This is a genomic window from Stenotrophomonas sp. Ste86, assembly GCF_024519465.1.
Taxonomy (GTDB): Bacteria; Pseudomonadota; Gammaproteobacteria; order Xanthomonadales; family Xanthomonadaceae; genus Stenotrophomonas.
Window position 1 is genome coordinate 67319 of the sequence record NZ_JALJRW010000005.1, and the last position, 110621, is coordinate 177939.

Annotated in this window: 94 protein-coding genes and 5 tRNA genes; 54 read left to right on the forward strand and 45 right to left on the reverse strand. The window is 67.1% G+C overall.

Going from position 1 to position 110621, the window contains the following annotated elements; translation table 11 throughout:
- Window positions 1-349: 349 nt before the first annotated feature.
- Together NR101_RS06895 and NR101_RS06900 are read right to left on the reverse strand one after the other, a co-directional pair.
- Window positions 350-2836, reverse strand: a complete 2487-nt coding sequence (locus tag NR101_RS06895) for an FtsX-like permease family protein (RefSeq protein WP_256774939.1) — start codon at window positions 2834-2836, stop codon at window positions 350-352.
- Window positions 2833-3435, reverse strand: coding sequence for an ABC transporter ATP-binding protein (locus NR101_RS06900; RefSeq protein ID WP_256774940.1), 603 nt, complete (start codon window positions 3433-3435; stop codon window positions 2833-2835). Before NR101_RS06900 ends, NR101_RS06895 begins: the two co-directional genes overlap by 4 nt.
- Before the next feature lie 120 nt (window positions 3436-3555).
- On the opposite strand from NR101_RS06900, the gene NR101_RS06905 reads away from it, so the two are divergent.
- From NR101_RS06905 to NR101_RS06915, 3 genes are all read left to right on the forward strand, one after another.
- Window positions 3556-4206 carry an arylesterase gene (locus NR101_RS06905; protein ID WP_256774941.1) on the forward strand — a complete coding sequence of 217 codons (651 nt, stop codon included), beginning with the start codon at window positions 3556-3558 and terminating at the stop codon, window positions 4204-4206.
- Between the two features lie 89 nt (window positions 4207-4295).
- Window positions 4296-5009: a response regulator transcription factor gene (locus tag NR101_RS06910; protein WP_019182442.1), complete on the forward strand. Its 714-nt coding sequence runs from the start codon at window positions 4296-4298 to the stop codon at window positions 5007-5009.
- Window positions 5010-5162: 153 nt separating this feature from the next.
- Entirely contained in the window at window positions 5163-6434 is a 1272-nt protein-coding gene (locus NR101_RS06915) for a HAMP domain-containing sensor histidine kinase (RefSeq protein WP_256774942.1), read from the forward strand.
- A 462-nt stretch (window positions 6435-6896) separates the two neighbouring features.
- Here the strand turns inward: NR101_RS06915 and NR101_RS06920 are convergent, their stop codons facing one another.
- On the reverse strand, window positions 6897-7601 hold the full coding sequence (locus tag NR101_RS06920; protein ID WP_256774943.1) for an SGNH/GDSL hydrolase family protein: 705 nt from the start codon (window positions 7599-7601) through the stop codon (window positions 6897-6899).
- A 287-nt stretch (window positions 7602-7888) separates the two neighbouring features.
- Here NR101_RS06920 and NR101_RS06925 point away from each other — a divergent pair, with 287 nt between their 5' ends.
- The 8 genes from NR101_RS06925 (at window position 7889) to NR101_RS06960 (ending at window position 13430) form a co-directional block, all read left to right on the forward strand.
- Window positions 7889-8269 (forward strand): diacylglycerol kinase, encoded by a 381-nt coding sequence (locus tag NR101_RS06925; RefSeq protein ID WP_256774944.1) that lies wholly within the window; start codon window positions 7889-7891, stop codon window positions 8267-8269.
- A gap of 40 nt (window positions 8270-8309) precedes the next feature.
- Window positions 8310-9059 carry a TerC family protein gene (locus tag NR101_RS06930; RefSeq protein WP_256774945.1) on the forward strand — a complete coding sequence of 250 codons (750 nt, stop codon included), beginning with the start codon at window positions 8310-8312 and terminating at the stop codon, window positions 9057-9059.
- A 104-nt stretch (window positions 9060-9163) separates the two neighbouring features.
- Window positions 9164-9811 (forward strand): LemA family protein, encoded by a 648-nt coding sequence (locus NR101_RS06935; RefSeq protein WP_256774946.1) that lies wholly within the window; start codon window positions 9164-9166, stop codon window positions 9809-9811.
- A gap of 10 nt (window positions 9812-9821) precedes the next feature.
- Window positions 9822-10709, forward strand: a complete 888-nt coding sequence (locus tag NR101_RS06940) for a TPM domain-containing protein (protein ID WP_256775025.1) — start codon at window positions 9822-9824, stop codon at window positions 10707-10709.
- Window positions 10709-11197, forward strand: a complete 489-nt coding sequence (locus NR101_RS06945; protein WP_256774947.1) for a TPM domain-containing protein — start codon at window positions 10709-10711, stop codon at window positions 11195-11197. Before NR101_RS06940 ends, NR101_RS06945 begins: the two co-directional genes overlap by 1 nt.
- Before the next feature lie 51 nt (window positions 11198-11248).
- The gene (gene lgt / locus NR101_RS06950) at window positions 11249-12136 is read left to right on the forward strand and encodes a prolipoprotein diacylglyceryl transferase (RefSeq protein WP_256774948.1); all 888 of its coding nucleotides are present in this window, start codon (window positions 11249-11251) and stop codon (window positions 12134-12136) included.
- Entirely contained in the window at window positions 12133-12927 is a 795-nt protein-coding gene (locus tag NR101_RS06955) for a thymidylate synthase (RefSeq protein WP_256774949.1), read from the forward strand. Before lgt ends, NR101_RS06955 begins: the two co-directional genes overlap by 4 nt.
- 11 nt (window positions 12928-12938) lie before the next feature.
- Window positions 12939-13430 carry a dihydrofolate reductase gene (locus tag NR101_RS06960; protein ID WP_256774950.1) on the forward strand — a complete coding sequence of 164 codons (492 nt, stop codon included), beginning with the start codon at window positions 12939-12941 and terminating at the stop codon, window positions 13428-13430.
- 24 nt (window positions 13431-13454) lie between these two features.
- Here the strand turns inward: NR101_RS06960 and NR101_RS06965 are convergent, their stop codons facing one another.
- From NR101_RS06965 to NR101_RS07010, 10 genes are all read right to left on the reverse strand, one after another.
- On the reverse strand, window positions 13455-14102 hold the full coding sequence (locus NR101_RS06965; RefSeq protein WP_256774951.1) for a DUF1287 domain-containing protein: 648 nt from the start codon (window positions 14100-14102) through the stop codon (window positions 13455-13457).
- A complete protein-coding gene (locus tag NR101_RS06970; protein ID WP_256774952.1) occupies window positions 14099-15097 on the reverse strand; it encodes a symmetrical bis(5'-nucleosyl)-tetraphosphatase in 999 nt (332 codons plus the stop codon). Before NR101_RS06970 ends, NR101_RS06965 begins: the two co-directional genes overlap by 4 nt.
- Before the next feature lie 13 nt (window positions 15098-15110).
- Window positions 15111-15494 (reverse strand): Co2+/Mg2+ efflux protein ApaG, encoded by a 384-nt coding sequence (apaG, locus tag NR101_RS06975; protein ID WP_256774953.1) that lies wholly within the window; start codon window positions 15492-15494, stop codon window positions 15111-15113.
- A gap of 127 nt (window positions 15495-15621) precedes the next feature.
- On the reverse strand, window positions 15622-16452 hold the full coding sequence (gene rsmA, locus NR101_RS06980; protein ID WP_256774954.1) for a 16S rRNA (adenine(1518)-N(6)/adenine(1519)-N(6))-dimethyltransferase RsmA: 831 nt from the start codon (window positions 16450-16452) through the stop codon (window positions 15622-15624).
- Window positions 16449-17429 carry a 4-hydroxythreonine-4-phosphate dehydrogenase PdxA gene (gene pdxA / locus NR101_RS06985; protein WP_256774955.1) on the reverse strand — a complete coding sequence of 327 codons (981 nt, stop codon included), beginning with the start codon at window positions 17427-17429 and terminating at the stop codon, window positions 16449-16451. The genes rsmA and pdxA overlap by 4 nt, the downstream gene beginning before the upstream one ends.
- 10 nt (window positions 17430-17439) lie before the next feature.
- Window positions 17440-18792 carry a peptidylprolyl isomerase gene (locus tag NR101_RS06990; protein ID WP_256774956.1) on the reverse strand — a complete coding sequence of 451 codons (1353 nt, stop codon included), beginning with the start codon at window positions 18790-18792 and terminating at the stop codon, window positions 17440-17442.
- Window positions 18789-21215: an LPS-assembly protein LptD gene (gene lptD, locus NR101_RS06995; RefSeq protein WP_256774957.1), complete on the reverse strand. Its 2427-nt coding sequence runs from the start codon at window positions 21213-21215 to the stop codon at window positions 18789-18791. The genes NR101_RS06990 and lptD overlap by 4 nt, the downstream gene beginning before the upstream one ends.
- 120 nt (window positions 21216-21335) lie before the next feature.
- On the reverse strand, window positions 21336-22247 hold the full coding sequence (locus tag NR101_RS07000; protein ID WP_256774958.1) for a histone deacetylase family protein: 912 nt from the start codon (window positions 22245-22247) through the stop codon (window positions 21336-21338).
- A 33-nt stretch (window positions 22248-22280) separates the two neighbouring features.
- Window positions 22281-22835 carry a cob(I)yrinic acid a,c-diamide adenosyltransferase gene (locus NR101_RS07005; RefSeq protein WP_256774959.1) on the reverse strand — a complete coding sequence of 185 codons (555 nt, stop codon included), beginning with the start codon at window positions 22833-22835 and terminating at the stop codon, window positions 22281-22283.
- Window positions 22836-22847: 12 nt separating this feature from the next.
- Complete coding sequence (locus NR101_RS07010; protein WP_256774960.1) at window positions 22848-23432, reverse strand: hypothetical protein; 585 nt, start codon at window positions 23430-23432, stop codon at window positions 22848-22850.
- 95 nt (window positions 23433-23527) lie between these two features.
- Here NR101_RS07010 and ubiH point away from each other — a divergent pair, with 95 nt between their 5' ends.
- Both ubiH and NR101_RS07020 read left to right on the forward strand, forming a co-directional pair.
- Window positions 23528-24733 (forward strand): 2-octaprenyl-6-methoxyphenyl hydroxylase, encoded by a 1206-nt coding sequence (gene ubiH / locus NR101_RS07015; RefSeq protein WP_256774961.1) that lies wholly within the window; start codon window positions 23528-23530, stop codon window positions 24731-24733.
- Complete coding sequence (locus tag NR101_RS07020; protein WP_256774962.1) at window positions 24730-25905, forward strand: UbiH/UbiF family hydroxylase; 1176 nt, start codon at window positions 24730-24732, stop codon at window positions 25903-25905. The genes ubiH and NR101_RS07020 overlap by 4 nt, the downstream gene beginning before the upstream one ends.
- Before the next feature lie 22 nt (window positions 25906-25927).
- On the opposite strand, the gene NR101_RS07025 is transcribed toward NR101_RS07020, so the two are convergent.
- The 5 genes from NR101_RS07025 to NR101_RS07045 form a co-directional block, all read right to left on the reverse strand.
- On the reverse strand, window positions 25928-26323 hold the full coding sequence (locus NR101_RS07025) for an EF-hand domain-containing protein (RefSeq protein WP_256774963.1): 396 nt from the start codon (window positions 26321-26323) through the stop codon (window positions 25928-25930).
- 120 nt (window positions 26324-26443) lie between these two features.
- Window positions 26444-27490, reverse strand: coding sequence for a 23S rRNA (cytidine(2498)-2'-O)-methyltransferase RlmM (gene rlmM, locus NR101_RS07030; protein ID WP_256774964.1), 1047 nt, complete (start codon window positions 27488-27490; stop codon window positions 26444-26446).
- A gap of 24 nt (window positions 27491-27514) precedes the next feature.
- On the reverse strand, window positions 27515-28075 hold the full coding sequence (locus tag NR101_RS07035; RefSeq protein WP_256774965.1) for a nucleoside deaminase: 561 nt from the start codon (window positions 28073-28075) through the stop codon (window positions 27515-27517).
- A gap of 111 nt (window positions 28076-28186) precedes the next feature.
- Window positions 28187-28849 carry a hypothetical protein gene (locus NR101_RS07040; RefSeq protein WP_256774966.1) on the reverse strand — a complete coding sequence of 221 codons (663 nt, stop codon included), beginning with the start codon at window positions 28847-28849 and terminating at the stop codon, window positions 28187-28189.
- Between the two features lie 51 nt (window positions 28850-28900).
- Window positions 28901-30649: a glutamine--tRNA ligase/YqeY domain fusion protein gene (locus tag NR101_RS07045; RefSeq protein ID WP_256774967.1), complete on the reverse strand. Its 1749-nt coding sequence runs from the start codon at window positions 30647-30649 to the stop codon at window positions 28901-28903.
- Window positions 30650-31202: 553 nt separating this feature from the next.
- Between NR101_RS07045 and NR101_RS07050 the strand changes: the two genes are divergently transcribed.
- On the forward strand, window positions 31203-31469 hold the full coding sequence (locus NR101_RS07050) for a DUF2007 domain-containing protein (protein ID WP_256774968.1): 267 nt from the start codon (window positions 31203-31205) through the stop codon (window positions 31467-31469).
- A 30-nt stretch (window positions 31470-31499) separates the two neighbouring features.
- Complete coding sequence (gene msrA, locus NR101_RS07055; protein WP_256775026.1) at window positions 31500-32150, forward strand: peptide-methionine (S)-S-oxide reductase MsrA; 651 nt, start codon at window positions 31500-31502, stop codon at window positions 32148-32150.
- Between the two features lie 1005 nt (window positions 32151-33155).
- Here the strand turns inward: msrA and NR101_RS07060 are convergent.
- The 5 genes from NR101_RS07060 to ahpC form a co-directional block, all read right to left on the reverse strand.
- Window positions 33156-34118, reverse strand: a complete 963-nt coding sequence (locus NR101_RS07060) for a transaldolase (protein WP_256774969.1) — start codon at window positions 34116-34118, stop codon at window positions 33156-33158.
- Window positions 34119-34164: 46 nt separating this feature from the next.
- Complete coding sequence (gene rnk, locus NR101_RS07065; RefSeq protein ID WP_256774970.1) at window positions 34165-34572, reverse strand: nucleoside diphosphate kinase regulator; 408 nt, start codon at window positions 34570-34572, stop codon at window positions 34165-34167.
- Between the two features lie 151 nt (window positions 34573-34723).
- Window positions 34724-35674: a DNA-binding transcriptional regulator OxyR gene (oxyR, locus tag NR101_RS07070; RefSeq protein ID WP_256774971.1), complete on the reverse strand. Its 951-nt coding sequence runs from the start codon at window positions 35672-35674 to the stop codon at window positions 34724-34726.
- Window positions 35675-35760: 86 nt separating this feature from the next.
- Window positions 35761-37353 (reverse strand): alkyl hydroperoxide reductase subunit F, encoded by a 1593-nt coding sequence (ahpF, locus tag NR101_RS07075; RefSeq protein ID WP_256774972.1) that lies wholly within the window; start codon window positions 37351-37353, stop codon window positions 35761-35763.
- A 151-nt stretch (window positions 37354-37504) separates the two neighbouring features.
- Window positions 37505-38068 carry an alkyl hydroperoxide reductase subunit C gene (gene ahpC / locus NR101_RS07080; protein WP_256774973.1) on the reverse strand — a complete coding sequence of 188 codons (564 nt, stop codon included), beginning with the start codon at window positions 38066-38068 and terminating at the stop codon, window positions 37505-37507.
- A gap of 428 nt (window positions 38069-38496) precedes the next feature.
- On the opposite strand from ahpC, the gene prmC reads away from it, so the two are divergent.
- Both prmC and pip read left to right on the forward strand, forming a co-directional pair.
- Complete coding sequence (prmC, locus tag NR101_RS07085) at window positions 38497-39345, forward strand: peptide chain release factor N(5)-glutamine methyltransferase (protein WP_256774974.1); 849 nt, start codon at window positions 38497-38499, stop codon at window positions 39343-39345.
- 159 nt (window positions 39346-39504) lie between these two features.
- Window positions 39505-40449, forward strand: coding sequence for a prolyl aminopeptidase (pip, locus tag NR101_RS07090; RefSeq protein ID WP_256774975.1), 945 nt, complete (start codon window positions 39505-39507; stop codon window positions 40447-40449).
- A gap of 154 nt (window positions 40450-40603) precedes the next feature.
- Here pip and NR101_RS07095 read toward each other — a convergent pair whose 3' ends face one another.
- On the reverse strand, window positions 40604-41491 hold the full coding sequence (locus NR101_RS07095; RefSeq protein ID WP_256774976.1) for a LysR family transcriptional regulator: 888 nt from the start codon (window positions 41489-41491) through the stop codon (window positions 40604-40606).
- Between the two features lie 106 nt (window positions 41492-41597).
- Between NR101_RS07095 and NR101_RS07100 the strand changes: the two genes are divergently transcribed.
- Window positions 41598-43028: an MFS transporter gene (locus NR101_RS07100; protein WP_256774977.1), complete on the forward strand. Its 1431-nt coding sequence runs from the start codon at window positions 41598-41600 to the stop codon at window positions 43026-43028.
- 119 nt (window positions 43029-43147) lie between these two features.
- Here the strand turns inward: NR101_RS07100 and NR101_RS07105 are convergent, their stop codons facing one another.
- The 4 genes from NR101_RS07105 to NR101_RS07120 are packed head-to-tail and all read right to left on the reverse strand — an operon-like array spanning window position 43148 to window position 46028.
- The gene (locus NR101_RS07105) at window positions 43148-43957 is read right to left on the reverse strand and encodes an N-formylglutamate amidohydrolase (protein ID WP_256774978.1); all 810 of its coding nucleotides are present in this window, start codon (window positions 43955-43957) and stop codon (window positions 43148-43150) included.
- Window positions 43950-44501: an NUDIX hydrolase gene (locus NR101_RS07110; protein ID WP_256774979.1), complete on the reverse strand. Its 552-nt coding sequence runs from the start codon at window positions 44499-44501 to the stop codon at window positions 43950-43952. Before NR101_RS07110 ends, NR101_RS07105 begins: the two co-directional genes overlap by 8 nt.
- Window positions 44498-45451 (reverse strand): 5'-3' exonuclease H3TH domain-containing protein, encoded by a 954-nt coding sequence (locus NR101_RS07115; RefSeq protein ID WP_256774980.1) that lies wholly within the window; start codon window positions 45449-45451, stop codon window positions 44498-44500. Before NR101_RS07115 ends, NR101_RS07110 begins: the two co-directional genes overlap by 4 nt.
- 1 nt (window position 45452) lies before the next feature.
- On the reverse strand, window positions 45453-46028 hold the full coding sequence (locus NR101_RS07120) for a nitroreductase (protein ID WP_256774981.1): 576 nt from the start codon (window positions 46026-46028) through the stop codon (window positions 45453-45455).
- 329 nt (window positions 46029-46357) lie between these two features.
- Here NR101_RS07120 and NR101_RS07125 point away from each other — a divergent pair, with 329 nt between their 5' ends.
- Window positions 46358-48667 (forward strand): DUF1631 domain-containing protein, encoded by a 2310-nt coding sequence (locus NR101_RS07125; protein WP_256774982.1) that lies wholly within the window; start codon window positions 46358-46360, stop codon window positions 48665-48667.
- Between the two features lie 115 nt (window positions 48668-48782).
- Window positions 48783-49868 (forward strand): NAD(P) transhydrogenase subunit alpha, encoded by a 1086-nt coding sequence (locus tag NR101_RS07130; RefSeq protein WP_256774983.1) that lies wholly within the window; start codon window positions 48783-48785, stop codon window positions 49866-49868.
- 224 nt (window positions 49869-50092) lie between these two features.
- On the opposite strand, the gene NR101_RS07135 is transcribed toward NR101_RS07130, so the two are convergent.
- Genes NR101_RS07135 through NR101_RS07145 form a run of 3 tightly spaced genes read right to left on the reverse strand, consistent with a single transcriptional unit; the run spans window position 50093 to window position 51398 of the window.
- Entirely contained in the window at window positions 50093-50518 is a 426-nt protein-coding gene (locus NR101_RS07135; RefSeq protein WP_256774984.1) for a DUF3106 domain-containing protein, read from the reverse strand.
- Window positions 50519-50520: 2 nt separating this feature from the next.
- Window positions 50521-50856 (reverse strand): hypothetical protein, encoded by a 336-nt coding sequence (locus NR101_RS07140; RefSeq protein WP_256774985.1) that lies wholly within the window; start codon window positions 50854-50856, stop codon window positions 50521-50523.
- Entirely contained in the window at window positions 50853-51398 is a 546-nt protein-coding gene (locus NR101_RS07145) for an RNA polymerase sigma factor (protein WP_256774986.1), read from the reverse strand. Before NR101_RS07145 ends, NR101_RS07140 begins: the two co-directional genes overlap by 4 nt.
- A 146-nt stretch (window positions 51399-51544) precedes the next feature.
- On the opposite strand from NR101_RS07145, the gene NR101_RS07150 reads away from it, so the two are divergent.
- Both NR101_RS07150 and NR101_RS07155 read left to right on the forward strand, forming a co-directional pair.
- Window positions 51545-51853 carry an NAD(P) transhydrogenase subunit alpha gene (locus NR101_RS07150; protein WP_019182396.1) on the forward strand — a complete coding sequence of 103 codons (309 nt, stop codon included), beginning with the start codon at window positions 51545-51547 and terminating at the stop codon, window positions 51851-51853.
- Window positions 51850-53304 (forward strand): NAD(P)(+) transhydrogenase (Re/Si-specific) subunit beta, encoded by a 1455-nt coding sequence (locus NR101_RS07155; RefSeq protein WP_256774987.1) that lies wholly within the window; start codon window positions 51850-51852, stop codon window positions 53302-53304. Before NR101_RS07150 ends, NR101_RS07155 begins: the two co-directional genes overlap by 4 nt.
- A 147-nt stretch (window positions 53305-53451) precedes the next feature.
- On the opposite strand, the gene NR101_RS07160 is transcribed toward NR101_RS07155, so the two are convergent.
- A complete protein-coding gene (locus tag NR101_RS07160) occupies window positions 53452-53871 on the reverse strand; it encodes a hypothetical protein (protein ID WP_256774988.1) in 420 nt (139 codons plus the stop codon).
- 118 nt (window positions 53872-53989) lie between these two features.
- On the opposite strand from NR101_RS07160, the gene sufT reads away from it, so the two are divergent.
- From sufT to NR101_RS07175, 3 genes are all read left to right on the forward strand, one after another.
- A complete protein-coding gene (gene sufT, locus NR101_RS07165) occupies window positions 53990-54541 on the forward strand; it encodes a putative Fe-S cluster assembly protein SufT (protein ID WP_019182393.1) in 552 nt (183 codons plus the stop codon).
- A gap of 60 nt (window positions 54542-54601) precedes the next feature.
- The gene (locus NR101_RS07170; protein ID WP_256774989.1) at window positions 54602-55699 is read left to right on the forward strand and encodes a branched-chain amino acid aminotransferase; all 1098 of its coding nucleotides are present in this window, start codon (window positions 54602-54604) and stop codon (window positions 55697-55699) included.
- 603 nt (window positions 55700-56302) lie between these two features.
- Entirely contained in the window at window positions 56303-58048 is a 1746-nt protein-coding gene (locus NR101_RS07175) for a S8 family peptidase (RefSeq protein ID WP_256774990.1), read from the forward strand.
- 505 nt (window positions 58049-58553) lie between these two features.
- On the opposite strand, the gene NR101_RS07180 is transcribed toward NR101_RS07175, so the two are convergent.
- The 3 genes from NR101_RS07180 to wrbA all read right to left on the reverse strand — a co-directional run bounded on the left by NR101_RS07180 (window position 58554) and on the right by wrbA (window position 60065).
- Window positions 58554-59039: an asparaginase domain-containing protein gene (locus NR101_RS07180; RefSeq protein WP_256774991.1), complete on the reverse strand. Its 486-nt coding sequence runs from the start codon at window positions 59037-59039 to the stop codon at window positions 58554-58556.
- 103 nt (window positions 59040-59142) lie between these two features.
- Complete coding sequence (locus tag NR101_RS07185) at window positions 59143-59478, reverse strand: DUF2069 domain-containing protein (protein ID WP_256774992.1); 336 nt, start codon at window positions 59476-59478, stop codon at window positions 59143-59145.
- On the reverse strand, window positions 59475-60065 hold the full coding sequence (wrbA, locus tag NR101_RS07190; protein ID WP_256774993.1) for an NAD(P)H:quinone oxidoreductase: 591 nt from the start codon (window positions 60063-60065) through the stop codon (window positions 59475-59477). Before wrbA ends, NR101_RS07185 begins: the two co-directional genes overlap by 4 nt.
- 82 nt (window positions 60066-60147) lie before the next feature.
- On the opposite strand from wrbA, the gene NR101_RS07195 reads away from it, so the two are divergent.
- On the forward strand, window positions 60148-61425 hold the full coding sequence (locus tag NR101_RS07195; RefSeq protein ID WP_256774994.1) for a YihY family inner membrane protein: 1278 nt from the start codon (window positions 60148-60150) through the stop codon (window positions 61423-61425).
- Window positions 61422-61997: a TlpA disulfide reductase family protein gene (locus NR101_RS07200; protein WP_256774995.1), complete on the forward strand. Its 576-nt coding sequence runs from the start codon at window positions 61422-61424 to the stop codon at window positions 61995-61997. Before NR101_RS07195 ends, NR101_RS07200 begins: the two co-directional genes overlap by 4 nt.
- Before the next feature lie 14 nt (window positions 61998-62011).
- On the opposite strand, the gene ppk2 is transcribed toward NR101_RS07200, so the two are convergent.
- The 4 genes from ppk2 to hemA are packed head-to-tail and all read right to left on the reverse strand — an operon-like array spanning window position 62012 to window position 66898.
- Entirely contained in the window at window positions 62012-62794 is a 783-nt protein-coding gene (gene ppk2, locus NR101_RS07205; protein ID WP_256774996.1) for a polyphosphate kinase 2, read from the reverse strand.
- A gap of 51 nt (window positions 62795-62845) precedes the next feature.
- Window positions 62846-64549, reverse strand: coding sequence for a tetratricopeptide repeat protein (locus NR101_RS07210; RefSeq protein ID WP_256774997.1), 1704 nt, complete (start codon window positions 64547-64549; stop codon window positions 62846-62848).
- A 2-nt stretch (window positions 64550-64551) separates the two neighbouring features.
- Window positions 64552-65637, reverse strand: coding sequence for a peptide chain release factor 1 (gene prfA, locus NR101_RS07215; protein ID WP_256774998.1), 1086 nt, complete (start codon window positions 65635-65637; stop codon window positions 64552-64554).
- The gene (gene hemA, locus NR101_RS07220) at window positions 65615-66898 is read right to left on the reverse strand and encodes a glutamyl-tRNA reductase (protein ID WP_256774999.1); all 1284 of its coding nucleotides are present in this window, start codon (window positions 66896-66898) and stop codon (window positions 65615-65617) included. The genes prfA and hemA overlap by 23 nt, the downstream gene beginning before the upstream one ends.
- Window positions 66899-66962: 64 nt before the next feature.
- Between hemA and NR101_RS07225 the strand changes: the two genes are divergently transcribed.
- From NR101_RS07225 to ychF, 8 genes are all read left to right on the forward strand, one after another.
- A complete protein-coding gene (locus tag NR101_RS07225; protein ID WP_256775000.1) occupies window positions 66963-68660 on the forward strand; it encodes a tetratricopeptide repeat protein in 1698 nt (565 codons plus the stop codon).
- Window positions 68657-69319, forward strand: a complete 663-nt coding sequence (gene lolB, locus NR101_RS07230) for a lipoprotein insertase outer membrane protein LolB (protein WP_256775001.1) — start codon at window positions 68657-68659, stop codon at window positions 69317-69319. Before NR101_RS07225 ends, lolB begins: the two co-directional genes overlap by 4 nt.
- Window positions 69316-70185: a 4-(cytidine 5'-diphospho)-2-C-methyl-D-erythritol kinase gene (gene ispE, locus NR101_RS07235; RefSeq protein WP_256775002.1), complete on the forward strand. Its 870-nt coding sequence runs from the start codon at window positions 69316-69318 to the stop codon at window positions 70183-70185. The genes lolB and ispE overlap by 4 nt, the downstream gene beginning before the upstream one ends.
- A gap of 9 nt (window positions 70186-70194) precedes the next feature.
- Window positions 70195-70271, forward strand: a tRNA-Gln gene (locus tag NR101_RS07240).
- Between the two features lie 133 nt (window positions 70272-70404).
- Entirely contained in the window at window positions 70405-71364 is a 960-nt protein-coding gene (locus NR101_RS07245; protein WP_038692467.1) for a ribose-phosphate diphosphokinase, read from the forward strand.
- A gap of 108 nt (window positions 71365-71472) precedes the next feature.
- A complete protein-coding gene (locus NR101_RS07250) occupies window positions 71473-72087 on the forward strand; it encodes a 50S ribosomal protein L25/general stress protein Ctc (RefSeq protein WP_256775003.1) in 615 nt (204 codons plus the stop codon).
- An 80-nt stretch (window positions 72088-72167) separates the two neighbouring features.
- Window positions 72168-72746, forward strand: coding sequence for an aminoacyl-tRNA hydrolase (gene pth, locus NR101_RS07255; protein WP_256775004.1), 579 nt, complete (start codon window positions 72168-72170; stop codon window positions 72744-72746).
- A gap of 52 nt (window positions 72747-72798) precedes the next feature.
- A complete protein-coding gene (gene ychF, locus NR101_RS07260) occupies window positions 72799-73890 on the forward strand; it encodes a redox-regulated ATPase YchF (protein WP_088434937.1) in 1092 nt (363 codons plus the stop codon).
- A gap of 554 nt (window positions 73891-74444) precedes the next feature.
- Here ychF and NR101_RS07265 read toward each other — a convergent pair.
- From NR101_RS07265 to NR101_RS07290, 6 genes are all read right to left on the reverse strand, one after another.
- Window positions 74445-77867, reverse strand: a complete 3423-nt coding sequence (locus tag NR101_RS07265) for an autotransporter outer membrane beta-barrel domain-containing protein (protein WP_306175441.1) — start codon at window positions 77865-77867, stop codon at window positions 74445-74447.
- A gap of 307 nt (window positions 77868-78174) precedes the next feature.
- Window positions 78175-78816 carry a response regulator transcription factor gene (locus NR101_RS07270; RefSeq protein ID WP_256775006.1) on the reverse strand — a complete coding sequence of 214 codons (642 nt, stop codon included), beginning with the start codon at window positions 78814-78816 and terminating at the stop codon, window positions 78175-78177.
- 30 nt (window positions 78817-78846) lie between these two features.
- Window positions 78847-82065: a hybrid sensor histidine kinase/response regulator gene (locus NR101_RS07275; protein ID WP_256775007.1), complete on the reverse strand. Its 3219-nt coding sequence runs from the start codon at window positions 82063-82065 to the stop codon at window positions 78847-78849.
- A gap of 139 nt (window positions 82066-82204) precedes the next feature.
- Window positions 82205-83443 (reverse strand): EAL domain-containing response regulator, encoded by a 1239-nt coding sequence (locus NR101_RS07280; RefSeq protein WP_256775008.1) that lies wholly within the window; start codon window positions 83441-83443, stop codon window positions 82205-82207.
- On the reverse strand, window positions 83440-86283 hold the full coding sequence (locus tag NR101_RS07285; RefSeq protein ID WP_256775009.1) for a response regulator: 2844 nt from the start codon (window positions 86281-86283) through the stop codon (window positions 83440-83442). Before NR101_RS07285 ends, NR101_RS07280 begins: the two co-directional genes overlap by 4 nt.
- Before the next feature lie 153 nt (window positions 86284-86436).
- Window positions 86437-89184, reverse strand: coding sequence for a TonB-dependent receptor (locus NR101_RS07290; RefSeq protein ID WP_256775010.1), 2748 nt, complete (start codon window positions 89182-89184; stop codon window positions 86437-86439).
- Window positions 89185-89352: 168 nt separating this feature from the next.
- On the opposite strand from NR101_RS07290, the gene NR101_RS07295 reads away from it, so the two are divergent.
- The 19 genes from NR101_RS07295 (at window position 89353) to tuf (NR101_RS07385) (ending at window position 110620) form a co-directional block, all read left to right on the forward strand.
- Window positions 89353-90357: a cyanophycinase gene (locus NR101_RS07295; protein WP_256775011.1), complete on the forward strand. Its 1005-nt coding sequence runs from the start codon at window positions 89353-89355 to the stop codon at window positions 90355-90357.
- Window positions 90358-90480: 123 nt separating this feature from the next.
- A complete protein-coding gene (locus NR101_RS07300) occupies window positions 90481-91494 on the forward strand; it encodes an isoaspartyl peptidase/L-asparaginase (protein ID WP_256775012.1) in 1014 nt (337 codons plus the stop codon).
- A 138-nt stretch (window positions 91495-91632) separates the two neighbouring features.
- Window positions 91633-91718: transfer RNA gene (locus NR101_RS07305), tRNA-Tyr, on the forward strand.
- A 28-nt stretch (window positions 91719-91746) separates the two neighbouring features.
- Window positions 91747-91820: transfer RNA gene (locus NR101_RS07310), tRNA-Gly, on the forward strand.
- 47 nt (window positions 91821-91867) lie between these two features.
- Window positions 91868-91943: transfer RNA gene (locus tag NR101_RS07315), tRNA-Thr, on the forward strand.
- A 41-nt stretch (window positions 91944-91984) separates the two neighbouring features.
- Complete coding sequence (gene tuf / locus NR101_RS07320) at window positions 91985-93175, forward strand: elongation factor Tu (RefSeq protein ID WP_256777719.1); 1191 nt, start codon at window positions 91985-91987, stop codon at window positions 93173-93175.
- A 100-nt stretch (window positions 93176-93275) separates the two neighbouring features.
- A tRNA-Trp gene (locus NR101_RS07325) sits at window positions 93276-93351 on the forward strand.
- Between the two features lie 49 nt (window positions 93352-93400).
- Window positions 93401-93808 carry a preprotein translocase subunit SecE gene (secE, locus tag NR101_RS07330; RefSeq protein ID WP_256775014.1) on the forward strand — a complete coding sequence of 136 codons (408 nt, stop codon included), beginning with the start codon at window positions 93401-93403 and terminating at the stop codon, window positions 93806-93808.
- Between the two features lie 10 nt (window positions 93809-93818).
- Window positions 93819-94379 carry a transcription termination/antitermination protein NusG gene (nusG, locus tag NR101_RS07335; protein ID WP_256775015.1) on the forward strand — a complete coding sequence of 187 codons (561 nt, stop codon included), beginning with the start codon at window positions 93819-93821 and terminating at the stop codon, window positions 94377-94379.
- Window positions 94380-94622: 243 nt separating this feature from the next.
- Window positions 94623-95051 (forward strand): 50S ribosomal protein L11, encoded by a 429-nt coding sequence (gene rplK, locus NR101_RS07340; protein WP_017356002.1) that lies wholly within the window; start codon window positions 94623-94625, stop codon window positions 95049-95051.
- Between the two features lie 4 nt (window positions 95052-95055).
- The gene (gene rplA, locus NR101_RS07345; RefSeq protein ID WP_256775016.1) at window positions 95056-95754 is read left to right on the forward strand and encodes a 50S ribosomal protein L1; all 699 of its coding nucleotides are present in this window, start codon (window positions 95056-95058) and stop codon (window positions 95752-95754) included.
- A gap of 387 nt (window positions 95755-96141) precedes the next feature.
- The gene (gene rplJ, locus NR101_RS07350) at window positions 96142-96681 is read left to right on the forward strand and encodes a 50S ribosomal protein L10 (protein WP_256777720.1); all 540 of its coding nucleotides are present in this window, start codon (window positions 96142-96144) and stop codon (window positions 96679-96681) included.
- Between the two features lie 62 nt (window positions 96682-96743).
- Complete coding sequence (gene rplL / locus NR101_RS07355) at window positions 96744-97109, forward strand: 50S ribosomal protein L7/L12 (RefSeq protein ID WP_256775018.1); 366 nt, start codon at window positions 96744-96746, stop codon at window positions 97107-97109.
- Between the two features lie 268 nt (window positions 97110-97377).
- Complete coding sequence (gene rpoB, locus NR101_RS07360) at window positions 97378-101532, forward strand: DNA-directed RNA polymerase subunit beta (RefSeq protein ID WP_256775019.1); 4155 nt, start codon at window positions 97378-97380, stop codon at window positions 101530-101532.
- An 89-nt stretch (window positions 101533-101621) separates the two neighbouring features.
- Window positions 101622-105869: a DNA-directed RNA polymerase subunit beta' gene (rpoC, locus tag NR101_RS07365; RefSeq protein ID WP_256775020.1), complete on the forward strand. Its 4248-nt coding sequence runs from the start codon at window positions 101622-101624 to the stop codon at window positions 105867-105869.
- A 372-nt stretch (window positions 105870-106241) separates the two neighbouring features.
- Window positions 106242-106616 carry a 30S ribosomal protein S12 gene (gene rpsL / locus NR101_RS07370; RefSeq protein ID WP_017356008.1) on the forward strand — a complete coding sequence of 125 codons (375 nt, stop codon included), beginning with the start codon at window positions 106242-106244 and terminating at the stop codon, window positions 106614-106616.
- A 12-nt stretch (window positions 106617-106628) separates the two neighbouring features.
- Complete coding sequence (rpsG, locus tag NR101_RS07375) at window positions 106629-107096, forward strand: 30S ribosomal protein S7 (RefSeq protein ID WP_019186122.1); 468 nt, start codon at window positions 106629-106631, stop codon at window positions 107094-107096.
- A gap of 138 nt (window positions 107097-107234) precedes the next feature.
- A complete protein-coding gene (gene fusA, locus NR101_RS07380; RefSeq protein ID WP_256775021.1) occupies window positions 107235-109376 on the forward strand; it encodes an elongation factor G in 2142 nt (713 codons plus the stop codon).
- Window positions 109377-109429: 53 nt separating this feature from the next.
- Complete coding sequence (tuf, locus tag NR101_RS07385; protein ID WP_256775013.1) at window positions 109430-110620, forward strand: elongation factor Tu; 1191 nt, start codon at window positions 109430-109432, stop codon at window positions 110618-110620.
- The last annotated feature ends 1 nt before the right edge of the window (window position 110621 follow it).

The following is a 110621-nucleotide window of genomic DNA, read 5'->3' on the forward strand; positions in this document are numbered from 1 at the left end:
CCCAGGGTAGAGCCGAGCCATGCTCGGCTGCTCTTCCCCGATCAATGCCATGGCGCCTGACGGAAGAGGAACGTTTCTGCCGAGCATGGCTCGGCACTACCGAACCCCACGCCTTCGCGACCCACGAATCCCACGCCCCGCGACCCACGGATCCCACGCCCCCGCGACCCACGGATCCCACGCCCCCGCGACCTACCCAGGGTAGAGCCGAGCCATGCTCGGCTGCTCTTCTTCGAGCAATGCCAGGGCGTCCGACGCAAGAGGAACGTTTCTGCCGAGCATGGCTCGGCACTACCGATGCGCAGCCTTCGGCCAGCGCCACTGAATGCCCCGGCGCCCTGCGTCGACCTCACACTTCCCGTAGCGCCAGCGCGGGCGGCGTATGCAGGATCCGCCGTGTGCCCCACCAGCCGGCCAGCATGCTCAATGCCACCCCGATCGCGCCGCCGGCCAGCAATGGCCCCCAGGGCGGACTCAAGGTCAGCTCGAACACCTGCCGGGCCACCACGCTGCCCAGCAATGCCGCCGTGCCGACCGCCAGCAACGCCGACAGCAGCCCAAGCGCACCGAACTCGACCAGCACCGCCCCGCGGAGCTGGCTGCGCGTGGCCCCCAGCGTGCGCAGCACCGCACTGTCGTAGCGACGCTCCCCTGCGGTGGCCTGCAGGGCCGCCAGCAGCACCAGCAACCCGGCCAGCAGGCTGAAGCCCATCACCAGCTGCACCGCCTGGGTGACCCGGTCCACCACCTCGCGCACCCGCTGCAGGATGCCGTCGATATCCAGCAGCGAAATGTTCGGCTGCGCGCGGGTCAGCGCCGCCAACTGCGGTGCCTGCGCATGCGGCAGATGGAAGGCGGTGATCAGGTTGTAGGGCGCATCGCCCACCGCGCCTTCGTTGAGCAGCAGGAAGAAGTTGACCCGGAACGAATCCCAGTCGGCCTTGCGGATGCTGGTCACCGTGAAGCTGCGTTGCTGGTCGCCCATCTGCAGCGTCACCGTATCGCCGAGTTTCATCCCGTAACGCTCGGCCCAGCCCTGTTCGATGGAGGCTTCCGCCGCGGTGCTGCCCGGCGCCCACCAGCGCCCGCCCACCAGCGTGTTGGCCGGCGGGAAGTCATGCCGCCAGGAGAAGTTGACCGGACGGTTGGCATCGTCGTCATCGTTGCTGTTGTCCTCGCGCTGCTGCCGCTGCGGCGGCCGGTCATTGACCGCCAACAGGCGCCCGGTACTGAACGGCTCGATGCCCGGCGCCACCACGCCCAGCCCGTGCAGCGTGCTCAGCACCGTCTCGCGCTGCTCCGGCTGGATGTTCATCAGGAAGTAGTTGGGCGTGTCCACCGGCAAACGGTCGCGCCACTGCGCCAGCAGGCCCGGCCCGATCACCGACAGCAGCAACAGCGCGCACAGCGACAGCGACAGCCCCACCAGCTGCGTCACCGCCAGCCCACGGCGGCGGGTCAGCGCGGCCAGACCCAGCTTCCAGCGCCCGCGCAGGCGCGGCTGCAGCCCACGCAGCAGCCACAGCAGCAACGCCCCAAGTACGCCGGCCAGGGCCGCCAATGCGGCCAGCCCGCCCAGCACCCAGGCCGCCAGCTTCACATCGCCGGTGGCCTGCACGGTCAGCGCCACGGTCGCCGCCAGGGCGGCCGCATAGATCAGCAGCGAACTCGGTGGCATCGCCGCGAAGCTGCGGTTGAGCACGCGCATCGGCGGCACCCGACGCAGCCGCAGCAGCGGCGGCAGGCCGAAGCCGAGCAGCAGCACCAGTCCGATCCCGGCACCACTCAAGGCCGGGGTCGCCTGCGGCAGCGGCAGGCGATTAGGGATCAGCCCGCCCAGCGCCTGCACCAACCCGGCCTGCGCGGCCATGCCCAGCCCGATGCCGACCAGGCACGCCGGCACCGCCAGCATCACCAGTTGCAGCGCCATCGCGCTGAGAATGTCGCGCTGGCGTGCGCCCAGGCAGCGCAGGATCGCCACCTGGTCGATCCGGCGCAGCGCGAAGCGATTCGCCGCCAGCGCAGTGGCCACGCCGGCCAGCAGCACCGCCAGCAGTGCGGCCAGTGACAGGAAGCGGCCAGCCAGGTCGAACGCACCGCGCACGCCGCGCTGGGTGTCGGCGATGCCCACGATGCGGTAACCCTTGGCCTGCGGCGCCAGCCACGCGCGGAAGTCGGCAATCGCCTCCGGCGCCCCGGCGAACATCATCCGGTAGGACGCGCGGCTGCCCGGTCCGAGCAGGCCGGCGGCATCCACGTCGGCGCGGTTGACCAGCAGCGGCGGCGACAGCTGCATCAGTTCGCCGGAGGTGTCCGGTTCGGCCTGCAGCACGCGGGTGATGGTCAGGCTGCCGGCACCGAACTCCAGCGCATCGCCCACGCCCAGCCCCAGCGCCTGCATCAGGCGCGGATCGGCATAGGCCTGGCCCGGCGGCGGGGTGCCGGCGATCTCGCTGGCGCCGCCGTGCAGGGTGCGGCTGACCTGCAGCTGCCCACGCAAGGGATACCCATCGCCGACCGCCTTGATGTTGGCCATCTGGCTGGCCTCGCCATGGAACAGCACGCTGGGGAAGCTGACCATGCGCGTGCTGGCCAGGCCACGTTCGCGCGCCGCGTCGGCGAAGGCGGTGGGAATGTCCTCGCGTGCGTTGAGGCCGAGGTCGCCGCCGAGCATTTCCGCCGCGCTGCCGGTCAAGGCCAGCGTGACCCGGTTGACCAGCGTGCCGACCGCGGTCATCACCGCCACGCCGAGCACCAGCGCGGCGAACACGGTCAGCAGGTCGCCGGCCAGGAACTCGCGGCGCAGTGCGCGCGCGGCATGTTTGACGACATTCATGCGGACACGCCGGACGGGCTGTCGACCAGTCGGCCGCCATCCAGGCGATAGACGCGTTCGCAGCGCTGCGCAAGGCGCAGGTCATGGGTCACCAGGATCAGGGTGGTATCGCTGGTGGCGTTGAGCGCGAACAGCAGGTCGCTGATCTGCTGGCCGGTGGCCTGGTCCAGGCTGCCGGTGGGCTCATCGGCGAACAGGATGCGCGGCCGCGCCACGAACGCGCGCGCCAACGCCACGCGCTGCTGCTCGCCGCCGGACAGCTGGCGCGGGTAGTGGCGCGCACGGTGGGTGAGCCCGACCTGCTCGAGCACCTCGCGCACGCGCGCCGGATCCTCGCGCCCGGCCAGTTCCAGCGGCAGCGCGATGTTCTCCTCGGCGGTCAGCGCCGGCAGCAGGTGGAAACTCTGGAACACGAAGCCGACCTCACGCGCACGCAGCTGCGCGCGGGCTTCTTCATCCAGCGCATTGAGATCCGCGCCGGCCAGGGTGATCCGGCCGCGGCTGGGCAGGTCCAGTCCAGCCAGCAGGCCGAGCAGGGTGGTCTTGCCCGAACCGGACGCGCCGACGATGGCGATGCTCTCGCCTTCATGGACGGTCATGCCAATGTTGTCCAGTATGTGGACTTCACCCTCCGGGCCACGCGCCGATTTGCCCACATCCAGGGCGGCGATGGCGACGGGAGCGCTGCGGGGGGACAGGCTGTCGATGAGGATTCTCCAATGAGCACAACGATGTGGAAGGGCCGCGCGGCCCCGATGGTCTGGCTGATGGCATGGTTGCTGCTGCTGCCAGCGCTGGCCTGTGCCAAAGGTGCCGATACCCGCCATGCGGTACTGGTGGTCGGCGACAGCCTCAGTGCTGCCCACAATATCCCGGCCGAATCGGGCTGGGTGAACCTGCTTCAGCAGCGGGTCAAACAACAGGTCAAGCCGGCCCCGGACATCATCAACGCCAGCATCAGCGGCGAGACCAGTTCCGGCGCGCTGACCCGGCTGCCGGGCCTGCTGGCCAAACACCGGCCATCGGTGGTGGTGATCGAGCTGGGCGGCAACGACGCCCTGCGCGGGCTTACTCCGGTGCAGCTGCGCGGCAACCTGGAAAAGATGATCGTGGCCAGCCAGAAGGCCGGTGCCAAGGTGCTGCTGCTGGGCATCGACGTTCCCCCCAACTACGGCCCGGCCTACCGCCAGCGGCTCAAGGACGTCTATGCCGGGCTGGCCGGCCAGTACAAGGTGCCGCTGCTGCCGTTCCTGCTGGACGGTGTGGCCCTGCAGCCGGGGCTGATGCAGTCCGACGGCCTGCATCCCACTGCCGCCGGCCAGCCGCGGGTGCTGGACAACGTGTGGCCACACCTCAAACCCCTGCTCTGACAACAATTTTGATTCCGGTGTGAGCAGCTTCACACCGCCTCCACTGCCGATGCGGCATGTTTCACAAAGCTGAAGAAAGAGGGAATCCCATGCGTCAGACAAAGGAGACCTCCGGCCTGGTGCTGGTGGTCGAGGACAACCGCAATATTTCCGAGATGATCGGCGAGTACCTGGAAGGCCGTGGGTTTGAGGTCGACTATGCCCAGGACGGGCTGGACGGCTACCGACTGGCGGCGGAAAACAGTTATGACGTCGTGGTGCTGGACCTGATGCTGCCGCGACTGGATGGCATCGAAGTCTGCCGCCGGCTGCGCAACGACGCCCGCAAGTCGACCCCGGTACTGATGCTGACCGCCCGCGACACGCTGGACGACAAGCTCACCGGCCTGGGCTTCGGCGCCGACGATTACCTGACCAAGCCGTTCGCGATCCAGGAGCTGGAAGCACGCCTGCGTGCCCTGATCCGCCGCGAGCGTCGCCAGGTGGGTTCGGAAGTGCTCAAGGTGGCCGACCTGGTGCTGGACCCGGTGAGCATGCGTGCGACCCGTGCCGGTACCGAGCTGCAGCTGTCGCCGATCGGTCTGCGTCTGCTGACCATCCTGATGCGCGAATCGCCCCGCGTGGTGACGCGCCAGGAAATCGAGCGCGAGATCTGGGGCAACGGCCTGCCGGACTCGGATACCCTGCGCAGCCATCTGTACAACCTGCGCAAGATCATCGACAAGCCGTTCGACCGTCCGCTGCTGCACACCGTGCAGAGCGCCGGTTACCGCATCGCCGACATCGCCCAGCCGATGAGCTGACGCGTACGGCGGTCGCCGGCGCGTGAGCGGAGGGCCCCTGCGGGGCCCCGAGGGTGACAACGACCTGGCGGTTGCCGGGTCGTTGTCGTTTTTTGCACGATGGAATCACGGCGCGCTTTCCTATAATCGCGGCGAACCGCTCTGGATCCTGTAATGCCGCACGGTCTGCCGCGCAAGATACGTATCGTCTTCATCCTCCAAGCCGTGCTGGCCAGCCTGGGTATCCTGCTGGGCGCATGGCTGGTGTCGTTGGTGATCAAGCACAGCTTGGTCAGCAGCGCGCTGCAGGAAGAGGCTGCTTACTACTGGCAGCTGTACGACGCTTCGCCGACGCAGCCGCCGCCGAACACCCAGAACATCCGCGGTTACCTGCTGGAGACCGGGCGGTCGCCGTTGAGCCTGCCGGCCAACCTGCGCGCGCTGCGCCCGGGTTTCCACGAACTGAAAAGCGACGACCAGCTGGTGCTGGTGGATGCGCGTCCGGAGGGGCGGTTGTATCTGGTGTTCCTGCGCTCGCGCGCGGAGATGCTGGCGTTCTGGTTCGGGATCGTGCCGGTGCTGCTGACGTTGCTGGCGGTGTACGGGGCCTCGTGGATCACCTACCGGGCATCCAAACGGCTGGTGTCGCCGGTCAACTGGCTGGCGCGGCGGGTGTCGCGCTGGAATCCGGGGCATCCGGAAGCGGCGGACCTGGCGCCGGACAAGCTGCCGGCGGATATGCAGGGCGAGACGCGGCAGTTGGCCGCGGCGCTGCACTCCCTGGCCACGCGGGTGACCGCGCACGTGGCGCGTGAGCGCAACTTCACCCGCGATGCGAGCCACGAACTGCGCACGCCGCTGACGGTGATCCGGGTGGCCAGCGACATGGCGCTGGGCGATCACGAGTTGTCGCCGCGGTTGCAGCGCAGCTTGAACCGCATCCAGCGCGCGGGCCGGGACATGGAGGCGGTGATCGACGCGTTCCTGATCCTGGCGCGCGAGGCGGATGTGGAGCCGCAGATCGAGCTGTTCGACGTCAACGAGATCGTGCGCTACGAGGTGGACAACGCGCGCGAGCTGATGGCGGGGCGGCCGGTGGAGATCTTCCTGCACAGTGCCGGTCCGGTGCAGTTGCATGCGCCGCCGCGGGTGCTGCAGGTGGTGGTGAGCAATCTGTTGCGCAATGCGTGCAGTTACACCGACGAAGGGCGCATCGATGTGGATGTGCTGGAGGATCGGGTCGTGGTGCGCGACACGGGGATCGGGATGTCGGCCGAGGCGTTGGGCCGCGCGTTCGAGCCGTTCTACCGCGCGGAGCCGACGCGGCCGCAGGGCACCGGCTTGGGGCTGTCGATCGTGCGTCGGTTGTGCGATCGATTTGGCTGGAAGGTGAGTCTGAGCAGTACGTTGGGGGCGGGGACGCAGGCGGCGGTTGTTTATCGGTGAGTTTTTTAGCAACGGCCGGGTGATTTCTCTCTCCAGTGTTTGGGTCGGTGTGGGCGGGTTGGCGGGACACGCCGTGAATCCATCCCTGGAAGCTCGCGTGCGCCATCCATGGCGCACGACGGTCCCGCCAACCCACCCACACCGACCCATCGAGAGTTGGCCGGTGCTTGTGGGAGGTGGGAGCAAGGGCAAGAGCAGCCGAGCATGGCTCGGCTCTACCGGGGGTCCACAACGGGGTGTTGCAGAACGGTGTCAAGAGAAGTTTCGGCCCGGTAGGTGCCGACCGTTGGTCGGCACGCTCTTGATCTTCACCCCAACGCGCCGATTTTCTGTCGAGGGGCGGGGTGGGTGAGGGGGCGGGGCCCTTGAGTCGCATGGATGCGGCTCAGGAGCTTACAGGGATGTACTTGCAGCGTGCCCCGCGGCCTCACCCGCCCCGTCCCACCCGCAGCAAACCGCGCGTCACTCGCACTGCACCTTCGGCGCCAGCGCCTTCCGCCAGATCGCATAACCCTCTGGCGTCATATGCAGCATGTCCTCGCGGAACAACGCCGCACGCGGCTGCCCGTCAGCGCCCAGCATCGGCGTGTAGACATCGGTGAAGCCGGTATGCGGCAACGTGGCCAGCGCCTGCCGGATCAACCCGTTGGCCTCCACCACGGCCGGCAGCAGCTGCGCGCGCGACGGGCTGGGCTTGATCGAAATCACCTCTACCGTCGTCGTCGGCAGGTCGCGATGCACCCGCTGCACGAAGGCCACCACGTCGTCGCGCACCTGCACCGGCGTGCGCCCGCTGTTGAGGTCGTTGTCGCCGGCGTAGAAGAACACCTTGCACGGCGCGTACGGCACCACGATCTGGCCGGCGTACCAGGTGCTGTCGCGCACCTCCGAACCGCCGAAGCCACGGTTGAACACCGGCTGCCCCGGGAAATCGGTCGCCAGGCTGTGCCACATCCGGATCGACGAACTGCCGATGAACTCGATGCCGCCACGCGGCGGCGGGGTGGCCGCATCGGCCTTGGCGAAGTCGGCCATGTCCTGCGCCCAAGCTACGTTGGAGACCTGCGCCGGCACCTGCGGTGGCGCGGGCGGTGACAGGGCAAAGGCGGGCAGGGCGGCGCCCAGCGCCAGGGCGAGCAGCAGGGGGCGGGTGCAGCGGTAATGCATGGGCAGACTCCTCGGCAACGCGCCCATCGGGGGCGCCTGGATCGGTTGAACCCCATCATAGAAGCTGACGCCAGGCCCTGCTTTACCCGCGCTGGCGAGGCAGTGACCCCCGGTTCCACCACCCGGCAACGCCCATTACCACGGCAGCGGCCCGGCCGCCTTCGACGATGCGCCGGCAGGCTTGTGGCAAAATGACGGATTGCCTGCCCATTCAGCCCCGCCCATGACCCCTTGCTGCGTGCTGTTCCCCACGTCCCGGTCCGCCGCGCAGCACGGAGCGTGTGCCCGTGGCTGATGAAATCGGGCACATGCCGCGCGGCCCCAAGCGCATCTTCAAGGCCGCCGTGTGGTCCTGGCAGGGCCTGCGTGCGGCCTGGCTGCACGAGTCCTCGTTCCGCCTGGAGGTCTACCTGCTGGTGGTGCTGGCCCCGGTCGCGCTGTGGCTGGGCCAGAGCCCGGTCGAGCGTGCCCTGATGATCGGCTCGATGCTGCTGGTGCTGGCCATGGAGCTGGCCAACTCCGCCATCGAAGCGGTGATCGAACGCTATGGCAGCGAATTCCACGAGATGGCTGGCCGCGCCAAGGACATGGGCTCGGCGGCGGTGTTCGTGCTGATGATGAACGTGCTGCTGTGCTGGGGCCTTGTCCTGCTGCCGCGATTTTTCTGAGCGGCCCCCCGCTCATTCCCCCTTGTAAGGATCCACGCCCATGTCCCTTGAGTTGCTGTCCGACCCGAACGTCTGGTTGACCCTGTTCACGCTGAGCGCGCTGGAAATCGTGCTCGGCATCGACAACCTGGTCTTCATCTCCATCGCCGTGAGCAAGCTGCCCGAAGCGCGCCGTCCGTTCGCGCGCAAGCTCGGCATCGCCGTGGCCTGCATCACCCGCATCGCCCTGCTGGTGTCGCTGGCCTACCTGGCGCACATGGAGCAGAACCTGTTCACCGTCGCCGGTCTGGGCATCTCGATCCGCGATCTGGTGCTGATCCTTGGCGGCCTGTTCCTGATCATCAAGGGCAGCATGGAGATCCGCGAGCTGATCTCCGGCGGCGACGACGCCGACCCGACCACCACCAAGGCCTCGGCCGTGTTCGGCATGGTCATCGCCCAGATCGCGGTAATCGACATCGTGTTCTCGCTGGATTCGGTGATCACCGCCGTCGGCATCGCCGACCACATCCCGGTGATGGTCGCTGCGATCCTGCTGTCGGTGGCGGTAATGCTGCTGGCCGCCAACCCGCTGGGCCGCTTCATCGACGCCAACCCGACCGTGAAGATGCTGGCCCTGGCCTTCATCCTGCTGATCGGCGTGGTGCTGATCCTGGACGGCCTGAGCGTGCACGTGCCCAAGCCCTACATCTACGCCGCGATGGGCTTCTCGGTGCTGGTGGAATGGCTGAACCTGCTGATGCGCCGCCGCGCGGTGGCCAACCACGTGCCGGGCGCCGGCAACTGGTAAGCGAACGCGGCAGCCCCCTGACTGAGGGGGCGTGGGTGGTTACGCGGACTTTACCGCAAACGTGGCATGCTCCGGATCCCGTTCATCGAGATCCGGAGCCGGCCATGCGATCGTTCTCCCGCCTGTTGTTGTTGGCCGTGCTGGCCTCCCTGCTGTCCGGCTGTGGCTACAACGCCATCCAGCAGAAGGATGAGCAGGTCAAGGCCGGTTGGGCCGAAGTGCTCAACCAGTACAAGCGCCGCGCCGATCTGATCCCCAACCTGGTGCAGACCGTGGAAGGCTATGCCAACCAGGAACGCCAGGTGCTGACCGATGTGACCAATGCGCGCTCGCGCGTGGGCCAGATCAACGTCAACGCGGACGACGCCGAGTCGCTCAAGCAGTTCCAGCAGGCCCAGGGCGAACTGAGCGGCGCGTTGTCGCGTCTGCTGGTGGTCACCGAGAACTATCCGAACCTCAAGTCCGACCAGGGCTTCCGCGACCTGCAGGCGCAGCTGGAAGGCACCGAAAACCGCATCACCGTGGCGCGCGGTCGCTACATCGAGATGGTGCAGGCTTACAACACCTACATCCGCTCGTTCCCGCAGGTGATCACCGCCAAGATCTTCGGCTATGCGGTCAAGCCCAACTTCACCGTGGACAACGAAGCGCAGATCTCGCAGCCGCCGGCGGTGAAGTTCGGTTCGCCGGCCCCTGCGCCGGCCCCCGCGCCCGCCCCGTCACCGCAGCCGCAGCAAGCCCCGGCGCACTGAGCCGGTGAACATCGGTCTGCTGCGTGGCCTGTTGCTGGTCTGCCTGTGGCTGGCGTTGCCGGCGTGGGCGCAGGCCGCCGATGCGGTGATTCCGCCGATGCACTCGCCGGTGGTCGATACCACCGGCACCCTGGATGCGGCGCAGGTGCAGGCCCTGGAAGCCCAGGCGCTGGCGCTGCAGCAGCGCAAGGGTAGCCAGCTGCAGATCCTGATGGTGCCCAGCACCGCGCCGGAGACCATCGAGCAGTACACCCAGCGGGTGTTCGAGCAGTGGAAGATCGGCCGCAAGGGCGTGGACGATGGCGTGCTGCTGGTGGTGGCCAAGGATGATCGCCGGGTCCGCATCGAGCCGGGCTACGGCCTGGAAGGTGCCATTCCCGATGCGATCGCCAACCGCGTGATCCAGGAATACCTCGCCCCGCGCTTCCGCGACAACGACTATGCCGGCGGTCTGGCCGACGCCAGTGCGGCGCTGGTCAAGCTGATCGATGGCGAGGCACTGCCCGCGCCAGTCAGCACCCACCGTGCGACGCCAAACCCCGATGGCGACGGCTGGACTTTCGCCCTGGTGATCGGCTTCTTCGTCGGCAGTTTCCTGCGCGCCATCCTCGGCTGGCTGCCGCGGCCGGTGCGCGCGCTGCTCGGCGGCGGCGGCGCGGCCGTGGCGGCGTTCCTGTTCACCTCGCTGTGGCTGGCCAGTGGCCTGGCTGGCCTGATCGGCCTGGTCGTCGGCCTGTCCTCGGGCCGGGCCGGCGCCTTCGCCCGCAGTGGCGGGTGGGGGGGCGGCGGTTGGGGCGGTGGCGGCGGCTTTGGAGGCGGCGGCGGTTTCGGCGGCGGTGGCGGCTGGGGCGGCGGCGGTGGACGTTCGGGAGGCGGTGGCGCCTCGGGGGGCTGGTGATGCGCTGGTGGCGACATGTGTTCTCACCGTCCGTGCGGCGTACGTTCCCGCCGGCACGACTGCAGGCCATCACCGAGGCGATCACTGCCGGCGAACGCCGACATGGCGGCCAGGTGATGTTCGCCGTCGAAGCCGAGCTGCCGTGGCTGGCGCTGTGGCAAGGGCTCAGCCCGCGCCAGCGTGCCGAACACGCCTTCGCCCAGCTGCGGACCTGGGATACCGAGCACAACAACGGCGTCTTGATCTACCTGCTGCTGGCCGACCACGCCATCGAGCTGGTCGCCGACCGGGGCCTGCGTGGTCGCATCGGCGAGGCACAGTGGCAGGAGATCTGCGCGCACCTGCAGCAACGACTGCGCCAGGGCGATCTGCAGGACGGCGTGCTGCAGGCGATCGAGGAGGTCTCCACGCTGCTGGCCGGGCACTATCCGCCCGTTCCCGGGTCCCAGGATGACGGCCTGCCGAACACCCCGCAGCTGCTTGGTTGAGGTGGCGGCCTGCTGGGCCGAGAATAGCCGCTTACCTGCAAGGCATCGCCCATGATCTATTTCCACGATATCGACCCCATCGCCATCTCGCTCGGGCCGATCAAGGTGCATTGGTACGGCATCATGTACCTGCTCGGCTTCACCGCGGCCTGGTGGCTGGGGCGCCGGCGGATCGCAGCGGGCAGGCTGCCCGGGGTGGACGCCAACGGGTTCTCCGACCTGCTGTTCTACGCCATGCTCGGCGTGGTGGTGGGCGGTCGCGTGGGCTACATGCTGTTCTATGCGCTGTCCGATTTCCTGCACAACCCGTTGCTGCTGTTCAAGGTGTGGGATGGCGGCATGAGCTTCCATGGTGGCCTGCTGGGCGTGCTGTTCGCCTCGTGGTACTGGTCGCGCAAGCACCGCCTGCACCTGTTCGACACCCTGGATTTCATGTCTCCGCTGGTGCCGCTGGGGCTGGGCTTTGGCCGCATCGGCAACTTCATCGGCGCCGAACTGTGGGGCAAGTACACCGATGGCAGCTGGGGCGTGGTGTTTCCCAGTGGCCTGCCGGCGCCGTTGAACGGGCTGGACCTGGCCACGCTCAAAGAACAGTTCGCCACCGGCGCGCTCAACCCGTACGCCCGCCATCCCTCGCAGCTGTATGAAGCGCTGCTGGAAGGCCTGGTGATGTTCGTGGTGCTGTGGGCGGTGTCGGCCAAGCCGCGCCATCGCTACGTGATCTCCGGTCTGTTCGCGTTGATGTACGGCATCTTCCGCTTTGCGGTGGAGTTCGTGCGCATGCCCGACAACGGCGTCTACCTCGCCTTCGACTGGTTCACCCGCGGCCAGCTGCTGAGCCTGCCGCTGGTGGCCTTCGGTCTGGTGCTGCTGGCGCTGTCGCGCCGCGCGCCGGTGCTGCAGCCGGTGCTGCCGGTCGCCGCCGGGGCCCGCGCATGAAGGCGTATCTGGACCTGCTCCAGCACGTGCTGGAGCACGGCACAGAGAAGTCCGACCGCACCGGCACCGGCACGCGCAGCGTGTTCGGCTGGCAGATGCGTTTCAACCTGGCCGACGGCTTTCCGCTGGTGACCACCAAAAAGCTGCACCTGCGCTCGATCATCCATGAGCTGCTGTGGTTCCTGAAGGGCGATACCAACATCGGGTACCTCAAGGACAACCAGGTGCGGATCTGGGACGAGTGGGCCGATGCCGATGGCGATCTCGGTCCGATCTACGGCAAGCAGTGGCGCAGCTGGGCCACTGCCGATGGCGGCAGCATCGACCAGATGCAGTGGCTGGTGGAGGAGATCAAGCGCAATCCGGATTCGCGGCGGCTGGTGGTCAGCGCCTGGAATGTCGGCGAGCTGTCGCAGATGGCGTTGATGCCGTGCCACAACCTGTTCCAGTTCTACGTGGTCGACGGCAAGCTCAGCTGCCAGCTTTACCAGCGCAGCGGTGACATCTTCCTCGGCGTGCCGTTCAACATCGCCAGCTACGCGCTGCTGACCCACATGGTGGCGCAGGCGACCGGACTGGGTGTGGGTGATTTCGTGCACACCCTGGGCGATGCGCACCTGTATTCGAACCATTTCGAGCAGGCACGCGAGCAGTTGGCCCGTGACCCGCGCGCGCTGCCCACGCTGTGGTTGAACCCGGCGGTGACCGACCTGTTCGGCTTCCAGTTCGACGATATCCGCATCGACGGCTACGACCCGCATCCGGCGATCAAGGCGCCGGTGGCGGTATGAGCGGCTCGCGCATGAAGCTCTCCCTGATCGCCGCGCTCGACCGCGACCATGGCATCGGCCATGACAACCAGCTGCCGTGGCAGCTGCCGGACGACCTCAAGCGCTTCAAGGCGCTGACCCTCGGCAAGCCGATCCTGATGGGACGCAGGACGGCCGAATCGCTCGGCCGCGCGCTGCCCGGACGGCCCAACCTGGTGCTGACCCGCAGCGGGAAGGTGCCGTTCGCGGGCATGCAGGCGGTGGCGTCGATCGAACAGGCGCTCCAGTACGCCACCGAGGCCGGTGCCGACGAGCTGTGCGTGATCGGCGGTGGCGCGATTTACCGGCTGGCGATGGCGCAGGCGACCGATCTGCACCTGACCTGGGTGGACACGACGGTGCAGGCCGATACCCACTTTCCCGCGGTGGATCCGGACCTGTGGGTCGAGGTGGCGCGCGAGCACCATGCGGCCGATGCGCGGCACGCACTCGCCTTTGATTTCGTGGATTACCGCCGGCGCTGAGCACGGCCGAACGAGCCTGCCTGCTCAGGCCGGCGGTCGGTAATGCCCGATGATCGTGTGCTGGAACAGCAGGTTTTCTTCCTGCGTGCCGCGGGCGATGTTGTGCAGGATCAGGGGCGTGCCGTCGTGGTGTCGGCGGTCCGAGACGATGCCCACGTGCAGCAGGCCGCTGCCGCTGAGCGTCCAGGCCACGATGTCGCCAGCGGCGAAATCGGTCGGCCGCCTGGAGATGGGCTGTTGCCAGCCCTGGCGCTCGAACCAGCGCATCAGGTTGGGGACGCGGCGATGGTCGATGTTGCGATCCGGCCGCGACAGGCCCCACAGCGGCGGGTACGCGCTGAAATGCCCGCGCATGTCCTCGTGGATGCGCTGCTGCAGGTCCAGGCCCTGGCTGCGCAAGGCACGCACGATCACATCGGTGCACACGCCGCGGTCGAGCGCGACATCGCCGCCGGGATAGTCCAGTACGGTATAGGCCGGGTCGTAATGCACGGTCTGTCCCACCTGGCGACGTGCGGCCGCAACCAATGGCGGCGAGGGTGCCGTGGCGTCGGCCGTCCTCGGGGCAACCGGCGGGTAGGCCGTGGCTGTGGCCGGATCCGGTGCGCGTTGGCAGCCGATGCCCACAGTGACCAGCAGGACCATCAACAGCCACCGCGCGGTTCCGCTCATGCAGGCGTCGGCGTGCTTCCACCGGTGTCGCCGGCCGGTTCCGGATTGCGGCGCGGCTGCGGGTTGCGCGCGCCACGATCACGGCGCTGGCCCTGACGCGGCGGTCGGCCAGTGTTCTGCTCGCCCTCGACCGCCGGGCGGCGTGCCGGCGGACGCGGCGGGGAGACCGGCTTGGGCACGTCACGGCCCGGCACCTGGACCACGCGCAGTTCCTCGGTGTCCAGCTGCAGCGCGGTGAGCTTGCCGCCCCACACCGCACCGGTGTCGATGGCGTGCACACCCTGGGTGATGGTCAGGCCGAGGGCGGACCAATGCCCGCAGACGATCTTGAGGTCGCGCTCGGCGCGGCCCGGCACTTCGAACCACGGGTACAGGCCTTGCTCCTGTGTACCCGGGGTGCCTTTGTCCTCGATTCCGATCCGGCCACGCGGGGTGCAGTAACGCATGCGCGTGAACAGGTTGATGATCGCGCGCGAACGGTCGTAGCCGGCCAGGCCGGGCGACCAGCTCGGCTTGTCGCCGTACATGTTGCGGAACAGCTTGCGGTAGCCGCTGCCGTGCAGCTGTGCCTCCACTTCGCGGGCGTGTTTCTCGGCCAGCTGGGTGGTCCACTTCGGGGCGAGGCCGGCATGGATCATCATCCAGCCCAGTTCGCGGTCCACGTGTGCCAGTTTCTGCAGGCGCAGCCACTCCAGCAGCACGTCGCGGTCCTCGGCCTGCACGATGCGCAGCAGGTCCGGGTTGACCTTGCGTTGTTCTTCCTCGGTGCGCGCGCCAACGGCCAGTAGGGACAGGTCATGATTTCCCAGCACGATCACGCTGCTCTCGCGCAGCGAGTGGACCAGGCGCAGGGTTTCCAGCGACTGCCCCCCGCGGTTGACCAGGTCGCCGCAGAACCAGAGTTTGTCGACCGCCGGGTCGAACTTGATCTTTTCCAGCAACCGCTGGGTAACGTCGTAGCAGCCCTGCAGGTCGCCGATGGCCCAGACACTCATGCGTGCGTCTCCATCAGTGCAGCGTGCGCGGAACGGTCAACACGAACGGCGCGATCGCGGCGGCGAACTCGGTGCCATCGTCTGCCACCATGTCGTAATGCCCCTGCATCGTGCCGTGTTCAGTCTCCAGCATGACACCGGAGGTGTAACGGAAGTCTTCACCCGGGCGCAGCCGCGGCTGCTCGCCGATCACACCCTCGCCGTCGACATGCTCGATGCGGCCATTGGCATCGGTGATACGCCAGTGGCGCGCCACCAGGCGCGCGGCGACGCGCCCCTGGTTGTGGATGCGGATGGTGTAGGCGAACGCGTAGCGGCCGTCCTCCGGCGTGGACTGGTCGTCGAGGAAACGCGGGGCGACTTCGACCGAGATCGCGTAATTGGCAGCGTCGTTCATGCAGGCAGTTTAGTGAAAGTTGTGCACGTTGAGGTGAGCGCAGCACAGGCTGGCTGCGCGCCCCGGCATGGAATTCAGGCGGTTTTGCGTGGGTGCGGCCGGTCAAGGTCGCACGGCGGCGCCCGGCTTACTTCGCCACGTCGTCGCCGTCGCTGCACGGCACGTTGGCCAGCGCGATGAACTGGGCCACGTCCAGCTGCTCGGCACGCGCATCGCTGCGCACCTCGGCCGCCTCGAACTGCTCGGGCGTGCAGACGCCATTCAACGCATTGCGTAGGGTCTTGCGGCGCTGCCCGAAGGCGGCCCGCACCACATCGGCGAAGCGCTTGCGGTCGAGGATGCCGACCGTGGCCGGATCGCGCGGCACCAGCCGCACCACGGCCGAATCGACCTTCGGTGGCGGCCGGAACGCGCCCGGCGGCACCACGAACAGCGCGGTCACCTTGCAGAACGCCTGCAGCATCACGCTCAGCCGGCCATAGACCTTGCTGCCGGGATCGGCGGCCATGCGGTCGACCACTTCCTTCTGCAGCATGAAGTGCATGTCGGTGATCACCGCCGCGTGGTCCAGCGCATGGAACAGGATCGGCGAGGAGATGTTGTAGGGCAGGTTGCCGACCAGGCGGATCTGGCCGCCGTCGGCGAGCTCGGTGAAGTTCACCTGCAGCACGTCGCGGTGGATGATGGCCATCTCACCCAGCGGCTCGGCGGCGGCCGCCAGCGGGCCGACCAGGTCGCGATCGAATTCGATGACCGTCAGGCGTGGGTGGCGACGCAGCAATGGCAGGGTGATGGCGCCCTGGCCCGGGCCGATCTCGACCAGGCGGTCCTCGCCCTTCGGGTTGACCGCCAGCACGATCCGGTCGATATAGGTGCGGTCGGCCAGGAAGTGCTGGCCGAGCTGCTTTTTGGCCGGTCCGGTGAACCCGGCGGCAGAAGAGGAATACGGTGAAGTCATGGCACCAGTGTACGTTGCCGCGCCAGCCGGGCACACAGGCCGGTGGCAGCGAAGAGGCTGGAAGGGTCGGCAATGCCACGGCCGGCCAGGTCCAGCGCGGTGCCGTGGTCGACCGCGACCCGCGGGTAGGGCAGGCCCAGGGTGATGTTGACCGCCTGTTCGAAGCCGCTGTACTTGAGCACCGGCAGGCCCTGGTCGTGATACATGGCCAGCACCGCATCGAAACCGGCCAGCTTGGCCGGCAGAAACGCGGTGTCGGCGGGCAGCGGGCCGATCAGGTCCATGCCCTCTGCGCGCAGGCGCTGCAGCAGCGGGATGATCAGGTCGAGCTCTTCACGACCCAGGTGGCCGTCTTCGCCGGCATGCGGGTTGAGCCCGAGCACGGCGATACGCGGGGCGGCGATGCCGAAGTCGCGCCGCATCGCTGCGTGCAAGGTCTGCAGGGTGCGCGTCAGTCCCTCGGCGGTGATGGCGTCGGCGACCGCGCGCAGGGGCAGGTGGGTAGTGGCCAGGGCCACGCGCACCACGTCGTTGGCCAGCATCATCACCACCTCGACCCCGGCCTGGTCGGCCAGCAGTTCGGTGGTGCCGCTGTAGGCGATGCCGCCCTGGTTGATCACGGCCTTGTGCACCGGGCCGGTCACCACCCCGTGCAGCGCACCGGACAGGCAGGCCTGGCCGGCCGCCAACAGTGCACCGATCACCGCGCCGGCATTGGCCGGGTCGGCCTGGCCGAAGCGGGACGGCACGGCATTGCGGATCTCGCGCAACGGCAGATCGCCCGGCTCGCGGGCGATGGCGTCTTCAGGCAGGAGCTGCAGTGGCAGCGACAGCGCGGCTGCGGCCGCACGCAGGGTATCTGGGTCTGCGAAGGCCAGCAGCCGGCAATCGGTGCGCGGCTGCTGAATCAGTCGAAGGCAGAGTTCCGGGCCGATCCCGGCGGGCTCGCCCGGTACCAGAGCGAGCTGCGGGATCACCGGCCAGGCCTCAGGACTTCGGCGGCGTGGCGGGCGTGGCCGGCGCGGTGCTGTCGGCGCCGGTGCGCAGGTTCACGTAGGCTTCGCCACGCAGTTCCTGCAGGAAGCGGTTGTACTCCTCTTCCAGCTTGCGACGACCAATGGTTTCGCGGATCTGGCCGCGCTGGTTGTCGGTGGTGGCGTCGGTCTGGCGCGTGGCAACGCGCTGGACGATGTGCCAGCCGGCATCGGTGCGGAACGGCGGGCTGACGCCGCCGTCGCTCACGCCGGAGACCTGCTTGCCGAATTCCGGACCGAACGCGTCGGCCGGGAACCAACCCAGATCGCCGCCCTGGCCCTTGCTGTTGGTGTCCTCGGACGATTCCTTGGCCACTTCCTGGAAGTCCGCACCGCCGGCGATGCGCGCACGCAGGGTGTCGATCTTGGCCTTGGCTGCGGCGTTGTCCTGCTGGTCGGTCACGCGCACCAGGATGTGACGGCCGTGGTACTCGGTGATGGTCTGGCCACCGGCCGCAGCGCTGGCATCACGCACTTCCACCAGCTTGAGCAGCTGGAAGCCGCTCGGGCCGCGGATCGGGCCGACCACGTCGCCGGCCTTCATCTGGGTCATCATCTGCGCGAACGCATTGGGGATTTCATCCAGCGAGCGCCAGCCCAGGTCACCGCCTTCCAGCGCGTTGGGGCTGTCGGAATAGCGCACCGCAGCAGCATTGAAGTCCAGCTCGTTCTTGTCCAGCAGTGCCTTGACGCCATCGGCCTTCTTCTGGCCGGTGGTGATCTGCTCGGCGGTGGCGCCTTCGGGCAGGGCAATCAGGATGTGCGCCAGGTGGTACTGCGTGCCCACGGTGGCCTGCTGCTTCAGCGCGGCATCCACTTCACCCTCGCTGACGCTGATGCGGCTCTGCGCGAAACTCTGGCGCAGGCGCTGCACGGTGATTTCGTCGCGGACCGAGGCGCGGAAGTCGTTGAAGTCGATGCCGTCACGGGCCAGACGCTGGCGCAGGGCGTCCAGGTTGGACCCGTTCTGCTGGGCGATTGCGTTCAGGGCCTGGTTGAGCTCCTGGTCGCTGACCTTGATCCCGCTGCTTTCGGCACGGGCCACCTGCAGCTTGACCAGCACCAGGCGCTCGAGCACCTGGCGGCTGAGCACGTCTTCCGGCGGCAGCTGGTTCTCGCGCCCGGCGTACTGCGCCTTGATGTTCTGGATCGCGCGGTCCAGTTCGCTCTGCAGCACCACGTCTTCATCGACGATGGCGGCAATGCGATCCAGCGGCTGGCTCTGCTGGGCCAGCACCTGCAGCGGTGCGGAGACGGTCGAGACCGCCAGCAGGGAAGCGAGTAGAACGGGAAGGGTCTTGGTCATGGGATCAGGTTCGGATCATAGTCGTCACGGTCCGCCCCGGTATTGCTGGGCGGCACGAGATACAGGTCGTCTCGGTAGTACCCGAGAATAGCACGGCGCAAGGTACGGTCCGTGTCCTGGCCGATGGAGCTCAGGCCCTTGAGCACGAACTCGATCTGGAAGGAATTGTTGAGCTCGCCCTCGCGGTTGCGCACGTAGCGGCGGGCGATGGCGCGGACGGCCAGGCAGCAGCTGTCCCACTGCACGCCGCCGATGATTTCCAGCGGCTTCTTGTCTTCGATGGAGTAGTAGTAGCGGCCCACCAGGCTCCAGCGCGGGCTGAGCGGATACAGGAAGGACAGGTCGGCCTGCTTGAGCAGGTCGGTGCCATCGGGGTTGAGGCGGTGGCGGTAGGAGATGTTGACGATGCCGTCGTTGGACATCAGGTAGCGCGCACGCACGCTGGCCAGGTCCTCACGCTTGTACTTGGGATCCCACTGGTAGGTGGCGCCCAGGTTCCAGCGGTCGTTGATGGCGTAATTGGCATCGGCGATCCACGCCGACTTGCCCTGTTCCACCGGCGACTGCGCGTTGTTGATGGTCACCCGCGAGTCGTCGAAGTACAGGATCTGGCCGATGCTGCCCGAGAAACGCTCCTTGCCGGTGGTCTGGTCGATGAAGCGGGTGCTCATCGCCATGGTCAGCTGGTTGGCATCATTCTGGCGATCGGCGCCGGTGTAGCGCGAATCGCGGAACAGCTGGCCCCAGCTGAAGGTGAAGTCGCGGGTGTCGAAGATCGGCAGGTCGCTCTGGTCGCGGTAGGGCGTGCGCAGGTAGAACAGGCGCGGCTCCAGCGTATGCAGGAACGACTTGCCGCCGATGGTGGTTTCGCGGTCGAAGAACATGCCCGCGTCCAGGCTGACGATCGGCAGGCTGCGGGTGGGCGAAGTATTGCCGCGCAGCTGCTCCGGGGTCGGGTTGGTGATCCCGGCGGCGGTCAGGTTCTGCAGGCGGACCTGGTCGGCCAGCCCACGGTCCAGCTGATAGGCGGTGTAGCGGTAGGCCAGGGTCGGGGTCACATACCAGGCCGCGCCGCTGAAGGGCATGGACACGTACGGTTTGACGTCCAGGCGCGACCCGCCGAACATCTCGGTGCTGGTCCCGTCGCGCACGTACTCACCATCGGCGTCGACGATCTTGCCGTTGATGTCCTTGTGGGTGAAGCGCACGGCCTCGGCATACACGCCGGTTTCCAGCCACGGCAGCAGCGGCTTGTCCCAGGTGAAGAACGCACGCGGCTGCCGCGCGTAGGGCAGCGCGGCTTCGGTCAGGGTGTAATCGGTGAGCTGCCAGTAGTCGGCCATCAGGCCGCCGGTCCAGTTTTCACCGGTGCCGTAGATGCCGATCTGGCTCTGCAGGTTGGACGCGGTCACCCCGAGCAGGCGGTTGGCGAAGTCTTCGGTGTAACGCTCGTCGCTCACCCAGGCCAGGTTGGCACGGGCCTGCCAGTTGGAATTGATGTTGTGGTAACCGCCGAACTGGAACTGCCCGCGATCGCGGTCGCGCAGCTTGTCGTTGGGCAGGTAGCTGGTCTGCAGCTCGCCACGGCCACCGTCGTACAGGTAGCGGAACTCGTTGCTCAGCATCAGCCCGCGCTTGCTCATGTAGCGCGGGGTCAAGGTGTCGTCGTAGTTCGGCGCCAGGTTGAAGTAGATCGGCTGGGCATAGTCGAAGCCGTTGCGGCCGGACAGGCCCAGCTGCGGGTACAGCAGGCCGGTCTGGCGACGGTCATCGATGGGGAACTTGAAGTACGGCGCCCACAGCACCGGCACCTTGCCGATCCGCAGCACCGCGTTGCGCGCGGTGCCGAAGCCTTCGTCGTTGTCCACTTCGATCTGCGGCGCCGACAGCTTCCACACCGGCTGGGACGGATCGCAGGTGGTGTAGGTGGAGCGATGCATCTGCCCCACCGCGCCCTGCAGGTCGACCGAGTCGGCCACGCCGTTGCCGCGCCGCGAGACCAGCTGGTACTTGATGTCGCTGATCTTGTGGGTGTCCGCTTCCTGGTTGCCCTCGGCACGCTTGGCCACCATCCGGATCGAGGAGTCCTGGTAGCGGACGTTGCCCTCGGCGATGTAGTTGCCGCTTTCGGTGTCGAAGCTCAGGTGGTCGGTACCCAGGAACTGGTCGCCGCGCTTGAGCGCCACGTTGCCCTGGTATTGAGGGACCGTGGTGGTGCCGAACAGCTGGTCCCCCTCGATGTCGGTGTCCTGCTGGTCGCGGGTGGCGGCAGCAGCCTTATCGGCTTTGGGGGCATCGTCGAACACAGGCAGGACGTCGGTGGCTGGGCACAGGCCCCAGTTCACCGGTTTGTCGTCGGCCAGGGCCGGCAGGCAGATGGCGATGCTCAGGGGGAGAGGCAGCAGGCGGAGGGCTCGGCGCACGCGGTAGTCGGATTCGGGCGAAAACGGATCGTAGCTTGCCCCATCCCTTGCATAGGGGCAATGAAGGCTTTGCCCGGCCGGGGGTTCAGGTTCATGCGCAGGGGCCGCCCGCGCAGCTACTCAGCGCAGTTGGCCGACGTGGGCCACACTGCACTCGGCCAAGGCCTGCAGGTCGTAACCGCCCTCCAGCATCGACACCACGCGGCCGCCGCCATGGCGGCGCGCCAGGCTGCGCAGCTCGGCGGTGATCCAGGCGAAATCGTCGGTCTCCAGCATCAGGTCGGCCTGTGGATCGCGCAGATGGGCATCGAAGCCGGCCGAGATCAGCAGCAGCTGCGGACGGAAATCATCGATCGCCGGCAGCATCTCGTCGGCCCAGGTATTGCGGAAGCGGAAGCCGCCGCTGCCCGGGGGCAGCAGGATGTTCATCAGGTTGCCCGCGCCGCGGTCGCGACGCAGGCCGGAGTTGGGGAACAGGCCGGCCTGGTGGGTGCTGTAGTAGGCCACGCCGGGGTCGGCGATGAAGATGTCCTGGGTGCCGTTGCCGTGGTGGACGTCGAAATCGATGATGGCGATGCGCTCCAACCCGTAGCGGTCGCGCGCGTAGGCCGCGGCCACGGCGATGTTGTTGAACAGACAGAAGCCCATCGCGGTGCTGGCGGTGGCGTGGTGGCCGGGCGGGCGCACCGCGCAGAACGCGACCGGGTCATCGCCGAGCATCACCGCATCCACGGCAGCCACACCGGCGCCAGCGGCATGCAGGGCCGCGCTGGCCGAGCCGGGCGAGGTCAGGGTGTCCATGTCGATCAGCCGCAGCGGTTCGGACTGCGGCTTGAGGACCAGGTCGATCAGCTCGCTGTCGTGTACGCGGGCCAGCTCACCGAGCTTGGCGGCCGGTGCCTCCCGCCAGTCCAGCTGGTCCGGAAAGGCCGCATGCAATGCATCCAGCACCACCTGCAGGCGCTGCGGGGACTCGGGGTGGCCGCGGCCGGGATCGTGTTGCAGACAGGCAGGATGGGTAAAGACCAGCATGCGGGCAGGGGTTCCGGTGGGGCGCCAGGGCGCTCAGGCGTGGCGGCGCTCGTGCCGCCACAGCACTTCGCCGTGGCCATCGGCACGGGCCAGCACGCGGGCCAGCACGAACAGCAGGTCCGAGAGCCGGTTGAGGTAACCGATGGCCTCGGCGCGGACGGGCTCCAGCCGCGCCAGCGTCACCGTGTCGCGCTCGGCGCGGCGGACGATGGTGCGGGCCAGGTGGCAACGCGCCGCGGCCTCGCCACCGGCGGGCAGGATGAATTCCTTCAAGACCGGCAGGTCGGCGTTGTAGTGGTCCAGCTGCTTTTCCAGCGCGTCGATGTCGGCGGCTTGGATGGCCGCATGGCCGGGAATGCACAGCTCGCCGCCCAGGTCGAACAGCTGGTGCTGCACGGTGGTGAGCAGCGCCCGCACGTCGTCGGGCAGGGTGACCGCCAGCAGCACGCCCAGCGCCGAATTGGCCTCGTCGACGGTGCCGTAGGCGTTGACCCGGGCGTCGTCCTTGGACACCCGGCTGCCATCGCCCAGGCCGGTGCTGCCGTCATCGCCGGTGCGGGTGTAGATGCGCGAAAGCCGGTTGCCCATCGCGACGGCGGCTCAGTGCAGCACGTCGTGGCGGGCCTGCAGCAGCTTGCCGACCTGTTCGGTGGCCAGTTGCAGCGCGGCGGCCAGGCCGACGTAGATCGCCGCGGTACGCAGGTACGGCACGAACCAGTCGGCGTAGTTCTGCAGCCAGCCGGCCAGCGTCGGGTTGGCGACCATGTCGCTGCTCCAGTAGAAACCGCCCTGCGCGAACAGGTGGCATACCGCCACCGCGCCGACCAGCAGCAGCGCGGCCTTGCCCAGCGTGCTCCAGCGCGCGCCGTGGTAGCCCTGGCGCAGCAGCATGCCGCCAGCCCACATCGAGAAGTAGGCCGGCAGCAGCATCCAGGTGCCGGGCGACACGCAGTAGTGCTGCAGGTACGGCTGGCCGCTGCCGCGGATCACGAGCACATCGATCACGATCGCCAGTGCCATCAGCAGCGGGAACGCCCAGCGGGTCCAGCTGCGCAGGTAGAAGCCGCCGACGAAGAACACTGCCCAGGACGCATCCGGGATCGCCGCGAAATGATTGACCCGGGTCGCGGCCATCAGCAGCACGAGCACGGACAGGACGAAGGCGCGGTGGGCAAGGGGGGCCATGGCAGACACGGGAAGGGGTTCAGCGTTCATTCTAGCGCCTGCTGCGGCACGCCGCCGCACGCGCCCGCAACGGTCGACGGCTTATCATGGGCGGTATGAGTGAACGACATGATGTAGTGATCGTGGGCGGCGGGCTGGTCGGTGCGAGCCTGGCCATCGCGCTGGACCGCGCCGGGCGCGACGTCGGGCTGGTGGAAGCCACCCCGGCAGGGACGCTGCCGGCGGTGTTCGACCAGCGCAACCTCAGCTTTGCCGCAGCCACGGTCAACGCCTTGACCGCCCTGGGCGTGATGCAGCTGCTGGGATCGGCGACTGGGGCGATCACCCGCATCCACGTCAGCCGTGCCGGAGATTTCGGCCGCGTGCAGATGGACGCCGCCCAGTACCAGCGGCCGTGGTTTGGCCAGGTGGTGGTGGCGCGCGATTTCGGCGCGGCGCTGGAAACCCGGCTGCAGTCGCTGGCCCATCTCACCCGCTACCGTCCGGCGCGCTTCGTGCGCCTGGGCGGCACCGTCGACGGCCATCGTGAGGTGTTCATTGCCGATGACAGCGGCGAGCGCCGTCTGCTGGCGCGGCTGGTGGTGGGTGCCGACGGTACCCGCAGCGGCGTGCGCGAAGCGCTCGCCATCGGCGTGGACGCGCATGATTTCGAGCAGACCCTGTTCGTTTCGCGGGTGCGCAGCGCGCGTGCGCCGGATGGCACGGCCTACGAGCGTTTCACCGATACCGGCCCCACCGCGCTGCTGCCGCGTGGCGACCGCCACTACGGCGCCGTGCATGGCGTAGCCCGCGAGGCGGCCGATGCGGTCATGGCGCTGGGCGATGCGGCGTGGCTGCAGCGCCTGCAGGCGGCGATCGGCTGGCGCGCCGGACGGCTGCTGGAGAGTGGGCCGCGCAGCGCCTATCCGCTGATCCAGGTGCTGGCCCAGGCCCTGGTCGGCGAACGTGCGGTGCTGCTCGGCAACGCCGCGCAGACCATCCATCCGCTCGGTGCACAGGGCTTCAACCTGGGCCTGCGCGATGCGCTGACCTTGGCCGAGCTGGTGGCCGAGGCCGACGATGCCGGCAGCGATGCACTGCTGCAGGCGTACGTGGCGCGCCGCGAGGAAGACCGGCAGCAGACCATCGCCTTCTCCGGTGGACTGGCCCGGTTGACCAGCAACCCGGCGCCGCTGATGCGTCCGCTGCGCAGCCTCGGGTTGCTTGCGGCACAGGCCACGCCGATGCAGTCGATGCTGGTCGGCGGTGCGATGGGCTTCCGTGGACAGGTGCCGGCGCTGTGTCGCGGAGTGAGCGCATGAGCCGGCGCGCGCGCGATGTGATCGTGGTCGGCGGCGGCGTGGTCGGCGCGGCCTGCGCGCTGGCGCTGGCCGAGGCCGGGCTGGAGGTCACCCTGGTGGAAGGCCGCGAGCCGTCATCGTGGCAGCCGCAACAACCGGACCTGCGCGTGTATGCATTCGCCCCGGACAACGCACAGCTGCTTACCGCGCTCGGTGTGTGGCCGGCGGTCACGGCCGCGCGTGCCTGCGCCTACCGGCGCATGCGCGTGTGGGATGCCGGCGGTGGCGATGAACTGCGTTTCGATGCCGACACCCTGGGGCGCGAACAACTCGGCTGGATCGTCGAGAACGACCTGCTGGTGGATCGGTTGTGGGCGGCGCTGCCGACGGCCGGCGTGCAGCTGTGCTGCCCGGCGCGGGTAGACGCGCTGGAACAGGACGCCGACGGCGTGCGCCTGCGGCTGGAGGATGGACGCCGGCTGGAGGCCTCGCTGGCGATCGCCGCCGACGGTGCCGAATCCACCCTGCGCCGGCTGGCCGGTCTGGAGGTCACGCGCCAGGACTACGGCCAGCGTGGCGTGGTCGCCTACGTGGACAGCGAGAAGGACAACGAAGCCACGGCATGGCAGCGCTTCCTGGTGACCGGGCCGCTGGCGGTGCTGCCGATCAGCGCGCGCCGCAGCTCGATCGTGTGGACCCTGCCCGAGGCCGAGGCCGAACGCGTGCTGGCGTTGGACGAGGCCGCCTTCGGACGTGAGTTGACCAACGCGTTTGCCGGACGCCTCGGCGCGATGACGCTGGCATCCCCGCGCGCGGCATTCCCACTGCGTCGTCAGCTGGCTACCGGGTATGTGGCCGGTCGCGTGCTGGCCCTGGGCGATGCCGCGCACGTGGTGCATCCACTGGCCGGGCAGGGCGTCAATCTCGGCCTGCGCGATGTCGCGGCCCTGCAGACGATGGTGCTGGCCGCGCAGCAGCGCCGCCAGGACTGGATGTCGCCGCACCGGCTGCAGCGCTGGGCGCGCGAACGGCGCAGCGAGAATACGGTCGCCGCCTACAGCTTCGATGCGATCAACACGGTGTTCTCCAACGATGAGATGCACCTGACGCTGGCGCGCGGTCGCGCGCTGGGCTGCGCGGGCAAGCTGCCGCCGCTGGTATCGATGTTCTGGAAGCGCGCGGCCGGGTTGTAGTACCGGCCGGTGCCCGGCGGCGTCAATCCACCAGCCAACCGGCCAGGTCGGCGCGATCCAGCTTGCCGCGCCGCTTTACGTCCAGCGCGGTGAACTCATCGGCCAGTGCCGGGTTGGCCTGGGCCTCGGCGCGGCTGATGAACCCATCGCCGTTCACGTCCAGCGTGCTGAACGCAAACCGATATTGTCCGACGACGCTCACCGGCTGCACCGAGCGCACCGTCACCTGGGCTTCGCCCGCGGCGGCGGGCAGGGTCACCTGCTCGGTGACGCGCCCTTCCGACAGCGCCTGCGTGCGCACGCTGGCCGGCACTTCGCGGAGCGGTTCGCTGATGGCCGGCGACGGCGTGTGCACCTGGGCCCACGCGAAGGCCGGCAGGAGGGACAGCAGCAGGACCGGGGCAGAGCGAGGTCGCATGGGAACTCCGTTCTTTTGACGTGGGGGTAACGCCGGGCCATGCCCGGCGTGTATCGATCATTGCCGCGCGTTGCGCGGCCAGCCGGGCATGGCCCGGCTCTACCGGTACTTCGGCGTGGGTCAGCGCAGCGGCGAGGCCAGCACCGTGATCTCTTCGCGATCGTGGTACAGCTGCTTGGCGCGCACCACCAGCGGCTTGCCGGCCTGTTCCTGGAACAGGTCCAGGCACGACCGTGTTTCGTCCCAGCGCTTCTTCATCGGCAGCTTGAGGTTGAAGATCGCATGCTTGCACCAGCCCTCGCGGAACCAGGTCGCCATCCGTTCGGCCACCCGGCGCGGCTGCTCGACCATATCGCAGACCATCCAGTCCAGCGCTGCGTCGGGTTTCCAATGGAAACCATCCGCACGCAGATGCTCGACCAGCCCGGTCTCCAGCACGTGCTCGCGCAGCGGGCCGTTGTCCACGCTGATCACCCTGACGTGCTGGCGGGTCAACACCCAGGTCCAGCCACCGGGTGCGGCGCCCAAGTCGGCCGCGCGCATGCCCGGCTTGACCAGCAGCTCGCGCTCTTCCGGGGTCATCAAGGTCAGCAGCGCCTCCTCCAGCTTCAACGCCGAACGCGAGGGCGCGTCGGGCAGCAGCTTCAGGCGCGGGATGCCCAGCACCCACGGCGCGCTGTCACGGGTATCGGCCACGCACACGAAGGCATGGCGACCGTCGACGAAGACGATGTGCAGGCGCGGCAACCCGGTGTTGGGCTTGTCGGTCAGCAGGCCGGCCTTGCGCAGCGCCGGACGCAGCGCGTTGCCGAACGCGCGGGCCAGGCCGGCCAGCGGCTTGCCTTCATCCGAATCGGGGTGCTCCACCCACATGTCGCCGAAACGCTGCTGGCCCTGCAGCGCGGCGATGATCGGGGTGATGCGGTCGGCCGCATCCAGTTGCGGCAGTTCGGCCAGCACCACCATCTTCTGCCGGGCGAAGATCAGCGAACGCCACGGCAATGCCTTGGACAGCGCCGCGCCTTCGTCGGTGGCGAACAGCACATAGCCGTCGTTGCGCTGGGTGCGCGCATAGCCGGCGATGCCGGCGTAAGCGGCGCGCTCGGACAGTTCGCCCGCCAGTTCCGGCTCGAAGCCCTGCCGGCACAGGCACAGCAGGCCGGTCATACAATCGCGCCCGAAGCGCAGCGGTCAGTAATGCGCACCGTTGGTTTCTCCATACTGGCGCAGTACCGCGCGCGCGGCGTCGCGCTCGATGTCGCGCACGACCTCGATGCCACGCTTGTTGAGTTCACCGACCCAGTCCGCCGGTAGCGGGCCTTCGTCGAAGGCGGTCAGTTCTTCCACGTCCTGCGCGCTGGCACCGATCAACAGCCGGTCGATGCCGGCCCAGACGGTGGCGCCGTAGCACTGGCAGCACGGCTGCGACGAGGTGGCCAGGGTGATCGGGCTCAGCACGTCGTTCAGCCGCGGGGTCTGCAGGCGCTGCTGGGCCAGCATGTAGGCCATGTTCTCGGCATGCGCCAGCGAGGTGTTGTGCGGCACTACGCGATTGACGCCGGCGGCGATGACGCGGTCATCCGGGCCGAACACCACCGCGCCGAACGGACCGCCGGTCTGCGCCTCGACATTCAGGCGCGACAGCGCGATGGCCAGCGCGACCTTGGCGGCGTCACCGGGATAGGCACGGCCCAGGTCGATCTGGTCGTGGATCCAGGCAGGCAGGGTGAGATGGACTTGCGCGTACAGCATCGGGACGTAGGCCTCTTCAAAGGTGGAGCAGCGGCAGTGTATCGGGCCGCCCGGGGGGATGCCGTGCCCGCGCTGAACGCGGCCACGTGAAAAAGGGGGCGAGGGGGGGGATCAGGGCGGGAGGGACGCATCCAGCGCACGCAGCTGGTGGCGATACCGTGTCACCGCGACCTGCTGGTTCGGGTCGCCGTCGTTGGCGTCGATGAACGCCTGCATCGCCTGCCGGTAGTCCTGCGCGAACGCGGCATTGCCGGGGCTGAAACGGTACTTCCGCTCGGCGACCTCCACGACCTCGCGTGCCGCCAACCGTTGCCGGGCCTGCCCGTGTGCCGACGACTCGGTAAGGATCACGATGTTGCGCGGGTAGCCGGGCACGTACTTCAGTTCGAACACCTGGTTTACACCAGGTACCTGGATCTCGTTGCGCAGCGGCCACAGGGAGACGGTGTGGGTGAACAGCGTTGTCTCCACATCCCGGCCGTCACGGGTATGCACGATGGCCTCGTAGCGCCAGATGGGCTGCTCGTTGAGGCGGGAGTTGGTCTCCTCGCTGCGCACGATCACCCCGGTGCCACGCTCGCCCACGGCGTTGAGGAACGCCGCATTGACCATCTGGCCGGCGACGATGTTGAACGTGCCGAGCAGGAACGCGGCGAGCAGCCACAGCATGTTTTCGCGCCACCAGACCAGCAGGCCACCCAGCAACAGGCACACCGGGAAGCTCAGGAAAGGATGCTGGCTGAAGAAATACAGCACCGCCGACAACACGCCCATCGCTTCCTCCTCGAGATGCTGCCACCTGGCAGCAGCATCGTTGTACGCCGGTCAGGCCGACCAGGTATCGCGCAGGGTCACGCTGCGATTGAACACCGGCCGGGCGGCAGTGTGGTCGCGGCGGTCGGCGACGAAGTAGCCGGTACGCTCGAACTGGAACGACTGCTCCGGCGCGGCGCTGGCCGCGGCCGGTTCGACATAGCCGGTGACGGTGCGGCGCGATGCCGGATTGAGGTAATCGCGGTAGGTCTTGCCCTCGGACTCATCGTCCGGGTTGGGCACCGAGAACAGACGGTCGTACAGGCGGATCTCGGCCGGCACCGCGTGCACGGCGCTGACCCAGTGGATGGTGCCCTTGACCTTGCGGTTGGCCCCTTCCATGCCCGGGCGCGACGCCGGATCCAGCCAGCCGCGCAGCTCGGTGATGGTGCCATCGGCGTCCTTGATCACCTCATCGCAGCGGATGATGCCGGCCCCGCGCAGGCGCACTTCGCCTCCCGGCACCAGGCGCTTCCAGCCCTTCGGCGGTACTTCGGCAAAGTCCTCGCGCTCGATCCACAGCTCACGGGCGAACGGCACCTCGCGGGTGCCGAAGGCTTCGTCCTTGGGATGGTTGGAGAAGGTCAGGGTTTCTTCGTGGCCGTCGGGCAGGTTGGTCAGCACCAGCTTGACCGGATCGATCACCGCCATGCGACGCGCGGCAGCGCTGTCCAGGTCTTCGCGGAGCGCGCCTTCGAGCACGCTGAAATCGATCAGCGAGTTCTGCTTGCTGATGCCCACGCGTTCGGCGAACAGGCGCATCGCCGCCGGGGTGTAACCGCGGCGGCGCAGGCCCTGCAGGGTAGGCATGCGCGGGTCTTCCCAGCCGTCCACCAGCTGTTCGGTGACCAGCGCCATCAGCTTGCGCTTGCTCATCACCGTGTAGTTGATGTTCAAGCGCGAGAACTCGATCTGGCGCGGCTTGGCCGCCTCACGCGGCAGGCCGCGATCGACCAGCGGCTGGGTCAGCGCGTGGTTGTGGGCGAAATCGACGTTGTCCACGCACCAGTCATACAGCGGGCGGTGGTCTTCGAATTCCAGCGTGCACAACGAGTGGGTGATGCCTTCGATGGAATCGCCCAGCGCATGCGCGAAGTCGTACATCGGGTAGATCGGCCACGCACTCCCGGTGTTCTGGTGCTCGACATGCTTGATCCGGTACAGGGCCGGGTCGCGCAGGTTGATGTTGCCGCTGGCCATGTCGATCTTCGCGCGGACGGTGCGCGCACCGTCCGGGAATTCGCCGGCGCGCATGCGTGCGAACAGGTCCAGGTTTTCCTCCACGCTGCGCTTGCGGTAGGGCGACGGGCGGCCCGGCTCGGTCAGGGTGCCGCGGTAGGCGCGCACTTCCTCGGCCGACAGGTCGCACACGTAGGCCTTGCCATCGGCGATCAGCTTCTGCGCGGCCAGATAATAGGCATCGAAATAATCCGAGGCGTGGCGCAGCTCGTTCCATTCAAAGCCCAGCCAGCGCACGTCGTCCTGGATGGCGGCGACATACTCGGGGTCTTCCTTGGCCGGGTTGGTGTCGTCGAAACGCAGGTTGCACACGCCGCCGAACTCACCGGCGATGCCGAAGTTCAGGCAGATCGACTTGGCGTGGCCGATGTGCAGGTAGCCATTGGGCTCGGGCGGGAAGCGCGTCTTGATCGCGGCATGCTTGCCGGCGGCCAGGTCCTCGCGGACGATCTGACGGATGAAGTCCCGTTTTTCCTGGGTTTCCGGAAGGGCGTCGGTGGGGGCGGCAGTAGGCTCGGACATGATGCGCGGTCGCAGTCTAAAAGGCAGAAAGACCAACAGTTTAGCCTGTCGGAGACGCGCCATCGCATTCGCGCTTTCGCCCCACGCTTTGCTGCGCAAACCGCGGGCCCCGTCTCATCACCATCCAGACCCCCGCGCCTTCGGCGCGGCCCCCTGACTCAGGGGGGCCGCGCCATCGCATTCGCGCTGCCGCCCCACGCTTTGCTGCGCAAACCGCGGGTCCCGTCTCATCACCATCCAGACCCCCGCGCCTTCGGCGCCGCCCCCTGACTCAGGGGGCTTTCCCCCAGACCCGTCCGGTAGTGCCGGCCGCTGGCCGGCTCCCCGTACTGCCGGCGATGTGCAGAGCCGGCCAGCGGCCGGCACTACCGGTTGTCTGGCGGATCACGGGGAGCCGGCCAGCGGCCGGCATTACCGGTTGTCTGGCGGATCATGGGGAGCCGGCCAGCGGTCGGCATTACCGGTTGTGTGGCGGGTCATGGGAGCTGGCCAGCGGTCGGCACGCCTTCAGCCCCCGGGGGTATGCTGGGCCGACGCCTTCCGGAGCCCGCCCATGCACGTGATCTACCAGGCCGACAACCTGTTCGATGCCCATCTGGTGAAACACGCGCTGGAGGACGCCGGCATCCCGGCGTTCGTGTTCGGCGAGTCGCTGCTGGGCGGGATGGGCGAACTGCCGCTGTTCGGGGTGCTGCGGGTCTGCGTCCCGGACCTGGCCCGTCCCGAGGCGGAAGACATCGTGGCCCGGCTCGACTTGGGCAGCGGCGGGGACGACCCCATATTCGATGGTGACGAAAGCGCCGGCCTGTTGCCGGCCTAGGAGAACGCCATGTTGGGCATTGCCAAGGGCTTGTTGGGAATCGGCGCGTTCAAACAGCGCCTGCCGCGTCCAGACGAGGCCCTGCCGGGCCGTGAGCACCCGCTGCCGTTGCACAACCAGCACTACGTCAACAGCCACCCGCTCAAGGACGGCTTCGCCGGCCTGCAGCGCATCCGCTTCGCGATGGGCTGCTTCTGGGGCGCCGAGCGCACGTTCTGGACCCTGCCGGGCGTGTATTCCACCTCCGTCGGCTACGCAGGGGGCGCCACCCCGAACCCCACCTACGAAGAAGTCTGCTCGGGTCTGACCGGGCATACCGAGATCGTCGAGGTGGTGTTCGACCCGGCGGTCATCTCCCTGGACAAGCTCCTGCAGGTCTTCTGGGAAAACCACGACCCCACCCAGGGCATGCGCCAGGGCAACGACACCGGCACCCAGTACCGCTCGGCGATCCACGCCACCCGCCAGGCCCAGTTCGACGCCGCCCTGGCCAGCCGCGACGCCTACCAGCAGCGCCTGACCGACGCCGGCCACGGCGCCATCACGACCGAAATCGACTTCCCGGCACCCGAGTACTACTACGCCGAGGATTACCACCAGCAGTACCTGGCCAAAAACCCCAACGGCTACTGCGGCATCGGCGGCACCGGCGTCAGCTGCCCGATCGGCGTGGATGCCTGAACCGGCGAGGGATGGGGTAGAGCCGAGCCATGCTCGGCTGCCTCCCCACCGACGCACCGCCTGCCGACACATCGGCCGGGCGCCCGCCCGGCCAGCCGAGCATGGCTCGTCTCTACCCACCACACGAAGGCCCCGGCAAGGCCGTCCACCCGGATGCACCGGCAACCGGTCACGCGCCGCCGGGCCGTTTACTGCGGCATCGGCGGCACCGGCGTCAGCTGCCCGATCGGCGTGGATGTCTGAACCGGCGAGGGGTGGGGTAGAGCCGAGCCATGCTCGGCTGCCTCCCCACCGACGCACCGCCCGCCGACACATCGGCCGGGCGGGTGCCCGGCCAGCCGAGCATGGCTCGGCTCTACCCACCGCACAAAGGCCCCCGCAAGGCCGTCTCCCCGGATGCACCGGCGACCGGTCACCGCCGCCGGACCGTTTACTGCGGCATCGGCGGCACCGGCGTCAGCTGCCCGATCGGCGTGATGCCTGAACCGGCGAGGGGTGGGGTAGAGCCGAGCCATGCTCGGCTGCCTCCCCACCGGCGCCGCCCGCCGACACATCGGCCGGGCGGGCGCCCGGCCAGCCGAGCATGGCTCGGCTCTACCCACCGCACAAAGGCCGCCGCAAGGCCGTCCACCCGGATGCACCAGCCAAGCCGTGCACGAAAACGCACCGGTAGGCCGTTTCCCAAGACGCGCCAGCCAAGCCATTCACCCAAATGCACCGGTAGGCCGTTCCCCAAACGCACCAACAAACCCGCTTTCCCAAACGCACCCGCCGTCTGTCGGGGGGGCGGTGTGGGTGGGATGGCGGGACCGTCACACGCCATGGATGGCGTGTGCGAGCCTCCATGGACGGATTCACGGCGTGTCCCGCCATCCCACCCACACCGACCCCAACCCGTCGACAGTGAGCCGTTGCCGTTGCAGTCGCAGTCAAACGTGCAGCTGCCCGAAAAAACAAAAAGCCCCGCAATGCGGGGCTCTCCACTGTCCAGACAACGCGAACCGCTTACAACCGCTCGCGGATCGTCTGGCGCAGCGCTTCCAGATCCTTGGCGAACGCATCGATCCCCGTCGCCAGCTTCTCGGTCGCCATCGGATCGGCGGCCAGATCCGTCGCAAAGCGCGCCGCATCGATCGGCGTCACCGACACCGCTTCGGCCGCGCCGGCCACCAGCTTGCGCGACAGCGCGCCATGGTCGGCATCCAGCTTCTCCAGCAGATCCGGCGAAATCGTCAAACGATCGCACCCCGCCAGCGCCTCGATCTGCGCCGTCGAACGGAACGAAGCACCCATCACCACCGTCGGCGAACCGCGGCGCTTGAACTCGGCATACACCCCGCGCACGAACACCACGCCCGGATCGGCATCGATATCGGCCGGCGCCTGCCCATGGGCCACGTACCAGTCCAGAATGCGTCCCACGAACGGCGAAATCAGGAACGCCCCCGCCTCGCTGCAGGCCAGCGCCTGGGTCGGATTGAAGATCAACGTCAGATTGCAGTCGATACCCTCGGCCTGCAGCACCCGCGCCGCCTCCACGCCTTCCCACGTCGCCGCGATCTTGATCAGCACCTTGCTGCGCGGCACACCGGCCGCCTCGTACATCGCGATGAACTGGCGCGCCTTGGCCACCGTCGCCGCCGTATCGTGGGCCTGGTCGGCATCCACTTCCGTCGACACCCGGCCCGGCACCAGCGTGCTCAGCAGCGTGCCCACGCCAACGGTCAGGCGATCGGCCACCGCGTGCACGATCGTCTCGCGCTCACCCGACTGCTCGCGGCCCCACGCAAGTGCCGTCTCGATCAGGTCCGCATACACCGGCAGATCCAGCGCCTTCTTCACCAAGGTCGGATTGGTCGTGCAGTCGACCGGCTTCAAGCGCTTGATCGCTTCGTAATCGCCGGTATCGGCGACCACGACGGACAGATCACGCAGCTGGGTGAGTTTGGACGGAGAAACGGTGTTCATTGCGACTCCTGGTACGAAACGGGGAACCTGCGCAGCGGCAGGGAATTCAGGACTGGGGCTGGTTGTGGACCGCCGTCACACGCAAGCGCAGCTTGCGGCCACCCGGTGCATCCCAGTCCATGGTCTGGCCGACGGCCAGGCCCAGCAGCGCGGTGCCCACCGGTGCAAGGATCGACACCTTGCCCTGCTCGACATCGGCTTCGCGCGGGTAGACCAGCGTCAGCACGTGCTTCTCGTTCTGCAGCTCATCTTCGCATTCCACCCGCGAATGCATCATGACGATGCCCTCAGGCATCTGCTCCGGCGCCACCACCGTGGCCCGGTTGAGTTCGGCGGCCAGGGCTGCAGCCGCGGGGGTCTGGCTGACCGCCGGGGAGTCGAGCATGGCATCCAGCCGATCCATGTCGTGGCTGGAAACGATGATGGACGGGGGCAGCCCGCTGGAAGTGGACATGTAAAGCTCCTTGCGATTGATGATGGCCCATGCAAAAGGCGGCGCCTGCTGGCGCCGCCTGGGTTCTATTGTGCTGCCTATCGAAGGCGGATGCGACCCGGGCCGCATCGACAACGATGCGGCCGGTTCAGCGTGTTGGGCGGTCGGCGTATCAGGCGCTGCGGCGCGGTGCCGTGCCCACGTCCGAATCGGTGTTTTCCAGCGTGAACAGGCCGGCCGGGAGGCGCTTGAACTGCTGCGCCAGCTGCTGCAGGAAACCGGTCATCGCCGAACTGCGCCGCCACGCCATCGCGATGCGGCGGCTGGGGCGATCATCGCCCTGGAAATCGAGCAGGCGAATGTTCTCCGAACGGGGCACCGGCGGTTTCACCGACAGGGTGGGCAGCAGGGTGATGCCCACGTCGGCGGCGACCATCTGCCGCAACGTTTCCAGACTGGTGGCGCGGAATTCGGACTTTTCATTGGCACCAAATAACCGGCAGACCGCCAGGGCCTGGTCGCGCAGGCAATGCCCGTCCTCGAGCAGCAACAACTTCTGCGTGGACAGTTCCTGCACGTCCAGATGGTGGCGCCGCGCCAGCGGATGCTGCCCGGACACGGCCAGCAGGAACGGTTCCTCGAACAGGAATTCGGCATGCAGCTGATCGTCGTCCAGCGGCAGCGCCAGCAACGCCGCATCCAGCTTGCCTTCGCGCAGCCGCGCCAGCAGTTCGTCGCTCTTTTCCTCGACCAGCAACAGTTCCAGCTGCGGGAAGCGTTCCCGGATGTTGGGAATCACATGCGGCAACAGGTACGGGCCCAGCGTGGGGAAAATCCCCAGCCGCACCGTACCGGCTTCCGGATCGCGACTGCGCCGGGCAGCTTCCTTCATCTGCTCGACCTCGGCGACGATCGTGCGCGCACGCGCCGCCGCCTCGACCCCGGCCGGGGTCAGCATCACTTTGCGTGGAGCACGTTCGACCAACGGCAGGCCAAGCTCGTCCTCCAGCTTGCGGATCTGGGTGGACAGGGTGGGCTGGCTGACGAAGCAGGCGGCCGCGGCGCGGCCGAAGTGCCGGTGCTCGGCCAGCGCCACCAGGTATTTCAGATCACGTAGGTTCATTTCCTTGGACCTCTAAGCGGTAATGGACCGGGTGATGGCGTGGCTTACCCAGCAGGTGGGCCCCGGTGAACCGGGACCCTGACGTTTCAGGCAGCTTCGGCGACAACGCCGCTGCTCTTGGGAACGGATGTACGGATCAGGTGATCGAAAGCGCTCAGTGCGGCGGTCGAACCGGCGCCCATCGCGATGACGATCTGCTTGTAGGGCACGGTGGTGCAATCGCCCGCTGCGAACACGCCTGGCACGCTGGTCTGGCCGCGGTCATCGATGACGATCTCGCCGCGGGGCGACAACGCCACCGAACCCTTCAACCACTCGGTGTTGGGCAGCAACCCGATCTGCACGAAGATGCCTTCGAGCTCGACCCGGTGCGCATCGCCACCGACGCGGTCGTGGTAGACCAGCCCCGTCACCTTCTGGCCATCGCCCAGCACTTCCTGGGTCAGGGCGCTGGTGATGATGGTGACGTTGCCCAGGCTGCGCAGCTTTCTCTGCAGCACTTCATCGGCCCGGAGTTTGTCATCAAATTCCAAAAGGGTCACATGCGTCACGATGCCAGCCAGGTCGATCGCCGCTTCCACGCCGGAGTTGCCCCCGCCGATCACCGCCACGCGCTTGCCCTTGAACAGCGGGCCATCGCAATGCGGGCAGTAGGCCACGCCCTTGTTGCGATACTGGTCTTCGCCCGGCACGTTCATCTGCCGCCAGCGCGCACCGGTGGACAGGATCACCGAACGCGACTTCAGCGCGGCACCGTTTTCCAGCGTGATTTCAATCAGGCCGTCATCACCGGCCGGCGCCAGCGCAGTGGCGCGCTGCAGGTTCATGATGTCGACCTCGTACTCGCGCACGTGCTGTTCCAGCGCGGCGGCGAGCTTGGGGCCCTCGGTTTCCTTGACCGAGATGAAGTTCTCGATCGCCATGGTATCCAACACCTGGCCACCGAAACGCTCTGCAGCCACACCGGTGCGGATGCCCTTGCGCGCGGCGTAGATCGCGGCTGCCGCGCCGGCCGGGCCACCGCCGATCACCAGCACCTCGAAGGGTGCTTTGGCGTCGATCTTTGCCGCGTCGCGTTTGGCCGACCCGGTGTCCAGCTTGGCCACGATCTGCTCGAGCGTCATGCGGCCCTGGTCGAACATTTCACCGTTGAGGTACACGGTGGGCACCGACATGATCTGGCGTGCCTCGACCTCGGCCGGGAACAGGCCGCCGTCGATCGCCACGTGCTGGATGCGCGGGTTGAGCACTGCCGCCAGGTTCAGCGCCTGCACCACGTCCGGGCAGTTCTGGCAGGACAGCGAGAAATAGGTTTCAAACTTGAACTCGCCCTCCAGGCCCTGCACCTGCTCGATCAGCTCGGCAGTGGCCTTGGACGGGTGCCCGCCAACCTGCAGCAGGGCCAGCACCAGCGAGGTGAACTCGTGGCCCATCGGCAGCCCGGCAAAGGCCAGGTGGATGTCCTGGCCGGGAGTGGTCAGCGCAAACGAAGGGGTGCGCTCGCTGCTGTCGCGGCGTACGTCCAGGCGGATCTGCGCCGACAGCGTGGTCAGCGTGTTGAGCAGCTCCAGCATCTCCTGCGACTTGGCGCCGTCATCCACGTGCGCCGTGATCTGGATCGGACGGGTGACACGTTCCAGATAGGTCTTCAGCTGGGACTGGAGGTTGGCATCCAACATCGAAAAACTCCTTGATTCAGGCAAGGGAACAGCGTCGACGAACCCCGCGGGTGCATCTGCGCGACATGGGGGTGAACCGAAGCGGGCGCGTGGGCACCGGCTTGGGTTCACCCCCACTCCCGTCGAAACGGGAATGGGGATGAGACGCGGCTTAGATCTTGCCGACCAAGTCCAGCGACGGGGTCAGGGTCTTCTCGCCTTCCTTCCACTTGGCCGGGCACACCTGGTTCGGGTTGGCGGCGGTGAACTGGGCAGCCTTCAGCTTGCGCAGGGTCTCGGACACGTCACGGGCGATCTCGTTGGAGTGGATCTCCAGGGTCTTGATCACGCCTTCCGGGTTGATGATGAAGGTGCCGCGCAGGGCCAGGCCTTCTTCCGGAATGTGCACGCCGAAGGCGTTGGTCAGCTGGTGGGTCGGGTCACCGACCAGCGGGAACTGGGCCTTGCCCACGGCCGGCGAGGTTTCGTGCCATACCTTGTGCGAGAAGTGGGTGTCGGTGGTGACGATGTAGACCTCGGCGCCGGCCTTCTGGAACTCGGCGTAATGGTCGGCGGCGTCTTCGATCTCGGTCGGGCAGTTGAAGGTGAACGCGGCCGGCATGAAGATCAGGACCGACCACTGGCCCTTCAGGGTGCTGTCGGAAACCTTGATGAACTCGCCGTTCTGGTAGGCGTTGGCTTCAAACGGCAGGATCTTGGTATTGATGAGCGACATCGTTGTTCCTCTTGGTGAAGGGGGTGGGTGAAGCGACCAACACAGGTTAGCGGCTTCATTCCGATAAGGACAATGCATTGATTGCATCTATACGATAGTCACAGGCTATCAAAATGGAATGATCAGGGGATGAACGCCTGGCCCCTCGCGGGGCAGATCCCTTGCGGCACGAGGGTCTTGGCGGATCAGCCATGGATGGCAGCCATAGCCGTTGTTTATCCGCCTCCGCCGCTGGCTGAACGACGCCTGCGCCAATGGGCATCCCGATCAGGCGCTTGGCGCGGATTCGCAATAGGGGAGCCCAATCAATATTGGTATCGGCATTCTTTGAATCAATGGATTCCGGCCGATGCTGCGTCGCACTCACCGCCTGCGTGGGCCGCGTGGGGTGGACTACACTTCGCGCCCCGTTCGCTGATCGCCCTGCCATGACCGCCGCGCCGCCCGAGGTCCGCCAGTTGCTCGCCGATGCCGCCGCCGCCCTGCCGGGGGTGGAAGGACGGCATGAAGCCGAACTGCTGCTCCTGTACGTCCTCCGGCGTGAGCGCAGCTGGCTGTTCGCCCATGCCACCGACGCGGTGGCCCAGGCCGACGCGGACGCCTTCGCGGCCCTGCTGGCGCGTCGGGTGGCGGGCGAGCCGGTCGCGTATCTGGTCGGCAACCGCGGTTTCTGGACGCTGGACCTGGCGGTGACCCCGGCCACGCTGATCCCGCGCCCGGAAACGGAGCTGCTGGTCGAACTGGCGCTGGCCCGGCTGCCGCTGGACGTGCCGCTGACCGTGGCCGACCTGGGCACCGGCAGTGGCGCCATCGCGCTGGCGCTGGCCAGCGAGCGGCCGCTGGCGCAGGTGATCGCCACCGATTTCAGTGCGGCGGCGCTGGCCGTGGCCAGCGCGAATGCGGTGCGCAATGCGGTGCGCAACGTCAGTTTCCGCCAAGGCTCGTGGTTCGCTCCGCTGGCTGGCATGCGCCTGGACCTGATTGCCAGCAACCCGCCCTACATCGCCAGCGACGATCCGCACCTGCAGCAGGGCGACCTGCGATTCGAGCCAGCCACCGCGCTGGCCGCCGGCCCCGACGGGCTGGACGACATCCGGCGGATCATCGACGGTGCCACGGCGCACCTGCGGCCGGGCGGCTGGCTGCTGCTCGAGCACGGCTGGGACCAGGGCAAGGCGATCCGCGCGCTGCTGCGGCAGGCCGGGTTCCAGTCGGTGGCCACCGAGCGGGATCTGGAACAGCGTGAGCGGGTGAGCCTGGGCTGTCTGCCTGCGTAGTGCAGCGTGGCCCCGGCGCAGCCCGAGGCTAGAATGCTCTGTCCACCGGACGCCGGCGCAGCCTGATGCGGCGCTGACCGGTGGTCGCTGCCGCAGAACCGGCCGTGCGCTCGGCGCACCGGTGACGCGGCGACTGTCATTCCACATGGAGTTCCTGTCATGCGTACGCTGTATCCCGCCATCACCCCTTATGACGTCGGCACCCTGAAGGTCGATGACCGCCACACGCTGTATGTCGAGCAGTGCGGCAACCCCGACGGCAAGCCGGTGGTGATGCTGCACGGTGGCCCGGGCGGTGGTTGCAGCGACAAGATGCGCCAGTTCCATGACCCGGCCAAGTACCGCATCATCCTGTTCGACCAGCGTGGCGCCGGGCGTTCCACCCCGCATGCCGACCTGGTCGACAACACCACCTGGGACCTGGTTGCCGATATCGAAAGGCTGCGCGAGCACCTCAAGGTGGAGCGCTGGCAGGTATTCGGTGGCAGCTGGGGCTCGACCCTGGCGCTGGCCTATGCGCAGACCCATCCCGAGCGGGTGACCGAGCTGGTGCTGCGCGGCATCTTCATGCTGCGTCGCTGGGAGCTGGAATGGTTCTACCAGGAAGGCGCCAACCGTCTGTTCCCGGATGCGTGGGAGCACTACCTCAAGCCGATCCCGGCGGTGGAGCGCCACGACCTGATCTCGGCGTTCCATCGTCGCCTGACCAGTGAGGACGAAGCCACCCGCCTGGCCGCGGCCAAGGCCTGGAGCGTGTGGGAAGGGGCCACGAGCTTCCTGCATGTGGACGACGATTTCGTCAACAGCCATCAGGACCCGCAGTTCGCGCTGGCGTTCGCGCGCATCGAGAACCATTACTTCGTCAACGGCGGTTTCTTCGAGGTGGAAGAACAGCTCCTGCGCGACGTGCACCGCATTGCCGACATCCCCGGGGTGATCGTGCACGGTCGCTACGACGTGGTGTGCCCGCTGCAGAGCGCGTGGGAGCTGCACAAGGCGTGGCCGAAGTCGACGCTGGAGATCAGTCCGGCGTCGGGCCACTCCGCGTTCGAAGCGGAAAACGTGGACGCACTGGTGCGCGCGACGGATCGCTTCGCCGGGTAATCAACCCACGGGTAATGCCGGCCGTTGGCCGGCTGCTTTGTTCCCGGCCGCTGGCCGCCTGCGCGCCGATCGGGCACAGCGGTGCCCCTTGGGTGCATGCCAGAAATTGCGTGGAGCCGGCCAGCGGCCGGCACTACCGGGGCTGGGCGGCTGGCTACCAGTGGCCTGCCAGCAACGCTTCGGCGAGCACCTTCAACTTTGGCGAGGCCTGTCGTGACGGCGGGTACACCAGCGACAACGCGCGGCTGCGGCCTTCGAACGGCTGCAGCACGCGTTGCAGGCGGCCGTCGCCGAGCGCATCGGCCACCGCGAAATCCATCACCTGCACGATCCCGACACCGGCCAGCGCGCCTTCCACCAATGGATCGCCGCTGTCGAACACCATCCGCGCCGGGGGCGTGAATTCGCGCAGCCCACCCTCCGCGTCGCGGAACTGCCAGTCCACCAGCCGCCCGCTGCGCAGGTTGCGCACCGCAAGGCAGGCATGATCGTGCAGCGCATCGACCGTGGCCGGCGCGCCGTGCCGGGCGATGTAGTCCGGCGAGGCCACCGTGACCCAGTGCAACGGCCGCAGCGGGCGCGCCACCATGCGCACGTCGCTGATCGGCCCGGTGCGCAGCGCCGCATCGAAGCCTTCCTCGACCAGGTCGACCAGCCGATCGTTGAGCACCAGCTCGAACTGCAGCTGCGGATGCGCGGCCGTCAGCTGCCCGGCCAGCGGCACCAGCACCTTGCGCCCGAACATGGACGGCGCGGTCAGCTTCAACACGCCCGACGGCGTGCACGGGCGATCGCCCAGCCGCCGTTCGGCGTCTTCCAGCCCGCTCAGCAGTGGCGTGCAGTGATCGACGAACTGGCGCCCGTCCGGGGTCAGGCTGACGTTGCGGGTGTTGCGATGGAGCAGACGCACGCCCAGCTCGGTTTCCAGGCGACCGACCGCACGCGACAGCCCGGACTGGCTGATGCCCAGCTGGCCGGCGGCCACGGTGAAACTGCGTGCTTCGGCGACCTGCACCAGCATGCGCACGGCATTGAGATCCATTGCGGTGTCCGATTGATGCGAAAATGCATGACAGAAATCGAAGTATCCGGGTTTATTTGTTTGACGTCATCAATGAGACTGCCCGCCTCCCCACGTAGCAACTGGCATGACCCACTCCCCGCATGCGTTCCCACCCCGCCTGGCACTGACCCTGCTGGCCATGGCCCAGCTGATCATCGCGCTGGACGCCACCATCATCTTCGTCGCCCTGCACGAGATGGGCGTGCAGCTGCAGATCAATGCGCAGCAGCTGCAATGGATCGTCAGCGGCTACACGGTCGCGTTCGGCGGCTGCCTGCTGCTGGGCGGCCGCGCGGCCGATCTGCTCGGGCGTCGTCGGGTGTACCGACTGGGCATGGCGCTGTTCGCGCTGGCCTCGCTGGTCGGCGGGTTCAGCAACAGCGCCTGGCTGCTGATCGCCGCGCGCGCGGTGCAGGGCATCGGCGCGGCGCTGCTGTTCCCGGCCACGTTGTCGTTGATCAACACGATCTACGCCGAGGGCACCCCGCGCAACCGCGCGCTGGCGATCTGGTCGATGGCCAGCGCCGGTGGCCTGGCACTGGGCACGCTGCTGGGCGGCGTGCTGACCCAGAGCTTCGGCTGGTCTTCGGTGCTGCTGGTGATCGTGCCGTTTGCCGGTGCGTGCGCGGTGCTGGGTGGCTGGTGGTTGCCGCGCGATCCGGCGCGGCAGGTGGGCCGCTCGTTCGACCTGGCCGGCTGCCTCACTGTCACCCTCGGCGGCAGCCTGCTGGTGACCACGCTGGTGCAGGGGCCGGAATGGGGCTGGCTGGCGCCGCGCACGCTGGCCTGCCTGGTGCTGTCGGCGGCGCTGCTGGCCGCGTTCGTGCGGATCGAACAGCGCAGCCGCGACCCGCTGATGCAGTTCGCGCTCCTGCGCCTGCGCAGCCTGCGCGCGGCGATGCTGTTGACGATGGTGTTCATGAGCAGCTTCGGCGTGCAGTACTACTTCCTGGCGCTGTACTTCCAGGACGGCTACGGCTGGAGCGCGCTGCAGGCCGGGCTGGCGTTCCTGCCGCCGACGCTGGTGTGCACGTTCGGCATCCGGATCACCGAACGCATGCTGCTGCGGCGCTCGCCGCGCCAGGTGCTGGCGCTGGGCATGGCCGCTGGTGCGATCGGCATCGCCGCGGTCGCGGTGGCGATGCCGTTTGGCGCCACGTATTGGGCGCTGCTGCCGGGCATCGTGGTGCTGAGCATCGGCCAGGGCATGACCTGGACGGCGATGTGGATCGTGGCCGGGCAGGGCGTGCCGGCGGCGCAGCAGGGCGTGGCGTCGGGCATGGCCGCCACCGCGCAGCAGATCGGCGGTGCGCTGGGATTGGCGATGCTGGTGATGCTGGCCAATGCCGGACGCGGCGAACAGGCGGCGGGCACCAGTGCGGAAGCGCTGCAGGGACTGATCAACGCGCAGTACGGCGCGGCGTCGTTCGCGCTGCTTGGCGTGGCCGTGGCGCTGTGGTTGCGGCCGCAGCAGGAGACGGCCGCGCTGGCGCCGGTAGGCGCGGGTGAGGGATAGGGGGATCGCACACGGCGTGGGTCGCGCCGGGAAGGACTGCGTGCAGCCGACCAACGGTCGGCTCTACCATGGGGGCGCCTGCGGTGTGGTGATCTCCGGTTGCCGGCCAACGGCCGGCATCACCCGCGCGCAAATGCTTCCAGCTGCGGCTGCAGCGCGGTGAAGATCCGCGCCAGTCGTTGCGCCCAGGCATGCTGGCCGGCGGCGTCTGCGATCAGGTCCTGGCGGATCTCCAGCTCCACATGCACCAGCCCGCGGCCTTCGCCATGCACCGGCACGGCGTAGTCGCTGGTGCTGCTCACCGCGTAGGGCTGGTTGTCGCCCACCACCAGGTCACCCTCATCGCGCAGCGCCTGCAGCAGGGCATGCGCACATCGCGTGTCGCGGTGGTACAGCACGCCCACATGCCAGGGCCGCGCGGCGTCATTCATCACCGGGGTGAAGCTGTGCATCAGCAGCAGCAGCGTTGGCCGGGCCTGCGCGTGGCGGGCGTCCAGCTCGGCGTCGATGCGGGCATGGTAGGGCGCGTGGATCGCGTCGATGCGCTGCTGCCGCTGCAGCGGTGACAGCGACTGGTTGCCGGGAACGACCGTGTGGTCGCTGATCGCCGGCATCAGCGTTGGCGATGCCAGCGGCCGGTTGCAGTCGATCACCAGCCGCGAGTAGGTCTGGGTGATCGCCCACGCATCGAGCAGGCGCGCCAGCGCGACGGTGACCCCGGCGATGCCGATGTCCCAGCCAATGTGGCGGTCCCGCTCGGCTTGTGCCAGGCCGAGGCCAGCCAGCGCGGCGGGTATCTGCTGGCCGGCGTGGTCGGCGATCAGCACGAACGGCGAACGTCCCTGCGGCCGATGCACGGTGAACGGTGGCGGATCGGAAGGCCCCAGCAGTGCGCCGTGGGCCGTCTGATGGGGAGATGCATCAGCCACGCGGGGTTCCGTCCAGGTGGTGCTCGATCATCCACAGCCCGGCCCACAGCTTGGCGTCCAGCTCGTAGCCCTCGCCGATTTTCTCCACCAGCCATGCGGCGGCGCGGGCGCGAGGTACCTCGTGCACGGTGATGTCCTCGCTGGCGTCGCCGCCGCCGTCGCCGATCTTGCGCAAACCGGTGGCGCGCACGAAGGCGATCTTCTCGCTGCTGGCACCGGAGGAGGTCGGGCCGATCATCAGTACTTCGGCGTGCGCGGCGGTCCAGCCGGTCTCTTCTTCCAGCTCGCGCACCGCCGAGACTTCGATCGACTCACCGGCATCGATGTCACCGACCAGCCCGGCCGGCATCTCGATGGTGTTGGCCTGCAGGGGGACGCGGAACTGTTCGACGAACAGCACGTTGTCCTCCGGGGTGACCGCGATGATGATCGCGGCCAGGCCGCCGGCATGGGTGCGTTCGCTGTATTCCCACGTGCCGCGCACGACCATGCGCTGGTACTTGCCTTCGTAGACGACCTTGGGTTCTTGGGTGTTGTGGCTCATGCGAACTCGCTGGCAATGGAAGGAGAATCGGGCAGCCCGGCGGCGCTGAACAGCCGGCGCCGGGTCAGCGGGCCGAACCGCAGCGCATCGCACAGGCCCTGCAGCATCTGCGGGTCGGCGCTGCCGCGGCGGAAATCGGCATCGGCGCAGTCGAGCGGGGCATCCAGCGCGATGGTGGTCAGCTGGCGCCACAGCAGCGCGTGCTCGCGCTGTTCGCGCAGGCGCACGGCCATCTGCGCCGCGCCACGCAGGCGCAGGAACGGCACTTCGTCCAGCCGCTCGTACAGTGTGTCCAAGCTGCCGAAATGGGCCAGCAGTACCGCAGCCGACTTGGCGCCGACGCCGGTCACGCCGGGGATGTTGTCCACGGCATCACCGCACAGCGCCAGGTAATCGGCCATCTGGTGCGCGTGCACGCCGTGGCGGGCCTTGACCCCGGCCATGCCCCAGCGCTGGTTGCGTGCGTAGTCCCACTGTTCGTCATGTTCGAACAGCAGCTGCGACAGGTCCTTGTCGGCGGAGATGATCACCCCGCGCATGCCGGCGTCGCGGCGCGCATGCAGGGCACTGCCGATCAGGTCGTCTGCCTCGTATTCGTGGTGGCCCAGTACGGCCAGGCCGAGCGCGGCGCACAGTGCCTTGCAGTGCGCGAACTGGCGGCGCAGGGCGTCCGGGGCCGGGTCGCGGTTGGCCTTGTAGGCGGTATACAGACGGTGCCGGAAACAGCTGTCCAGCGCCTCGTCGAAGGCGATGGCGATATGCTGCGGCCGCTCGCGTTCGAGCAGGTCCAGCAGGAAGCGCGCGAAACCATGCACCGCGTTGGTCGGCCAGCCCTGCTGGTCCTGGAACTCGTCGGGCATCGAATGCCAGGCGCGGAACACGTACAGGCTGGCATCGACCAGGTACAGCGGTGGCCGCGCAACGACGGCCGCAGGGGCAAGTGTGGACACCTCAGCCCACCCAGTCCTGCAGCAGCGCGGCCGGATCGGGGCGTTCGCGCTCCGGCGGCAGCAGCTTGGGGGTGCCGATATGGATGAAGCCGGCGATGCGCTCACCCTCGGCCAGGCCCAGGTGGGCGTGCACCGCCGGGTCGAAGGCCATCCATGCCGTCAGCCACTGCGCGCCGAAGCCCAGCGCCTGCGCGGCCTGCATCAGCGCAAAGCACACGCAACCGACGGTCATCAGCTGCTCCTGCTCGGGCACCTTGGGGTTGGGGCGGGGCTGGGCGATCACGGTGATGATCAGCGGGGCATGCGAAAAGCGCATCCGGTCCTTTTCGACCTGGGCATCGGAGGCCTGCGGGTCGCGGGCGCGGCTGCGCTCGGCCAGGAACGCCCCCAGACTGTGACGCGCGTCGCCGGCGATCTTCAGGAAACGGTAGGGCACCATCTTGCCGTGATCGGGCACGCGCACCGCCGAGGCCAGCATGCGCAGCAGCATCTCCGGCTCCGGCCCGGGCGCGCCCAGTTGCAGGGCCGGCACCGATCGGCGGGCGTCCAGGGCTTGCAGCGCAGGGGAGTCGGGCATGATTTCTCGATCAGATGGGCGGTGTGCCCAGTATAGTCGCGGCAGTTTGTGACGCGGCCTTGGGCCTTCTCTGATCGATTTGCGACGAAGCGTGATGAACATCACTTAATGAGTGGCATTCCTTCACATGGCTGTACTCGCTTCCCGTCGGCGCTGGCCGTACGATACAAGGCCTGCCGGCACCCGGTCATGAGGTTCAACGTGCGGACTGTTTCACCGTCCCTGACCGGTCGGCCGACCTGCCATCCGGATGCAGGTGCCTGGGGGGCACCGGTATCCATCGTTTCCATGCTGCATTCTGTGCCTGCGAGGGTGGGGAGCCTTTTCGCATGATCGCCACGCCCAATGCATTGGGGCAGCCGGGTCGCGACCCGGCGCTGTTGAAGCAGGCCCGCGAGGCAGTGCTGCCCGCGTTGACCGAGTCGTTCGCGACCGTGCTGGCCCGTTTCGACGACGTGTTGTTCGACCGTGCCGGCACCGCTGGCACGTCGCAGCTGCTGTTCCTGGACGGGATGCGCGAACTGCGCCGCCGCCGCGAGGACATCGTGCGCGGGTTCCGTGGCCACCTGGACGAGGCCTGGGATGCGCTTGATCGTGGCCAGCCGGCCTCGGCCGAGGCGACCCTGGCCGGACAGATCGAAGATGGGCTGAGCCTGGTGCCCGAACACGTGCTGGAGTCGCGGTTGGCGGTGCGCAATTTCGCCACCGTGCTGCTGCGCGACTGGAAGCCGGTGCTGGGACGGCTGGATCGCCGCCTGGGCTGGATCGCCGGTGGCCTGGACATCAATCCCGACAGCAACCCGATCAGCCCCGAGCATATCGGCGTAGCCATCCATGAGGCGTTTGCCGACTGCGAGCTGGCCCCGGAAGTGCGGCTGGTGCTGATCAAGCTGTGCGAACGCGACCTGCACGCCACGATCGGCAAGCGTTATGAAGCGCTGGACGAGCTGCTGGCCGCCGCCGGGGTCATGCCGCAGATGTCGACCCCGCGCCGTCCTGCCGCACGCGCGCCAGCGCCGCGCCATGAACTGGACGAACTGGTCGATGCGCTGGATGCCGAATCGCTGGCCGGCAATGACGATGCGGCGGCGCCTGCCTGGGCGCAACGCTTCGCCGATCGCTGGGCCGAAAGCCGCGGCCGCATGCAGTCCGCGCAGGCCGGCCCGGCGCCGGGCCCCGCCGGCGAAGGCATGAGCAACAACCAGGGCATGCTGCTCGAAGCCCTGCACGAACTGCTGCAACAGACCCGCCACGTGCGCGAGGACGCCACCTCGGCGGCCAGCGTCGCCGTGGGCCAGCAGCGTCCGCTCAGCCAGCGCGAAATGATGTCGGTGCTGTCGCTGCTGCAGGCCACCCCGAGCGCGACCCTGCGCGCGGCGATCGGCGAAGACGGTGAATCGCTGGCCCAGCGGTTGAAGAGCGAAGTGCTGTCCGGTGCCACCCGCCTGGGCGTGGATCCGTCGCAGGCGCGGCTGGATCCGCAGGACGAGGATGCGATCGATCTGGTCGGCATGCTGTTCGATGTGATGCTGGACGAACGCGACCTGGAGGGCCGCTCGCGCGAGCTGATCGGCCGGTTGGTGGTGCCGTTCGTCAAGGTGGCCATGCTCGACCGACGCATGTTCGTGCAGAAGACCCATCCGGCGCGCAAGCTGCTCAACTCGCTGGCCGAGGCCTGCGAAGGCAACACCGGCGAAAGCCAGGCCGAGCGCGTGCTGATGGGCAAGGTCGAGGAGATCATCGAGCGCCTGGTGGCCGAGTTCAATGAGAACCTGGCGATCTTCCTGACCCTGGAAGAAGAATTCCGCGATTTCCTCGCCCAACACCGGCGCCGGATCGAGATCGCCGAGCGCCGCGCCGCTGAAACCCAGCGCGGCCAGGAAAAGCTGGAGATGGCGCGCAGCCGTTCGGCCGCCGAGCTGGACCGGCGCATCGCCGATGCGACGCTGCCACAGGCCATCGGCGAATTCCTGCGTCAGCCGTGGCAGCACCACCTGACCCTGAGCGTGCTGCGCGAGGGCGAAGACGGCGCATCGGTCGGTGAGGCGCTGGCACTGGCTGACGGCTTGCTGGAAGAAGTGGCCGAGGCGCGCCGGCAGATTGTCGGCAAGCCTTGGCTGCAGGCCTGGCACGCGTCGCTGCGCAAGGTGTTTGCCAGTGTCGGCGTGCATGCCGATGCGGCCACCGGCGCGATCGATGCGCTGCACGACACCCTGCAGGGCATCGCCGAATCGCGCCCGGAACTGGAGCGCGCGCTGCCCGAATTGCCGCAGGTGGCGTTGCCCACCCCGCCGGTGCAGGAAACCGCTGCCGTCGAGCTGGGCAGCAAGGTGGACGTCAGCGATTTCGACAACGCCGATGCGGACCGTTTCCGCGGCCTGGAGATCGGCACGTGGCTGGACTTCGTGGACAAGGACGGCAAGGTGCAGGCCGGCAAGCTGTCCTGGGTGAGTCCGATTTCCTCGCGCCTGCTGTTCGTCAATCGTCGTGGCGTGCGCTTCTGCGTGGCCTCGCCGGAAGAACTTGCGGTGATGGTGCGGCTGGGCCGCCTGCGCGCGCATATCGACGATGGTGCCTTCGACAGCGCCATGCAGGGTGTGATCGACCGGCTGGACAACAAGAACGCCACCGTGCATTGAGCCGGTAGCGCCGGGCCCTGCCCGGCGGCAGTGCACCAGCGAGGTGGGGCGGCAGGCGTCCATGCCGCGATCAGGTTACGATCCCCCCACACTCTGCTGATCGTCGGGGACATGCATGGCTGTCGATGTGCTGGTGGTACGGGAACGCGCGCCGGGCGAGCGACGCGTGGCGATGACGCCGGAGACGGCGCGCAAGCTGGCCGCCCTGGGCGCGACGGTGTGGTTCGAGCCCGCGGCCGGACAGGCGGCGGGTTTTCCTGATCAGGCCTATCTGGACGTCGGCGCGCAGTTGGCCGACGACGCGCGCCTGGCCGTGGCCGACATCGTGTTGTGCGTGCAGCCGCCGGACAACGCGCGGCTGGGCCAGCTCAAATCCGGCGCCAGCCTGGTCGGCATGCTGCATCCGCAGGCCAATGCCGAACGCGCCGGGTTGATCCAGTCGCGGGGGCTGCAGGCCTTCCCGCTGGAACGCCTGCCGCGCACCACCCGAGCGCAATCAATGGACGTGCTCAGTTCGCAGGCCGGCATGGCCGGCTACAAGGCCACGCTGATCGCCGCGCAGCGCGCACCGCGCTTCTTCCCGATGCTGACCACTGCGGCCGGCACCATTCGTCCGTCGCGGGTGCTGGTCGTCGGTGCCGGCGTGGCCGGGCTGCAGGCGATCGCCACCGCGCGCCGGTTGGGCGCCCAGGTGGAGGGCTTCGATGTGCGGCCGGAGACCCGTGAGCAGATCGAATCGCTGGGTGGCAAGTTCCTCGACCTGGGCGTGAGCGCGGTCGGTGAGGGCGGTTACGCGCGGCCGCTGACCGAGGAGGAGCGCGCCGAGCAGCAGCGTCGTCTCGGCGAGCACCTGCGGCTGGTCGATGTGGTGATCTGCACCGCAGCGGTGCCCGGGCGCCCGGCGCCGAAGATCGTCACCACCGCGATGGTGCAGGGCATGAAGCCAGGCAGCGTGATCGTCGACCTGGCGGCCGAGACCGGCGGCAACTGCGAGGCAACCCGGCCCGGTGAGGTGGTGGATGTCGACGGGGTGACCGTCGATGGGCCGCTCGACCTGGCCAGCCTCGGTGCGGTGCACGCCAGCGAGATGTATGCGCGCAACGTCTACAACTTCGTGGCGCTGTTCCTCAAGGACGGGGCGATTGGTTTCGACTGGGACGACGAGCTGCTGGCCAAGACCCGCTGGATAGCCGGCGGCTGAGGCGAACAGCAGCCACGCACGGCGTGGCTTTACCCAGTCATCCCGCAACCCGGTAGAGCCACCCCATGGGTGACTGCCCGCGATGCCAGACCAAAAAGCAGCCCCGCACGGCGTGGCTCCACCCAGCCATCCCGCAACCCGGTAGAGCCACCCCATGGGTGGCTGCCCGCGATGCCAGACCAAAAAGTAGCCCCGCACGGCGTGGCTCCACCCGAGACGCGCCCTCAGCGCTTCGGCGGCGGCGCGTCTTTGACCGGATTGGCCTTGAGCCACTCCTGGCGCTGCTCGGGGGTCATCTTCGACCAGCGTTCGCGCAGGTCGTCGCGCTGGGCCGGGCTCAGCTCGCGCATCTGCGCGAACAGCGCACGGGCCTGCTCGCGCTGTTCCGGATTCATGTTCTCGAAGCGGTGCCGACCGCGCCGGGCCAGCTCGCGCTGCTCGGGGGTCATGCTTTGCCAGCGCTGGCCGTGCTGCAGCATGCGCTCGCGCTGTGGCGGCGATGCATCGTTCCAGCGGTCGCGGACCGGCGCGATCAGCGCCTCGCGTTGCTGCGGGGTCAGCCGCTCCCAGTCGGGCAGGGTCGGGCTCTGCGCCCCGGCCGCCGCGCTCGCGCACAGCAGCAGCAACGCCAGGATCAGTCGCGGTGTCATGTTCACTCCATTGCCAGGTCGGTCGTGCCCAGCCACACGTACAGGTCGGGATTCTCGTCGAGCACATCGCTGCTGTCATCCACCGTGCTCGTCACCGGCGGTGCGGCCGGTGTGGTTGGCGGGTTGACGGTGAAACTGTAGCCCAGCGCCAGCGCAGCCACGGCCGAGCAGGCAGTAGCCATCCACCAGCCATGCACGCGCCCACGCCGTGGCGCAGCGGCCTGGCGGTCGCGGCGCAGCCGCGCCAGCGTGGCCGGCGACAGCTGCTGCAGGGCCTGCGCATGCAACGCGCGCAGGGTGGTGTCATCGAGGACGGGTGGGGTGATGGGGCGGCTCACAGTTCGATCTCCAGGTGCTGCTGCAGCGCCTGCCGGGCGCGCGAAAGATGGGTTTTGACCGCGCCTTCGCTGCAGCCCATGGCCTTGGCGGTGGTGGCGCCGTCCAGCTGTTGCAGTACGCGAAGGGTGAAGGCCTCGCGCTGGCGCGCAGGCAGTTCGCGCAGTGCCGCCACCAGCCGCGCGTACTGCTGGTGCTGCTCGTGGGCCTGCGCGGGGCCGGGCGCCGAATCGGCCCAATCGATGTCATGGTCGCCGCCTTCCTCGTCGCTGCTGCGCCAGAAGCGCAGGCGGAAGCCGCGTCGGCGCTGCAGGTCCACCACGCGTCGGCGCAGGATGCTCCAGAACAGCGGCGCCCACTCGGCGGCCGGCTTGTCCTGGTAGGACAACATGCGCAGCATCGCGTCCTGCACCGCATCCAACGCATCGTCGCGCTGGTGCAGGCCAGCCTCGGCGAAACGGAACGCGCGCGGGCCGATCCCGGCCAGGAACGCATCCAGCGACACCGGCAGCGCGGCGTCGGCCTGGTCGGGCAGTGTCTGCAAGGTAGGGCTCACCAGCACAGGGTAGCGCTCGCGCAGGGGGATACCGTGAGAACGCCCCAGCGCCCGATCGGTTGACCGGCCTGCAGATCGGTTCAGCGCATGGTTATGATGGGGGGACGGGAAGACCGCCTGGGAGACAGACTGCAATGAGCGACGGGTTCGTGGCGTTGTACATCTTCATGCTGGCCGCGATTGCCGGCCACGTGATCATTTCGCGGGTGCCGGTGATCCTGCACACCCCTTTGATGTCCGGGTCCAACTTCATCCACGGCATCGTACTGATCGGCGCGATGGTCGTGCTGGGCCATGCGCAGACGCCGCTGGAGAAGATCATCGGTTTCATCGCGGTGGTCCTGGGCGCAGGCAATGCGGCCGGTGGCTACGTGGTGACCGAACGCATGCTGGACATGTTCAAGCCCAGCGCCAAGCGCGACGCCGGGGAGAAGGCGCCTTGAACGTGACCACCGCGCAACTGCTGCAGTGGCTGGTGCAGGCGAGTTACCTGGTGGCCGCCACCCTGTTCCTGCTCGGCCTGCAGCGCATGGCCTCGCCGATGACCGCGCGCAGCGGCATCCGCTGGGCCGGGTTGGGCATGCTGATCGCTACGGTGGCCACCTTCTTCCTGCCAGAACTGCACAACATCCCGCTGATCCTGGCGGCGGTGGCCATCGGCACGGGCGTGGCCTGGTGGTCGGCCAAGCGGGTGGCGATCACCGACATGCCGCAGATGGTAGCGCTGTACAACGGCATGGGCGGTGGTTCGGCCGCGGCGATCGGCGCGGTGGAACTGCTGCGCTTCTCGTTCCTGGCCAACCGCGATACCACCCATTGGAGCGAGCAGGCGCTGGCCGACCTGGCCGCGCGCCAGCCGTCGGCGACGGTGCTGGCATTGGCGGTGATCGGCTCGGCGATCGGCGCGGTGTCGCTGTCCGGCTCGATCATTGCCTGGGCCAAGCTCGACGGCCGGCTGGACCGGCGGGTGACCTTCCCGGGGCAGCAGGCGTTCAACCTGCTGGTCGCGCTGGCGATGGTGGTGCTGGGCGTATGGGCCGCGGTCACCCTGAGCCCGGTGGCAATCGTCAGCTTCTTCGTGGTCGCCCTCGCACTGGGCGTGTTGATGACGCTGCCGATCGGCGGTGCCGACATGCCGGTGGTGATCTCGCTGTACAACGCCTTCACCGGCCTGGCGGTGGCCTTTGAAGGCTACGTGCTGGGCAACGAGGCCCTGATCATCGCCGGCATGATGGTCGGCGCGGCCGGCATCCTGCTCACCCGGTTGATGGCCAAGGCGATGAATCGGCCGATCAGCGGGGTGCTGTTCTCCAACTTCGGCGGCGGTGGCGTGGCGCAGGAAATCAGCGGCGCGCAGAAGCCGATCGAGGCCAGCGACGTGGCCGCGATGCTGGCCTTCGCCGAGCGGGTGGTGATCGTGCCCGGCTACGGCATGGCCGTGGCCCAGGCCCAGCACAAGGTATGGGAACTGGCCCAGCGCCTGATCGATCGCGGGATCAAGGTGAAGTTCGCCATCCACCCGGTGGCCGGGCGCATGCCCGGGCACATGAACGTGCTGCTGGCCGAAGCCGGCGTGCCTTACGATCTGATCGCCGACATGGACGACATCAACCCCGAGTTCCCCAACACCGACGTGGTGCTGGTGATCGGCGCCAACGATGTGGTCAACCCGGTCGCACGCACCGATCCGGCCAGCCCGATCTACGGGATGCCGATCCTGGACGTGGTCAACGCGCGCAATGTGGTGGTGATCAAGCGCGGCAAGGGCACCGGTTTTGCCGGTATCGAAAATGCGCTGTTCTACGCCGACAACGCCCGCATGCTGTACGGCGATGGTGCCGGCGCAGCCAGCGCGCTGGTCAGCGAATTGAAGGCGCTCGACGGCGGGCATTGAAGCAACATCGCGTAGTGCCGGCCGCTGGCCGGCTCCCACGATGCGTGAATACCAACGCGTTTCCGTCCAGACGTCAGGAAGAGCCGGCCAGCGGCCGGCACTACCGATGCATGCAAGGCATGCGGCGACAGCGCGCATGCAGGGCGGCTACTTCGCCACCCACCACCCAACCACCAGGGCCACGCCCAGCCACAGCCATTCGGCTGCGCCATTGGCCAGGCCGAGCAGGGTCCAGGCCATGAACGGGCCCATCCGCAACGCTGAATCCCACGGATTGAGCCCCATCGAGCCACCCAGGTAGGCCGAGGCGATGCCCCAGTTGGCTGCCAGCGCCACCAGCACGGTGGCCAGCAGAGTCACCGCCACGCGGGCCCGGCCAGCACCAAAGGTGCCCAGGCGCAGCATGAAGGCGATATCCAAGGCCGCCAGCACGGCCATCCAGCCAGCCTGGCGGCCGCTGAGCAGGGCGATGAACAACCAGGCCAACGTGGCCGTGACAACACCAAGCAGCAACATCGGGGGCCAGAGCCAGTGGCGGCTCCGGACAGGCACGGACGTGGGCGACATGCAATCTTCCTGTAAGTGCCCACAGGATACCGGCTTGCGGGGTGACCGGCGCGTGGGCGGCCACTGGGCTAAAATGGTCGCCTTGCGGGAATTGGCCGCGACCCCCATATCGATCCACATGTATTCCCGTAGCAGTGAACCTGTCCACTTCGAACGCGACTGCGAGGCCGTCATGGTCCCGCAGGGCGAAACGGTCACGCTGCCCGCCGGCAGCTATGGCTACATCACCCAGGCCCTGGGTGGGAGCTATACCGTGTTTGTCGAAGGCAATCTGTTCCGCATTGCCGGCAAGGATGGCGATGCCATCGGCAAGGAAGCGCCCCCGGCGCTGGAACTGCCCGCCGATGCCTCCGACGAGGAAGTCGAAAAACTGGTGTGGCAGCAGCTGCGCACCTGCTTCGACCCGGAGATTCCGTTCAACATCGTCGACCTGGGCCTGGTCTATGAAGTGGACCTCAAGCACCTGGACGATGGCCAGCGCGAGGTCGACATCAAGATGACCCTCACCGCGCCCGGCTGTGGCATGGGCGAGATCCTGGTGGACGATGTGCGCAGCAAGCTGGAAATGATTCCGACGGTGGCCGAGGCCGACGTCGAGCTGGTGTTCGACCCGCCGTGGGGCCGTCACATGATGTCCGAGGCCGCCCGGCTCGAAACCGGCATGCTGTAACCGCCTGCCGCCGCGCCTGCGGTGGAAGGCGTTCCCCGTAACCAGAACAGGAAATATCCGGTGTCCCAGTCTTCCGTGAGCTTCAACACCACCCGTTCCGCCCAGCCGCGCAGCAGCGAGGAGCGTGAGCGCATCCTGGCCGCCCCCGGTTTTGGTCTGCACTTCACCGACCACATGGTGGAAGTGCGGTGGGACAAGGACACCGGCTGGCACGATGCCGTGGTGCGCCCGTACGGCCCGCTGCAGCTGGACCCGGCCGCCGCAGTGCTGCATTACGGCCAGGAAATCTTCGAAGGCATCAAGGCCTACCGCCACGCCGACGGCTCGATCTGGACCTTCCGCCCGGAGGCCAACGGCCGCCGCCTGCAGCGTTCGGCCCAGCGCCTGGCGCTGCCGGAACTGCCGGTCGACATCTTCGTCGAATCGCTCAAGCAGATGATTGCCGTGGACGCCAGCTGGGTGCCGTCGGCCGACGAATCCAGCCTGTACTTCCGCCCCTTCATGATCGGCGATGAAGCCTTCCTCGGCGTGCGCGGCGCGCACAAGGCCGGTTACTACGTGATCGCCAGCCCGGCCGGCCCGTACTTCGCCAAGGGCGTGGCCCCGGTGTCGATCTGGCTGTCCACCGAATATGCACGCGCGGGCAAGGGCGGTACCGGTGCGGCCAAGTGCGGTGGCAACTACGCCGCCTCGCTGCTGCCACAGCAGAAGGCGCAGGCGCAGGGCTGCTCGCAGGTGCTGTTCCTGGATCCGGTCGAGGGCAAGTACTTGGAAGAACTGGGTGGCATGAACGTGTTCCTGGTCTACAAGGACGGCACCCTGGTGACCCCGTCGCTGTCGGGCAGCATCCTGGAAGGCATCACCCGCGAAAGCATCCTGCAGCTGGCGCGCGACCGCGGCATGAAGGTCGAAGAGCGCAAGGTCACCCTTGATGAGTGGAAGGACGGCGTGACCTCCGGCGAGATCGTGGAAGCGTTCGCCTGCGGCACCGCAGCGGTGGTCACCCCGATCGGCCAGCTCAAGGGCGAAGACTTCTCGGTGGGCGACATCACCGCCCCGGCCGGCGAAGTGACGCTGTCGCTGCGCAAGGAACTGACCGACATCCAGTACGGTCGCCTGCCGGACCGTCACGGCTGGCTGGTGCGCCTGGACGCGTAAGCGCCGCCGCGCGGCTGCCGTACTGAAAACCCGCCTGGCGACAGGCGGGTTTTTTCATGGGCGGTCAAACAATCATCCGGCCATCCGCTGGCCACCGGCGGGCTTTTTCAGGGCCGCACCAACCCGTTCCTGCGCGCAAGTTGCGCCGGCCGTTGGCCGGCTCCTCATGACCCCCGGCACCGCCAGCCGCGGTCAGCGCGAGCAGCCGGCCAACGGCGCGCACCAGATCGGCAGATCGGCACGTTGTCCAGCGGTGGCAACGACGTGCAGGCCCCGGCGCGCAAGGCTTGTCCGCGAATTGACGGTCAAGACAGCTGAAATGGACATGTGATGACGTTTCCTGACCGTTCGTCAGGCGGAGAGTTCCTTCACTTTCACAAACCCTCGACCCGAAAAGTCTCAGATCCGACATTTCATGTTCCTGAAGTGCGGCTGAAACATTGTTGAATGCGCACCGAGCCACTAGCGTCGCGATGGGCGGTTTGATTCAGGGGAACCGATCCAACACCTGGTCCGATCCGCGCCATCGACTTCAGCAGCCCCCGGGTCGGGACTGGACATTCAGCCGCGTTCGCGGCACCCACTGTCTGAAAGGGAAATCCGATGTCTCATGATTCGCAACCCCGTTTGCGTCAACGTGCATTGGTTGTACTGGGCGCGTCCGTCCTCTCCACCCTGCTGCTGGCCGCCCCGGCGTTCGCCGGCGACGTGCACCTGAGCGGCCTGTCGCCTGAGACGAAGCAGGAGCGCTTCATCGTTGGCTGGAAACCGGGCAGCCAGTTGGCGGCCACCCCGACGGCACTGGCCAGCTCGCTGAAAGCGGCCGCATTGGCTGTCCCTGCCTCGCAGGGCCGCGCGCTGGGCGTGCAGACGCTACGCCAGCTGGCCATCGGCCCGACCGTGGTCAAGGCCGACCGTCCGCTGGATGCGGCCGAGGCCGAACTGCTGATGCGCCGCCTTGCCGCCGACCCGAACGTGGCCTATGTCGAAGTCGATCAGTTGATGCACGCCACCCTGGTACCCAACGACACCCGCCTGTCCGAGCAGTGGGGCTTTGGCACCAGCAACGCCTCGATCAACGTGCGCCCGGCGTGGGACAAGGCGACCGGCACCGGCGTGGTCCTGGCGGTGATCGATACCGGCATCACCAACCACCCCGATCTCAACGCCAATATCCTGCCCGGCTACGACTTCATCAGCGACGCGGCGATGGCGCGCGATGGCGGTGGCCGCGACAACAATCCCAACGATGAAGGCGACTGGTACGGCGCCAACGAGTGCGGTTCGGGCATCCCGGCCTCCAACTCGAGCTGGCACGGTACCCACGTGGCCGGCACCATCGCGGCGGTGACCAACAACAGTACCGGCGTGGCCGGTACTGCGTTCAATGCCAAGGTCGTGCCGGTGCGCGTGCTCGGCAAGTGCGGTGGTTACACCTCCGACATCGCCGATGCCATCGTGTGGGCTTCCGGCGGCACCGTCAGCGGCGTGCCGGCCAATGCCAACCCGGCCGAAGTGATCAACATGTCCCTCGGCGGCAGCGGTACCTGCTCGACCACCTACCAGAACGCCATCAACGGCGCGGTCTCGCGCGGCACGACCGTGGTGGTGGCCGCCGGTAACAGCAACGCCAACGTGTCCACCTCGGTGCCGGCCAACTGCGCCAACGTGATCGCGGTCGCTGCGACGACCTCGGCCGGCGCCCGCGCCAGCTTCTCCAACTACGGCGCCGGCATCGATATCTCGGCCCCGGGCCAGGCGATCCTGTCCACCCTCAACAGCGGCACCACGGTGCCGGGCACGGCGTCCTACGCGTCCTACAACGGCACGTCGATGGCGGCGCCGCATGTGGCCGGCGTGGTCGCGCTGGTGCAGTCGGTGGCCCCGACCGCGCTCACGCCGGCGGCGATCGAGACGCTGCTGAAGAACACCGCACGGGCCCTGCCGGGCGCATGCAGCGGCGGTTGCGGTGCGGGCATCGTGGACGCCGACGCGGCGGTCACGGCGGCACTGGGCGGGACCAACCCGAACCCGGGCACCGGTACGGTGCTGCAGAACAATGTGCCGGTCAGCGGCCTGGGTGCCGCCAGCGGCGCATCGCTGGCCTACACGTTGACGGTGCCGTCGGGCAGTTCGCAGCTGAAGGTGAGCATCGCCGGCGGTAGCGGTGACGCCGATCTGTACGTGCGTTCGGGCAGCGCTCCGACCGACACGGTCTACAACTGCCGCCCGTACCTGAGCGGCAACAACGAAACCTGCACGATCACTTCACCGGCGGCCGGTACCTGGCACGTGCGGGTGAAGGGCTATTCGACCTTCTCCGGGGTCACCCTGACCGCGCAGTACTGAGCCCAGATCCCTCTCCAATGGGCACGCCCCGGTTTCGGCCGGGGCGTTTTTTTTGGATTTTCTTTTAGAAGCCAAAAGCTAGAAGCCGAAGCCGAAGCAGGAACAACGGCCGCGAGTTCGTGCCTGCTCTGGCTTGGGCGGGTACGGGTGGCGTTGCGGGACACGCCGCAAGTACGTCCCTGTCGGCGCGCATGCGCCATCCATGGCGCATGACGGTCCTGCAACGCCACCCGTACCCACTCTTTGACAGTGGGCTGGTGCGCAATGAAAGAGCGGAAGCGGGAACACGGAAGCGGCGGCGCTGGCGTTGTTTTGCCCGCAGTGCTTTTCCTCGGCTACCAGCCAACTGTCGAGGGTGGGGGTGTGCGAGGTTGCGGGACCGTCGTGCGCCATGGATGGCGCACGCGAGCCTCCAGGGACGGATTTACGGCGTGTCCCGCAATCTCACACACCCCCGCCCAGCCCAGCGCGCTCGAGGAGTGCGGCTTTTAGAAGCCCCAGCCGATCAGGCTTCTTCAAACCGATTGGCGGCCACGTTCTTTCGCACGTGTTCGGGATTCCAGATGCGCCCGTTCATGGCGATGTAGACGCCGCTGGCCAGCGACTGCACCGCGCCGATCGCGCAGCCGATGTTGAATTCCGCGTCTGAACCACGGAAGCGCGCCGGGCTCAACGCACCGGTCATCACGATGGTCTTGTCGGCGATGGTCTTGAGCACCTGGCCGGTCTGCACCATCGAATCGGTCCCGTGCGTCACCAGCACGTGACGGGTCGGCTGCGCGGCGATGGTGGCGCGGATCAACTCGCGGTCGTCATCGGTGATGTGCAGCGAATCCTTGCGCAGAATCGGAATCACGTTGAAGCGGAAGGTCACGCCCAGCTCGCGCAGGATCATCCCGATCTGCGGATCGCCGATCTGGTAATCCGACTTGTCGTCGAAGTAGATCTTGTCGATCGTGCCACCGGTGGTGATGATCAGTAGTTCTTCCATTGCGGGCATCCTGGATAGCGGTCAGAACCGCGCGGGCAACCCGCGCCGGGATGCAGATGATACGACCGCCAGCGCCGCCTCGCAGCCGTGGCGACGGGCGCGTTCAGCGCTTGCCGAAGCGCCGGCGCAGCCCGGGCGTGCTCGCCACGCCGATCACTGCCAGCGCCAGCAGCAGCTCGGCCCAGGCCCAGCCGGCCGTTTCCCGGTGGCTCCAGGCACTCATCACCCCGTGGCTGAACCAGAACAGCGCCAGCACGCCCGCCCAGAAGGCGGCCTTGCCGCGCCGCAGCCATACCCCAAGGGCCAGCAGCAGCGGCGGCAGGGTGAACACCAGCTGCGTGGCCAGCCAGTGCTTGTCGTGGGCGAACCACAGCGCATACAGCGCCGCCAGCGCGACCAGCAGCAGCGCCAGCGTCGCGTCCTGCGCGCGGCCCTTCATGCCAGCCGCCGCGCGATGTCGGCAACCCGTCGGCCCAGCGCCCGCGCCAGGATCGCCTCATCCTCGCTCGGCACCGGATTGTCATCGGCACCGGCCACATGGCTGGCGCCATACGGCGTGCCGCCGGTGGTGGTGTGGCTCAACGCGGGCTCGGTGAACGGAATGCCCACGATCAGGCAGCCGTGGTGCAGCAGCGGCACCTGCATCGACAGCAGGGTCGATTCCTGGCCGCCGTGCAGCGAAGCCGTCGAGGTGAATACCGCCGCCGGCTTGCCGGCCAGGGTGCCATTGACCCATTCGGCGCCCAGACCATCCAGGAAATGCTTGACCGGCGCGGCCATGTTGCCGAAGCGGGTGGGGCTGCCCAGGATCAGGCCGTCGCATTCGGCAAGATCGCTGATGTCCACGTACGGCGCGCCGTCTTCGGGCACCGGCGGGCGGGCGGTCTGCGTCACCGCGGCCACCTGCGGCACCGTGCGCAGCCGCGCGCTCATGCCGGGCACCTCGCCGATGCCACGCGCGATCTGGCGGGCCAGCCGGGCCACCGAACCGCCGCGGCTGTAATACAGCACCAGGATTTCCGCCATCGCGCTTCACTCATTGGGACCAGCGGCCAGTATGGCGATGCGATGCAGTCCCGCACACCCCTCTTCGGGTACCCTTGCGCCGATGGAACCCCTTGATACCGTCAATCTCTGGATGGAGCGCCTGCGTGATCGCGCGCGTGCCGCCAGCTTCGGTCGCTTCCTGTGGCGACGCTTCCTGGACGACCGCCTGTTCCAGGCGGCCGCCTCGCTGGCCTACACCACGGTGTTCGCGCTGGTGCCGCTGGCCATCGTGGTGTTCGGCGTGCTCTCGGCCTTCCCGGTGTTCGACCGCTGGAGCGACCAGCTCAGCGACTATGTGTTCTCCAACTTCGTGCCCAACGCCGCCCGCGCCGCCGAAGGCTACCTGCGTCAGTTCTCGGCGAGCGCGGGGCAGCTCACCGCGGCCGGCTTCATCGCACTGGTGGTGTCGCTGTTGATTACCCTCAACAGCGTCGAGCAGACCTTCAACCAGATCTGGCGGGTCAATTCCGGGCGTCCCAAGCTGACCCGCTTCCTGGTCTACTGGACCGTACTGACCCTGGGCGCGATGCTCGCCGCCGCCTCGCTGGCGGTATCGGCGCGGGTGTTCGCGCTGCCGTTGTTCGGCACCAGCGAAGGCCGCTGGCTGGCCAATTTTTCGCTGACCGTCGCGCCGTTCCTGATCGAGTTCGTGTGCATCATGCTGGTCTACCGGGTGGTGCCGCACCATGTGGTGAAGTGGCGCCATGCCATCCCCGGCGCGATCCTGGCCGCAGTGATGCTCGAGCTGGTGAAGTGGGGCATGGGCGCTTACCTGGGCAGCTTCCAGTCTTACCAGAAGCTCTATGGCACGGTTGCGTTCGTGCCGATCCTGCTGCTGTGGATCTACCTGTGCTGGGTCTCGGTGCTGCTGGGGGCGTCGCTGGCCTCCTCGATTGCCGCCTTCCGCTACCAGCCGGCCGACCTGCGCCTGCCCACCGGCTATGAGATCTACGGCCTGCTGCGCCTGATCGGGCGCTTCCAGCAGGCGCGCCGCGATGGACGCAGCCTGGACGATGACGAGATCCTGCGGCTGGAGCCGATGCTGACCGATTCGCTGCTGCAGACCATGCTCTGCGACCTGGAGGCAATCCGGGTGGTGCGCCGCGACGAACGCGGCGAGTGGCTGCTGGCGCGCGACCTGGACAAGCTGACCCTGGCCGATCTGTACGAAACCACCCAGATGCGTATCCCGATCCGCGAGGCCTACCTGCCGTATCGCGACGACAGCCTGGGCCAGGCGTCGGTGCTGGCCCTGGACACCCTGCGGTTGCCGCTGCGTGAACTGCTCAAGCGTCGCGTCAGCGACATCTATTCCATTCCCGGAGACACGCCCCCATGACCGTCAAGCCCCTGCTGCTGGCCATGAGCCTGCTGGCGCTGGCCGCCTGCAACAAGCCCACCGCGCAGCCCGATGCCGCCGCGCCAGCCCCCGCAACGCCGCCCGCGCCCGTCACTGAACCGGTGGCGCCCGCGACGGCCGAAACCGCACCGACCGACCGCAAGACCGTCGAGCGTCCGACCCTGACACTGCCGGCGCTGGATGGCAGCACCTACGACCTGGCCGCGCACCGCGGCAAGTGGGTGGTGGTGAACTTCTGGGCGACCTGGTGCGCGCCGTGCCGCAAGGAGATGCCGGAGTTGTCGGCACTGCATGCCATGCGCAGCGAGATCGAGGTGGTGGGCCTGGCCTTCGAGGACATCGAGCCGGCGGAAATGAAGGCGTTCCTGGACAAGCGTCCGGTGACCTATCCCATCGTGATCGTCGATACGTACAACCCGCCGGAAGACTTCGCCATTCCGCGCGGGTTGCCGCTGACCTACCTGATCGCACCGGACGGCAAGGTCGCCAAGGAATTCCTCGGCCCGGTCACCGCGCACGACATCGAAACCCGGATCGCGCAGGGCGGCTGACGCCGCCCCCGGCGTCAGTCGGCCAGCGGATACGCCTCGATCGGCTTCAACACGTCGAAGTGTTCCTTGTGCAGCTTGCCCTTCAACGGCGGCAGGGCGAGCTCCGGCTCGTCCACGCGGGTGTCGGGCAGGCGGTCGAGCAGGTTGCGGATCAGTCCCAGCCTGCCGCGCTTCTGGTCATTGAAATCCACCAGTGTCCACGGCGCTTCCTCGCGATGGGTGGCGCGCAGCATGGCCTCGCGCGCTTCGGTGTACGCGCTGTACTTGCTGCGCGATTTCAGGTCCACCGGTGACAGCTTCCAGCCCTTGAGCGGGTCGACATGGCGCTCGGCGAAGCGCTTTTCCTGCTGCGCCTGGTCCACGCTGAGCCAGTACTTGAACAGCAGGATGCCGTCGTCGATCAGCAGTTTCTCGAACACCGGCGTCTGCGCAAGAAAAGCGTGGTACTCAGGCTCGCTGCAGTAGCCCATCACGTGCTCGACGCCGGCGCGGTTGTACCAGCTGCGGTCCATCAGCACGATCTCACCGCCGGCCGGCAGGTGCGACACATAGCGCTGGAAGTACCACTGCGTGCTCTCGCGGTCGGTGGGTTTGGGCAACGCCACCACTCTGCACTGGCGGGGGTTGAGATGGTCGGCGATGGCCTGGATGGCGCCGCCCTTGCCGGCGGTGTCGCGGCCTTCGAACAGCACCAGCACGCGTTGGCCGGTGTGCTGCACCCAGCGTGCCATGGCGATGAGTTCCAGCTGCATCGGTTCCAGCAGGGCCTGGTAGTCCTTGCGTTTGAGCTTGCCCATCGGCGTGCCTCGGTCGTTCACAGGAAAGCCCGAGCCTAGCGCAGCGGTGGGTCAGGGCGTGTGTGCGCCCTGCCAACCGCGTTCGCGCGCCATCGTCTCGACCGCGGCGCTGAAGTCACCGGCGAAGCCGGCCATGTCGAACAGCCCGCTGTCGACGCGGCGCTGCGCCAGCTCCGCGCGAAGTGCCTGCAAGGCCGCCGGATCGTTGCCGAGTGCGATGGCGGTGGCGACGAAGGCGCGGTCGTCGGCGACGTTCATGCGCGCCAGCCCCAGGTGATGGTTGAGGCTGCCGGCCACGCGCGCGGCGAAGGTCGCACCCGGGCAGGTCAGCACCGGGCAGCCGGCCCACAGCGCGTCCGAGGCGGTGGTGTGGGCGTTGTAGGGGTGGGTGTCCAGGAACAGGTCGGCCAGCGCATAGCGGGCCAGGTACTCCGGATGCGGCAGCTTGGGCATGAACACCAACCGCGCCGGGTCCAGCTGCGCCTGGCGTGCGGCGCTGCGCAGGCGCGCATCGGCATTGCCGGGACCGGACAGCAGCCACAGCACGCTGCCGGGTACGCCCTGCAGCACCGCGAACAAACGCTGCACGCTGCGCGGATTGAGTTTGTAGCTGTTGTTGAAGCAGCACAGCACCACGCCGTGGGCCGGCAGCCCGCAGGCCTCGCGCGACGGCGGCGGCTGCAGTATTCGGGTGTTGTCCGAGGGCTGGAACGCGCGCGGCAGGCGTCGTACGTCTTCGCTGAAGCCGGCGTCCAGCGCGGGCGGCAGCACGAAGGCATCGGCGAGCACGTGGTCGATCCACGGCGCGCCGGCGGTGCCGGGGTAGGCCAGCCAGTTCACCTGCACCGGTGCCGGACGCATCGCCAGCACCTGCGGGGTGCCGCCGCCGCCCCAGCCGCGCAGGTCGAACAGCACATCGATGCCGGCCGCGCGGATGCGCTCGGCGATGCGCTGGTGCGGCAGTGCGCCGATCTCGTGCAGCTGGGTGGCCGCGGCGTGCAGGCGCGCGCGGATGCGGCTGCCGTCGTCGCCATTGAGCGCGAACAGGTGCAGCTCCAGTGTGCCCAGCGCGCGCAGCTGCTCGAACAGGGCCACGGTCAGCAGCCCGGTCGGATGCGCGCCGAAACCGTTGGACAGGAAGCCCACGCGCAGGCGGCCGTGCGCGCGCACCGTGGCGGCGGGCAGCGGACGCACGTCGGCGGCAATGGCCGCCGCGCGTTGGCGCGCGCACGCCAGTTGTTCGGCCGCGCTGCTCTCTTCGCTGAGGAAGGCGAACGGCTCCACCGCCGCCTGGCCCTGCGCGACCGCCTGGCGGACCTGGGCCGACAGGCGGTCGATATCGCGCCAGTCGCACAGACGGCGCTGCCAGTTGAGCAGGTGTGCGCTGATGTAGGGTTCGCCGGGCAGCAGCATGTGCGCATGGCGATACGCATCGGCGGCCGCTTCGGGCTGGCCGGCGTCTTCCAGTGCATGGCCCAGCCACAAGGCGATGCCCGGGTGCTGCGGGGCCAGGTTCGAGGCCTGGCGCAGCAGCGCGGCGGCCTCGTCGTGGCGGCCCTGCATCCAGCGCGCGCGGCCCAGCCGGGCCAGGGCTTCGGGATGGTCGCCGCGCAATTGCAGTGCACGCGTGGCGGCGTGTTCGCCGGCGGCGATGTCGCCCGCTTCCAACTCGGCGTCGGCCAGCATCACCCAGGCGATGAAGTCGGTCGGCTGGCGTTGCACCGCCAGGCGCAGCTGCTGCCGATCCGGCGCCATGCTCAGGTGCCTGCCGCCAGCTGCGCCAGTTCGTCGGCCTGGTGTTCGTGGATCAGGCGCTCGACCAGCGTGTCCATTTCACCGGCAATGATGTTGGGCAGGTCGTACAGGGTCAGGCCTTCCACGCGATGGTCGGTGATCCGGCCCTGCGGGAAGCTGTAGGTGCGGATGCGCTGGCTGCGGTCACCGCTGCCCACCTGCAGGCGACGGCTCTCGGCGGTGGCGGCGGCCTGCTTGCTGCGCTCGGCATCCAGCAACTGCGCCTTGAGGCGCTTCATCGCCTTGTCGCGGTTGGCGTGCTGGCTGCGCTCGGTCTGGCATTCCACCACCACGCCGGACGGCACGTGGGTGATGCGGATCGCCGATTCGGTCTTGTTGACGTGCTGACCACCGGCGCCGGACGAGCGGAAGGTATCCACCCTCAGGTCGGCCGGGTTGATCACGATCTCGTCGACCTCGTCGGCCTCGGGGATGATCGCCACGGTTGCGGCCGAGGTATGGATGCGGCCCTGCGATTCGGTGGCCGGTACCCGCTGCACGCGGTGCGTGCCCGACTCGAACTTCAGCTTGGAATACGCGCCACGCCCGACCACGCGCGCCACCACTTCCTTGTAGCCCCCATGTTCGCCGGGGCTGTCCGATTCGATCTCGACCTTCCAGCCCTGGCGCTCGGCATAGCGGGCATACATGCGGAACAAATCGCCGGCGAAGATCGCCGCTTCGTCGCCCCCGGTCCCGGCGCGCACTTCCAGGAACAGGTTGCCGTCGTCGCGTGGATCGCGCGGCACCAGCAGCAGCGCCAGGTCCCGGTCCAGCTGTTCCAGCCGTTGCTGGGCGGCGGTGATTTCTTCTTCGGCCAGCTCGCGCAGGTCCGGGTCGTTGCGCATCGCTTCGGCGGCGGCCAGGTCGGACAGGGCACGGGCCTCGTCGGCCAGCGCGGTGGCGATCGGCTGCAGCTGTGCGAATTCGCGCGAGAACGCGCGGAAGCGGTCGTTGTCGCTGACCACCGAAGGGTCGGCAAGCAGGCGTTCGAGTTCTTCGCGGCGTTCGGCCAGCGCTTCCAACTTACGGCGCAGGGTCGGCGTCATCGGTCTTCACAGGAGGGTGTTGATAACCCGGCTTGGCCGGGAACAGGCGCTCGGCGGCGCGGGTCAACTCAGTATCGCCGGTCAGCGCGGCCGCGCGCAGCGCCGCGGTGGGCGGGTGCAGCAGGCGGTTGGTCAGGCCGTGGGCCAGCAGTTCCAGCACGTCCTCCGGCGATTTGCCGTGGGCCAGTTGCTGGCGCGCCTTGTCCAGCATCTCCACGCGGGTCGCCTCGCCATAGGCGCGCAGTTGCAGCAGCGGCGCCTGGTGGGCGCTGGCCTGCAGCGTCTCCACGAAGCGGGCGACCTGCAGTTCGATGATCGCCTCGGCTTCGGCGGCGGCTTCGCGGCGGCTGCGGCGGTTGTCTTCGACCGCGCGCTCCAGGTCATCGACGGTGTACAGGAACGCATCCTGCAGGTCGCCCACGCCGGCCTCGATGTCACGCGGCACGGCCAGGTCGAACAGCAGCATCGGTTTGTGCTTGCGGGTCTTGAGCGCAGCGGCGACGTGCGCGCGGGCGATCACCGGCTGGCGCGCGGCGGTGGCCGAGAACACCACGTCGGCCTCACCCAGGTGACGCTCCAGTTCGCTCAGCGGCAGCGCCACGCCGCCATGCCGGCTGGCCAGGTCCTGCGCATGGGCCAGCGTGCGGTTGGCCACGAGCAGGCGCCGCACCTTGCCTTCGCTGAGGTGGCGCGCGGCCAGCTCGATGGTTTCCCCCGCGCCGACCAGCAGCACGGTGGAGTCTTCCAGCCGCGCAAACGAGTTCTGCGCCAGGCGCACGGCAGTGGAGGCTACCGAGACCGGGTTGGCACCCACCCGCGTATCGGTGCGGGCGCGCTTGGCCACCGAGAAGGTCTGCTGGAACAGCCGGTCCAGGCGCTGGCCGAGCAGGCCGTGGTCGCGCGCGGTCGCCCACGCGTCCTTGACCTGGCCCAGGATCTGGGGCTCGCCCAGCACCATCGAGTCCAGTCCGGTGGCGACCCGGAACAGGTGGCGCACCGCGTCGGCATCGGCATGCTGGTACAGGTACCCGTGCAGCGCGCCGGCGTGGGATTCCAGCCAGTGCGCCAGCGCCTCGCTCGATTCGGCCACCGCGTACAGCTCGGTGCGGTTGCAGGTGGACAGCAGCACCGCCTCGGCTACCTGTGGCGTATCGCGCAGCGACGCCAATGCCTGGGGCAGGGCGTCGCCGCCAAAGGACGCGCGTTCGCGCAGTTCCACTGGCGCGGTCTGGTGATTCAGTCCGAGCACCCACAGGGTCATTGTTCAGTTGCTTGCGATAAGCTGCTGGCCATTCAAGTCGTCATTTTAAGGCCAGAAGCCCCCGATGCCCGCATTGATTCGCATCTCCAGCGTTCTGCTGCTGTCCTTGTCCGCCGCCAGTGCCTTCGCGGCCCCGGCGACGGCCCCCGCCACACCCCCGTCCGCCAAGGCCAAGGTGGCCGAAACCGCGCCGCTCACCCCGGTGATGGCCGGCGAGTTCGCGTTGCAGGCCGGCAAGCTCGCCGACGCCGCGCGCTGGTATCTGGAGGCGGCCGAGGCCGGCAGCGACGATGCCGGGCTGGCTGAGCGGGCCACCCGCATCGCCATGCTCGCCGACGATGACAAGCGCGCCGCCCGCGCACTGGCGTTGTGGGAAGCCCGTGCGCCGCGTTCGCTGGCCATGCGCAGCGCCGCCGCCGCGCTGGACATGCGCCAGAACGATGTGAAGGCCGCGCGCACCGAACTCGGTGCGCTGCTCAAGGACCCGGACCCGCGTGGCTGGAAGTTCGCCATCGCCGCGCTGATCGGCGGTGGCCGTGATCCAGCCGTGCCGGCGCAGGTGCTGGGTGGCCTGGTCGATGACAACGCGATCCCCGACCAGCTCGAGGTCTGGCAGGAACTGGGGCGGCTGGCGATGCGCATGGAACGCCCCGACCTGGCCAAGCGCATGGTCGACGAAGTGGTCAAGCGCTTCCCCAATGAACCGCGGGTGGCGCTGTTGAATGCCAGCCAGCTGGCCCAGGCCGGCAAGCAGGACGAAGCGCTGGCGCTGCTGCACGGGGTGGAACCCCGGAGCCGCCAGGATCCGGAGCTGCGCAACGCGCTGGCCATCGCCTACGACAGCATGGGCGATGCCCGTTCGGCCGCGCGCGTGCTGGCGGTGGGCCCGCAGGATGTGCAGACCTGGGGCATGCGTGCCTCGCTGCTGGCCAAGCAGAAGGACGATGCCGCGCTGCTGGCCCTGTATACGGATCTGTCCAGGCAGGCGGCCAAGCCGGATCCGGCGCAGCGCCTGCTGCTGGGCAAGATCGCCGAGTATCTGAAGCGCCCGGCCGAGGCGGTGGACTGGTACCACAGCGTGCCCGGCGGCGATGAACTGGACGAGGCGCGCCTGCGCGCGGCCAATGCGCAGTACGAGGCCGGGCGCACGGACAAGGCATTTGCCGAAGTCCACACGATCCAGTCCGATGCCAGCGTCGATGACGACGCCCGCCGCGATGCCTACCTGCTGGAGGCCGAGCTGCGCCAGCGCGGCGAGGACCTGCCCGGCGAACTGGACGCCCTGGCCCGTGGCCTGGCCGCGTATCCCGATGAGGGCGCGCTGCTGTACGCGCGCGCCCTGGCCTGGGAACGCCGCGACGATGTACCACGCGCCGAAGCCGACCTGCGCAAGGTGCTGGTGACCGATCCGGAAAACGTGGCCGCGCTCAATGCGCTGGGCTACACCCTGGCCGACCGTACCCAGCGCTATCAGGAGGCGCTGGAGCTGATCGACCGCGCCCGCGTCGCCGAGCCGGACAATGCGGCCATCGTCGACAGCTACGGCTGGGTGCTGTATCGCCTGGGCCGCAACGAAGAGGCGTTGGTGCAGCTGCGCCGCGCCTGGACCCTGGCCAAGGACCCGGAGATCGCCGCGCATGTGGGCGAGGTGCTGTGGGTGCTGGGCCGCAAGGAAGAGGCGCGGCGTTTCTTCGACGAGGCACGCAAGCTGGACCCTGACAACCGCGCCCTGCAGCGCGTGATCGAGAAATACGGCGTATGAATCTGCAGCTGCTCAAGGCCGGCGCCGCGCTGGCGATGGGGCTGACGTTGTCGGCCTGTGTGTCGCTGGACGAGCGCAAGGCCCCGTCCGCCCCGGCCGTGGTGACGACCGTGTCGGCGCAGGCACAGCAGGCCGAAGCCGCCCGCGTGGCAGCGCTGCGCACGCAGCCGCAGTGGTCGTTCCAGGGCCGCGTGGCGATCAACAAGGGGCGCAATGGCGGCAATGGCCGCATCGACTGGCAGCAGCGGGATCGCCAGTACGTGGTCGAGCTGAGTGCGCCGGTGACCCGCCAGAGCTGGAAGCTGACCGGAGACAGCCACCACGAAGGGGGTCGCCTGGAAGGTCTGGACGGCGGTCCGCGGGAAGGCGAGGACGCCCAACAGGTGCTGTTGGATGCGACCGGCTGGGACATCCCGGTCAATCAACTGCCGGACTGGGTGCGTGGCCTGGTGGCCGATGACACCGCCCCGGCCGAGCAGGTCGAGCGCGATGGTGATGGCCGTCCGCGCCGGGTCGTGCAGATGGGCTGGCAGATCCAGTACCTGGACTGGTACCCGGCCGAAGGCGATCGCCCGATGCTGCCGCGCCGGATCGAAGCAGTCAACGGCGATGCCAAAGTGCGCCTGGTAGTCGACAGCTGGGTGCTGCGCAGCCCATGAGCGGCCTGGACCTGAATGCGGGCTGGTCGCAGTGGCCGGCCCCGGCCAAGCTCAACCTGTTCCTGCACATCACCGGCCGCCGCGCCGATGGCTACCACCAGCTGCAGACGGTGTTCCGGCTGCTCGACTGGGGCGACCAGATCCGGCTGCGGGTGCGTGAGGACGGACGGATCCAGCGTGAAGGCGCGTCGGTGGCAGGGGTGGCAGAAGCCGACGACCTGGCCATCCGTGCAGCGCATCTTCTCAAGAATGCCGCCAATGTCGGCCAAGGTGCCGATATTGGTGTCGAAAAACACATTCCGGCCGGCGGCGGCTTTGGCGGGGGATCGTCCGATGCGGCCACCGTGCTGGTCGCACTGAACCGGCTGTGGAACGCGGGCATGGACGTCGATACCCTGGCCGCGCTGGGCCTGGAGCTGGGCGCGGACGTGCCGGTCTTCGTGCGCGGGCACAACGCCTGGGCCGAAGGCGTGGGCGAGCAGCTCACCGCGATCGCGCTACCCCCGGCCTGGTTTGTACTGGCCGATCCGGGGGTGCATGTGCCCACGCCGCGACTTTTCGCGGATCCGGATTTGACGCGAGACGCCCCAGTGGCGAAAATAGCGGACTTCGCTTCCGGGTCTTTGCTCGGGAATGCGTTCGAGCCGGTATTGCGCCGCCGCGAGCCCGCCGTAGAGGCAGTGCTTGCGACGTTGAGCAGGATCGGCCGGGCACGACTCACCGGGTCGGGAAGCGGTTGTTTCGTCGAGTTCGCCACGCGCGCTGCTGCAGAGCAGGGCCTGGCGCGGTTGCCGAAGGAACTGCGGGCATGGGTAGTGGCGGGCGTGGAGCGTTCGCCGTTGCTTGATGTACTCGAGCGTTATTGATTTTGATGCAGGGGCGTCGCCAAGAGGCCCAAGGCACCAGGTTTTGATCCTGGCATTCGGAGGTTCGAATCCTCCCGCCCCTGCCACTTGCGGATATCAGCCGCGTTCCCATGCGCACGCCTGCGCGGGCACGGCCGATGTCTCGCGGTGTTGTCACCGCAGACACTCCAGGGTGCCGGCGGCCGAGTTCTCCAATCGCTCCCGCCCGAGACCGTCATGATGCAAGATCACCCCAACCTGCTGGTATTTTCCGGCAACGCCAACAAGCGCCTTGCGCAGAGCATCTGCAAGGAACTGGGGGTGCGGCCGGGCAAGGCATTGGTGTCGCGCTTCTCCGATGGTGAAGTGCAGGTCGAGATCGAAGAAAACGTCCGCAAGCAGGACGTGTTCGTGATCCAGCCGACCTGCGCGCCCAGCGCGGAAAACCTGATGGAGCTGCTGGTGCTGATCGATGCACTCAAGCGCGCCTCGGTCAACAGCGTCACCGCCGTGGTGCCGTACTTCGGCTACTCGCGCCAGGATCGCCGCATGCGTTCCTCGCGCGTGCCGATCACCGCCAAGGTCGCCGCCAAGATGTTCAGCGCCGTCGGCGCCGACCGGGTACTGACGGTGGATCTGCATGCCGACCAGATCCAGGGCTTCTTCGACATGCCGGTGGACAACGTGTATGCCTCGCCGCTGCTGCTCGCCGATATCTGGCGCGCCTACGGCACCGAAAACCTGATCGTGGTGTCCCCGGACGTGGGTGGCGTGGTGCGTGCACGTGCCGTCGCCAAGCGCCTGGACGATGCCGACCTGGCGATCATCGACAAGCGCCGGCCGCGCGCCAACGTCTCCACCGTGATGAACATCATCGGTGACGTCGAAGGCAAGACCTGCGTGATGGTCGATGACATCGTCGATACCGCCGGCACCCTGTGTGCGGCTGCCGCAGCGCTGAAGGCGCGTGGCGCCCTGAAGGTGGCCGCGTATTGCACCCACGCCGTGCTCTCGGGCCCGGCGGTGGACAACATCAACAACTCCCAGCTCGATGAGCTGGTGGTGACCGACACCATCCCGCTGCGCGAAGAGGCGCGGGTGTGCAGCAAGATCCGCCAGCTCAGCGTGGCGGAAATGCTGGCCGAGACGATGCGCCGCATCGCCTTCGGCGAATCGGTCAGCTCGCTGTACGTGGATTGATTTTTTTCCGGCCACCGGCAACGGTGGTCGGGTCCCGGGTACGTCTGGTCGCGGACGTGCCCTCATTCGCCAAGCCCTCGGGCAAGGCACCAACTGGTAGTCAATACAATGTCCAAGACCCATGAAATCAAGGTCACCGCTCGTGACGTGCAGGGCAAGGGTGCGAGCCGCCGCCTGCGTCACGCCGGCGTGATCCCGGCCGTCGTGTACGGCGGCGAAGCCGCGCCGATCAACATCAACCTGGACCACAACCAGATCTGGCTGGCCCAGCAGAACGAGTGGTTCTACTCGTCCATCCTGAACCTGAACCTGGACGGCCAGGTCACCAAGGTGCTGCTGCGTGACATGCAGCGCCACCCGTTCAAGCAGCTGATCATCCACCTGGATTTCCTGCGCGTGAACGAGAACGAGGCCCTGACCGCCAACGTCCCGCTGCACTTCATCAACGAAGACACCTCGCCGGCTGGCAAGGCTGCCGACGTCGTGGTCACCCACGAACTGAAGGAAGTGACTGTCACCTGCCTGCCGAAGGACCTGCCGGAGTCGATCGACGTCGACCTGAGCGAGCTGAAGGCTGGCGACGTGGTCTACCTGTCGGATATCAAGCTGCCCAAGGGCGTTGAGATCCCGGCCCTGGCCCAGGGCAAGGACCATGACGATGCGATCGTCACCGCCAAGCACGGCAAGGAAGACGCTGCCGACGAAGCGCCGGCCGCAGAGTAAGGTATTGCGGCGCCTGTCCTCCGGGGCAGGCGCCGTTTCTGTATGTACCGGCACAGGGCGGGTACCGACGAAGAAGAGTGATGACAGGATTGCGATTGATCGTTGGTCTGGGCAACCCCGGACCCGAGCACGCCCAGACCCGGCACAATGCCGGGTTTCGTTTCATTGACGCCCTGGTCGCACAGGCCGGCGCGCGTTGGAGCGTGGACAGCAAGTTGTTCGGCGAGACCGCCAAGGTCGACATCGCCGGGCAGGCGGTGTGGCTGCTCAAGCCCGCCACCTTCATGAATCTCAGTGGCAAGTCGGTTACTGCCGCACAGCGTTTCTGGAAGATCGAACCGGAACAGACCCTGCTGGCGCACGATGAGCTGGACCTGCCGCCCGGCGTGGCACGGCTCAAGTTCGACGGCGGCCATGGCGGCCAGAACGGCCTGCGCGACACCATCCGCCTGCTGGGCCACGGCCGGTTCCACCGCCTGCGCATCGGCATCGGTCACCCCGGTCACAAGGACCGCGTGGTGCCGTGGGTGCTGGGCCGCGCGAGCAAGGACGACGATGTGCTGATCGGCCACGCCATCGACGATGCGATCGACGTGCTGCCGCTGGCGGTATGCGGCGATTACAGTGAGGCGATGAAACGCCTGCACACCCCGAAATAACCACGGTGTACCGATCCACGGTCGGTACCTACCACCCCAGAGGCTGTCAAAGATGGGTATCAAATGCGGCATCGTCGGTCTGCCCAACGTCGGCAAATCGACCCTGTTCAATGCGCTGACCAAGGCGGGCATCGCCGCGGCCAACTTCCCGTTCTGCACGATCGAACCGAACGTCGGCATCGTGCCGGTGCCGGACCCGCGCCTGAACGAGCTGGCCGCGATCATCAACCCGCAGAAGGTCATCCCGACTGCAGTGGAGTTCGTGGACATTGCCGGCCTGGTCGCCGGTGCCGCCAGTGGTGAAGGGCTGGGCAACAAGTTCCTGGCCCACATCCGCGAGGTGGACGCGATCACCCACGTGGTGCGCTGCTTCGAGAACGCCGACGTCATCCACGTCAACAACAAGGTCGACCCGCTGTCGGACATCGATACCATCGATACCGAACTGGCCCTGGCCGATCTGGACAGCGTCGAAAAGGCGCTGAATCGCGCCGAGCGCGCCGCCAAGGGCGGCGACAAGGAAGCGGCCGCGCGCAAGCCGGTGCTGGCCAAGCTGCAGGCCGCGCTGGCCGACGGCAAGGCCGGTCGTACCGCCGGCCTGGACGAGGAAGAGAAGGCGCTGGTCCGCGACCTGTTCCTGCTGACCCTCAAGCCGGTGATGTACATCGCCAACGTGCTGGAAGACGGCTTCGAGAACAACCCGCACCTGGACGCCGTGCGCGCCCGTGCCGCCGAGGAAGGCGCGCAGGTTGTGCCGGTGTCGGCGGCGATCGAGGAAGAGCTGTCGCAGCTGGACGACGAAGACCGCGACACCTTCCTGGCCGACCTGGGCCTGTCCGAGCCGGGTCTGAACCGCGTGATCTACGCCGCTTACCAGCTGCTGGGCCTGCAGACCTACTTCACCGCTGGCGTGAAGGAAGTCCGCGCCTGGACCGTGCGCAAGGGCGCCACCGCGCCGCAGGCCGCCGCGGTGATCCACACCGACTTTGAGAAGGGCTTCATCCGCGCTGAAACCATCGCCTATGACGACTTCATCAAGTACAAGGGCGAAGCCGGCGCCAAGGAAGCCGGTCGCCTGCGCCTGGAAGGCAAGGAATATCGCGTCCAGGAAGGCGACATCCTGCATTTCCGCTTCAACGTCTGATCGCATCGCCGGTTGATGCCCGCAACGCCCCGCCTTGAGCGGGGCGTTTGCGTTGGTGGCGCGCGATCCCGTGCGCTGGATAAAAAATCACCACTGCTGAGAATGCCCGGCAGGTGGGGCTCTGCACCACTTGTCCACAACAAACGCCCATCGCTCTCCACGTCCCATGTGGAAAACCTGGCCCGGTGGCGCCGGCCGTTGGCCGGCGCCCACGCAATCCTCCACCGCAGACCACGTGGACAATTAATGACCACGCGTGGAAACCCTTGCCGCGTACCGCTTACGCAGGGTTGTCCACAACAAACCCCCACCGCTTTGCCCAGGCGCTGTGGAAAACCGCGTCAGCACCTGGACAAAAAAACGCCACGCCCCGAAAACGTTGGCGTGGCTGGCTTGCACCGACTTGTCCACATCAAACCCCCACGACTTTCCACGCGGGGTGTGGAAAAGCCACATGCGTGCAGGGGTGTGTTCGGCGTTGCGTGGCGCCGGCCAGCGGCCGGCGCTACCGGTGGTGCCCGTTTCCGGCCCTACGACCGGAAGCGGGCACGCCGTCACCAGCTGTAGGAAACGCCGAGCTGCGCGCTGGTATCGCGGTAGCCCTGGCTGCCGGTCTGGTGCCCGAGCTGGCCCCAGCCGCGCCAGCCACCGGCAAGGTTCACCTGCACGCCTGCCTTGGCCTCGTAGATGTCGTCGGGCAGGTCGCGGCGGATCGACACGTCGTCGACCGCGATCGCCGACGCGTTGCCACCGGACCACCAGTTGACCGCGACGAACGGATGCACATCGCCTTGTTTTGGCGTCAGTGCGCGGGTGTACAGACGTGCACCCAGCCGGGTACTGGTACCGCCGGCGCGACGGCTCTCCACGGCGGTGCCATTGGCTTCGACCACGTTGTCGGCGTCGTAACGGTTGTGGACGACCTGCAGCTGCGGTTCCAGGTAAAGGCCGCGATCGGCAGTGCGCTGCAGCGGCAACACGTAGCCGGCTTCCACCGAACCGCTCCAGTTGCGCGAACGGTAGCGTTCCTCGGCCAGGCCTTCGCCCTGCACGCGGTTGCGGAAGCGGCTGTACTGCACCCAGCTGTCCACATACGCACCCTGTTGCATGTCCGCGTCCTGCAACCAGGTGCCGTACAGGCCAAGGGTGGTGCCGGTGACCACGCCGCGCGCGGCGTAGCCGGTCACCGTTGATACGGCATCACTGCTGGCGCGGCCATGGCCACCCATCAGCCCCAGCTGCAGCTGGCCGCCCACGTTGGCGGCCAGCGCATGTCCAATGCCGACCATGACGCTGTCTACGCGGCTGTCCACGCGGACCTGCTCGCCAGCGGCGTGCCGGTCCAGGTTGCTGCTGCGTACGTTTGCCCAGGCCAGCGCGCCGGTTGCATCCTCGGCGTGGACACGGGTGCCCGGATCGCCGGCACGGTCATGCAGGCTGTGCTGGAACATGCGCAGGGCGGCGGACTGGTTGGCCAGGTAGATGGCAGGCTCCGGGCGTTCGACCTTGGGGCCCGGATCCACCGGATCCACCGGATCCACCGGATCGATCGGGTCGACCGGGTCGACCGGCTGGCCGGGATCGGGAGTGGCCGGATCCACCGGGTCGATCGGATCTACAGGTTCCACCGGGTCCACGGGATCTATGGGATCTACGGGCTCCACCGGGTCCACCGGCGCCACATATTCCGAGCGCAGGTACCAGTTGCCGTCATCCGGCGTACTCACCCCGCCCTTGTACAGGAAGTAGTCGTAGGCACCGGCCACGGCGCGCCCCTGCAGCGTGAACTGCGCGTCGGACTGGCCGGCCACGCTGATCAGGCGGATGCCTTCGCTGGTGAGCGCGCCGGCGCCGCCGGCATTGTCCACCCGCACGTTCGCAGTGCCGCTGCTGTTGCCCTGGATCACCAGCGCATCGCCGGCCGAGCCATCATCGCCAAGCTGGCGATTCATCACCCACGTGCCGCCATTGCCAACGTAGTCGCCGGTGATGGTCAATGTCTTGAAGTCGCCCCGCGTGGGTGCGACGAACGCGATCGTTCCGGCATGCTGCAGCGTCCCCACGGTGGAATCGCCGCGCAGGTTCCAGCGGCTGCTGTCATCCATCGACAGCGACGCCACGTGGAAGCCGCTGTCGCCGCGCAGCGCGCCGGTCAGCACGCTGGCGTTGGCCAGCGCCATCTGCACGTTGGCGGTGGCGCTGTCCACCACCACATCGCCGGTCAGGCGGCTGTTGTCGGCGCTGAAGAGAATGTCCGAGGTCGCCACCGAGCTGCCATCGGTGAACACGGTATCGCTGACCCGCAACAGCCGGCCACCGTCCACGCTGCCGGCCTGGCGGGCAACCACGTCGGTGTTGTTGAGCGTCAGCGCATGATTGCTGCCCTGCAACCACAGCGCGGGGCCGTCTTCGGTCTGCAACTGGCTGTTGTTGAAGGTCAGGCGGTCCCAGTACGGGCCGAACACGGTGATGTAGGAGCGATACGCACCGCTGCCTGCGCCCTTGGCATGAATGCCCAGATTGTCCGCGGTGAGCTGTGCGGTGTTCATCTGCACGATGCCGAACGCTGCATCGCCCAGCACGGTGATATGGCCGCCATCGAGCTGCACGTCGGCCGTGCTGCCGCCCAGGAACACGCCGCCACCGCCGTTGCCGTAGGTGGTGATGTCCAGATCGTTGGCGCGGATGCGCGAGTATGGCGTGGGCGGGTTGCTGCCCGACGCACGCAAGCCGTAGACGCCGTCACCGTGTGTATCGATGCTGCCGCCGGTCATTGTCGCGGTGCCGCCCCAGACGTCCACGCCATGGCCGTAGCCGTTGGTGCCATAGGTGCTGATCACCGTATCGGTCAGATCGGCCAACGAGGCGGCGCTGGACAACCACAGCCCGGACTGGCCATCGCGCACGGTGAAATGTGCGCCGTTGGCGGTGAGCTGGCCCCATTCGTTGACGTTGACGCCGTAGCCGCCGGTGGTATCGAACGTTCCGCCGGTTACCTCGGCCGATGCGTGAATCCCGTTGGCCCGATTGCCGAGCAGGCGGATGCTGCCGCCGTTGGTGGTGGCGCTACCGCCGTTGATGCGCAGCAGGCCGCCGTTGTTGATGTCGAAATAGCCATTGACCACATCGACATCGGTCAGCGACAGCACACTGCCCACGCCGTTGGAGGACAGCCTGCCGCTGTAGCCGTTGTTGCCCGAGGCAAAGGTAAGCTGCAGCGCTTCCATCGCCAGCAGCGCGCCGCCCTCGGCAGACACGGCGCTGTTGCCACCGTTGTTGATTTCGGTGCCGGTCACGTGCAGCTCGCTACCGCTGCCGGTGGCGTACAGCGCATGCCCGCCACTGCTGACGCGGCCGCCGGTCAGCCAGACCTTGCCGCCGCCGGTGGCATTGACCGTGCCGTAGCCGGAGCCGTTGCGATATGCATCGATGACCAGGTTGTTGGCGCGGATCACGCTGCCCGCGCCGCTGGCATTCAAGGCATAGCCGACGCTGGCGCTGCCGTCGCCGAGCTGGATGTGGCCGCCCTCGATCTGCACGCTGCCGCCGGACATGGCGCCGATGCCGCTGCCGTTGCCGGTAACGCCCAGGTCCAGGTCGGTGGCGTGCAGCGTAGCGTCCTGACCCGTTACGGTCACCGCGTAGCTGCTGCCGGTGTGCAGCACGCTGTCACCGCTGGCCAGGTCGAGCGACTCGCCTGCGTTGACGGTGATCGGCACGGTGTAATCCAGCGCGCTGGCCGGCAGCGCCGCCAGCAGTGCCGCACCGAGCGCGATCCGGGTCGGCAGTCCGGCGCGGACCGCGCGCGTGGTCATGGACACCGTGCCACGCTGCCGCGCAAGTTCGGACACCACCTTGCAGCGTCCATTCACGGGGTCCCGCACCAATCGGTAGATTCTGTTCATCCTGGTTTTTCTCGTCGCAAGGCAGCCGTCCGGCGTACGCCAGACGGATCTGCAGACCATGTCGATCGCCATCCGGCGACCACCGTTGCGGCGTCACCGGCACAGGCCGGCAACGCCGCATGGCGACAAGGCGCGGGGGAGGGGGGCGGATGGCAGCGCCATCGCCACGACACGCCGGGGCGTGCATCAGGGGCGTCCTTGAAGCCGTACCGGCGCGACCACTGCGCAGCCGGTAAGCACAGGCTAGGCAGTGACTGCCACCGGAGACATCAGGCGATCCCTAAAGTACGCCGATGCCGGCAGCGTGGTTGGGCCGGCAGTCAGCGAATGCGACAGGCAGGCGCGGTATCCGCCGGCCTCGGGCAGGCCGCGCGCCTGCTCAGGTGAACAGGTCCGATGCCAGGCAGAAGGTGATCAGTTCCTGGTCGGTCTTGGCTCCCAGCTTGCGCATCGCGTTGACCTTCTGGGTGCTGACGGTCTTGCTGCTGCGGTTCAGTCGTCTGGCGATGTCGCCCACGCTCTGGCCGTTGGCGAACAGCCGGATCACCTCGAACTCGCGTGGCGACAGCAGCGAGGCCGAGGAGGCATCACCGGCCCCCGGCAGGGCCTCCTCGCGCGGCAGGTCCGGCGAGCGGTACACGCGCTGGGCCAGCACCGCAGACAGCGCGACGTTGAGTTCCTTCAGATCCCCACTCTTGCGTACCACGCCGCTGGCGCCGGCCCGGTACATCTCGGCGATGATCGAGGGATTGGAGACCATGGTCAGGATCAACACCTGGACATCGGGAAAATTGCGCAGCAGGTAGGAGATCAGCTTGATGCCATCGCCGAGGGCGTCATCGCCGGGCATGTTGTAGTCGGTGATGACGATGTCCGGTGCCAGCGTCTGCATCAACTCGACCAGTGCCGCCGGACTCTGTGCCTGGCCGACCACCTCCAAGCGCGGGTCGCGGTCGATGACATCGGAGATGCCGGCCAGCACGATCGGGTGGTCATCGGCAATGACGATCTTGGTCTTCATGCGTGTTCTCGGCACCGGCAGGAGCAAAACTCAGGGGACATCGGTGGCTTCCGGTGGCGAGCGTTCCAGCCGCACCAGCGCGCGTTCCAGTTCGATCAGGAAGGCCTGCGCTGCCGCGCTGCACGCCGCCACCGTCGCGCCGGCGGCGATTCTATCTTCGATCACCTGGGCAACGTCGACCAGGCGTTGCGCCGAGACCATCACCAACGCCCCGCGGATGCGATGCAGCATCTGCCGGATCTCGTTGGCCTGGCCGCTCTCAACGGCCGCCGACAGGCCCTGCAGGTCGCTGCGCATGGTGGTCAGGAACAGCTCGCGCAGGTGGTCGGAGACGACGATCGTATCGACTGGCACATCGCGGGTCGGTGAAAGGTCCACTCCGGCAGGGGCCACCGGTTCGGTCAACCCACTGAGCTGGCGGTACAGCGCCTGCAGCGAAATCGGCTTGACCAGGCAGCTGTCCATCCCGGCGCTGCGGCAGCGCTCGCGCTCTTCCGGCGCGGCGTTGGCGGTGGCGCCGATGATGGGTACACGCACGCCGTCTGCGCGCAACCGGCGGGTGAGGGCATACCCATCGATGTGCGGCATGTTGACGTCGGTGAGCACCGCGTCGAAGCGACGCTGTGACCAGTAGCCCAGCGCTTCGTCGCCATCGCTGGCCACCACGGCGTGGCAGCCCAGCTGTTCCAGCTGTTCGCGCAGGATCATCTGGTTGATCGGATTGTCCTCGGCGACCAGCACGTGCAGGCCGAGGCGACGGAACTGCGGCGCGGCCGCCGGCGCCTGCCGTGGCGCATCCCCGCCTGCGGCCATCAGCAGCGCATCCACCATGGCATCCAGGTTGTGCATGGACACCACCCAGCGCCCGTCGATCCGCTCGGGATGGTCACCGCCGTCGCTTCTGGCCACCACGTGCGGCCCAGCCCAGCCGGGATCGGGCTCGTCCAGCAGCACATCCAGCAAGGGGGTGTGTGCGCTGAAGTTCTGTGCCGATTCGCTGTGGTAGACCTGCGCGGCGGCGCCGCGCTGGCGCAGGCGCTCGCACAGGTTGTCGGCCAGTTCGCGCGATGGCGAGCGCACGTAGACCGCCACGCGCTGGCCGAACGCCGGACGCTGCTCGGCCAGGTCGGGGCTTTCGGCCAGCGGCAGTTCGAAGCTGAAACTGCTGCCCAGCCCGCTGTCGCTGACCACCCGCAGTTCGCCCCCCATCAACTGCACCAGATGCGCGCTGATCGCCAGCCCCAGCCCGGTGCCGCGCAGCGCATCGGTGCCCGGGTTGGCCTGGTAGAACGGCTCGAACAGTCGTGCCTGGTGCTCCTGCTGGATACCGATGCCGGTGTCGGCCACCTGCCAGCTCAGTCGCGGCAATTCCCCCGCCGCTTCCACCGCGCGCAGGCGCACGACGATACGGCCGGCATCGGTGAACTTGATCGCGTTGCTGATGAGGTTGTTGAGCACTTGTCGGATGCGCGCGGCATCGCCGATCACCAGCGCCGGAACAGTGCCGTCGATGCACGCATACAGCTGCAGCCGCCTGCGCGTGGCCGAAGCGGCATACGAGCGCAATACGTCTTCGGTCAATCCCGCCGGACAGAACGCGACCGGCTCCAGTGCCAGCTGCCCGGCCTCTGCCTTGGACACGTCGAGGATGTCGCTGATCAACTGCATCAGGGTCGACGACGAGCGTTGGATCGTGCCCACGTACTCCTGCTGTCGGCTGTCCAGTGGGGTCAGTCCGAGCAGCTCCAGTGTGCCCAGTACGCCGTACAGCGGCGTGCGGATCTCATGGCTCATCGTCGCCAGGAACAGGCTCTTGGCCCGGTTGGCCTGGTCGGCGGCCACGCGCGCCTGCTGCAGCACCAGTTCGGCGTCGTGCTGGGCGGTGAGGTCGATGAACAGACACAGCATCACCGGCTCGCCGCGGTAGCGCGCGGCGGTGACGGTCACCAGCAGATGGCGTCCGTCGGGCGTGGTGTAGGGCCGCGTGGCAGGGCCCTGGGTATCCGCGTCGGCCGACGCATCATCGCGCCACCCACCGTGCCAGCCGGGTGCGTCAGGATGCTCTCCCAGCCAGTTGCGTGCCAGGGCGTTCTCCAGGATCACCCGACCATCGCGCTGGCGCAGCAGACACAGACCGATGGGTGCCGCGTCCAGCACGGTGCGGCTGAACGCTTCGCTTTCCAGCAGACGCTCATGGTTCTGGCGCAGCGGGACCAGAACCGAGCGTCGATAGCTGCGCAGCACCAGCACGCCGCCCAGCGCCAGCAGCAGCGCGGCGATCACGCTGCCGATCAGCGGCCCGCGGGGATGGCTGAGCAGGCGCGCCCAGCGCACCTGGTACACGGCCTGCCAGCCATTGCTGGTTCGCATGCGGTAGATCACCCCGTCACGGGTAAAGCTGCGCTGCGCGCCGCCGCCCTCCAGGTGGGGGCCGTGCACCAGTCGACCGTTCGGGTCGACGATGGACAGCTGGTCGTAGATCGTCTCGCCCAGCAGCTGACGACGGTCGTCCAGGCGCGACAGGTCCAGCAGGCAGGCGATCGCCGGCATGGCCCGGGCGTCCGTATCGCCCCACGCGTCGATGTCCCGCGGTGCCTGTGCGATCGACAGCAGGCGGTTGTTGCCATCGCCGGGATCGCGCTGGAACCAGCGCACATCGCCGCGTTGCAGCGAGACACTGGCCGCCACCGCGTGGATGTAGCGCAGCAGCGCCTGCATCGGTGCCGAGGCGGGCCGCACCGGGTCGATATCGTCCACCGTGAGCGGCACCAGCAATCCGGCCGTGCCTTCGCCGCTGACCAGCAGGCAGCGCGGTGAGGGATACAGCGATTCAGCCCAGAACGCGCCGTAGAAGCCGGAGAATCGCACGCCCAGCGCCGATGCCGTGTGTGGCGGGGGCGCCTGGTCATGCAGTACCGAGAACGGGATGTAGGCCCGCGCCGGATTGGCCGCCTCCACGCTGCCCGACAGTGGCTGGCTGCGGACGGTTCCTGGTGGACCACCGGGCACCGCCGCGCGCTCGTGATCATGGGCGCGCCAGCGCCGCATGAAGCGCTCCTGTTCCTGCAGTGCGCCATCCAGGCGGCGGAAGTGGAAATCGATCTTGCCCTGTTCCTCGCGCAGCAACTGCAAGGTGGTGGACAGCACCAACCCGGCCTGGATCGTGGCCAGGACGATCACGCCGATCAACAGCGCGTGCACGCGCAGCGAACGGCGGGCGAGCTGGCGGATGGGTGCGGCCTCGGGCATGGAATCCCCTTGTGATGGTGGCAACGACGCGCCGGATGCCGCGCGATGCCGCGTGCCTGCGATCGTCAACCGTTGTGAACCGATGCACAAGGGTGCGGGGCCGCGCTGGATGGCGTGGTGAATGCGGGCCGGTGAAGGCTCAGCGCGTGGCGAGGGTGTCCGGGTGGCCCAGTTCGGTGTGTCGGTGTGCGGCCTTTTCCTGGTCCAGCAACGCACCGAAGGTTTCGGCGGGAATCGCGCGCGAAATCAGGAAACCCTGGACCTGGTTGCAGCCCAGCCTGCGCAGGGTAGCCAGCTCGGCATCGGTTTCCACACCCTCGGCGACGATGTTCAGCCCCAGCTTGCTGCCCAGTGCGATGACCGTGGCCAGCGCGCTGTGCAGCGCCGGATCGCGCGCGCAGCCGCGAACCAGTGCCCGGTCGATCTTGACCTCGGTGAAGGGCGTGCTGACCAGATTGTGCACCGAACTGAGACCTTGGCCGAAATCATCCTGGGCCAGTCCGAAGCCCTTCATGCGCAACCGGCAGGCCCCGGCGTAGTAATCGCTGACATGGTGGGTGGTGCTGCTCTCCATCAGTTCGAAGCACAGATCGGCGGGAATGCCGCCGTGCTTGAGGGTCAGCTCCAGCAGTTCGTCGGGCAGGCTGCTGCGCTCGAGCAGGTGGGGTGGCAGGTTGATCGACACCGGGATGCGGAAGCCCTGTTCGCGCCAGCGCGCTTGGGCCTGCACGCTGGCCTTGAGGATATGGCGCAGCAGCGCCGGTTCCAGCCCATGTTGCTCGATCAGCGGTAGGAAGCGACCGGCCTGCAGGGTGCCGTGCTCGGGATGGCGCCAGCGCACCAGTGCTTCGGCGGCCACCACCAACCCCGAATCCAGCGACTTCTTCGGCTGGAACCACGCGGTGATCTGGCCGTCGCAGATCGCCGCGCACAGGCGCTCCCGGCTGGCCAGGATCGGAGCCTCCTCCGGTGCGGTCGGCGGGGTGGCCTCGGTGCTGGCGTGGTCAAGCTGCGCCAGCAGGTCGCCGACATCGGCCGGGGACACCGGCTTGGGCAGGATGCCGAGCACGGTGATGCCCAGCGATTCGGCCATCAACCGCGCCGATGCCATCATCCGTTGCGAGGCCGAGCTGACCAGCGCCAGCATCGGGCGGTGCTCCTGCGCGGCCAGCGCCTGGATGAACTGGATGCCATCCACGCCCGGCATCATCAGGTCGGTCACGACCAGGTCGTAGCGGCGCCAGTTGCACATCTCCACCGCATGCGCCGCATCGCCGCAGGTGTCGGTGGCGATGCCGGGCGCGGCATTGAACATGTTGGCCAGGAAGCCGCGCTGGAACGGCTGGTCTTCGAGGATCAGTACACGGTGGTTGCTCACGTCGGGGCTCCTGCGGTCAGTCCGCCCAGGGCATGGCGGAGGGTGCCGATGTCGATCGGTTTCACCAGGTAGTCGGTCATGCCACCGGCCAGGCAGCGCTCGCGTTCTTCGGGGGTGGCATTGGCGGTGGCGCCGATCACCGGCATCGCATGGCCCTGCTGGCGCAGCCGCCTGGCCAGCGCGTGGCCGCCAAGGCCGGGCATGTTGATGTCGGTCAGCACCACGTCGAACTCCTCGGCCGTGCAGCAGGCCAGCGCCTCGTGCCCGTCGCAGGCGGTGACCACGCTGCAGCCCAGGGTTTCCAGCTGCTCCTTGAGGATCAGGCGGTTGATCGGATTGTCTTCGGCGATCAGCACGTGCAGGCCAAGCGCGGCACGCACGACCGGCGTCGTCGAGACTGCCGGTGCCCGGTTGCCATGCTGCAGGCGGAACACCGCATCGGCGATCGCGCGGATGCTGAGCGTAGTGACCGTCAACTGATCCGGTCGTGCCGGATCGTCGCAGGACGGGTCGCCGGCGTCAGCGGTTGCGATCACCCGCGGACCGGCCCACGCGATCGGCACCGCATCGCGCGGATCGCTGTCGACCAGGATCGCGCCCGGCTCCGTGGGTACCGGCATGTCCGTGCTGTAACGGCGCGCGCTGGCACCCCAGCGCTGCAGCCATTGGCAGGCGCTGTCGGCAAGTTCGGCCAGGGCCGCGCGCACGTACACGGGTGGGTCGCACAGCAGGCGCGGACCATCGGCGCCGGCGTCGGCCAATGCATCGGCATCCACGCCCAGCGGCAGGATCACGGTGAAGCTGCTACCCAGGCCGGGCTCGCTGACCAGGCGCATGTCGCCGTTCATCAGGCGCACGAGGTGGTCGCTGATCGACAGCCCCAGGCCGGTGCCATCCGAACGGCCTTGGCCGTCCGCCTGGCGGAACGGCTCGAACAGCCGCGCATGTTCGGCCGCGGCGATGCCGATCCCGGTGTCGGTGACCTGCCAGCTGACGGTAGCGGTGCCGCCCTCGCAGGCGAGCAGCTTGACGCGCAGCACGACGCGGCCACTGTCGGTGAACTTGATCGCATTGCTGAGCAGGTTGCCCAGCACCTGGCGGATGCGGTCGGCGTCGCCGGTGAGCTGCGCAGGCAGGCGCGGATCGGTACAGACCACCATCTGCAGCTGCTTGCGGGCCGCAGCGGCCGCGTAGGCGCGCAGCGTGGTCTCGGCCAGGTCCAGCGGCGAGAACGCCGTGGTGGCCAAGGTCAGCTGGCCCGATTCGATCTTGGAGACATCCAGGATGTCGCTGATCAACTGCAGCAGCACCGACGAGGAGTGCCGGATGGTCTTCAGGTACTCGGCCTGACGCGGATCCAGCGCCGTGTTGCCCAGCAGTTCGAGCGTGCCCAGCACGCCGTACAGCGGCGTGCGGATCTCATGGCTCATGGTGGCCACGAACGCGCTCTTGGCCTGGCTGGCCTCGTCGGCCGCCTGCTTGGCCGAGGACAACGCCGCCTGGATCTGGCGGTGCCGGCTGATGTCGTTGAACACGCACAGCAGCACATCGTCACCGTGGTAGCGCGTGGCTGCGTACAGGACCTGCAGCTGGCGTCCATCGGCGGTGGTGACGTCGACCGGGCGGCGGCTGCCCGCAGTGCATTGGGCAAGGTCGGCCGTGCGTCGCCACGCCCCGGTCCAGTCGCCGGTGCCGGTATCGCTGCCCAGCCAGTCCCGCGCGAGCTGGTTTTCCAGCATTACCCGAGCGTCGTGGCAGCGCAGCACGCACATGCCCACCGGCGCCATCTCGATCACCGTGCTGCCGAAATCGAAGCTCTCCAGCAACCGCAGGTGCTGGCGGTGTGCCGGCTGGATGAGCTGGCGGTCGATGCGTCGGATCAGCAACCGCAACGCCGCGATGGCGGCGAGGCATACCAGCAGCGACACCGCGATGTGTACGGCCATATCGCGCAGCAGCAGCGCCGCTGGAAGGTGGTAGACGAGCCGCCAGCCGTCCTGGCCGATGCTCTTCACCAGAGCCAGCCCCTTGGGTATCCCGTGCGCCCAGACGAAGGCGAAGGCATCTGCGTGCTGGCCGCGCAGCCATGTCGTGGGCGGCTCGGCCGAAGGGCTGGAGAGCACGGGCTGACCGCGCTGGTCGAGCAGCAGGAACTCACCGATGTCTTGGCCGGAGACCGTGTCCGCTACCGCGGCCGGATCAAGCGCCAGCACCAGCCAATGCGCCGGATCGGCGCCCTCTTCGGCTGCGCGGTACAGGTAGATCGAGGCCCCGGGGTGGTTCGCCGGCAGCCAGTACACGCCCGTGCCGGGCGCGGCGCGGCCGGCATGCGCACGCAGTACCGACGCGGTCAGCTCGGCCGGCGGGGGTGTTGCCGGCGTGTGCCGACCCTGCAGCCACTGGCGTGGCGCCTGCGGATCGCTGCTCACGTGCAGCAGGTGCGCGCCGAAGTCGGCCATGGTCTGCTCGGCGCGCGCGGACAGCAGCAGGCTGAGCTGCCGGCCGTCGCGGCCCGGCCCCAGCGGCAGTCGCTGTACCTCGCTGTCCTGGCCGTCGTCCGGCCGGGCCGGGGCGGCGGCGGGCAGCGGCGATTCCACCACCGAGTCCACCAGGTAGTTCAACAGGGCTTCGCGATGGTCGAAATACAGCTGCGCCCGGTAGGCGGCAGCGTTCATGTCGCGGCGATGTACCGACACGTCCTCGCTGAGCTGCGCCAGCAGGTAGAACCCGGCCGTGCCCAGCAGGCAGAACAGCACGCACAGCGACAACCAGCGCAGCAGCACGTTGGCCGCTACGACCGGGGCGTCGAGGGAGGAACGTCGGGGCAGGAGACGATGCATGCGCGCATGCTAGGAAGCGCGGCCGCCCGCGCACATCAGCCGATCCCTAAAACCGGGCGTGCCGCGACCGCGTCACGGGCGCCGTTCAGCTGGATGAAAACGAACGGGCCCGCACAGTGGCGGGCCCGTCCAGTGCTCCGTGCAGGGCGCTGCTTACAGCGCGGTGCCGCCGAACTTGTGCGTGTACTGCAGGTTCACCGTACGGCCGACGGTGTCGAACCAGGACACGTCGTAGTACGGGTAGGGCGTGTAGGTCACGTCCTTGGGCGGCATCTTGTTGGCCACGTTGACCACCGTCAGCGACAGGCGCGAATGGTCGTCGAAGCGGTACTGCAGCGACACGTTGTAGCGGTAGGTGGCGCCGATCCACGGGCTGTCGCCGCTGTCCGGGTCGAAGCTCTGGTCGTAGCTGTCGTAGGTCGGCAGCCGACCCAGGCGCGAGCCGTAGACCGTGGCCGACCAGGCGTCCTTCTCCCAGGTGATGCTGGCGCTGGTCTTGGTGCGCGGGATGTCGAAACCGCTGTTGACCGCGAACTGGTCTTCGACCACATCACCCTCGAACTGCTGGAAGTCGTGCGTCTTCACCCAGGTGTGGTTGCCGCTCAGGATGAAGTCGCCCAGCCCGGTGCTCAGCCGGTAACGCAGGCCCACATCGATGCCACGCGTGGTTTCGCGCGCGATGTTGATCGGGTTGACGTGCACGCCGTAGAGGCGGCCGTCGCTGGTGCGGGTGACCCGGCCGATCGCATCCACGCAGGTCGGCGAATCGGCCTCGGCCTTGCCCAACCGGCATGCCGCTTCATCGCGCAGGATGGTGCCCACGTCCATGTCCTGCACCTGGTTGCGCATGTCGATGTCGAACCAGTCCACCGACAGGTCCAGGCCGATCGCCGGCGACCAGACCAAGCCGGCGCTCCAGGAGGTGCTGGTCTCCGGGTCCAGATTGCGGTTGCCCTCGCGGGTGCGGATCAGGTTTTCCTCGTAGTCCGAGCAGTCCTCGGCCTGGTCCAGCTGGCAGTTGTAGTAGTCGTTGTTGCTGGTCTCGTCATTGCCCGGGCCGGCGTATACGTAGTGCAGGTCCGGCGCGCGGAACGCGGTGCCGTAGGAGCCGCGCACCAGCAGGGTATCGATCGGGCGCCATTCGATGCCGCCGCTCCAGGTCGCCTTGCCGATGCTGTTGCCCGAATAGCGGTACTGGTCGTAGCGACCGGCCACGCTCACGTTGAGGGTGTCGTGCAACGGCAGGCGCAGTTCGGCCGCCGTGGCCCAGCGGTTGCGGCTGCCGTGTCCGTCCGAATCCTTCCAGCTGTAGTAGTAGTACCCGGTCGCCAGCGGATCGGGATTGAGCGCGTAGGACTGGTTGCCGAACTCGGCGGTGGCGGCGAAACCGGCCTTGCCGCCCGGCAGTTCAAACAGCGCGCCGTTGGTCAGGGTCAGCGCGGCGGTGTCGGTGCGCGACTTCGGCGTATAGGTCGTCCTGGCGGCGATCGAATCGTATTCGCTGCGACTCAGCGGCCGGTACAGGCGCGCCGGGTCGGCGTTGAATACCGGGAACACGTTGTCGTCCTCGTCGGTGTACTCGCCCAGCTGCTCGCCCAGGAACAGCGTGTTGGCCTTGGCGGCGATGATCTGCGGCCAGCGGATCGAAGACTGGTACTGCGAGTGGCTCAGCGAGGCCTCGTAATCCCAGTTCGCGTCCAGGCTGCCCTTGAAGCCGGTGGTGACACTGAAGGTCTTCTGGGTGCTGCGGATCATGCCGTTGCGCAGCCCGCCCATTTCCTCCGGCGAGAACTGACGCTGCCAGAACTCGACCTGGTCGGTGGCCTGGTTGTAGAAGTAGCCGTCCTCGTTGCCGTCGGCAGCCATCCGGCCCCACTGGGACACATCGCGCATCAGCGCGATGTCGTGGTAGCCCATCTGCACGTCGGCAAACCAACTGGCCCCGTTGTCGAAGGCGTAGTTGAGCGAGGCATAGCCGTTGACGCCACGGCGCTTGCTCAGGATGGTGCCGTAGCCGATGGACGTGTCGCTGCCGCAGTAGAAGCCGTAGCGCGCGCGCTCGGCGTACCGGGTGCTGCCACGGTTCTGCCCGGCCAGCGCATCGCAGGTGGCCTGGCCCGGGTCCAGGTAATCATCGTTGTAGTCGGTGCGCAGGTAGGCACGGCGCGCGGCACGCGCACTCTCGGTCGGCGCATCCTGGGTGGAATCCTGCTGGCTGCGCTGATAGGCCCACAGCGGCGTCTGCGACTGCAGCTCCAGGCTGTACACCGCGCTGAAGCGACCGGTATCGAAACCGCTGGCTAGGCTGATGTCGAACGACTCGCCACCGCCTTCGGTGGTGGTGCCCATGCGCATGTCCACGGTCGTGCCATCCACGCGCTTCTTCAGGATGAAGTTGACCACCCCGGCGATGGCGTCCGAACCGTAGATCGCCGAGGCGCTGCCGGTCAGCACTTCGATCCGCTCGATCATCCCGATCGGGATGTTGGAGACGTCGGTGAAGTTGCTGCGGCCCTGGAACGGCATCGGGAAGTCGGCGATGCGGCGGCCGTTGACCAGCACCAGGGTATGGTTCGGGCCCAGCCCGCGCAGGTCGACCTGCTGCGCGCCGGGCGAGAAGTCGGCGCCGCTGGAGGACTGCTGGCTCTGGGTCTCACCCCCGTTCTGGGTCATCGAGCGCAGCACATCGGGCACGCTGGTGAAGCCGCTGGCCTGGATCTGCTCGGCGGTGATCACCGTCACCGGTGCCGGGCCCTCCACCTGCGCACGCGGAATGCGCGACCCGGTGACCTGCACCGTGTCCAGTTGCTGCACCCCGGGGGCGGAAGTCTGGGCAGCCGCGGTCGCGGCCACACCCATCAACGCCAGCTGGATCGACCACGCCATCGCCTGTTTACGCATGAGAATTCTCGAGAAGAAAGTGTCGGCCTCGAGGGAGGCCTGTCCCCCATTCACATTTCGCGAATGGACGGCGCGCATTTAACGCCTTTTTTACGGGGTTGACCACTGCCATGTTCTCTGGCACACAGTGGAAGCGTTTACACCCTCGATGTGTTCAGGGAGATCAGTGTGCACAAGGCTCTCCGCCCCTTCGCGCCCCTGCTCTGGCTGCTGTCGGTCGGCCTGGCTGCGCCGGTCCACGCTCAATCGCTGCAGGACCCCGGTTATCGCTACTACGAGGTCGGCGACCTGGACGCGTCGCCGGCCGCGCATACCGAACCGGCGATGATGCTGATGGGAGGCGGGGAGTGGGTGCTCGAGGCGTTCCAGTGGTGGCTGCAGCGGGCCGGGCACGGCCGCGTCGTGATCCTGCGCGCCTCCGGCGCCGATGACCTGCAGGAGCGCCTGTACCGCGGCATCGGCGGGGCCGCCTCGGTGCAAACCCTGGTGTTCGACAGCCGCCGCGCCGCCGATGACCCGGCCGTGCTGCGGGTGGTGGCCGCGGCGGATGCGATCTTCATCGCCGGCGGCGACCAGTCCCGCTACATCCGCTTCTGGAAAGGCACCGCACTCAATGCCGCGCTCAACGCGCATGTTCGTGCCGGGCGCCCCATCGCGGGCACCAGCGCCGGGTTGGCCATCCTTGGCGGGTACAGCTACGGCGCCCTGGATGGCGGCAGCGTCACCTCCGAACGCGCGCTGCGCGACCCGATGGGCAGTGCGGTCACCCTGGACAACGACTTCCTGACCTTGCCGTACCTGTCCAACGTGGTCACCGACACCCATTTCGGCAAGCGTGACCGGCTCGGCCGGTTGATTGTCTTCGTTGCCCGGGCCGCTCGGCAGGCCGGGCGTGATGACATGGTGGGCATCGGCGTGGACGAGGACACCGCGCTGTGCGTGGAGGCCGATGGGCGAGGGCGCGTGCTCAGCAATGACGACGGCTACGCCTGGCTGGTGATGCCCCGGCATACCGCCGAGCGCCTGCGCGATGGTGAACCGCTGGATTTCCACGCGATCCCGGTCACCGGCGTGGGCAGCGGCAGCCTGCTGCATCTGGATGGATTCGGCGTGGACGATGCGGCCTTCCGCATGACCGCCGACATCCGCGACGGCCACCTGCAGCTGCGGTAGCGCACCCCCGTTGGCCGCAGCGATACCCGGATCACGCGCGAGGTCCGCCTGGGCAGGGCACAGGCCTACCCGCGCCGCGCATCTGCGGCCATGATGGACCTTCCCAACCTGCCGGTGCCGCCGATGTCCCGTCCAACCGCGTTGCTGTTGTCGCTGTGCCTGTCGATGCCGCTGGCGGCCACCGCCGCCGGCCCGGTGCTGGTCCTTCATGGCGGTGCCGGCGTGGAGCGCAAGGATCTGTCGCCGGCCGAGGAAAAAGCCGCGCGCGCCGCCCTCCAGCAGGCATTGTTGAAAGGCCATGCCGTGCTGGCTGCGGGCAAGCCGGCACTGGACGCGGTCACCGCAGCCATCACCGTGCTTGAGGACGATCCCACCTTCAATGCGGGCAAGGGCGCGGTGTTCACCCACGATGGCCGCAACGAACTGGATGCGTCGCTGATGGATGGCGCCACGCTCAAGGCCGGTGCGGTGGCTGGGGTGCAGCGGGTGCGCAACCCGATCCTGCTGGCCGAGGCGGTAATGCAGCATTCCCCGCACGTGATGATGGTCGGGCAGGGCGCCGAAGCGTTCGCCGCCACCCAGGGCATCACGCTGGTCGATCCGTCCTACTTCCGCACCGGGAAGCGCTGGCAGCAACTGCAGAAAGCGCTCAAGGAAGAGGCCAGCGGCCAGGCCCATGCCGATCTGGAGACCGCGCGCCACTTCGGCACCGTCGGTGCGATCGCGCTCGATGCGCAGGGACACCTGGCCGCCGGTACCTCTACCGGTGGCATGACCAACAAGCGCTTTGGCCGCGTCGGCGACTCGCCGATCATCGGCGCCGGCACCTATGCCAACGACATCTGCGCGGTGTCGGGTACCGGCTGGGGCGAGTACTACATCCGCACCGCCGCCGCCTACGACATCTGCGCACGCATGCAGTACCTCAAGCAGAGCCCGGCCGAGGCCGGACGCGCGGTGATCAACCAGCGCATCCCCGCGCTGGGCGGCGACGGTGGGGCGATCGTGTTGTCCGCCGACGGTCGCGTGGCCATGCCGTTCAACACCCAGGGCATGTACCGCGGCTGGATCGGTGCCGACGGCGTGCCGCACGTGGCCATCTTTGCCGACGAAGCGCTGCCGCTTCCCGCGCAATAGCCCGTCGTTGCGGCGGAATTTGCGATTGCTGTGAAAAAGTTGAAAAAGAGTGTTGACAGAACCCGTCTTCACCCCCAAAATTCACGGCTCTTCCACCCCACACCGAAAACGCTTCGGCGCCACGGGACAGGGTGGTAAGGAGGGATACCCAAGCGGCCAACGGGGGCAGACTGTAAATCTGCTGGCTTACGCCTTCGGTGGTTCGAATCCACCTCCCTCCACCAGTTTCATGTTGTGGCAAGAGCTTCCGATGCGGGAGTAGTTCAATGGTAGAACCTCAGCCTTCCAAGCTGATGGTGCGGGTTCGATCCCCGTCTCCCGCTCCATTGAATGAATTTGAATATATTCAAATTCGTGCCATAATACAAAACTCGCTCACGTAGCTCAGTCGGTAGAGCACCTCCTTGGTAAGGAGGAGGTCGAAGGTTCGATTCCTTTCGTGAGCACCATCTAAGTGCTACCAATTCAGACGATTTCGAGATAAGCAGCCATGGCCAAGGGTAAGTTCGAGCGCACCAAGCCGCACGTCAACGTCGGCACCATCGGTCACGTCGACCACGGCAAGACCACGCTGACCGCCGCACTGACCAAGATCGGTGCTGAGCGCTTCGGTGGCGAGTTCAAGGATTACTCCGCGATCGACGCCGCGCCGGAAGAAAAGGCGCGTGGCATCACGATCTCGACCGCGCACGTCGAATACGAATCCACCGAGCGTCATTACGCCCACGTGGATTGCCCGGGCCATGCTGACTACGTCAAGAACATGATCACCGGTGCTGCCCAGATGGACGGCGCGATCCTGGTCTGCTCGGCCGCTGACGGCCCGATGCCGCAGACCCGCGAGCACATCCTGCTGTCGCGTCAGGTCGGCGTGCCGTACATCGTCGTGTTCCTGAACAAGGCCGACATGGTGGACGACGCCGAGCTGCTGGAACTGGTCGAAATGGAAGTCCGCGAGCTGCTGAGCAAGTACGACTTCCCGGGCGCCGACACCCCGATCATCGCGGGCTCGGCCCGTCTGGCGCTGGAAGGCGACCAGAGCGACATCGGCGTGCCGTCGGTGATCAAGCTGGTCGAGGCGCTGGACACCTGGATCCCGCTGCCGGAGCGTGACGTCGACAAGGCATTCCTGATGCCGGTCGAAGACGTGTTCTCGATCTCGGGCCGCGGCACCGTGGTGACCGGTCGTATCGAGCGCGGCGTGATCAAGGTCGGCGAAGAAATCGAAATCGTCGGTATCCGCGACACCGTCAAGACCACCGTGACCGGCGTGGAAATGTTCCGCAAGCTGCTCGACCAGGGTCAGGCAGGCGACAACGCCGGTCTGCTGCTGCGCGGCACCAAGCGTGACGACGTCGAGCGTGGCCAGGTCCTCTGCAAGCCGGGTTCGATCAAGCCGCACACCCAGTTCGACGCCGAAGTCTACGTCCTGTCCAAGGATGAAGGCGGCCGCCACACCCCGTTCTTCAAGGGCTACCGTCCGCAGTTCTACTTCCGCACCACCGACATCACCGGTGCGGTCGAGCTGCCGGAAGGCGTGGAAATGGTCATGCCGGGCGACAACGTGAAGATGGTTGTCACCCTGATCAACCCGGTCGCCATGGATGAAGGCCTGCGCTTCGCGATTCGTGAAGGCGGTCGTACCGTCGGCGCCGGCGTGGTCTCCAAGATCCTCAAGTAATTTCGTAATGCCGGCGGTTGCTTAGCGCTGCCGGTCTCGCGAATGGCGGGCCGGGAACCTCGGTCCGCCTTCGCCGTCTAAGGGAAGGCAGTTTTTCAGTACGCCAGTAGCTCAATTGGCAGAGCAGCGGTCTCCAAAACCGCAGGTTGGGGGTTCGAGTCCCTCCTGGCGTGCCACTTCTCCCTTCCAGCGGCCATGCCATGCCGCCTCAGCAGCCAGAGCCGGATGAACAGCAAGATCGAGCATTCCAAGGACAACACCTCTACTGGAGGTGACATCGTCAAGTACGCCGCCGCAACCATTCTGGTGCTGGCGGGTCTCTTTGCTTGGTACTGGTTCGGCACCCCTGAGCATGCGTCCCAGAGTGCATGGGCCGGTCCGCTTCGCGGTCTGGCTGTTGTCGTTGGCCTCGCGGCCGGCGTTGGCGTGTTCCTGATGACCGGCAAAGGTCGCGACACGCGTGCGTTTCTTTCCGAATCGCGTTTCGAACTGCGCAAGGTTGTCTGGCCGACCCGCCAGGAAGCCATCCGCATGACCTGGGTGGTGATCGTGGTTGTGATCATCCTCAGCCTCCTGCTGGGCGGATTTGATTTCCTGATTCAGAAAGCGACCCAGTGGTTCCTGGGTCGATAAGGAGAAACCAGTGAAGCGTTGGTACGTCGTTCACGCCTATTCGGGCTTCGAAAAGTCGGTTGCGCAGGCTCTGCGCGATCGCATCGTGCGTGACGAGATGCAGGAGCGCTTCGGTGATGTCCTGGTCCCGACCGAGGAAGTGGTCGAGATGCGCGCCGGCCAGAAGCGCCGTTCCGAGCGCAAGTTCTTCCCGGGTTACGTGCTGGTCCAGATCGAGACCCACGAAGAAAACGGTATCCCGCGCATCGACAACGAAAGTTGGCATCTTGTGAAGGACACCTCCAAGGTGATGGGCTTCATCGGCGGTACTGCCGATCGTCCGCTGCCGATCCATGATGAAGAGGCTGCTGCCATCCTGGACCGCGTTCAGGAAGGTGTGGAAAAGCCCCGTCCGAAGGTGCTGTTCGAGCCGGGCCAGATGGTCCGTGTCACCGAAGGCCCGTTCAACGACTTCAATGGCGTGGTCGAGGAAGTCAACTACGAGAAGAGCCGTCTGCGCGTCTCGGTGCTGATCTTCGGTCGTGCTACCCCGGTCGAGCTCGAGTTCGGCCAGGTCGAAAAGGCCGTCTGAGCCTGCGGGCACAAGGTTCCGGGCCATCGCTCGGAACCTGAACGGCCCGGTCACGCCTGCCTTGCGGCAATGGCGGAAAAATTCTGATATAGTGCGCGGCTTCCTGCCAGGAAGCTGGCAAAAAGCAAGGGCCGCCGCGAGGTGGCCTTCTGCGTGAATTCAAAACGCGATGCCGGGACGCGTGATTCCCGGTCCGATGGGGAGCCTGTTGTCGTAAGGCGCTAGCACCCGGAGAGCATACTCATGGCAAAGAAAGTTGTCGGTTACATCAAGCTGCAGGTGAAGGCCGGTCAGGCCAACCCCTCGCCGCCGGTCGGTCCTGCGCTGGGTCAGCGCGGCCTGAACATCATGGAATTCTGCAAGGCCTTCAATGCCGCCACGCAGAAGCTGGAGCCGGGTCTGCCGGTGCCGGTCATCATCACGGCCTATTCGGACCGTACCTTCACCTTCATCACCAAGAGCACCCCGGCCGCCGTGCTGCTCAAGAAGGCTGCTGGCATCTCCTCGGGCTCCAAGCGCCCGAACACCGACAAGGTGGGCAAGGTGACCCGTAAGCAGCTGGAAGAAATCGCCAAGACCAAGGAAGCCGACCTGACGGCCGCCGACCTGGACGCCGCGGTGCGCACGATTGCCGGTTCTGCCCGTTCCATGGGCCTCGTGGTGGAGGGTTAAGAAGATGGCACAGACCAAGCGTGAGAAGGCCATCAAGGCTGCCGTCGTCCCGGGTAAGGCGTATGCCTTCGAGGACGCAATCAAGATCCTGAAGACCGCTACCAAGGCCAAGTTCGTCGAGTCCTTCGACGTCGCTGTGCGCCTGGGCGTGGACGCCAAGAAGTCCGACCAGCAGGTGCGCGGTTCCACCGTGCTGCCGTCCGGTACCGGCAAGAGCGTGCGCGTTGCCGTCTTCGCCCCGGCCGGTGCCAAGGCTGACGAAGCCCTGGCCGCTGGCGCCGAAGCCGTTGGTATGGAAGACCTGGCCGAGAAGATGCAGGCCGGCGATCTGAACTACGACGTCGTCATCGCCACCCCTGACGCCATGCGCGTCGTGGGTAAGCTGGGCACCGTGCTCGGCCCGCGCGGCCTGATGCCGAACCCGAAGGTCGGCACCGTGTCGGCCAACCCGGGTGAAGCGGTCAAGAATGCCAAGTCGGGTCAGGTGCGTTACCGCACCGACAAGGCCGGCATCATCCATTGCACCATCGGCAAGGCCGACTTCGCCGAAGACGCGCTGAAGTTGAACCTGCAGGCGCTGCTGATGGACCTGATCAAGGCCAAGCCGGCAACCTCGAAGGGCACCTACCTGCAGAAGGTTTCGGTCAGCTCGACGATGGGCCCCGGCGTCACCGTCGATCCGTCGTCGCTGACCCTGAAGTAATCGTTTCAAGCGGGCGCGGGTCCTTCGGGTCCCGTGTCCGTCACATTTGAAGGCATCCGAGCAGGGGCAACCCCGCGGAGAAGCCGTCAAAGACCGCAGGCGCGGTCAGTACATACCGGCGACGGGCAGGGATGCTCGCTTTGGCAAGGAGTCGCCGCCGGCGCAGTACCGACCGCTTAATCGATTCTCTCGGGAATCACCCTGCGTAGATGGTGCCCTTCTGGAGTTTTTCTGGTTTACGCACGTCTGGGTTCTCCCAGGTTGGCCATCCAGGTCTAGAACGGCCCACCCTTGGAACATCACCTGATGTTCCCGGCGTCCAGGAGGGATACCGCCCAGGACCGCGCTCGGCAGGAGCCGTAAGCGGAGTTCAATTGGAGGAGTGCAATGGCTCTCAATCTGTCCCAGAAGCAAGAAGTAGTCGCGGAGCTGGCAGAAGTCGCCGCCAAGGCTCACTCCTTGATCGCAGCCGAATATGCTGGCACCACGGTCTCCCAGATGACCGCGATGCGCAAGCAGGCACGCGAAACCGGCGTTTTCTTGAAAGTTGTCAAGAACACGCTGGCGGCACGTGCAGTGGAAGGTACCGAATACGAATGCGCCAAAGACGCACTCGTCGGTCCGCTGCTGTACGCGTTCTCGCTCGAGGAGCCCGGCGCAGCCGGTCGCCTGATCAAGGATTTTGCCAAGACCAACGACAAGCTGCAGGCAAAGGTCGTGGCCATCGGCGGGGGACTGTTCCCGGCTGGCCATGTCGACGTGCTGGCCTCGCTGCCGACCCGTGATCAGGCCCTGGCCATGCTGGCCCGCGTCCTGACCGAGCCGGTCACGATGTTCGCCCGCGCCATCAAGGCCATCGGCGACAAGCAGGGTGGTGGCGAAGAAGCCGCTGCCGACGCTGCCGAACCGGCTGCCGAGACCGCCTGAGTCGACGTTTCCGTGGTTCCTGACGGAACCTCAACCCAGAAAATTATCCAAAGGTAATCAAAATGTCCCTTACCAACGAACAGATCGTCGACGCAATCGCCGAGAAGTCCCTGATGGAAGTGATGGAGCTGGTCAAGGCCATCGAAGAGAAGTTCGGCGTCTCCGCCGCTGCTCCGGTCGCCGCTGCTGTGGCTGGCCCGGCTGCCGTCGTTGAAGAGCAGACCGAATTCGACGTCATCCTGAAGTCGGCCGGCGACAAGAAGGTCGAAGTCATCAAGGCCGTCCGCGCCATCACGGGCCTGGGCCTGAAGGAAGCGAAGGACCTGGCCGAAGCCGGTGGCGTGATCAAGGAAGCCGCTTCGAAGGACGACGCTGCCAAGTTCAAGAAGGACCTGGAAGCTGCTGGCGCGACTGTCGAAGTCAAGTAAGCAGTTCCTTGCCTCGCCATCGAATCACGGCGATGCAGCCAAGGCTGGGGGCGTAAGCCCCCGGCCTTTGGTCGTTGTTGCGACAACGACCGGTAGAGCCGACCGTTGGTCGGCTGACCTTTCCGGCCCCAGGCCGGCGAGTTGGCAGTTGGAAGTAGCAAAAGAAGGCGTGCTGGTGCCGGCAATACCAGCGACTTCCAACTGACAATTTTCATGTTCCCTTCGGGCCGCGCCTGTACGGCGGCCCGCACAGCCAAGGTGAGACCCCATGACGTCATATTCGTTCACCGAAAAGAAGCGTATCCGCAAGGATTTCGGCAAGCAGCGCTCGATCCTCGAAGTGCCTTTCCTGCTCGCCATCCAGGTGGATTCCTATCGGGAGTTCCTGCAGGAAAACATCGATCCGGCCAAGCGCCGTGATCTGGGCCTGCACGCCGCCCTGAAGTCGGTCTTCCCGATCGCCAGCTACAGCGGCAACGCTGCGCTGGAATACGTGGGTTACAAGCTTGGCGAACCGGTGTTCGACGAGCGCGAGTGCCGCCAGCGCGGCATGAGCTACGGCGCGCCGCTGCGCGTGACCGTGCGCCTGGTGATCTACGACCGCGAGTCGTCGACCAAGGCCATCAAGTACGTGAAGGAGCAGGAGGTCTACCTCGGCGAAATCCCGCTGATGACCGACAACGGCACCTTCATCGTCAACGGTACCGAGCGCGTCATCGTGTCGCAGCTGCACCGTTCGCCGGGCGTGTTCTTCGACCACGACCGTGGCAAGACGCACAGCTCGGGCAAGCTGCTGTACAGCGCCCGCATCATCCCGTACCGCGGCTCCTGGTTGGACTTCGAGTTCGACCCGAAGGACGCGCTGTTCACCCGTATCGATCGTCGCCGCAAGCTGCCGGTGTCGATCCTGCTGCGTGCGCTGGGCTACAGCAATGAAGAAATGCTGGCCGAGTTCTTCGAGATCAACACCTTCCACATCAACCCCGATGAAGGTGTGCAGCTCGAACTGGTGGCCGAGCGTCTGCGCGGCGAGACCCTGAACTTCGACCTGGCCGACGGCGACAAGGTCATCGTCGAAGCCGGCAAGCGCATCACCGCGCGCCACGTCAAGCAGCTGGAAGCCTCGGGCATTGCCGCCCTGGCCGTGCCGGACGATTACATCGTCGGCCGCATCCTGTCGCACGACGTGGTGGACGCCAACACCGGTGAACTGCTGGCCCAGGCCAACGACGAAATCACCGACGACCAGCTGCAGGCCTTCCGCAAGGCCGGCGTCGATGCCGTGGGCACCCTGTGGGTGAACGACCTGGATCGTGGCCCGTACCTGTCCAACACCCTGCGCATCGATCCGACCAAGACCCAGCTGGAAGCCCTGGTCGAGATCTACCGCATGATGCGTCCGGGCGAGCCGCCGACCAAGGATGCCGCGCAGAACCTGTTCCACAACCTGTTCTTCACCTTCGAGCGCTACGACCTGTCCACGGTCGGCCGCATGAAGTTCAACCGTCGTGTCGGCCGCAAGGCTGTCACCGGCGAAGCGGTGCTGTACGACCGCAAGTACTTCGGTGAGCGCAACGACGAAGAGTCCAAGCGCCTGGTCGCCGAGCATGCCGATACCTCCGACATCCTGGAAGTGATCAAGGTCCTGACCGAGATCCGCAATGGTCGCGGCGTGGTCGATGACATCGATCACCTGGGCAACCGTCGCGTGCGTTCGGTCGGTGAAATGGCCGAGAACGTGTTCCGCGTGGGCCTGGTCCGCGTCGAGCGCGCGGTCAAGGAGCGCCTGTCGATGGCCGAATCCGAAGGCCTGACCCCGCAGGAGCTGATCAACGCCAAGCCGGTCGCCGCTGCCATCAAGGAGTTCTTCGGCTCCTCGCAGCTGTCCCAGTTCATGGATCAGAACAACCCGCTGTCGGAAGTCACCCACAAGCGTCGCGTCTCGGCCCTGGGCCCGGGCGGTCTGACCCGTGAGCGCGCCGGCTTCGAAGTGCGCGACGTCCATCCGACCCATTACGGCCGCGTCTGCACCATCGAAACCCCGGAAGGCCCGAACATCGGCCTGATCAACTCGCTGGCCGTGTACGCCCGCACCAACCAGTACGGTTTCCTCGAGACCCCGTACCGCAAGGTCGCCGACGGCAAGGTCTCCGACGACATCGAGTTCCTGTCGGCGATCGAAGAAAACGAATACGTCATCGCCCAGGCCAACGCCCTGACCGATGCCAACAGCATGCTCACCGAGCAGTTCGTTCCGTGCCGCTTCCAGGGCGAATCGCTGCTCAAGCCGCCGGCGGAAGTCCACTTCATGGACGTCTCGCCGATGCAGACCGTGTCCATTGCAGCGGCGCTGGTTCCGTTCCTGGAACACGATGACGCAAACCGTGCACTGATGGGCGCCAACATGCAGCGCCAGGCCGTGCCGACCCTGCGTGCGCAGAAGCCGCTGGTGGGTACCGGTATCGAACGCGCCGTGGCCCGTGACTCGGGTGTGACCGTGAACGCCCGTCGTGGCGGTGAGATCGTGCAGATCGACGCCGGCCGCATCGTGGTCAAGGTCAACGAAGTGGAGATCACCGACGCGACCGACGCCGGCGTGGATATCTACAACCTGATCAAGTACACCCGTTCCAACCAGAACACCTGCATCAACCAGCGTCCGCTGGTGGAAGTGGGCAACGTGGTGGCGCGTGGCGACGTGCTGGCTGACGGTCCGTCCACCGACATCGGCGAACTGGCCCTGGGCCAGAACATGCTGATCGCCTTCATGCCGTGGAACGGCTACAACTTCGAAGACTCCATCCTGCTTTCCGAGCGCGTGGTGGAAGAGGATCGTTACACCACGATCCACATCGAAGAGCTGACCTGCGTCGCGCGTGACACCAAGCTGGGGCCGGAGGAAATTTCCGCCGACATCCCGAACGTGTCCGAGCAGGCGCTGAACCGTCTGGACGAGTCGGGCGTGGTGTACATCGGTGCCGAAGTGCGCGCCGGCGACATCATGGTCGGCAAGGTCACCCCGAAGGGCGAAAGCCAGCTGACCCCGGAAGAGAAGCTGCTGCGCGCCATCTTCGGCGAGAAGGCTTCGGACGTGAAGGACAGCTCGCTGCGCGTGCCGCCGGGCATGGACGGCACCGTCATCGACGTGCAGGTCTTCACCCGCGACGGTATCGAGAAGGACAAGCGTGCCCGTCAGATCGAAGAATCTGAAATCAAGCGCGTCAAGAAGGACTTCGACGACCAGTTCCGCATCCTGGAAGGCGCCATCTACGCCCGTCTGCGTTCGCAGATCGTGGGCAAGGTGGTCAACGGCGGTGCCAACCTGAAGAAGGGCGACACCGTTACCGACGCCTACCTGGACGGCCTGAAGAAGGCCGACTGGTTCGTGCTGCGCATGAAGGATGACGACGCCTCCGAAGCCATCGAACGCGCCCAGAAGCAGATCCAGGCGCACGAGAAGGAATTCGAGCGTCGCTTCGCCGACAAGCGCGGCAAGATCACCGCGGGCGACGACCTGGCGCCGGGCGTGCTGAAGATGGTCAAGGTGTTCCTGGCCGTGAAGCGTCGTATCCAGCCGGGCGACAAGATGGCAGGCCGCCACGGCAACAAGGGTGTGGTCTCCAACGTGGTGCCGGTCGAGGACATGCCGTACATGGCCTCGGGCGAGACCGTGGACATCGTGCTGAACCCGCTGGGCGTGCCGTCGCGTATGAACATCGGCCAGATCCTGGAAGTGCATCTGGGCTGGGCCGCCAAGGGCCTGGGTCGCAAGATCCAGGGCATGCTGGAAGCCCAGGCCGCGATCAGCGACCTGCGCAAGTTCCTGGACGATGTCTACAACCACGACAAGACCCAGCACGCCAACCATGTCGACCTGACCCAGTTCAGCGACGAGGAGCTGCTGCGCCTGGCCGACAACCTGACCGACGGCGTGCCGATGGCCACCCCGGTGTTCGACGGTGCCACCGAAGCCGAGATCAAGCACATGCTTGCCCTGGCCGACCTGCCGCTGAGCGGCCAGACCCAGCTGTATGACGGCCGCACCGGTGAGGCATTCGATCGCCACACCACCGTGGGCTACATGCACTACCTGAAGCTGAACCACCTGGTCGACGACAAGATGCACGCCCGTTCGACCGGCCCGTACTCGCTCGTTACCCAGCAGCCGCTGGGCGGCAAGGCGCAGTTCGGCGGCCAGCGCTTCGGTGAAATGGAAGTCTGGGCGCTGGAAGCCTACGGCGCGGCCTACACCCTGCAGGAAATGCTGACGGTGAAGTCCGATGACGTGCAGGGTCGTAACCAGATGTACAAGAACATCGTCGACGGTGAGCACGAGATGGTCGCGGGCATGCCGGAATCCTTCAACGTTCTCGTGAAGGAAATCCGCTCGCTGGCCATCAACATGGAACTGGAAGACAACTGATGGCGCAGGCGCGGCTGCCCCGGCAGCCGCGCCACCCGTTTGTTTACTGACAGCCCATCGACAAGATTTCCTCCTTTCGGAGAAACACCATGAAAGACTTGCTCAACCTCTTCAACCAGCAGCGCCAGACGCTGGACTTCGACGCGATCAAGATCGCGCTGGCCTCGCCGGACCTGATCCGTTCGTGGTCCTTCGGCGAAGTGAAGAAGCCGGAAACCATCAACTACCGTACGTTCAAGCCGGAACGTGACGGCCTGTTCTGCGCCGCCATCTTCGGACCGGTCAAGGACTACGAGTGCCTGTGCGGCAAGTACAAGCGCATGAAGCACCGCGGCGTGGTCTGCGAAAAGTGCGGCACCGAAGTCACCCTGGCCAAGGTGCGTCGCGAGCGCATGGGCCACATCGACCTGGCCTCGCCGGTCGCGCACATCTGGTTCCTCAAGTCGCTGCCGTCGCGCATCGGCCTGATGCTGGACATGACCCTGCGTGACATCGAGCGCGTGCTGTACTTCGAAGCCTACGTGGTGACCGAGCCGGGTCTGACGACCCTGGAGCGCCGTCAGCTGCTGACCGAAGAGCAGTACCTGCAGGCACGCCAGGAACACGGCGACGACTTCGATGCCGCCATGGGCGCCGAGGCCGTGTACGAACTGCTGCGCACCATCGACCTGCAGTCGGAAATGACCCGCCTGCGCGAAGAAATCGCCAGCACCGGTTCGGAAACCAAGCTCAAGCGTCTGACCAAGCGCATCAAGCTGGTCGAGGCCTTCCTCGAGTCGGGCAACCGTCCGGAGTGGATGGTCATGACCGTGCTGCCGGTGCTGCCGCCGGACCTGCGTCCGTTGGTGCCGCTGGACGGTGGCCGCTTCGCGACCTCCGACCTGAACGATCTGTACCGCCGCGTCATCAACCGCAACAACCGCCTGCGCCGCCTGCTCGAGCTGAACGCGCCGGACATCATCGTGCGCAATGAAAAGCGCATGCTGCAGGAATCGGTCGATGCGCTGCTGGACAACGGTCGTCGCGGCCGTGCCATCACCGGCACCAACAAGCGCCCGCTGAAGTCGCTGGCCGACATGATCAAGGGCAAGCAGGGTCGCTTCCGTCAGAACCTGCTGGGCAAGCGCGTCGACTACTCGGGCCGTTCGGTCATCGTGGTCGGTCCGTACCTGCGCCTGCACCAGTGCGGCCTGCCCAAGAAGATGGCGCTTGAGCTGTTCAAGCCGTTCGTGTTCGCCAAGCTGCAGCGTCGTGGCCTGGCCACCACCATCAAAGCCGCCAAGAAGCTGGTCGAGCGCGAAGAAGCCGAAGTCTGGGACATCCTGGAAGAGGTCATCCGCGAACATCCGGTGATGCTGAATCGTGCGCCGACCCTGCATCGTCTGGGCATCCAGGCGTTCGAGCCGGTGCTGATCGAAGGCAAGGCCATCCAGCTGCACCCGCTGGTCTGCACCGCGTTCAACGCCGACTTCGACGGTGACCAGATGGCCGTCCACGTGCCGCTCTCGCTGGAAGCCCAGCTGGAAGCGCGTGCGCTGATGATGTCCACCAACAACATCCTGTCGCCGGCCAACGGCGAGCCGATCATCGTGCCGTCGCAGGACGTCGTGCTGGGTCTGTACTACATGACCCGCTCGCTGGAGAACAAGAAGGGCGAGGGCATGGCCTTCGCCAACATCTCCGAAGTCAAGCGCGCCTACGACAACCGCGTGGTCGAACTGCACGCACGCGTCAAGGTCCGCATCACCGAAGTGGTGACCGACGAGGACGGCAACAAGCAGAACAAGACCTCGATCGTGGACACCACGATCGGTCGCGCCCTGCTGGCTGAAATCCTGCCGGAAGGCCTGCCGTTCGCGCTGGCCAACACCGAGCTGACCAAGAAGAACATCAGCCGCCTGATCAACTCCAGCTACCGCCAGCTGGGCTTGAAGGACACGGTCGTGTTCGCCGACAAGCTGATGTACACCGGCTTTGCCTACGCCACCCGTGCCGGCGTGTCGATCGGCATCGACGACATGCTGATCCCGGACGAGAAGAAGGGCATCCTCACCGAGGCCGAAGCCGAAGTGCTGGAAATCCAGGAGCAGTACCAGTCGGGCCTGGTCACCGCCGGCGAACGCTACAACAAGGTGGTCGACATCTGGTCGCGTACCAATGAACGCATCGCCAAGGCGATGATGGACACCATCGGTACCGAGAAGGTGATCAACGCCAAGGGCGAGACCATCGACCAGAAGTCGATGAACTCGCTGTACATCATGGCCGACTCCGGTGCGCGTGGTAGCCAGGCGCAGATCCGTCAGCTGGCCGGTATGCGTGGCCTGATGGCGCGACCGGATGGCTCGATCATCGAAACGCCCATCAAGGCGAACTTCCGTGAAGGCCTGAACGTGCAGGAGTACTTCAACTCCACGCACGGTGCCCGTAAGGGTCTGGCCGATACCGCGCTGAAGACGGCGAACTCGGGTTACCTGACCCGTCGTCTGGTCGACGTGGCGCAGGACGTGGTCATCACCGAGGTGGATTGCGGTACCACCGAAGGCCTGACCATGACCCCGATCGTGGAAGGCGGCGACGTCGTGGAGCCGTTGAAGGACCGCGTGCTGGGTCGTGTCGTGGCCGAGGACGTGTTCCTGCCGGGCAACGACGAAGATCCGATCGTGACCCGCAACACCCTGCTCGACGAGCAGTGGGTGGCCCTGCTTGAAGATGCCAGCGTGCAGTCGGTGAAGGTCCGTTCGACCATCTCCTGCGCCTCGCCCTTCGGTGTCTGCGCCCATTGCTACGGCCGCGATCTGGCCCGTGGCCACATCGTCAACATCGGTGAAGCGGTCGGCGTCATCGCCGCCCAGTCGATCGGTGAGCCGGGTACCCAGCTGACCATGCGTACGTTCCACATCGGTGGTGCGGCATCGCGTGCGGCTGCGGTCGACAACGTCACCGTCAAGACCACCGGTTCGGTGAAGTTCAACAATCTGAAGTCGGTCGAGCACGCCAGCGGTTCGCTGGTGGCGGTCTCGCGTTCGGGTGAAATCTCGGTGCTCGATGCCCACGGTCGTGAGCGTGAGCGTTACAAGCTGCCCTACGGCTCGACCATCGCGTCCAAGGATGGCGACCAGGTCAAGGCTGGCCAGACCGTGGCCAACTGGGACCCGCATAACCACCCGATCGTGTCCGAAGTGGCCGGTTTCATCCGCTTCATCGACTTCATCGACGGCGTCACCGTCATCGAGAAGACCGACGAACTGACCGGCCTGGCATCGCGTGAAATCACCGATCCGAAGCGTCGTGGCTCGCAGGCCAAGGAACTGCGCCCGATCGTGCGTATCGTGGATGGCAAGGGCAATGACCTGACCATTCCGAACACCGATCTGCCGGCCCAGTACCTGCTGCCGCCGCGTTCCATCGTCAACCTGCAGGACGGCGCCGCCGTCGGCGTGGGCGACGTGGTCGCCAAGATCCCGCAGGAAGCGTCCAAGACCCGTGACATCACCGGTGGTCTGCCGCGCGTTGCCGACTTGTTCGAAGCGCGCAAGCCGAAGGATCCGGCGATCCTGGCCGAGCGTTCGGGCATCATCAGCTTCGGCAAGGACACCAAGGGCAAGCAGCGCCTGATCATCAAGGACACCGATGGTTCCGAGCACGAAGAGCTGATCCCGAAGTACCGTCAGGTGATCGTGTTCGAAGGCGAGCACGTGACCAAGGGCGAAACCATCGTGGACGGCGAGCCGAGCCCGCAGGACATCCTGCGTCTGCTGGGCGTCGAGCCGCTGGCGGCCTACCTGGTCAAGGAAATCCAGGACGTGTACCGCCTGCAGGGCGTGAAGATCAACGACAAGCACATCGAAGTGATCACCCGTCAGATGCTGCGCAAGGTCGAGATCACCGACCAGGGCAGCAGCAAGTTCCTGAATGGCGAGCAGGCCGAGCGCCAGCGCGTCATCGAGGAAAATGCACGCCTGACCGCCCGCAACGAGCTGATCGCCCGTTTCGATCCGGTCCTGCTGGGTATCACCAAGGCGTCGCTGGCCACCGAATCGTTCATCTCGGCGGCCTCCTTCCAGGAAACCACCCGCGTGTTGACCGAAGCTGCCGTCCGCGGCACCAAGGACAACCTGCGCGGCCTGAAGGAAAACGTCATCGTCGGCCGCCTGATCCCGGCCGGTACCGGTCTGTCGTACCACGCCAACCGCCGTCGCAACGCCTCGGGTCTGACCGACTCGGAAATGCAGACCCTGTCCGGCTCCGCGCCGGTAGTGGCTGAAGTGGCAGCGCCGGCACCGGTGGCCGTGGCATCGACCGACGCCGAACAGGCGCCGGGCAGCGACGAGTAATACGCAGGCCCGGCTCCGGCCGGGCCCGCGGCAGGGCAGGGTGCCGACCTCCGGGTCGGCCCCGTCCCGGCAGGACACGGCGCAGGCCGGTCCGATGAATCGGCAGCACCGGCCACTGGCCGGATCGCCACCGATGAGGTAGGATGCCCGCCGGTCTTGCAAAGGACCGGCTTGACAACCTGAACGGGGGGCACGGAAAAGGCTCCCCTGTAACGGCCCGGGATCAGGGCTGGCCGGGCGCGTGCGCATTTGACTGCGTTTTCGCCGGGTTGCTACAATCGTCTGTCTCAGCAGGCCGGTTTCTCGCCTGCTCGCACATTTCCGCATTCAATGGCCAGTCTTTTCATTGGCCTCTCTCAGAAGAACATACTGATGGCGACGATCAATCAGCTTGTCCGCAAGCCGCGGCAGGCAACCACTTATAAGAGTGCCTCCCCGGCTCTCGATAAGTGCCCCCAGCGCCGTGGCGTCTGCACGCGCGTGTACACCACCACTCCGAAGAAGCCGAACTCGGCGCTTCGCAAGGTTGCCAAGGTTCGCCTGACCAACCAGGAAGAAGTGATTAGCTACATCGGCGGCGAAGGCCACAACCTGCAGGAGCACTCCGTGGTCCTGATCCGTGGCGGTCGCGTCAAGGATCTGCCGGGTGTGCGTTACCACACCGTGCGTGGCTCGCTGGACGCCTCCGGCGTTGCCAAGCGTCGCCAGGGCCGTTCCAAGTACGGCGCCAAGCGTCCGAAGAGCTAAGGGAAAGTACACATGTCTCGTAAAGGTAATACGCCGCAGCGCTCTGTCCTGCCGGATCCGAAGCACGGAAGTGAAACCATCGCACGCTTCATCAACATGGTGATGCTGAGCGGCAAGAAGTCGGTCGCTGAAAAGATCGTCTATGGCGCCATGGACGTGATCGGCGAAAAGAACCCGAATTCCGTCGAGCTGGTTCAGAAGGCTCTGGAAAACGTGGCTCCGTCGGTCGAAGTCAAGTCCCGTCGCGTCGGTGGTGCCACCTACCAGGTGCCCGTCGAAGTGCGTTCCTCGCGCAAGATGGCGCTGGCCATGCGTTGGCTGATCGACTCCGCGCGCAAGCGTGGTGAGAACACCATGCCGAAGAAGCTGGCTGCCGAACTGCTGGACGCCTCGGAAAACCGTGGTGGCGCTATCAAGAAGCGCGAAGAAACCCACCGCATGGCCGAAGCCAACAAGGCATTCGCCCACTACCGCTGGTGAGTTTGACGGCCTTGCAAAACAGGCACGGCGGCACTATCTCCTAGTGCCGCTTCGCGGCACCTGGGGTGCCGCGCCAATCCGAAGGCCGCCGAAAGGCGGCGTTCGGCCATCCGAATTCCAAGAAATTGAGAGGCTCCCGTGGCCCGCAACACTCCCATCGAGCGTTACCGCAACTTCGGCATCATGGCTCACATCGATGCCGGCAAGACCACCACGTCCGAGCGCATCCTGTTCTACACCGGCAAGAGCCACAAGATCGGTGAAGTGCACGACGGCGCTGCCACCATGGACTGGATGGAGCAGGAGCAGGAGCGTGGCATCACGATCCAGTCCGCTGCGACCACCGCGTTCTGGAAGGGCATGGACAAGTCCCTGCCGGAGCACCGCTTCAACATCATCGATACCCCCGGACACGTCGACTTCACCATCGAAGTGGAGCGTTCGCTGCGCGTGCTCGACGGTGCGGTGTTCGTGCTGTGCGCCGTCGGTGGCGTGCAGCCGCAGTCGGAAACCGTGTGGCGCCAGGCCAACCGGTACAAGGTGCCGCGCATTGCCTTCGTCAACAAGATGGACCGCACCGGTGCCAACTTCACCAAGGTCGTGGGCCAGCTGAAGGCCAAGCTCGGCGCCACCGCCGTGCCGATGCAGCTGCCGATCGGCGCTGAAGAAGGCTTCAAGGGCGTGGTCGACCTGATCAAGATGAAGGCCATCCATTGGGATGAAGCCTCGCAGGGCATGAAGTTCGAGTACCTGGAAATCCCGGCCGACATGCAGGCGGAGGCCGAAGAGGCCCGCACCTACATGATCGAAGCCGCGGCTGAAGCCAGCGAAGAGCTGATGGAAAAGTACCTGGGCGGCGAAGAGCTGACCGAGGCCGAAATCGTCGAGGCCCTGCGCGTGCGCACCCTGGCCACCGACATCGTGCCGATGTACTGCGGTTCGGCGTTCAAGAACAAGGGCGTGCAGGCCATGCTCGACGGCGTGGTGCAGCTGCTGCCGTCGCCGATCGACGTGCCGGACGTGACCGGTACCGACGTGGACGATGAAACCATCGCCCTGAGCCGCAAGTCCGACGACAAGGCCCCGTTCTCGGCCCTGGCCTTCAAGATCATCACCGATCCGTTCGTGGGCGCGCTGACCTTCTTCCGTGTCTACTCGGGCACCCTGAACGCCGGCGACCAGCTGCTGAACTCGGTCAAGGGCAAGAAGGAGCGCATCGGCCGCATCCTGCAGATGCATTCCAACGATCGCGAAGAGATCAAGGAAGTGCTGGCCGGTGACATCGCGGCTGCTGTGGGCCTGAAGGACACCACCACCGGTGACACCCTGTGCTCGCAGGACCACCCGATCATCCTGGAGCGCATGGTGTTCCCGGAGCCGGTCATCTCGATGGCCGTCGAACCGAAGACCAAGTCCGACCAGGAAAAGATGGGTCTGGCCCTCGGCCGTCTGGCCCAGGAAGATCCGTCGTTCCGCGTCAAGACCGACGAAGAATCCGGCCAGACCATCATCTCGGGCATGGGCGAGCTGCACCTGGACATCATCGTCGACCGCATGAAGCGCGAGTTCAACGTTGAAGCCAACGTGGGCAAGCCGCAGGTTGCGTACCGCGAAACCATCCAGATGGCCGACGTCAAGTCGGACTACAAGCACGCCAAGCAGTCCGGTGGTAAGGGGCAGTACGGTCACGTCGTGATCGAGCTGTCGCCGATCACCGCTGAAGACCGTGCAGATCCGAAGCTGGCCGCCGGCATCAAGGATGATTTCCTGTTCATCAACGACATCACCGGTGGCGTGATTCCGAAGGAATTCATTCCGTCGATCGAAAAGGGCCTGCGCGAAACCATCACCAGCGGTCCGCTGGCCGGCTTCCCGGTCGTGGACGTCAAGGTGAAGCTGGTGTTCGGCTCGTACCATGACGTCGACTCCTCGGAAATGGCGTTCAAGCTGGCTTCCTCGATGGCCTTCAAGCAGGGCTTCCAGAAGGCCAAGCCGGTCCTGCTGGAGCCGATCATGAAGGTCGAGATCGTGACCCCGGAGGATTACCAGGGTGACGTGATGGGCGACGTCAGCCGTCGTCGTGGCGTGCTGCAGGGTTCGAGCACCACCGGTGACGGTTCGGCCAGCATCATCAACGCGATGATCCCGCTGGGTGAAATGTTCGGTTACGCCACCTCGCTGCGTTCGCAGACCCAGGGTCGCGCGACGTTCACGATGGAATTCGACCACTACGAGCCGGCGCCGAACAACATCGCCGAAACCGTGATCAAGAAGTCCTGAGCGTAAGCTCGGGACTCCACCTCATTCTTTTCTGATATCCAAGGTATACAACAATGGCAAAGGGTAAGTTCGAGCGCACCAAGCCGCACGTCAACGTCGGCACCATCGGTCACGTCGATCACGGCAAGACCACGCTGACCGCTGCACTGACCAAGATCGGTGCCGAGCGCTTCGGTGGCGAATTCAAGGATTACTCGGCGATCGACGCCGCGCCGGAAGAAAAGGCGCGTGGCATCACGATCTCGACCGCGCACGTCGAATACGAATCCACCGAGCGTCATTACGCCCACGTGGATTGCCCGGGCCATGCTGACTACGTCAAGAACATGATCACCGGTGCTGCCCAGATGGACGGCGCGATCCTGGTCTGCTCGGCCGCTGACGGCCCGATGCCGCAGACCCGCGAGCACATCCTGCTGTCGCGTCAGGTCGGCGTGCCGTACATCGTCGTGTTCCTGAACAAGGCCGACATGGTGGACGACGCCGAGCTGCTGGAACTGGTCGAAATGGAAGTCCGCGAGCTGCTGAGCAAGTACGACTTCCCGGGCGACGACACCCCGATCATCGCGGGCTCGGCCCGTCTGGCGCTGGAAGGCGACCAGAGCGACATCGGCGTGCCGTCGGTGATCAAGCTGGTCGAGGCGCTGGACACCTGGATCCCGCTGCCGGAGCGTGACGTCGACAAGGCATTCCTGATGCCGGTCGAAGACGTGTTCTCGATCTCGGGCCGCGGCACCGTGGTGACCGGTCGTATCGAGCGCGGCGTGATCAAGGTCGGCGAAGAAATCGAAATCGTCGGTATCCGCGACACCGTCAAGACCACCGTGACCGGCGTGGAAATGTTCCGCAAGCTGCTCGACCAGGGTCAGGCAGGCGACAACGCCGGTCTGCTGCTGCGCGGCACCAAGCGTGACGACGTCGAGCGTGGCCAGGTCCTCTGCAAGCCGGGTTCGATCAAGCCGCACACCCAGTTCGACGCCGAAGTCTACGTCCTGTCCAAGGATGAAGGCGGCCGCCACACCCCGTTCTTCAAGGGCTACCGTCCGCAGTTCTACTTCCGTACCACCGACATCACCGGTGCGGTCGAGCTGCCGGAAGGCGTGGAAATGGTCATGCCGGGCGACAACGTGAAGATGGTTGTCACCCTGATCAACCCGGTCGCCATGGACGAAGGCCTGCGCTTCGCGATTCGTGAAGGCGGTCGTACCGTCGGCGCCGGCGTGGTCTCCAAGATCCTCAAGTAAT

Coding starts and splice junctions, on each gene's coding strand:
- NR101_RS06895 (WP_256774939.1), bottom strand. CDS start 2,836: ATGAATGTCGTCAAACATGCCGCGCGCGCACTGCGCCGCGAGTTCCTG.
- NR101_RS06900 (WP_256774940.1), bottom strand. CDS start 3,435: ATGACCGTCCATGAAGGCGAGAGCATCGCCATCGTCGGCGCGTCCGGT.
- NR101_RS06905 (WP_256774941.1), top strand. CDS start 3,556: ATGAGCACAACGATGTGGAAGGGCCGCGCGGCCCCGATGGTCTGGCTG.
- NR101_RS06910 (WP_019182442.1), top strand. CDS start 4,296: ATGCGTCAGACAAAGGAGACCTCCGGCCTGGTGCTGGTGGTCGAGGAC.
- NR101_RS06915 (WP_256774942.1), top strand. CDS start 5,163: ATGCCGCACGGTCTGCCGCGCAAGATACGTATCGTCTTCATCCTCCAA.
- NR101_RS06920 (WP_256774943.1), bottom strand. CDS start 7,601: ATGCATTACCGCTGCACCCGCCCCCTGCTGCTCGCCCTGGCGCTGGGC.
- NR101_RS06930 (WP_256774945.1), top strand. CDS start 8,310: ATGTCCCTTGAGTTGCTGTCCGACCCGAACGTCTGGTTGACCCTGTTC.
- NR101_RS06935 (WP_256774946.1), top strand. CDS start 9,164: ATGCGATCGTTCTCCCGCCTGTTGTTGTTGGCCGTGCTGGCCTCCCTG.
- NR101_RS06945 (WP_256774947.1), top strand. CDS start 10,709: ATGCGCTGGTGGCGACATGTGTTCTCACCGTCCGTGCGGCGTACGTTC.
- lgt (WP_256774948.1), top strand. CDS start 11,249: ATGATCTATTTCCACGATATCGACCCCATCGCCATCTCGCTCGGGCCG.
- NR101_RS06955 (WP_256774949.1), top strand. CDS start 12,133: ATGAAGGCGTATCTGGACCTGCTCCAGCACGTGCTGGAGCACGGCACA.
- NR101_RS06960 (WP_256774950.1), top strand. CDS start 12,939: ATGAAGCTCTCCCTGATCGCCGCGCTCGACCGCGACCATGGCATCGGC.
- NR101_RS06965 (WP_256774951.1), bottom strand. CDS start 14,102: ATGAGCGGAACCGCGCGGTGGCTGTTGATGGTCCTGCTGGTCACTGTG.
- NR101_RS06970 (WP_256774952.1), bottom strand. CDS start 15,097: ATGAGTGTCTGGGCCATCGGCGACCTGCAGGGCTGCTACGACGTTACC.
- apaG (WP_256774953.1), bottom strand. CDS start 15,494: ATGAACGACGCTGCCAATTACGCGATCTCGGTCGAAGTCGCCCCGCGT.
- rsmA (WP_256774954.1), bottom strand. CDS start 16,452: ATGACTTCACCGTATTCCTCTTCTGCCGCCGGGTTCACCGGACCGGCC.
- NR101_RS06990 (WP_256774956.1), bottom strand. CDS start 18,792: ATGACCAAGACCCTTCCCGTTCTACTCGCTTCCCTGCTGGCGGTCTCG.
- NR101_RS07000 (WP_256774958.1), bottom strand. CDS start 22,247: ATGCTGGTCTTTACCCATCCTGCCTGTCTGCAACACGATCCCGGCCGC.
- NR101_RS07005 (WP_256774959.1), bottom strand. CDS start 22,835: ATGGGCAACCGGCTTTCGCGCATCTACACCCGCACCGGCGATGACGGC.
- NR101_RS07010 (WP_256774960.1), bottom strand. CDS start 23,432: ATGGCCCCCCTTGCCCACCGCGCCTTCGTCCTGTCCGTGCTCGTGCTG.
- ubiH (WP_256774961.1), top strand. CDS start 23,528: ATGAGTGAACGACATGATGTAGTGATCGTGGGCGGCGGGCTGGTCGGT.
- NR101_RS07020 (WP_256774962.1), top strand. CDS start 24,730: ATGAGCCGGCGCGCGCGCGATGTGATCGTGGTCGGCGGCGGCGTGGTC.
- NR101_RS07025 (WP_256774963.1), bottom strand. CDS start 26,323: ATGCGACCTCGCTCTGCCCCGGTCCTGCTGCTGTCCCTCCTGCCGGCC.
- rlmM (WP_256774964.1), bottom strand. CDS start 27,490: ATGACCGGCCTGCTGTGCCTGTGCCGGCAGGGCTTCGAGCCGGAACTG.
- NR101_RS07035 (WP_256774965.1), bottom strand. CDS start 28,075: ATGCTGTACGCGCAAGTCCATCTCACCCTGCCTGCCTGGATCCACGAC.
- NR101_RS07040 (WP_256774966.1), bottom strand. CDS start 28,849: ATGGGCGTGTTGTCGGCGGTGCTGTATTTCTTCAGCCAGCATCCTTTC.
- NR101_RS07045 (WP_256774967.1), bottom strand. CDS start 30,649: ATGTCCGAGCCTACTGCCGCCCCCACCGACGCCCTTCCGGAAACCCAG.
- NR101_RS07050 (WP_256774968.1), top strand. CDS start 31,203: ATGCACGTGATCTACCAGGCCGACAACCTGTTCGATGCCCATCTGGTG.
- NR101_RS07060 (WP_256774969.1), bottom strand. CDS start 34,118: ATGAACACCGTTTCTCCGTCCAAACTCACCCAGCTGCGTGATCTGTCC.
- rnk (WP_256774970.1), bottom strand. CDS start 34,572: ATGTCCACTTCCAGCGGGCTGCCCCCGTCCATCATCGTTTCCAGCCAC.
- oxyR (WP_256774971.1), bottom strand. CDS start 35,674: ATGAACCTACGTGATCTGAAATACCTGGTGGCGCTGGCCGAGCACCGG.
- ahpF (WP_256774972.1), bottom strand. CDS start 37,353: ATGTTGGATGCCAACCTCCAGTCCCAGCTGAAGACCTATCTGGAACGT.
- ahpC (WP_256774973.1), bottom strand. CDS start 38,068: ATGTCGCTCATCAATACCAAGATCCTGCCGTTTGAAGCCAACGCCTAC.
- prmC (WP_256774974.1), top strand. CDS start 38,497: ATGACCGCCGCGCCGCCCGAGGTCCGCCAGTTGCTCGCCGATGCCGCC.
- pip (WP_256774975.1), top strand. CDS start 39,505: ATGCGTACGCTGTATCCCGCCATCACCCCTTATGACGTCGGCACCCTG.
- NR101_RS07095 (WP_256774976.1), bottom strand. CDS start 41,491: ATGGATCTCAATGCCGTGCGCATGCTGGTGCAGGTCGCCGAAGCACGC.
- NR101_RS07100 (WP_256774977.1), top strand. CDS start 41,598: ATGACCCACTCCCCGCATGCGTTCCCACCCCGCCTGGCACTGACCCTG.
- NR101_RS07110 (WP_256774979.1), bottom strand. CDS start 44,501: ATGAGCCACAACACCCAAGAACCCAAGGTCGTCTACGAAGGCAAGTAC.
- NR101_RS07120 (WP_256774981.1), bottom strand. CDS start 46,028: ATGCCCGACTCCCCTGCGCTGCAAGCCCTGGACGCCCGCCGATCGGTG.
- NR101_RS07125 (WP_256774982.1), top strand. CDS start 46,358: ATGATCGCCACGCCCAATGCATTGGGGCAGCCGGGTCGCGACCCGGCG.
- NR101_RS07130 (WP_256774983.1), top strand. CDS start 48,783: ATGGCTGTCGATGTGCTGGTGGTACGGGAACGCGCGCCGGGCGAGCGA.
- NR101_RS07135 (WP_256774984.1), bottom strand. CDS start 50,518: ATGACACCGCGACTGATCCTGGCGTTGCTGCTGCTGTGCGCGAGCGCG.
- NR101_RS07150 (WP_019182396.1), top strand. CDS start 51,545: ATGAGCGACGGGTTCGTGGCGTTGTACATCTTCATGCTGGCCGCGATT.
- NR101_RS07160 (WP_256774988.1), bottom strand. CDS start 53,871: ATGTCGCCCACGTCCGTGCCTGTCCGGAGCCGCCACTGGCTCTGGCCC.
- sufT (WP_019182393.1), top strand. CDS start 53,990: ATGTATTCCCGTAGCAGTGAACCTGTCCACTTCGAACGCGACTGCGAG.
- NR101_RS07175 (WP_256774990.1), top strand. CDS start 56,303: ATGTCTCATGATTCGCAACCCCGTTTGCGTCAACGTGCATTGGTTGTA.
- NR101_RS07180 (WP_256774991.1), bottom strand. CDS start 59,039: ATGGAAGAACTACTGATCATCACCACCGGTGGCACGATCGACAAGATC.
- NR101_RS07185 (WP_256774992.1), bottom strand. CDS start 59,478: ATGAAGGGCCGCGCGCAGGACGCGACGCTGGCGCTGCTGCTGGTCGCG.
- wrbA (WP_256774993.1), bottom strand. CDS start 60,065: ATGGCGGAAATCCTGGTGCTGTATTACAGCCGCGGCGGTTCGGTGGCC.
- NR101_RS07195 (WP_256774994.1), top strand. CDS start 60,148: ATGGAACCCCTTGATACCGTCAATCTCTGGATGGAGCGCCTGCGTGAT.
- NR101_RS07200 (WP_256774995.1), top strand. CDS start 61,422: ATGACCGTCAAGCCCCTGCTGCTGGCCATGAGCCTGCTGGCGCTGGCC.
- ppk2 (WP_256774996.1), bottom strand. CDS start 62,794: ATGGGCAAGCTCAAACGCAAGGACTACCAGGCCCTGCTGGAACCGATG.
- NR101_RS07210 (WP_256774997.1), bottom strand. CDS start 64,549: ATGGCGCCGGATCGGCAGCAGCTGCGCCTGGCGGTGCAACGCCAGCCG.
- prfA (WP_256774998.1), bottom strand. CDS start 65,637: ATGACGCCGACCCTGCGCCGTAAGTTGGAAGCGCTGGCCGAACGCCGC.
- hemA (WP_256774999.1), bottom strand. CDS start 66,898: ATGACCCTGTGGGTGCTCGGACTGAATCACCAGACCGCGCCAGTGGAA.
- NR101_RS07225 (WP_256775000.1), top strand. CDS start 66,963: ATGCCCGCATTGATTCGCATCTCCAGCGTTCTGCTGCTGTCCTTGTCC.
- lolB (WP_256775001.1), top strand. CDS start 68,657: ATGAATCTGCAGCTGCTCAAGGCCGGCGCCGCGCTGGCGATGGGGCTG.
- ispE (WP_256775002.1), top strand. CDS start 69,316: ATGAGCGGCCTGGACCTGAATGCGGGCTGGTCGCAGTGGCCGGCCCCG.
- NR101_RS07245 (WP_038692467.1), top strand. CDS start 70,405: ATGCAAGATCACCCCAACCTGCTGGTATTTTCCGGCAACGCCAACAAG.
- NR101_RS07250 (WP_256775003.1), top strand. CDS start 71,473: ATGTCCAAGACCCATGAAATCAAGGTCACCGCTCGTGACGTGCAGGGC.
- pth (WP_256775004.1), top strand. CDS start 72,168: ATGACAGGATTGCGATTGATCGTTGGTCTGGGCAACCCCGGACCCGAG.
- ychF (WP_088434937.1), top strand. CDS start 72,799: ATGGGTATCAAATGCGGCATCGTCGGTCTGCCCAACGTCGGCAAATCG.
- NR101_RS07265 (WP_306175441.1), bottom strand. CDS start 77,867: ATGGCGATCGACATGGTCTGCAGATCCGTCTGGCGTACGCCGGACGGC.
- NR101_RS07270 (WP_256775006.1), bottom strand. CDS start 78,816: ATGAAGACCAAGATCGTCATTGCCGATGACCACCCGATCGTGCTGGCC.
- NR101_RS07275 (WP_256775007.1), bottom strand. CDS start 82,065: ATGCCCGAGGCCGCACCCATCCGCCAGCTCGCCCGCCGTTCGCTGCGC.
- NR101_RS07285 (WP_256775009.1), bottom strand. CDS start 86,283: ATGCATCGTCTCCTGCCCCGACGTTCCTCCCTCGACGCCCCGGTCGTA.
- NR101_RS07290 (WP_256775010.1), bottom strand. CDS start 89,184: ATGCGTAAACAGGCGATGGCGTGGTCGATCCAGCTGGCGTTGATGGGT.
- NR101_RS07300 (WP_256775012.1), top strand. CDS start 90,481: ATGTCCCGTCCAACCGCGTTGCTGTTGTCGCTGTGCCTGTCGATGCCG.
- tuf (WP_256777719.1), top strand. CDS start 91,985: ATGGCCAAGGGTAAGTTCGAGCGCACCAAGCCGCACGTCAACGTCGGC.
- secE (WP_256775014.1), top strand. CDS start 93,401: ATGAACAGCAAGATCGAGCATTCCAAGGACAACACCTCTACTGGAGGT.
- rplK (WP_017356002.1), top strand. CDS start 94,623: ATGGCAAAGAAAGTTGTCGGTTACATCAAGCTGCAGGTGAAGGCCGGT.
- rplA (WP_256775016.1), top strand. CDS start 95,056: ATGGCACAGACCAAGCGTGAGAAGGCCATCAAGGCTGCCGTCGTCCCG.
- rplJ (WP_256777720.1), top strand. CDS start 96,142: ATGGCTCTCAATCTGTCCCAGAAGCAAGAAGTAGTCGCGGAGCTGGCA.
- rplL (WP_256775018.1), top strand. CDS start 96,744: ATGTCCCTTACCAACGAACAGATCGTCGACGCAATCGCCGAGAAGTCC.
- rpoB (WP_256775019.1), top strand. CDS start 97,378: ATGACGTCATATTCGTTCACCGAAAAGAAGCGTATCCGCAAGGATTTC.
- rpoC (WP_256775020.1), top strand. CDS start 101,622: ATGAAAGACTTGCTCAACCTCTTCAACCAGCAGCGCCAGACGCTGGAC.
- rpsL (WP_017356008.1), top strand. CDS start 106,242: ATGGCGACGATCAATCAGCTTGTCCGCAAGCCGCGGCAGGCAACCACT.
- rpsG (WP_019186122.1), top strand. CDS start 106,629: ATGTCTCGTAAAGGTAATACGCCGCAGCGCTCTGTCCTGCCGGATCCG.
- tuf (WP_256775013.1), top strand. CDS start 109,430: ATGGCAAAGGGTAAGTTCGAGCGCACCAAGCCGCACGTCAACGTCGGC.